Below are 115,343 nucleotides of genomic sequence, written 5' to 3' on the forward strand. Positions count from 1 at the left end.
AATTTGTGTATACGGGTAAGTGGATTTTCCTTTTAGATATGGAAGATAAAAGTGGAAATAAAGTTGTAAGGCAGTCTAGTGATCCATTTGCCTACGCTTTTAATTTGAATCTCAAGACGATGATCAATGTTGAAATACCGCTGCTGTCGGAGTTAATTCCATTTGAAAAAACAGATGTTCAGCTGCTGTTAAATCTGCTTCACTATCTGAACAAAACGGGAAATATTCCAACAAGTGAACAGGAAGATTTGAACTTTGTCATGAGTGAAATCATCAATGAGACAATTGCTGCTTTATTTGATGTAGAAATGAAAAACGTACATGGATCTGAATGGGAATTACGGAATCATGGAAAAAGCATCCTCATTGAATTATTTGAAAAAATGTGTGAGGAACGTTTTCCAGAATATAAAACGATAATGGTCGGTCGTTGGAAGCCGAAAATGGCCTATTTTAAAGCTGTGTTGGAAAGTGAAAAAATACCGCTTTCACAAAAAAGAGGCATTGAGCCGTTAGCTAAACAGTATCCCAGATTGACGGGGAAACAAAAGAAGGACATTGCTGCGATGTTTACATTGGGCAGTGTGGCACCATTTGAAACCTTAATGACCGATTTTCCTAGCTTACTCAGTATTCACGATGATAATCACTTATATTTAAATACTCACCCAGCCGAACGAAAAGTGGTCGAACTGATTGAGGAAAGTGCGGAAGAGATTACCATCACGAGAAAGAAAGCAAAAGCAGTTGATTTTACGGTAGTATCTGAACAATTATTAGAACTAGGCTATACAATACAAGAACGGGAGCAGCTGTTTGAATTTGCTGACATACGAAAGCTCTTTTTCAGAAGTCCAAACAAAGAAAAATTCTATATGAAGCCCCTCACGATTGAAGAATGGCGTGCCAATTTGGAAGGACAAGTTCAATACATCGAAAGCTTGAAAACAGAACTTGAATTGCAAGGGCAAAAGGTGTCGATAACGACAGAGCCGATTATTGCTCAAATTGAAAGGCTTCAGGATGAAGAAACCTATGAAAAGCTTTCAGGCGTGTTAAAAGATGTCCTACATACGCTTCAAAAAGATATGAGTCTTTTTGTGAATAGGTGGATTGATGTAATTGAAGATAAGCTTAAAAAGTCAGGAAGGGTGCTTTCTACATTAGATCATACTCTTTCAGCAGTCGAAGCCGTGGAAGAACCTGAAAAAGCTCACTGGTTCCAATACAAGGAAAAGCTTGACAATGAGTTAAAAGAGCTACAGGATCGATACGCTGCGATTACAACGGAAAAGGCAGAACTGCAAAAAACATCGATTCAAAACTTTAGTGAAGCAAATGATGGGGTCAACTTTTTCATTGATATCACGTCTAATATCGAGAGTGTAGATCGCCAATGGGACAAGCTTAAGCCGAAACGAAAAGAATTAGAAGCAGAAGTGGCTGAATGGTCGAAATGGGAAGCCTATTACAATGAAAGAAAATCTCTAAGTGATTTATTAGACCGCTTGAAGACGATGGGACTGACCCATCTCATTGAAAAAATACAACAAGTGGATACTGATATTGAAAAGGAGTGGGAAGGCGAAGGGTTGCCGTCTTACCAGCACTGGATCAATCGCTTAAAAGAAGTTCGCGAAGAAATCATGCAAGAGCTTCAAAAGTCGCGTAAGCAATTTGAAGAAGAAAAGAAAAAGTATCAGCAGCAGCTATTAATGGAACTTTCGATCCGCGGTCAGCTCCATACGCAATTCAAAGAAGACGAACAATCAAAGAGCTATCAGGAATTGCAAACAGAATTTGAATCCATGATTGTAAAGCAAGTCGATCATTGGCTTGAGCTAACGGATACTTTAGACCAACGACTTCGTTATTATACCGATGTACTGGAGATGGATGTAGAGGAAATTGAAACGGAAGTCTTCGATATATCTTCACAATTGTTTATGCTCAAAACAAAGCTTGAAGATCAAATCAAAGAAGAGGATGTAAAAGGCTTGAAGTCGATTCCAACTCGTATCTCAAAAGCTAGGAACCTCGTAGCCAATGCTGCAAAAAAAGGGGAATTGACGGAGAAGGAAGCAGAGGTCCTACTGGCGATAGAAGGTAAGTCCTGCACATTGGAAGATTTGATTTTAAAAATTGCGGACCAAACCGATAAATTTGAATTAGAAGAAGTCTTACGAGTAGCAACGAATTTGTTTAAGAAAAACCATATCAACATCCGAATCGAAAAAGGGGGAGAATAATCTATGGCCATTGTCCACCGCGTTGGACAGCCTGCATCAGAAGGAGAGCGCCTATTAATTAGAGAGCTTCAATCGACGCTCTCTAATGATTTTATTATTTATCATAATTTTGAAATCCCTTCAGGGAATGGACAGTTTTTTGAATATGACATTGTCGTTGTAGCTCCTCACGCGATTTATGTGATTGAAGACAAGTACTGGCATGGGGAAATCAAAGGGAACGATAGTAGAATCGTCTTAAGCAATAAAACCGAGAGCAATCCTTTACAACAGGTGTCCCGACAAGCGAAAGTATTAAAGAATTATCTGCAAAGTAAAAATCCGCTCTTAAGACAAGTCTGGATTGAAGATGTCATTAACTTCAGCGGCCGCGATGTTCAAATCTCCGTTAAAGGAAACAGTCGCAGCAAAATGACAACGTTAAAAACGATTTCCCATTTTATTCAAGAAAATCGAGTTCATACCGATCAATCGAGAATGAGAATTTCATTTGATCAATTAAAGCCTCTTGTACTGGAAGAAATGAAAACCTTTCAACCGATTCCAAAGAAAAATAGACGCTTTCATCATTATGAAGAAGTCTTTTTGGAAAAACAGACCGAACTTTATAATGAATACATAGTGGTAAATAAAGATACAGGCAGTGATAAGCAGTTTGTGTTAAAAGAATTCTTTATGGATCCATATCTTTCACGAGAAGAGCAAAAGCAGCAAATGCACCTCTTACGTAATGATTATAAAAAGCTCGAAGGTATGAGTGATGTTAGAGGGGTCGTTAAGCCAATTACTGCTTTTATTCCAGATGGAGATGAAAGCCGCTTTAGCGTCGTATACCAAAAGGTTGACGGCAAATCTTTGATGGAATATTACCTTGAAGAGAAGAAGCTATCTGAAGAAAAAATTAAGGATCTCTTTTTGAAGACCTTCAAAATATTGAAAGAGGTTCATCATGAGGGAATTATTCATCGTAATTTAACACCAAGTAATATTCTGATTGATCAGAGGGAACAGGTGATTCTGCAAAATTTTGAGTTTTCAAGATTGGTAGACGCATCAAGTCAGACGACGATCATGACAGAGGCTTTATCAGAAGGGCTTGATAAACGCTATACACCAGGGCGGGTGCTATCCTCTCATAACTTAGCATCACCTGCGAGCGACCTTTATTCAGTAGGAAGAATTTTTTACGACCTATTAGTGGGTAATGATCAAAATAATCTGGAGCGTGAAAATGGCAAATTACCAGCCATTCAAGGGGTAGCGGATGAAGAATTGATGAATGTCATCATCAAGATGTCGCACCATCATTATAAAGAATGGTACCAGTCTGCAGAAGAGATTTTGGAGATTTTTGAAGACGAATCAGAAGAACAGGCTGCGGAAGAGAATCCGGTAGAGGAAACGCCAGAAGTCTATGAAGAAGGTAATGAAATTGATTCACGCTATAAGATCTTGAAACGCCTTGGTCAAGGTGGAACAAGCAACGTCTATAAGGCTTTTTATGTGCCGACGGAAGAAACCTTTGCGATTAAGGTGATGAAGAACAGCCAGATTAGTAATATTAATGTCGTTCGTAAAGAATACCAGCGTCTTCGATCGATCAATCATCCACATATTGCAAAGGGATATGATGTAGATTCGGTTCATCAAGGGAAGCAATACTTTCTGAAAATGGAATTTATTGAAGGGAAATCGATGCAGCAATTGTTAGATGAACAGAATAGCTTTTCGATTCTCCAAGTCATCAAATGGGCAAGAGAACTGCTGGATGCTCTTATTTACTTGCAGAGCCTAGAAGTACCAATTATTCATGCGGATATTAAACCTGCGAACATTATGGTTCGGGATGGGAAAACGCTGCTAATTGATTTTAATATTAGCCGCGATGCCGATCAAAGTACGATTATCGGAGGAACGAAGCGTTACCTGGCACCCGATGTACATGAGATCGGGGCGAAGCCGAGTCTCGATACATTTTCCTTAGGTATCGTTTTATACGAATTGTTAAGTAACGGCAAATATCCATTTGAAGATTATATGCCGGAATTTGGAGAGGAACCAAAGCCTTTAGAGACTTATCGCCCAACGGTATCTTCCGAATTAGCGAGCTGGGTTGAAAAAGCGTGTCATCCATACCATAACGAGCGTTTCCGAACACCGCAAGACATGTTGGAAGCACTGGATGGCATTGCATCGTATTACAGTGAAATCAAAGTAAAGTTGCCTGAAAATGATTTTTCAGAAATAGAGCCTTACCCAGAAACGATCAACAGTCAATATGATAATTATTTAATCCCATATTTCCAAAGTCTATACAGTCAAAGTCCAATCAGTAATAAAGGTACTAGGGGCTTAGATCCATTTGCAAAGAGCAACTATGTCGAGACGAAACTCGAAAAAACGCTGCTGCAAAAGATCGCAGATGGAGCTTTTCAATTGGTGGTCATTACAGGAAATGCCGGTGACGGGAAAACGGCGTTTATTCAAAATCTCGAAAATAAGCTTCTTGGTGTGGATGGAAAATTAGTAAAGGACGGAAGCAACGGAAAGGTGATTGACTTTAGAGGCATCCGCTTGATTACTAATTATGATGGTTCACAGGATGAAGGTGACAAGTTGAACGAAGACGTTTTGGATGAGTTTTTTAATGTCTTTGCAGGCGATGATCCATTTTCTCACAAACCTGATGTACTTAAAGAAGTCCGCTTAATCGCGATAAATGAAGGGCGACTAATGGAATTTTTAAGCACTCATGATGAAAAATATGGCAAGCTATTCCAACACGTCGAGTCCTATTTGCGTTCACGTGAGAACCGGAAAACCCAATTTTCTCTTGTGAATTTAAACTGGAGAAGCGTTGTGGCACAAGATGAAAACACCCCTTCGATTCTTGAAAAGCTAATCAATAAATTTACGGATCCTCGAATCACAGAGCTTTGCGATAACTGCAAAGTGAAGGATGCTTGTCCGATTTATTATAATGTAACATCCATCCAGGATGAGGCTGTTGGACCACAAATTAAAGAAAATATCCGAAAAGTAGTCGAAACGGTTCATTTACGGAAAAAGCTCCATATTACGATGAGGGATATTCGTTCTGCGCTTTCCTATATTTTATATGGAACGAAGAACTGCCGCGAGATCGAAAGGCTGGCACGCTATTCTTCCTTAGCGAACAGCGAAGCCTTATTAACTGGTTTCTATTATAATTCGGTTTTCAACATGGGCCAAAGTGTGGACCGATTAATGAAGGAATTAGGAAAAGTCGATGTTTCCGAGGTGTCCGTGCCACATATTGAAAATACACTGGCCAGTCAGCCGAGTAGTGATCAGGAACTTTATGCGATCAAAGATTTATCTTATAAACCAAAAGAAACAAAGTTGTTGGATCTATTTTACGAACATCGTCCAATCCATTCGAATGAATTGATGGAAGTGGAGAAAGTGGAAGCTTTTAAAACATTTGTTTCCATTAGTAAACGCAAGTACTATTTTGAAAGCTTGGATAATGATCCTTATATTCTTCTTCCATATCCTTCGTTAAAGCAGTTTAGCAGTATCCTAAACGGGGATAAGGATTTAGAACAAGAGCTGACAGAGGTCCTTAAAGCGATTTCGTATTCCGAAGGGGTCCATCATCCATTTACAAAAGATAAATTGGCGTTAAAAGAAAGCAAGTGGAAGACAACGGAATTCGTTAGTCTCCGCATTTTCCCAAGGGAGAATTTCGAACTGCTTGTCCAGGATTTGGGTCAAGAAACGCAATTTATTGAGTATTCACCAGATGCGATCCAGATGCGATATCAGTCGGTTGAACAAGGGAAACGTATCATGCTTGATTTAACGCTTGATCTGTATGAATTGCTGCAAAAAGTGAAAAGTGGTTATGTGCCTTCGACCTATGAATTACGAGGCAGTTTTATGAATTTGACCATTTTTAAAACCCAGTTATTAAGTCAATCGTATAATCAACTGCTATTAATCGAAAAAAATAAGTATCTTTATATGGTAGAGAAAAAAGATGGGAAGTTAAGTCTATCTGCATTGGAAGGAGGAGAGCCAATTGATAAATTCTGAGAAAAATCATAAAGAATATACGGTACGAAAAGCTCTCCGTGTCCAGGCAAAGACGATTGCAAAAGACCGTGTTCTCATTAACTTTTTACCCCTTATGAAATTCAATGGCTATCGGCCTCCAAAGCCGCCTGTTGATCGTTTAAAGGGAATCTGGGACATCGTGTTCCAGCGTGAGAATGATTTTGAGGACTTTGCTGATCATCAATCCCTTGTAAAAAAGTGGATTCTGAACGATTATGTCGATATGCTTTATAAAAACAGTCCGAATAAGGTACCCAAGTTTGCTTCGCTTTTACCCTTATCATTGAATGCCTATAAAGCAAGTGAAAAAAATAATATCAAAGATTATCAAGCTAGCGAGCAGATCTGGCATTTGCTTGTTAAAGCTGATGAAGCACGGATAAATGATGGGAAACCAGCAGTCATTGATAAGTTAAGACGTTTTCTTGCCTACAATTATAATGAACAATTGGACACCGTTATTTATTCGGATGATTTGGAACTGTCCACCTGGTTGGTCGCTAGTATCACGAACCATATCCCAAATGACCGTGATGAAAAGGGAAGTCAAGTCGGTACGTCTGACCCGTTAGTGAGCATTGATCAGGCCTTGCTGTTAGCGGATGATGTAGAGCGGATTCTCGCTTATGAGCATTACATGTCTCGTTCCTCAATTCTTGAAGCGCTCAGTCAAATTTTTATGCTTCATTTAGGATTGTATGTGTTACGGGTAGCCAAACTGCTTCCTGAAATGATCAATCGAAAAAAGATGGAGCTCGATTATGAAGAGGATTCCAAACCCATTTTTCAAATTGATTTACAGCAAGGTTTTAGTGGACCTTTAGCAAAGCTATCAGGACGAAATGTCTTATTGCATGAGCAACAGCTTTCGATGCTGGTTGAATCCTTATATTATATAAGGAAGAAAATCGATTTCATGGTGGAAGAAGGCTTGTTAGATCGGAATAATTATACGTTGGAGCAGGTGATTACTTTTGATGAGAAAGATCCAAGCATCAAGCAAAAAGTGGATGATTATTTTACGGAAAAACTAAGTGAACTATCGGATTATGTTCCTGTAAATGAGGATGAGATCGAAGAACCGTTTGAAGAATATATTGAGCTGTTGAACAAATCATACAACCAATTCATTCTAGATTTCTATAAGCGTCTTCTATCTTCTGCTTTTTCAAAAAATACGGAGACCGGCATCCTACAACAAGCGGCTCGCTATAAAAAGTACAGTCTTGGATCCAAGCTGTTGGATACGATGATTCATTTAGCGATGCTAAAGCGAGGAAAGAACGGAAACTATGAAACCAAGGTTTTACGCCTCGATCAATTTATGGAATGGATGAGAGATCGGTATGGGTTTTATATCAATCAACTCATTCCAGGGTTTGATAATGATGAAGCGTACCAAGCCCTTCGCAGTAATGAACGATATTTCTCGAATAAACTGCAGGAAATTGGCTATTATCAGGCATTGAGTGATGCTTATAATACCCAGTGGTTAATTGCTAGATATGAAGTAAAGGGGGAGGAATGATCCTATGAAAATCATCGAACGGGATGATCTTGATCAAAAGGTGGGCTCCTATGTCGCCACGGTATTGATTGAGAAACTGATTAATAAAGAGCCCGGACATTGCGCACAAGTAACCGCTCTCTCTCCCCATGTCATGGAAAAAGCATGTAACGATATCTTGATGAATGGGGCGGGGAAATTTGAAGCTTATGTTCTGACTTCAAATGATAACAGCCACCGTAAGCCATTTGAAATTCACGCGACGAAATTAGTAGAAAGACGAAACCTTGAACAAAAGGTCATCGTGTTATTTATTCCTCCCAATTTACGCACAGCTGCGGAGGATTCATTTGATATTGCCACCTTTGAATGGATTTCGTTTGATCACGTGTATCAGGAAATGAAAAAGCGATTAAAGATTGAAGCCGAACAATTCATCTTGAATCTCAATCAAATTTTGTCCATTGAGAATATGACGAAATTGATTGAGAATAACTGGAAATTACCAGGTGCGATTGATTGGTGCCTTTTCTATCTTTCGATTATTGAAAATGCTGGTATTGCGAAGAGTATTGGGAACAGCCTTCCATACCTTTATCTTTTGCCGGATGAAGATGTCCTGACAGCTACGAATCAAAACACTCGGATCACAGAAAACATTAAAGCAATCGAAACGCTGCGTAATGTAACAAAGTCGATTCAAAACCGAGTCGATGAATTACATACAAAGGATAAAACAATCAAGAAGAAACTGTTACGTTTATTAAAAAGCTATTCTCACCGTGTTGATTTTGATCAATGGGTAAAAGAAACGTTAAAAGATGAGTCCTTACGGGATACACTCGTTTTTAAGCGATGGGGCGTTGAAAAGGTAATGGATAATCTCGAAGAATTAACCATTGATAAGATAAAAGGCTCTGCCCTTGTGCGCGGACAAAATGGATTGGTGTTGTTACTGGACGGGAAAAAGGATTTTAAAATCCATTACCGAAGTGTCCCGACACCCCCTTTATGTGAAGACTGGGAACGGGTCCATGTCCATCTTATTGATGCTGAAGCGGAAGAAAATTATACGATTGTCCAAACCATTTCGACTTCGAAAAAGAAGTCAGCCAATAAAGTAGCTCAAACGCAAAACGTTACGGCTACTCAATTATCTAGATTATCCGATATTGAATCCGGGCGTTATTCGATAGGGATCCAAGCAATTTCTTATGATGGCTTTATTTTGAAAGAATCAGTAGCTCCGGAAGCCTTTTACATTCAAGGAAAACCTGACAGTGAAGACGAGCCCGAGGAGAAGAAAGAAATCGTTGGGTCAAGTCAGGAGGTCTTTCGTGCCGCTCGTATAGCAACGATGAAAGAGGACGAGTATTTTCAATTTGATCCAAACGAGTTTGAATTGACCTGGGGAGTGCAGGAAGAACAGCCTGTTCCGATCCATCAACAGCTTTCTCTGTATAGCAAACAGCAAAATACGATTTTTCATCTTTCAACGAATTATTTGCTTCATGAATGTCATGGCATGTGGCTCAAACATCCTGAATTTCTCGGTACGTTGCCGTTGAAGAATGCAACGGATGCTTCACACGAAGAACTAAAGGACTGTCTTCAATTTGAACAGCAATATGATGAAATTGAATACGATTCTAACACATATAAGCAATTTCTTCGTCAAAGGAAACGCTTCTGTAAGGCGATTACGGACCTTGGTCCCTATCATTGGGAACAGATTTTAAGCTTTGAAGAAAGCTTTTTAGTAGAAAAAGCGGAGAAATATCTGACTATGTACGAAGCGTTGCTGACAGAGCTTATGGAACAAAATACAGAAGAAACGCAGCTACTGATGAATCGCCTTCGTATGACCGATTTGATTGAAGTTCATATAGCGGATTCTGTCTTTTATCTAATGACGCCTTCGCATCCATTAAAATTGGCTTGGTCTTTACAATATGAAGAGACCAGCGATAAGTGGATGAATGAGGTGGGCAGACTATCTGACAGAGATCGTCGTCTTCGCGGTATTTCAACGCTATTGTCAGAACAGACGAGTATTTATTATCCATTCATGGTGAAGGACCGCCATAATTCTTGGTATGTGAATGTTGATACAATTGGAAACAATTGGGGCATTTTTGTTCCCATCTCGAAGATGACCGACGATGCTTTCCTGGAAAGTATCAATGAGACTTTGCAGATCAATCGAAATTACAAGCGTAAAAGTAAATTTCCTTATCAACGAATGAAGGAAAAGTTTTTACAATATCTAGAAAAACGTCCGTATTTATCGATTCTCACGATTAATGTGTTTGAACCGGACGATGGATCCGAGATCCTTGCTCTCTTTAAGCAAATTTTTAAATCCTTCCAGGAGGAGAAATATCGGATTTTCCAAAACCTGCGGATCAACTTGAGACTGTTCACTGAGCATGAAGAAATGCTCGATGGTTTAGGAAACGCGATTGATGATTTGATGACCTCTGGAGAAGGTAAAATGGTTGATGATTTCCAAGCGAGAATTACGATGGAAACCGAAAATCCATTATTCCCGATGTTCTCTTATTCCAAGCATTTAACCAGTGACTTTAAAGAGGACCCGAATCAATTTGAGGCTAATCTTTCTATCCTAAGTCAACTGTTAAAAGCAGAGGTAGGATTTATCAATGAACAAAAAGCAAAACAATATCGCTCTTCCTATTTCAACGGCTTGAGCTATGAGTTAGTTTCTCATACAAGCGGGAAAAATGAGAATGATCAAATGTCTTATTGGAAAAAGTTTGTCTCAACAAAAGGAAAACCATCTGGCAACCAAAAGGCTGAAGGAATGCTGTCACTGCTTGCAAGCTATTCTTCCTTGATGATGTTTGATGAAACGGACGAGATCGGTAATCTGCCAGGATTAATGATTACCATGGATGCCGATTTAAAAAAACATCTAGAAGGGATTCATCAGGCCTCCGACTGGGTGATCATCATTGATGAATACTTAGGGGTTGATTTCCTTGATCGTCCAGCATCTGGCAGGGATCGTTATCACTTGATCGACTTTGCGCCTGATGACAGCTTAGAGCGAAATCAAGTCTATGTATCGACCAATAAGGTATCCGAGATTGAAAACATCGTGAAGCCAGTCGCTCAGTCGATTGGATTAAAGCTAGGTGAACATGCAGAAAGTGCCGTGATAGACAGTTTAAATGCTATCTCTGGTCAGCTTGTTATGAAGCTTACGTCCAGTACTTCGCAAGTTAAAGGTGCACTTGGTATGGCATTAGCGCGATTGTATTTTAGAGAATTCAATCAATCGAATGAAGAACTTCAGCTCATCGTGATTCCTTTAGATGCCCATAAAAATTGGTTTGTTAAAGAACGGAAATCGTTGGTGAGTCAAAAAATGACCGACATTTTAACCGTTGCCTGTAAACCATCGAAAAAGGAAATTGCGTTTAATCTTATTGAAGTGAAGTGGCGAAACACGCTTCCAGGTGGAAATATTGTAAGTGCGACTGATTTTCGTGAAGATATCGTCGAGCAGCTGGAAAACAGCGAGCAGCTTTTGAGAAAGAAATTTGTGAGTGAAGAACAAAGCGAGCCTGTTTTTCTGCAACAATCAAAGGAACTAGCCAATATTCTATTTTATTATCTTGATCGTTCGTATCGCTTTAAAAGTGTCACAAGCGATGCTTATTTGAAAACTAAATCGTTCCTTTTAAAAATGGATGATGTGACGGAACCTTATCATCTGTCGTTTAAGAAACATGCCTTCATTTTCGCGATGGATCAAAAAGGCATTGACAGCCGAACCTTAGATGGTGTCGGTTATCATGTAGTCGGAAAAGACAAGGTAGAACAGTATTTCCGATCGGCGGAAGCAGAGTTTGATCAAGAAACCGAGTATTTTGGTGAATTGTCACGAGAAGAGTTGCAACGTCGTGCCTCATTCTTCTTTACAGATCTTGAGTTGGAGCGAATCAGAGAAGAGAGAAGAAAGGAAAAAATGGATGAGCCTTCTTTGGATTTAGAGGAACAGGAAGAGATTCAGCAGCCTGAAGATGAAAGTCCATATAGTGAAGAAGTGCAATTCGAAGCGGAAGAGGTATTGCCTTCTGACTTGGATTTAGAAACAGATATTGCGGAAGAGGAAGATTCCGAGACTCCTAAAGATGATGATCCCAATGGATTGCTCGATCTAGAGTTAGAAGATGGAGACGAGGAGGAAGAGCCCAATTCCTCAGTTCCTGAAGAAGCGGAAAATTGTCCGCCCCCAACAATTTTCATTGGTGATCACCATGTGAGCAATCAGTTTGGAATTTTAGGAAAACTGGCGATAAATGGGGACACCATTGGCATTGATTTAGACGGGACATTAACGATTAGTTTATTTGGTGTTCAAGGCAGTGGAAAAAGCTATACCGTTGGGTCAATTCTAGAAATGGCAACAAAGCATTTTACCAATGCGAACAAGCTCCCAGCGCCACTTGGCAGTGTGGTCTTCCATTATAGCCGTTCCGATACCTATGAACCGGAATTCACCTCAATTCGAGAGCCAAACAGCAATGAACGAGAAGTGGAAAGACTCCGAGCCGAATACGGAATTGAACCAGAGGGCATTGAAGATGTCGTTATTATCACGCCTGTGGATCGTGTGGAAGAACGAAAGCGCGATTTTCCTTCGTTTGAAGTGTTGCCACTGCAATTTAGTACAGATGAATTGAATGTGGAGGATTGGCAATTCCTTATGAACTCGGAAGGCAATTCTGCAATGTATTTGAGACAGTTGAAATCCGTTCTTCGTCTTTACCGAAGGAATTTAACGCTTGAGAATATTCGCCGCGGAATTGAAGAAGAGGACTTTGATGATCGTTCTAGAAAGCTGCTGGAGAGAAGGCTTCGATTTGTAGAGGATTATATTAACGAAGGAATCCGAATCGGAGAAACGTTAAAACCAGGCAGAGTCGTTATTGTTGATATTCGTGACGAATTTATTGAAGAGAATGAAGCGCTTGGATTGTTCATGGTTTTGCTTCGAGTGTTCTCTGATGTGAAAAACCATGACCGTCCATTCAACAAGATGATTGTATTTGATGAAGCGCACAAATACATGGATGATCCAGCCCTTATGAAAAATGTGGTTGAAGTGATTCGAGAAATGCGCCATAAAGGCGTGTCGATGATCATCGCTTCGCAAAACCCTCCATCAGTACCAAATGAAATTATCGAATTATCGAATCTAGTGGTGCTGCACAAATTCAATGCACCATTATGGTTAAAGCATATTCAAAAGACGTTAACGGCCACAGCAGAATTGATGCCTACGAAACTAAATCAGTTAAAAGCAGGGGAAGCGTACATTTGGGCTAGTAAATCGACGCATTCAATATTTGAAAAAGAACCGCAAAAGGTATTGTTAAGGCCTCGAATTACATTGCATGGTGGGGCTACTAAGAGGGCGACAGATTGAGTAACAACCAATTATTTGGTGAAATAGACCTTGTAGTTTCTGAACTGCACCCCAATTGTTAGAAACCATCTAACAATTGGAGGTGCTATTTTTCATGACAAAATATTCATTTAAGTTGAAATTAAAAGCTGTCCTTGCTTATTTAGAAGGAGTTGACTCATTCAGAACTGTCGCCCAACGAACATAATTACGTAATTCTAATGTAATAAAGAGAGTCAAACTGGTATAAAGAAGGGAATTATTCATTCTTAAATAGGATGGCAAGTTTGTATTGGAATTATATGGATTATCTCATTTTTTTCGTCTCATAAGTTAAGATTACTCTTTGCAATGAGATACTAATAAAAAAAGCCTCTAAAATATACCTAGAGGTTTTTTCTGTCTACGGAGTCCTGGAAAAACCGTAGTTGGAGTTTCCCAAATTATACTTTACAATAAAAGAAATTGATTCAATAAAATGTAAATGTTATTTGGAATTTTTTAATCCGTCTCACTACAACAAGATTACTTGTTGTAGTGAGACGGATTATTTTGTGTACTATTAACTTCCTATAATTTATCATATGTAAACTCGATAAATCTCAAACTATGGTGTGAAGTCTATATATTCTTATGAAAATTCTTCAAAAGAGTAGATTTAAATATGTTGAATAAATTCAAATTTCACAACATTTTACGGTGGAGATAGCAAAGGCTACACAGATTAAACACTATTAAATCTAAGTAACATGAATTGAATTAATAGGGCGAATAGTGGGGAACCATTATTTTAGTCATTTAATATTATTTGGAATAAGCCTATTCGGGAACAACACTCGAGTAGGCTTATTTATTATTACAAGCAACACCTTTACTTATGGTTCACCTTAATGCATCTAAATGATATTTTTATTTTTAATTGATCAAACTATCAATTAAACAATTTTTGTTTGATACCCTTTTGTTTATTTTTCGGAGGGGTAAGGTCACTTGGAATTAGGGATGTATAAGTTTCCCCTTCGAGTCTTTCAGCTAATTCTTTTTTAGCATTTTCAAGTAATTCTGGGTTTTCAAGAGCCGAAATAGCCGTACATGCCATTGCTTTTCCAGCTAATAACATGGCATCATGGGCGTAGCTTTCTTTACCTTGTGCGACAGCCTGCCAGGTATGAAAGGGTGTTCCAAACGCCCAGGTGGAAGTAACACATTGTGCAGTTGGAACATTCCAGCTAACATCGGCAACATCTGTAGACCCCCCCATAAATGTTTCTTTTTCAGAAAAAGGAACGATAAATTCGGCAATAGGTCGTTCTGCTAATTGAGAAGCTCCTTGTCTCCCAACTTGTAAAGCTGCCGTACGCTTCTCCTCGTCAGTCAACGTTTCATAGATTGTTTTTGCATAGTTTATATCCTGTTGAGTAGCAAGAGGTGCGCCTATTTCCTGCATATATTGGTGCATCACTTTTTCAAGGGTCAGATTTGGAATTAAATTATGGCAGGAACCTTGAATTTCGAAATCAACCTTCGTTTGCGTCATAAGTGCCGCACCGCGGGAACAGTTAACTACCCTGTCATAAAGCTCTTTTACCTGATCTGGTTTCGGTGCACGGATTAAGTATGTCACTTCCGCCTCAGCCTGAACAACGTTTGGAGCCAATCCTCCTGTATTGGTTACAGCATAATGAATTCGAGCTTCATCAATCATGTGTTCCCTCAAATAATTGACTCCAACGTTCATAAGTTCGACTGCATCTAAGGCACTTCTTCCTAAATGTGGTGATGCAGCGGCATGGGCACTTCTCCCTTTAAATTTAAAGTGTGCATGGATGACAGCATTGGCAGTGGAGTTCATGACAGCATTCATTGTTGAAGGATGCCATGAGAAGGCAGCATCAACATCTTTAAAAAGACCGTCTCTTGCCATAAAGGTTTTCCCGTATCCACTTTCTTCTGCTGGACAGCCAAAATATTGTACGGTTCCACCAAGCTTATTTTCTATCAAATAATCCTTAACCGCAATAGCTGCTGCTAAGGAACCTACTCCCAGCAAATTATGTCCACAGCCATGGCCATTTCCATTTTTAATAATGGGCTCAGATTTACTGCTGCGTGCTTGTTGACTTAACCCTGCCAAGGCATCATATTCCCCGAGAATCGCAATGACCGGATGACCAGATCCATATGAGGCAATAAAACCTGTTTCAAGACTAGCTATTCCCTTTTTTACGGTAAACCCTTCCTTTTCCATTGCTTCGCTAAGCAAATCAGCTGAACGGAATTCCTCAAATCTGGTTTCTGCAAACTCCCATATTTGATCACTTAGCTGTGTAAACAAGGTGCGTTTATTATCTATTAAATTTGTAATTTTTTCTGATAGAGTAGTCAATTTTTCCATCTCCTAAATTGCGTTATTTTTGAAAGAAGGAACCTCTTTCTTAGTGCGAATTAAAAATAAAGATCCCGCACACAATAGAGCAAACATAATCAGCATAATAAAAGCAACTGTATAAGAACCATCAAAAGCATCGACTAAAAAACCTATTAACATCGGAGTAAGAACCCCAGCGAATTGCGCTCCGGTATTAATGAACCCATTTGCGGTACCTACAACCTCTTCAGACAGCATTTTTAATGGAGCTGAGATGATCAGAATAATATTAAACGACATGAATACAGTAACAACACTTTGATAGACAGCAAACATTGCTATATTTGGTGCATAAGCCATTAAATATAGAAAAACCCCCGTTAATACTGCAAATACAGCTGCAATTAGCTTATCTTTCCCTTCAGGTAATTTATCCAAAATATAGCCGCTTACAATCATTGCAATAATTCCTGCAAACGCTGGAATAGCTGAAATATACCCGACTGATGTTAAGTCGAGATGTCGTTCCGCTACTAAATAAGTCGGCATCCACGCCATTAATCCCCATTGCACTGCATAAATGGCAAAATAGGCTATGAACAAATTCCAGATAATCGGAGTTTTTAAAACTTCTCTTAAGGGTGCTTTATTTTTCGAAGGGTTTTCACTTTTTCCTACAGTTGAATCTTTCCGCTCTTTTATGAAAAATACATAGAGGAAGGCAAATATAATACCAATGGCACCCGCAATATAAAAGATTGTTCTCCAACCGATACTTTGCATGGACTGGGTACCTATAATTGGTGTTATTACACCCATAATTGTCCCAGAAGTGAGCATGAAGGACATGGCACGGCTACGTTCATTTTGTGGAAACCAACTCGCAATACCTTTTGACGCAGATGGAAAAAAGCTGCCTTCCCCAAGTCCAAAAAGAAATCGAATGAGGATTAAGGACATGAAGGACCATGCCATTCCTGACAAAATCGTGAAGACGGACCAAGCAAAAACAGCCATGATAATGATTTTTCGGAAACCAAACCGATCTGCGAGCCACCCCCCGGGAATTTGCATTAAGGCATAACCTGCAAAAAAGCTGCTTAAAACAATTCCAGTCTGGGAGGCACTTAAATGTAGATCCTCTGAAATACCTAAAATCGCATAATTCATAAAAAATCGATCAAAGTTTCCAATTGACCATCCTAAAAATAGCAAGATGATAATGACATACTTCCAGTTCTGCGACAATTTAGATACCATATAATTCCTCCTGGCGAAATTAGTTGAATTCTGTATAATTATAAAAAATTCTAACTATTCAAACAATGTTTGGTTCTATATAATAATTACATAAACTATGTGGAGGTCTACATATTCCTATGGAGGTTGTATAAAGTGGAAACATTGATGAAAATCAAACAATTTTTAGTGGGTGACTGTTGCTTTTCACATTTTCAGCTGTGGCAAAGCCTAAATGGATTAGATTTTTCACTTGTTTTATCTCATCATTTTGACAAAGAAACACCCATACCAGAAAGATTTTTCAATGAAAAAATTCGCACCCATGAGAATCACACCGATATTTACTATCATTATGTCAATCATACAACCATTGTCCTTAGGCTCAGCAAATCATCCGTATTAAAAATCGAAAGCAAGCAAAAACTTAAAACGATAATCGATTTACATTACTTGCAAGTAATGCTAGATAGAGAAAAATATATTAGGAACAAAATGATGGAGAGCATCCGTGATATATCCGTACACGAAGATTTAGATGATTTGTTAAAAAAAATATTAGAAAATGCCTTGTCTGTTATACCTGCAGCTAATATGGGAGTTTTATGGATATTCGAACCAAGCTTAGAGGTGCTTTTTCCTAAAGCATGGACAGGCGGTCCTAATGAAGAAATTGGAAAAATGAGAATGAGGGTTGGGGAGGGAATTATCGGAAAAACCTTTAAAGATAATAAATCTTTTATTCTTACAAATATAGAGGGAATTCTCTCAGAATCCTCTAATATTTCACCAGGTAATCTTTTTCATTTGTATAACTCTGTCCAATTTGACGATTTACAATCCATTATTTCAGTGCCAATAAAGGTTGAGGAGAGTACTTTATGTGTTTTGATCGTCTACCAAAATGGTATTTATCCTCTTTTAACGAAAGATGATCAACAACTGTTAGAAAGTTTTTCCGATCAGGTTTCTATTGTCTTAAGAAATTCGAAGCTATACCAAAATCTAAAAAAACAAAATGACCTTTTAATTCAACGAGATACCATACACAATTCTTTAATAAAACTGTCTCTTCAAAGTAAAGGTTTACAGAAAATCGCAAATGAAATAAAAAGGATGATAAATCATCCATTAATGATAGTAGACTTAACAGATGATCAATTATATTCAAGTCCAACCCCATGGAAAGCGGAGCTTCCTTCAGAGCTGATAAAGATAAATACAAAATTACCAACTCAATCTTTTTTTACTGAGTCTTATAATAGTCAGTCATTGTATATTCATCCTATTATTGCTATCGATGTACCCATTGGAATAATGGCCGTAGAAATGGAGGAAGATGACCTTTTTCCTTTAAACAAAATGATTATTGAACAGGCAAGCTCAGTAATTGCATTAGAGATTATCAGAAATCAAACATTAGTTGATTCTTTTTATCAAAAAACAAATGATCTATTTAATGATTTTATTCAGAGCCAAGAATATAACCTGATACGAAAGAAGGCCAGTGAGCTTAGAATTAATGATCATCCCTATTATATGGCAATCGTAATTCATCTACATCCTCATGCAGATTTCCATTTTGTTAATATGCAAATGCACAAACTTATTGCCCAAATTAAAAAGCAGATAGGAATATTTGTTTCAATAGTTTTTGGTTATGGAAATAAAGTGACGTTGGTATGTCAATTTAATAACTTTGCAGATCAAGATTATGTTAAAAGGAGATTAGCGCTTATTCATTCCAACTGGATTAATGTGCATGAAGAAACGCTAAAAATAGGGATGGGTACCTGCTATCCAAGTATGGATAATATAGCGAAAAGTTACTCCGAAGCGGATAAAGCCCTTTCCTTTCTAATCTCGAGACAGCTTAAAAGTATCATGAATTATCAGGATATTGGCATAAATTATCTTTTTATTCACCAACCCATTGATGACTTGAACTCTTTTGTAAATGAAATTTTTAATCCCCTCCAATCTGAAAAAGACGGTACTTTGGATTTAGAACAAACCCTGCTTGTCTATATGGAGAACGACCGTCAAGCTACACAAACAGCCAAAAATTTGCATATCCATGTTAATACTTTATATCAAAGGCTAAAAAGGATCGAAGAAAAGCTTCAAATTTCCTTTTCGAATCCAGAAGACATTTTAAAAGTTCAACTTGCATGTTATTTAAGAAATTCAATCGTCTCACTAACCTGACTCCGCAATATTGCTATTAACAGTTTGTTAAGCTGCAGATAAGAGAACTTTCGCTATTGTAACAAACGGGGTAAAGTGTTCACTTGGATTATGGCTGGCAACAGTTTGCAGTCCTGCAAACTTCAATCATTGTAAAAACACTAATCTTTATATATGCGACAAATTGGAGCTCTATAAGATAGAACCTATATTTTAAAATGTTAAAATGTAAGTATAATTGCATTATTCAGTTAAATTGTTTTTTACACTATCCCTGGTTGCTAGGGGACATTGGTTCTTGTCTACTAACGTAGCAAGGGACCAATTAAACATTTTTAAAAATTTTGTACAAGGGTAAAACCGTTTGTAAAAGGCTTTAATACCTTAAGGAGGAGAAGAAGTGAGTCGAACGAAAAACACCATTTCACTTAAAAATATTATCTGGAAGCGAAATGGAAAGCTGATATTGAATGGGGTTTCATGGGAGGTCCAAAAAGGGGAACATTGGGCACTTCTAGGTCTAAATGGATCAGGGAAAACATCTCTTTTAAAAATGATTACAGGTTATCAATGGCCGAATAGTGGTGAAGTGTCAGTTTTAGGAAATCTTTTTGGGAAAACGAATATTCCAGAACTGCGGAAATCCATCGGCTGGGTCAGTTCCTCATTAGATCAGGAATATCAGTCACGCCCAAATGATACAACACTTGAAGTAGTTTTAAGCGGAAAATTTGCTTCAATTGGATTATATGAGGAAATTACAGAGGATGATGTAAAGAAAGCAAAAGCATTACTTGACCAATTCAGAATCAAATTTTTGTCTAACCAATTTATCCACACACTCTCTCAAGGTGAAAAAAGAAAAGTAATGATTGCAAGGGCCCTCATGTCTTCACCGCAATTATTAATCTTAGATGAGCCTTGCAATGGACTGGATATTTACTCTAAAGAAGAGCTATTAGCATCTATTGAAGATATGACTGCTGCACCGAACGGCCCAACCATTTTATATGTTACACATCATATTGAAGAAATCGTACCATCTATAACCCATGCTATGTTAATCAATTCGGGGAACGTTATGGGTAAAGGAGAAAAAAGGGACGTATTAACCGAGTCATTATTGGAAAAGACCTTTTGTGTCCCAGTCAAAGTAGAATGGGAGAATGAGCGTCCCTGGGTCCGGATTAAATCCCTGTTATTTTCTAAGAAAAAATAAACCTAGTATGCTGAAGAGTAAAGTATAGCGTTCGTAATGGTAAAACTACAAGGTGAATATAGACTCATTTCCATGGAGGCATAATTAAATAACTTGATTTAGTGAGGGCATAATAATAGTCGTTAGGACATCTTAATGTAGCCCATTATGTAGAATGGTAGGTGTCTCTATAAGGGAGACGCAACCCTGTGTTACTCCATTAAATTGAGTTAAAGATGTTACATTAAAAGTCATAAAAAAACGCATAATAACGCGGGTTAGAAAGCATGTGTTATTATGCGTTAAACATGTTAAAAATTAGTGGAAATATGGGCGGCATGATGTAATAAGGGGTTAAAACCTTGTTATATCAACGTCTAAAATGATAAAATGCTATTCTTGTCCTCGTTTTTTTAAAAACACGGCAACCTGTGACAAAAAACTAACTATAGGAGAAGGTCTTTCATCAGTTTGCTAAACTGTTGGGAGGCCTTTTCTTCCATATTGGCTCATGTGAGCATAGATATTCATTGTAGTATTAATATCTGTATGTCCAAGTCGCTGTTGTATTTCTTTAATGCCAACTCCAGCTTCAATCAATAATGAAGTTTGCGTATTGTCTAAATGAGTGTGGAGTAATGTTCTTTTTTATTTCTGCCTTTTTTAGAAGCCTTTTTAGCCGGGTCTCAATAACTTTTCTTAATTGTGGATGCCCATTCTCTCAAGAAGGAGCCTGTTTTAAAAATTTGGCAACCATAGTATTTCTATATAATTACAGTTGGTAAGTGCGATAATTTGTACTAGGGTTATCGCCATAAATCCTATTAAGCTATGTGACAACGGATTTGGAATAGCAGAACTATTTGCTAGAGGTTTGTTGATTTTATGGCCACCTATTAAAGAGGCTGAAATATAAAAAGAAGGCCCAATATAATAGAAAGTCTATCAGTCCAAATGTACCAATGAAAAAGGAGTTGACCCCGTAAGGCCAACCCCTTGCAAACTGTTATTTTATTGTAAGCGTTACAGAATTATAGTTTTTCCCATTACTAAGTGGATTGTAGTTTTTCTCAATGTTTCCTGCGGCGTCCACAGTGAAATAATTGATGGTTGTAGTCTTTTCAATTTTTAATGTTTCTGCAAATTCACGGGTGCCGCTTAATTTAATTTTAGCTGATTGGAAGGTTGGGCGGCTGCCGTCAAGCGTATAATAAATCGTGGCTGGCTCACTTGTTTCAATCTTAACATCAACCGGACCTGTGTATTTACCGTTTCCAGGTGTAGCTTTTGAGGAAGGGGGCTGATGGTCTTTTGCACTGTTGTAGGCTACTTTAATTAAGCCAATCAACCCATTGGCAAATTCCATTGCTTCTTCATGACCTTCTGCAAAGGCTGGCTGGAATCCAACTGCCTGCCATCTTTTTGTATCCTTATTCCATAAATCTGCCCCTACTTCGAAGTTCCAGGCATAAATCCCCTTTTCATACCATAGGTAGTCCGCAGAGTTACCTGCAGCAGAGTATAGTACGTCAGGAATAGGACCTGTACGGCTAGGTAGAATGACCGTTCCGCGGTGGTCTTGAATATCATTTAAGATGTTATCAGAAGCTGCCCAGTAAAACGCTTCTTCACCAGCTGATGGGCGTGGCAGTGTTGTACGTTTTGAATCGTAAGCACCAGGGGACCACATGAAGTAGCCGCCATAACTATGAATATTCATTGCAAACTTAATATTTGGGTTTTTGTCAGCAAGCCAGACAAGGTTTCTTCCTTCAGGCTCAGAGTTTTTAGCTGGTCCAGCGTAAGTATCTCCCGTGCAACTTGTACCTCCGCCAATATAGCCATCAAAAACGGAACCAACAGAATGGTTGCGGTTAAGGTCAACTCCCCAATTATTACGGTACCCAGGATCAGAGGCAGTGGGACCACAGTGATTGGTCATATTCTTACGCTGCATATTGTAATCATTTAAGCTGTAATTAGCACCATCAGGGTTTACTGAAGGTACAAGGAATATATCAAGATTATCAACAAGCTTTCTTGTCTCACTATCTTGATTATAGTTTCGCAGTAGTCTTTCCGCCGTTTCGATTGTTACGAGTGGGGTCACCCATTCACGGGCATGCTCCTGAGCATATCCAAGAACACCTGGTTTAGAACCGTCACGATGCTTGCCGATTCGGATCGCTTTTACTGTGAAAGGATCACGGGAAACGTCTGCCCCAGCTTTCAAGCCGTCAGTTAATATCGCAGCATTTGTGGTTGGTGCGACAACGCCAGCACCAGTATTACCGCGGTATGTAGTCGCAGTGACAAGTTGGCTAGCATTCTCATTCAGTGCTTTAACCACTTGTGCGGCAGTACTTGTTGCCTTTCCTGACGAATCAGTAGCTAAATCTACTAAAATCTTGGTACCATCCACAGTCACTTTTAGTGGTGCATTATTGGTTCCCGGATTCTTGAATTCTACCGATACATCATTCCCGCCTTCATGTCCCCATGCTTTTGAGGAAACAACAACTGCGAGATTGGTCGTGCCGCCGATAGTTGCTTGGGCAAGACGTCTGTAACCATTTGTTTTATTTGGCATATCAATGATTTCTACCAAGTTCGGGAATTCTTTTGAAAGTTTTTCGGCACGTTCGTATAATTCATTTGGTGCCATATAGTGGTCAACAAAATCCGTAACATAATCTGTTTTTGGATGTTTCGGCTCTTTCCCTAACCATTCAGTAATGGTGCTCGTAGCTGTTCCTCCAAGATTACTTTCAATTTTAACAGATGAAGGAATGGCGCTAACTGGTAAAAGCAAATAGTGATATAAATATTCACCGTAATCTACCAATCTAGAAAGTGTAGCAGATTTTTCCTCACCGTTCTCGGTCCAAGTTGCTTTAAGTGCTGTGCTAGCAGTCGCACCGGCGCTTGATTTTACTTCGAGATATAGGAAGGTGCCTGATTGATTGGTAAAATGGTTTGCCCTAAGGACTTTAAGTGTATCCTCGGAAGCTGCCAGACTGGCTTGCAGCTGGACAGTAGATTGCCGCTCTGCCACGCGTGTGCTCCATTGATTTTCGGTGATCAGGGTCTCTTTTACATTGATGCCAAAGGTCTTTAACATGGCAATTTCTGTTGGTGTGACAACGGCATCCACTTCATAGACTCCGTCGTGTGCTTCGATTCTGTGGGTAAGGTCAATTCCAAGCTCAAGAAGCTTGTCCTTTGCCTTATCATTTGGTACGACAAGTTGAACAATTGAGACCGATTCTTTCTTAGGAATCGGCTGGTCAGGTTGTTCGACCGCTGCAACCGGAATACTTAGGCCTGTATAAAATGTAGAGAACCCTAGTCCGGTTATGGCAGTCATCACCACTAAATTCCTTTTCCATTTCTGCTTTTTCAGTTTTGTCAAAAACTGCACCCCCAAAATGCTAAAAATTTTAATACAAGCTTATTGTAAGTTGAATGTACTTAATATCTTGTCGTAAAATCAGGGGCAGTTAAAAATCCACTCTACAAAAATTTTATTGTGAAAATATAATACTTTATTTTAGAAGAATGAATTTTAGACTGTTTTTCCTATTTAAAAGTACTGCGCCACTCGAAATCCAGTAATTTTGAGAGTACAAAATTACTGGATTTTATTCCATTATAATTCCTATAAACTGTATATTGGTAATCAACTGTTTTTATTGTTTAAAATTGTTTAATATTGTTGCTGTTTGTTTAATTTTGTAAAAGGAAAGTTGTAATATATTTCATGTGAATTGCGGCTCTATTGTTAAAAACCATCAAATGCCTATCAACCTTTGTGCCAGTCCAACATTTAATAAAGAAACAAGAATTATTATGAATAGGAATGATGGGGAATGGCAAAAAGAAACCGAGGAAAATCAATCAGCCACTTGCCTTCAAATGGCAGAGGGACATGCCCACTGTGTGAAAGAACAGGAGTAAAGCTTCTCTACCCGCACAAAACTGAAACAAACCAAACCATCAAAGTCTGCAAAAACTGCCGCCATAAATAAAAATCTCATAGTAAAATATCACATTCAGCAATTGACCGTAAAAATTGAAACCATGGAAATGGTGGCTATTACTATGGTAAAAGTGCTACAAGCAAGTAACAACCGCACAGAAGCAGAATCTGCTATTAAAAAACCGAATATAGTCTATTACATGAGAATGCATGAAAATCTATTGAAATCTAGTATATTACCATATATTCTCTTTTTTAGTATTATCAAGCGATGGTGATCCAGAGAAAGATTGAAAGTTCACTGGAAGAGGAGGCGAATAAGGCAGGGTCCAACTTGCCTGAGGATCAACGCCTTAAGCGGGTGTTTTTTTTAGAGGCTCTTTTCGTAAAGAGTGTTGTTTTTAAAACGAAACTATTTAAGGTTGATTGGAGCGGAAGTGCGAGACTCCTGCGGGAGCAACGGGATAGGTGAGACCCCACAGGCGTTTACGCCGAGGAGGCTCACCGCCCGCACCAAGGAAAGCGAACATCTGGAGGGGAAATCAACCACAACTCACTATCTGGTAAATAGCAACAAAGTATGTGAAAACAGCCTTTTTAGAAAAGACATCGATTTGGAAAAAGGACCAGTTTGTCCGTACTTATATCAATGAGCGTTTTGTGGAACGGTTGAAAAAGAAATGGAACTTGGTAAGTAAGTCAAGGAAGGACATGCTTTACCTAACAACAAAGTTGTATCAAAAAACCATCTAGCTGAAAAATGCCACAAAAGTCCTTGCAAACAAGTATACAAGGACTTTTATAAATTACATAAAAGAAATAGCACCACTAATAATAGCTAATACTGTTAAGATTAACGTTGTCAAGATGGCCCATTTGTATGCGAATTTCTGATATTCTCCAAGATCTTTATCAACCATGCCAACTAATAGAATGGTTGATGCAACAAGTGGACTCATTAAATGAGCGGGTTGTCCCAATATAGAAGCACGAGCAATTTCCAATGGGCTAATACCATAGGCTGATGCTGCTTCTGCAAGAATAGGGAGAACTCCAAAATAATAGGCATCATTCGATAAAACAAAAGTGAATGGCATACTTGTAATGCCAACAATGACAGGAAAAAACGGTCCTAATGAAGCAGGTATTATCGCAACCAGTCCATTAGCGATAGCATCAACCATTTTTGTACCGGAAAAGATTCCTGCAAATACTCCTGCCGCAAAAACTAATAGAACAACAATTAAAGCGTTTCCAGAATGTGCTAAGATACGTCTTTTTTGCATTTCCAGATTGGGGTAGTTAACCATTAAAGCTATAGCGAAACCGACCAAAAATAAAATGGGTGAAGGAACCAATCCCATAATAAGCATGACCATAATGCCTACCACAATTAATAAGTTAACCCACAAAAAACGAGGACGTTTAATGTCAATATGAGGAAATGTTTCAGTGGCTTCATTTTCAACAGTAGCAGCTATTTCATTTTTGAACTCTTCTATGTGTATTACACCAAGTCGTTTACGTTCTCTTTTCCCTAAAATAAATGCGACGAAAATAACCCAAAGAGCACCACCGATCATGGTAGGAATAAGTGGAACAAAAAATTCGGATGCATCAAGTCCCAATACTGCTATTGCTCGGGTAGCAGGGCCGCCCCAGGGGGTCATACCACTCATAACACTTAAAGCCAGCATGGCTACAGTGGCTAAAACCAATGGATTCATACCGATTCGTTTATAAAGTGGATACATAGCTGAAACAGTAATGATATACGTTGTTGTACCGTCTCCATCTAGGGCCACAAGTAATGCAAGAATTGTGGAACCCATCGAAATTTTGACAGGATCTCCCTTGACAACTTCTAATAACTTTTTGATAAGTGGGTCAAATAAGCCCGTATCTATCATAATGCCAAAAAACAATATGGCGAATAATAATAGAGCTGCAGAAGGAGCGACTAGCTTAATGCCTTCCATCATCATAGTGCCGATTTTGCTTCCAAAACCACCAACTCCTGCAAAAACGATCGGAACTAAAGTTAAAGCAACAATGGGTGATAAACGTTTGGACATAATTAAATAGGTAAAAACGGTAACCATGGAGATGCCTAAAATTGTAAGAAACATTATTAAATCCCCTCCCAAATATTGAATGCGCTTTCAATTGATCTCTGGATGACTAAGAATTAATTTCGTGTCTTCATAAAAAATTAACTGGTAGATTAATAAGTTTTACATTATGCTTATGCGCTGTTCTTTATTAAAGGTAATACAGGGAGAACAATAAGTTAAATACATATTTTTTTTGTGTTGGTATCAAAATAATTTATTCTTAAAAAAGATTGGAGGGAGGAGAGCAAAGAAAGCCAAAGGATAAGTGATACAATAAAGAAATTTTTAAAAATTTAATGCTATTTTTTTTAGTATTTAAAAAGAAGGTCATCATCTAAATATTGTGAATGATGACCTTCTTTTCTTTATAAATCAGACTTTCAGTGTCCTTGAGCAAAGCTCTCTCCTTTTTTAATTAACATTTAGTTTTAACGTTATTGTTCTTGTCTTTTTTTCTTAAACTTAATTTTAATACCAATCTTAGTAATGGAGGTACTGCGGCATAAATAAAAGCCATCCGAAATAGTTGATAGCTGGTAACAGTAGATACATCAGCATTTACTTCTTGTGCAATGATTCCCATTTGATCCATTCCACCAGGGGCTAAACTTAAAAAACCCGTAATAGTCGATAAATCATAATACTGGGTCAGTAGAAAACTAAAAAACATTGTTGCGCAGATCAAAATCAGTCCGTTCATCAAAGCAAAAAACAAGGTTTTTCTTTTGTTGTCAAGTTGTTCCGGTTTTAATAGTAAACCGATATAACCGCCAACCATAAATTGAGATATATCAAGAAGTGAAGGAGGAAGTGGTGGTCCCTTCAAACCAAAAAGGCCTACTGCCGCAACAGCGATTACTGGTCCTAAAAAGTAAGGAGCTGGTAATTTGGATATTTTACCTATTCTTGCTGCGAGGAAACAAATAAGCGCGAACAGAAAGATAATAGGAAATAAATCACTCCACTCAGGAATAACGTTATCCATTATTTTAGAGGAATCATTGGTACTTTTCGCTGCAAAAATAGGACTGAAAATTAAAAAGGGAACTAAGAAAACAACCATTATCACTCTTGTAACATGGAAAAAGGTTACTGTCGTAATATCAATACCTTTCATTTCTTCTGCAAACACAACAATTTGTGACAAACCTCCAGGTATACTACTCGTTAAGGATGTAGGATAGTCAATGCCGGAATATTTTGACATAACAAAAGCTGAACATGCACACACAAGGACAATTAAGGCTGTAAGGATCAACATTGAGGGAAGGTGACTAATCATATCAGACAGTGAGCTCTTGGTAAAAGAGATGCCTATTGAATAACCTACAATAATTAATCCTGTATTTCTCATCGAAACGGGCCAAATTAATTTAACGTTTTTGAAACGTGATGTAATTAATAGGGCTGCCATTGGACCTAGAAGCCAGGGGATTGGCAATCTGATAAGAGAGAAAAGGCCGCCTCCAATAAAAGCAGTTAGAAGTGCAGCTAAAAATTGGATTGTCTTGCTTGCATCATTTAAATCCCACTTTTTCATGTTAATTCTCTTCCTTTTTACTAGTTTTATTTCGATTCGTCTGGTTTCATTGTTTAGAATCATTAAGAAAATCAATAAATGCTTTTACTTGTGCCAAATCCATAGTCACATCCCGATAAAAAACCCAAGTTTCTCTAAGCAAATAGCTATTATCGCTTAATACAATGGGGAAAGTATACAGTGGTTCATCATCTTTAATACAGATTTCTGGTAAAATGGCATATCCTAAACCATTAAGAACCAGTTCCTTACATGTTTCAATCCGATCTACCTCCATTGAAATCTTAGGTGGTACCGCAAATGTTTCCTGCCACCAGTTTTCAATAGTATTTCTTAACGATTGGTCTGTCTGATAATTAACTCTAGGAAGAAAAGGAAGTTCTTTTAATTCAATTTTTTTACTGGAGGCAATGCAAATCTTTTCTTCTTGAAATAACACTTTATTTTCCTGCCATTTGTAAGGACCTCTAACGATCCCGAGGTGTGCTTCTTCTTTTTGAAGCATCTGATGAATTTGAGAACTCCATCCAGTTTTCAAACTGATTTCAACATCTGGATATAGGGTTAGAAATTCTTTTAATAATACTGGTAGTTTATAACGGGCAAACAAGCCAGATACACCCAAGCGCAAAGTTCCTTTTACTTTTTTATCCAAATTTGAGATGTGTTCTTTTGCAGCTCCTAATTGCTTACGCATATTTTTCGAATATTGTACGAGGTATTCCCCTTCAACTGTAAACTCGACACCTCTTTTGCCTCTAGAGATTAAATTTGTTTTGAACTCTTTTTCCAGCTGTTTTATACGATAGGATAAAGCTGGCTGAGAAATAAATAGTCGTTGTGCAGCCTTTGTTATATTTCTTTCTTCGTAAAGAGTAATTAAAATAAGCCAGTCTTTTTCATCCATAAAATTTTTCTCCTTTAACCATAAAAAATATTTATGGGTAATTATAAATAATGATAATTCATTTGATTTCTAAAAGTATAATACAACTAATGAAAAAAGAAATCTATCTTTTTATGTAAACCAATAGAGTCACTATAGTTTTGCGTTTCCGGTATTCCTTCATAAAATTTTTCTATGGCAATGAATAAAAAAACAATATTATTTTTATTCATTATTTTCACTTATTATTTACATGAAGCGTTATCACTACTTATCAGGAGGGGTAAAGATGTCAAATATACGAAATTATGATGTAGTTGTAGTAGGGGCAGGAAACGCAGCATTGTGTGCCGCAATCTCAGCAAAAGAGGGAGGTGCTAGAGTTCTTGTATTAGAACGAGGACCATTGGAAAAGCGTGGAGGGAACTCTTTCTTCACGGATGGAGCCATTCGTGTAGCATACAATAATTTAGACGCAATCAGAAAAGTAATACCTGAATTAACAGATGAAGAATCCGAGTTAATAGTAATGCCTGAATACACGGAATCCGACTATTACAATGATTTAATGCGAGTAACAGGCGGACAAAGTAATCCCGAATTAGCAAAACAGCTGGTTACTAAATCGTATGAAACAATTGCGTGGATGCGTGATCAGGGAATAAAATTTGAATTGAATTATGAAAATCAATCTTTCATACAAGATGGCAAGCGCAATTTCTGGGGAGGACTGCCTCTCAAAACGGAGGATAAAGGCGTTGGCTTAATGAGACAGCTCTTTGCGCGGACAGAAGAAATTGGCATCGACGTTTGGTACGATTCACGTGCTGTGGAGCTTGTATCAGAGAATAACACAATATCCGGTGTCGTTGTTGAGAAGGATCAAACAGTGGTAACAGTTCAGACATCCGGTGTGATTTTGGCTTGTGGCGGCTTTGAAGCTAATAAGAAAATGAGATGTGAAAATATTGGTGAAGAGTGGGAAGCGGCAATTGTTCGTGGAACCGAGTTCAACACAGGAGACGGCATTTCCATGGCTATGGCAGTCGGGGCTCAAAAATTTGGGCAGTGGTCTGGTTGTCATTCGATTGGGACAGATTATAACGCGCCAAAAGTAGGAGATTTCACAAAGCCGGGAGATATTTTTAAAAAGCATTCTTATCCGTACAGCGTCATGCTTAATAATGAAGGGAAACGTTTTGTTGATGAAGGAGCAGATTTGCGAAATTACACTTATGCCAAATACGGCCGTGAGGTATTAAAACAGCCTGGACATGTGGCATATCAAATTTATGATGAACAGGTACGCCCGATGCTGCGAAAAGAATATGACCTTGAAGAAGCGACTTTTTATAAAGCAGATACACTTGGAGAGTTGGCTAGTTTACTGCCGGTCAATCAAACACAATTCCTTAAAACGATCGAAGAGTATAACAGTGCGGTACAAGATGGCGAGTATAGACCCGCAGAGAAAGATGGCAAAGGAACGAAAGGACTTACCCCTCCTAAATCCAACTGGGCACTTCGAATTGAGCAAGGTCCATTCTATGCTTTCCCTGTAACGTGCGGAATCACCTTCTCGTTCGGCGGTTTGCATGTAGATGTTACGGGACATGTGTTAAACAATGAAGAACAACCGATAAATGGTCTCTTTGCGGCTGGTGAAATGATTGGGGGGATTTTTTATGAAAACTATCCTGGTGGATCCGGGTTAATGTCTGGAGCAGTCTTTGGAAAATTAGCTGGTTCATCCGCAGCCCACTATATTCAAGAAAAGGTTGAAGCGGTCAATAATCATTGAGTCTTTTCCTTGAATGGTTAATTAGATAAGAATTTGTTCAAAAAATCTAGGGATACATTAAATAGAAGAATGAAAAACAGCCAAGGCTTAAAAAAGTTCTTGGCTGTTTGGTACTTTAAATATTAAAAGTCTTTATGCATTGACTAAAACTCATATCATATAGGGATATGAGTTTTTAGAGTATAGCTTTATGCGTCCTGATGGCCAGACAATATGATTTTTTTTCTATTATAGCTATTCAATTTTAGCACCAGATGAATGGATCAGCTGGGCACTATCGTGCATGAAATCAGCGCTGACTTATCAACAGTTACCAGATATTAACTATTTTGTATGATATATATTTATATAGCTGTTCTTCCTATGCTCCCCCCGGAAAATTTTCATCTATTCCCAATCCTATTTTATAATTGAATTTTACAGGCATCGGTTAGTTGGAGATACATTATAGTCTGGGCTCTATTGAAAACTCACTTATACAAAACAAGGATCATTGAAGTAAACTATTTCGGAAAGAATTTTAGTGCCTTTCATATTTTTGAATAGTTCTTTCGCTTCTTTTTCTGTGTCAAATTCAAAAATTTTAATATTTCCTTTTAAAAAGACAGTGATGACCCACATTGAAAAGCCTCCAAGTGATAGATAATTTTTTTTGCTGTAATTTGCAAATCAATTCAAATCAAGCTAATTGATAGGAAAGCTCGTAATTTTTTTTCGTGTACACGTATCCCTCTAAAATGATTCTCGCTGTGCGTACCACTTTAATAGCGCGTATGTGTCCTGCCAAAAAATCAACTTTTGTTTCCATGATCCCTGCCGGGTGGGCTAATCGAAAAATTTCCTGTTTAATGTTCACCATCTCAGATAAAATCGTTTCCTGTAAGTAAGCTCCTGCAGTTGCACAGATGGCTCCTGTAATAGCAAGCGCTTGATGGGGCTTTTGCATCGACATCATTCTGATCATCAAATCCATCTCTGACGCTTTTCTTTCCGATCCGTTTAGGTCTACGTAATCCATAGGAGGAGCAATTAGGGTCATTTTAGGAACAGCAGGAGATTTGACAGTCGCTGATTTCTTATCGGAAAATTGACACATTTCAGCTGCAATCGACCGGATTTCTTCTAGTTCATTTAATTTTTCCTGTGAATAATCAGTGGGCAATTCGCTTCCGTTTAGACCAATATCCTGTGCCCTTACAAAAACAAGTGGATTGGCAACATCAATGATTGAAACTTGAATAAGTCGATTCTTCGTTTTAATCATGTCAATTGGATTTCCTGTAGGGAATAGTTTTCCTGTAACTGCTCCTTCAGCACGAGTAAAAGAAAGATAGATAGGTGATCCTTTACCAGGCACGCCTGGAATTGAGCAGCTGCCTTCTTTTTTCACTTGTCCATTTTCAACCTCAACTTCTGCAATAATCAGTTTTTGTGTATTCGTGTTAAAAATTTTCACCGTTGTAACAGGTTCTTGTATAGGGACTAATCCTTGCTCAATTGCGTAAGGTCCTACAGCAGATGAAATATTCCCACAATTTCCTTTAAAATCAACCATTTGATTATCGATACTGATTTGCGCAAATGTATATTCCACATCGAATTCCGGTGATTCTGATTTTTTGATGATCGCTGCTTTACTTGTCAATGAATTCGCTCCTCCAAGACCATCAATCTGTCTCCGATCCGGACTGCCCATCACGTCAAGTAAGAAATCTTCCCAGAGTGAGCGATTCGAAGGCATATGTTCAAAGTTAAGGAACACACCTTTACTTGTTCCGCCGCGCATTACAACTACTGGTACTTTCATTGTATAACCACCTTTTCTCAAATCAATATTTATAGCACTACCGGTTCCTTTGAAAATATAGTATGATAAGTTCATTCATAAGTAAAATACATATTTTTTAAGTGAAAATGATAAAAAAACTTATAATCCAAAAATCGGGAGATGGTTAAGTGGACGAAAAAGATTGGATTGCGATAAGGGTACTATATGAAGAAAAAAACATTAGCCGTGCCGCAGAGCGTTTATATATATCGCAGCCGGCGCTTACGTACCGGCTTAAAAATTTAGAAAAAGAATTTAGCACAAACCTATTTTTCAAAATAAAAGGAGGCATTGAGTTCACTTCAGAAGGGATACATTTAGCGGGCTATGCGGAAGAAATGGTGAAAAAGTTGCAAAAAACGAAAGATTATATGCTGAATATGAAAAATGAAGTTAGAGGAACGTTAAGGCTTGGCGTTTCCAGCAACTTTGCCCAATATAAACTACCAGAAATATTGAAAAAGTTTTCAACACAATATCCTCATGTACAATTTAATGTGAATACAGGCTGGAGTACTGAAATCATGCATCTTCTGGATTCCTCTAGTGTTCAATTAGGCATACTGCGTGGAAATTATGAATGGTATGGAATCAAATCGTTACTGCATAAAGAAAGACTTTGTTTAATTTCTAAGAAAGAGGTAGACTTGGATAATTTGCCGGAACTTCCATTCATAAATTATAAGACCGACAGTTCTTTAAAAAACTTAATAAATGGCTGGTGGCATGATAGATTTCCAGAGCCACCATTTGTAACTATGGAAACGGATCGGCAGGAGACGTGCAAAGAGATGGTCAAAAATGATCTTGGTGTTTCCATTCTGCCGGAAATATGCCTGCAGCCTTCAGATAATTTGCATACATACGGGTTATCCTACAAAAATGGGAAGCCGGTATTAAGAAATACATGGTTAATGTATAACCAGGATTCATTAAAACTCTCTACTGTGAAAAACTTTATTGATTTCTTGAATAAAAATTCCAATCTTTAACGAAAAAGCACTATGAAATTATTGAAAATTTCATAGTGCTTTTTTGGATTTCTTAATTTAATATAAAATGGATTATAAGTTTTTTTTTAGAAAAAGTAAAAAAAATATGTATTTCACTTATTTGATGATATGAACTATTCTAAAAATAGAAAATAAAGCAACTGGGAACCAGAAGATATAATATAATATTTTTTAACTATTCAAACTTTTTCATTTGGTTTGTAAGCGGTTTCTTTAATAGGAGGGATTCATATTCTTACGTTACTTGGAATTTCAATGGTCGTTGTCTTCACTTATTTAATCATGTCTAAACGGTTATCACCTGTTAATTCTCTAGTGGTCATTCCAATTATCTTTGCATTAATTGGCGGATTTGGTCCAGAGCTCGGAGATATGATGCTCGATGGAATAAAGGTTGTCGCACCTTCAGCCGCTTTGCTATTGTTCGCTATTTTGTTTTTCGGAGTTCTGATTGACGCTGGATTATTTGATCCACTCATTAAAACCATGTTAAAAATCGTAAAAGGGGATCCGATTAAAATAGCGATAGGTACAGCAGTAATCGCAATGACCGTTGCCTTGGATGGTGATGGTACCACGACTCATATGATTACGATTTCCGCTATGCTGCCTCTTTACTTACGCCTTGGTATGAATCCACTTATTCTTGCCACTATTTCTATGCTGGCTGTAAGTATTATGAGTGGCATGACTCCTTGGGGAGGACCTGCAACAAGAGCAATAGCATCTTTAGGTCTCGATGCAAATGAATTCTTTGTTCCGATTATCCCAACACTATTCGCAGGTATTGCAGCCATTCTTTTTACCGCTTACGTACTTGGGAAAAAAGAGCGCAAAAGGCTTGGTGTTGTTCATATCAAAGCTGCACCTGAAATGAAAGGAGCTCTAGCTGAAGCAGCGGTAGCTTCCGCCATACAAGACGATTTAAAGCGCCCTAAATTAATATGGGTCAATCTTTTGTTGACGCTCACGGTTATGGTCATTCTTGTAATGGGCTTAGTGCCGGTACCTGTGTTGTTTCTAATCGGTTTTGTGCTTGCTTCAATCATTAATTACCCTAATCTAGAACAGCAAAAAGAGCGAATCGTGTCACATGCAGGAAATGCTATTACCGTCGTCACACTAGTATTTGCGGCTGGTATTTTCACAGGGATCTTTTCCGGAACGAAAATGGTAGATGCCATTGCAAATTCATTAGTGGCCATCATTCCGGATTCTTTAGGCTCTTTTTTACCGATGGTCGTTGCGTTCACCAGCATGCCATTTACGTTCGTTTTATCCAATGATGCTTACTACTTTGGTGTTTTGCCAATTCTTGCCGAAGCAGGAGGAGCTTATGGGGTGAGTCCTTTAGAAATTGCCAGAGCTTCCGTACTGGGGCAGCCTGTACATTTCTTAAGTCCACTCGTGGCCTCGACTCTTTTACTAGTAGGGATGGTAAAGACGGATATCGGGGAACTACAGCGGTATGCATTTAAATGGGCTCTAATTTGTTCATTAGTCCTTATCATTGTTGCTATCTTGACAGGGGCTATTATTTAAGTACAATGTTATCTAATAAATTCTTCGAACTTAAACAAAGTAGGGCTGTGCCAAAACCAATTATTATTAGTGGTTTTGGCACAGCCCATTCTTTTATTTAATTCCAGAAGTCTCGCCGCTAGCTTGAGTAATTATTTTTACGATTGTTTTCGCAAGGTTCATAACCGTGTATAGACGAGTATCATTTAAAAATTGCATCGTTGGCAGCGGATCTATATAATTGACCATTCCTGTAATATGATAATCTCCAACTTCCGGCAATACTTTTTTTAAAGCTTTCCCAGGGACAAGAGGTCCATCCTTCAAAAAAACATAACCGACCTGGTTTTGATTCCCTAAACAAGCATCCACACTAAAAATAAGAGGCTTTTTGAATTGTTTTTTAATTTTTTTCAATGTGTCTTTTAAATTAAATGCATGAACGGGATTTTCCAAAGTACCGTAAACACGATAAGGCACCGTATGTTCTTTAAGCATTGTCCCGACTAAAGGGCCTAATGAATCCCCAACTGATCGGTCTGAACCAATGCACAGAAAGATTACATCTTCATTTTGACAGCCAGAAGATTGAATAATCTCTTTGACTTTTAATGCTAAGCAGTTTATATCTTCGCCTTTTGTTTCCACAGAACAAATTGCTCCTCTTCTTGTAAATTAGACTCATCTTAATTCCCCTTTGTCCTATTATACGAACAAAAAGGACATCCTGCATGTAAATATGAGCATATGCTTGAAAATGATAGTTAACACTCTGAAAAATGGCTGTAATTCAAAACATCCCTTTAATTTATTTGGCGAGGAAGTGGGAGTTGGTTTACAACTAGAAAACGAAACGACTTAATTTTAAACTACAACCAAGTACACCAATATACAAAGTTAATTAACATAATCAGCGTTCTAGGAATCTATATTATTGATCTAGAGAGTAGGAGGGGAAGGCTCCTTTTTTATTACGTTTTTTTAGATTAACTTATATTATACGCCCTTTGTAAAGACCTATATCCAGGGGAAAGGAATATGGATGTACCAGTATGGTGCAGTATATTCCGAAGGAAGCACTGAAAACTAAGTTTTTATTAATGGATAACTTTGGTAAAATTAGATTATTAAACTAACCAATGCTCTTAGGGAGGTAAGAAATGAAGGTGAAAAAAATACATCATGTCAATAATTTGTTCCGATTATGAAAAATTAGGGTGTGATATCGTGAAGGAGACATATCGGTCAGATAGGCAGTCGTATAAATTGGATTTAATGGTCGGAGGGGAAATTTAGCTTGAATTCTTCTCATTTCCTGATAGCCCAAATCGTCCAGTTATCCTGAAGCAAGAGGGCTTAGACATCTTGCTTTTGAAATGGAAGATATTAATCGAGCGATTGAAGATTTAGAAAAAGAAAACATTCCAGTCGAACCTATCCGTGTTGATGAGTTAACAGGAAAAAGGTTTACCTTTTTTTGTGATCCGGATGATTTGCATCTTGAAATATATGGAAAGTAGTATTTGCAGTAGGGTTATGTATATTTTGATAAGAAAAGTCTTTCATCAAGGTGCCCTAAAACAAAATAGTACTCAAAACAAAAATGGAACTCATTTTGTGATTTCCATTTTTGTTTCTGTATTTTTTATGTCATAAATTCCGTATTATATATTAAGTTTTTTTCAACCTAGTACAATGGAATTTTTAATAACTGGATAAATGTAGGATTTAATATCTTCTCCAATAAATGCTTTCCAAATATTCAATTTTAATATACTTCCTTTTCATTGAGGTTATTAAAAATTCATTTTTGTTATTGATAGGTTTTGTATTACCTAATCTATATATTCTTAGGCAGCAAGGCTCATTGTCTTGTGAATTTTAAAGGAAGTTCTTTCACTCCAAAAACGAACGGACTTGGAATCGCCTCCAGCTCAGTCCCTTTTACACCTTCCAATTTTGCAAATGTACTTAAGAGTGTCACGAGAGCTACTTCTGCTTCTAGACGTGCAAGCGGGGCACCTAAACAAAAATGAATACCAAACCCGAAACTCAAATGAGAATTTAATTTCCTTTCTAACGTGAACCGATTAGGCTCTGCAAACTTTTGTTCATCCCGGTTTGCCGAAGCGACCCAGCAAATTACTTGTTCTCCCTTTTGGATTGTTTTGCCCCTAACTTTGACTTGTTCCTTTGTAACACGGCCAATTGCCTGTATTGGAGGATAAAAGCGTAGTGTTTCTTCTACCAATTTTGGTATTAAAGGCAGATTTGTCCTAGCTTGTTCTTGAATGTTTTTATCTTCTGTCATATAGCGTACGGCATTTGTAATCAAATTAGTTGTTGTTTCATTTCCCGCAACTAATAATAAAACACAAAAAGATAGTACCTCTTCTTCTGTTAATTTTTCCCCATCAATTTTTGCTGCTAATAATAGCGAAATTAAATCTTCTTCAGGATTTACTTTTCTCTCTAAAATTATTTTTTTGAAATATTCTTTAAGAAACTCACTTCCTTCCTTACGTTTCTGTGCCATTCTTTGAAAGGCTTCATTTGAATTATCTTTGGCGCCTGACACGAGAACATCAGAATAGGTTTTAAAAAGATCCCGATTCTTAGCAGGGACCCCCAATAATTCGGCAATTATTATGACAGGCAACGGACCAGCAAGGTTATGAACGAGATCCATAGTCCCCTTCTCATTAACTTGATCGAGAAGGTAAAGTGTCACCTCTTCGATTTTATTTTTTAAATCCTTCACTGCTTTAGGAGTGAATGCCTTGTTCACTAAGTTTCTCATTTTTGTGTGTCTAGGAGGGTCCATTGTCAAAATGCTTCCTTGAAGAGTTCCAGACCCTCGTTCCGAAGAAAATAGTTTTGGATTTTTTAGAATATAATGAACGTCCTCATATCGAAACACATCCCAGCAGCTTCGAGCCTCGTCGTACCTTACAGGAGTTTTTTGTCGTAAACTATTAAAGATTGGAAAAGGAAATAATTGATCTGCGTTCGAAGCAATTTCACTCATGGGGATGAGATTAGCATACTGCTCCACTGCGCTTGTTGAGTTACGTACTTGTGTCATGGTTTCATCTCTCCTTTTATTGTGACGAATATTCATACATAAACTAGTCATGAACCGGTTCATTAACTAAGATAACAAACTCATAATTTGGTTTCAATTGACATAAATTGAGATATTTTTCAATAAGAAGAAAGTAATGACTTTGAATATTTGACTCACCACCTATTGAAAAACTCTTTTGAGTTTCATAGCTTCTCGTTTAAAATCATACCGGTACCCCAAATGGTCGGAGGGGAATATCAGCTGGAACTGTTCTCTTTTTTCTTATAGCCCTAGTTGTCCAACTTATCCTGAAGCAAGAGGGTTTAGGCATCTTGCCATTGAAGTGGGTGATAGAATCAAGCGATTGAGAAAAAGATTATTGACCCTACAATAAAAGGTGGAAAGGGGACAATATTTAGATAGTCATTCACTTCTCCATGATTTTCTTTTGCATTTCCAATAATCCCCCAAGTTCCCAACAAGTCCACTTAATCAAAGTTGGGCTTTTTTTATTTTTCATGTACATAAAAAGGGCTGTTAGTAATCTATTAAGAACTATACAGATTTCCATGAAGCTTCATAGGATATAAAAAAGGAGGTACAAGCTATGAGAGAAAAAATAATTAACCCGGAAAATAACCGTTTCCGCTTAATAACAGGCACATTTCCGGATAAAGAAACTGCCGAAATAATGGCTGAAGAACTGAAAATTCGTTATGGCTGGATTGTGTATATAATTCCAGAACAAAGTGAAAAAGACTGGCAATAAAATTAGTTACCTTGGTGAAATAGGGAAATTAGTAGAGCGGATGACTGAATTGGAATTACAAGATATAAAAGGATCTTATGAAGTAATCATTAGCCATGGCAGTTGGTGTTGACCTTCCCTTAATTTAAGGCGGTCTTCATTTCCCCTTGATTGGGTTGAATTTAATTCGCTCCCGGATGTAAGCAGAATATTGAAGAACAGATTTGCCGTATTTATGGATCTTAAGAATATGAAGCAGGTAGATGGCATCGTTTTTTATCTTGATGATGGAGAAGTGGTTTTTTCAGATGAGTGCGGCAAGCAGCAAAAAGCGCATATTATTGGAAGATACCTATTATAATGTTATTTCAGTTCATGATTTCCCTATGATACCTAATCAAGATGGGACTCATCTTTACCCTGCTTGAAAAACTCAATTACCGAATAAATAAGTTTATTGAAATAATGTCAAATGGCAATTCCATCTTATTCGTTAGGTGGGGGCAATTTCCGTTCACGAAGCAGTGGAATTACCATCCGTCTTGTCTGAAATGATACAGGGGAAATTTAATATCCTCTTCCTTGATCCAATAGCAGGCTTGAAGGATGTTAATGAAATCGACTGGGGAATAAAGGGCATTTGTACAGTGCAAGTACCCAGCGATGTTCCTAATGATGATACAATGTGGGATTATGTTTATAATGGGCTGACCTTAACAAAAACATATTCTGGTACTGACTTCGATTCTTATATTGCAATCTTTTTTAAATTGCTGAAGCATTAAGTTTTTCCCTTTATTTCGCATAAAATTGTATCTCAAGAGTTAAAGGGCACTCATGATTTTAATGAGTGTTTTTTTGTGCAGTAATTTGCTTAATTATCTAAATATTCCAAAATTACAATTGACCCATAAGGGACAGCTGATTTAGAATTGATATGTATATGAAATTATGTTTTGTATATAAAACTAAAATAGAGGAGGAATATAGTTAGTTAATGAAATGTTAAAAATATTTGATTTAGGGAGGTAAGTAATATGTTTAAGAATAAATTGGCGTTCGTTCTGCTTTGTTTGGTGTTAATAGTATCTGCATGCGGTCCAAGTGACGAAACAACTACAGAAAACAAAGGGAATTCAGGAGGAAAAGCGGTTAAGCTTACTTTTACGGAACCTGCACGATTATTGTCGGTTGCCCCATTGTATGTAGCAATAGAGCAAGGTTTTTTTGAAAAGGAAGGAATTGAAGCTGAGATTGTTTCTGGTGGTGGAGGAGCACAAGTAATCGCTTCTGTATTATCAGGCGAAGCTCAGTTTGCGGTCTCGGGTCCTCGAAGTATGTTTACTCCTCTTGACAAAGGTGAAGATTTATTGGCAATTCAATCTTTAAATTCTGCGCTAACCTATCAAATTACACTCTCTAAACAATATCAAAAGAAAAAGAATGTTTCTAAAGACTCATCACTTGAAGATAGAGTGGCTTCATTGAAAGGCGCAACTATTGGTACAAACCTTGTTGGAGATTCTGGAGACGTATACACCCGTCATTTAATGCAAATGCATGGAGTTGATCCCAATACTCTTAAGACCGTCAAATTAGCAGGAGATGGATCGAAGATTGGCGGTATGCAGGAGGGGATTGTTGACGGGGGAATAGCATCACCCCCAATGGGTTTACAAGCGGAAAGTAAAGATATAGGAGACATTGTAATCAATACAAGTGAAGAGCCAATGTATGGGAATATGGTCTGGGAAGCTGTATTTGCTAAAAAAGAATATTTAGAAGAAAATCACGAAACATCTTTGAAAGTAGTTCGGGCAATAGGGAAAGGTATGGAATTCACACGTAATAACCCAAGAGAGGCAGCCGAATCAATCGAATCTTATTTTGATGGAATTGATGTTGATATCCTAGAGGAATCACTAATCGGGTTGAAAAACACTTTTAAAGGCTATGGAGAGATGAATCAAGAGGCTTGGGATAATGCCCAGGATCCATTAGTCGAATTTGGCAAGATATCAGGCGTTTCTACTAAACAGGATACAACTGAAGATGTTATTTGGACAAATAGTTATATAGAAGAGGCTTTTAAAAAATAATTAGAATGGAAAGTAGGTGATAGGTAAGATGGAAAATGCACAACTGGAAAACTTTAAATTGTCTACTCGTTTTTTAGACGTTACTTACGTAAATAACAAAACTGGTGCAGAAGTGATTGCCCTGCAGAATATAAATTTAAACATTAAAGATGGTGAATTTATATGTATTGTTGGGCCGAGCGGCTGTGGAAAAACCACTTTTTTAAATACTGTAGTTGGATTGCTAAAGCCAAGTAAGGGAGAAATACTATTAGATCAGCAAAAAATTGATGGTCCCGGCAAGGACAGGGCAATGGTTTTTCAAAATCCGAGTCTATTACCTTGGAGAACTGTTTTGGAAAATGTTCTTTATGGAGTTGAACTGTTAAAGCAAATAACTGCAGAGAAAAAGAAAGAGGCCAAAGGATTTATTGAAATGGTCGGTTTAAAAGGTTATGAAAATCATTATCCACATGAATTGTCAGGTGGGATGCAGCAACGGGTAAACTTGGCTCGGGCATTGACGGTAAACCCATCATTAATATTATTGGATGAACCATTTTCGGCATTGGACGCACAAACTAGGGAATTTATGCAAGGTGAGTTACTTAGAATATGGGATGAGACAAAAAAGACAAGTCTTTTCATTACACACCAAATTGATGAAGCGGTATTTTTAGCTGATAGAGTTTTTGTTTTTGGGGCAAGGCCAGGACGTGTAGTGGAGGTTGTTGATGTTGATATACCTAGACCAAGAGATCTCCATGTGAAGCGCAGCCCGGAATTTTTAGAGATTGTAGATCATATTTGGTCCATTATTGAACAGGAGTCTTCTAAACAAGGTTTCGACAATAAAGAGAAATAATTAATGTGAAAGGAGAACACTATGACGAAGGGTACGATAGAACTTACACAATCAAAGCAAAAGATAAAAAAGGCGAAGAAAATGAAAAAAGAAAAAAAGTCATTTTTTATCAGTGTTGCTTCTGTTTTACTATTCCTGTTGCTTTGGGAAACTGCCTCTCAAAATGAATGGATAAATCCATTGTTCATAAGCTCACCAGTTGAAATTGCACAAGCGGCAGTTTTAATGGTCCAAGAAGTTTCCTTTTGGGAAAATATGAAGGTAAGTGGTTACGAATTTGTTTCAGGCTTTGTTTTAGCCATACTTATTGGAATCCCAATAGGTGTGTTATCAGGTTGGAACTCTACCTTTAATGCAGTGGTTAACCCTTTCATTTCAGGATTATATGTAACTCCTAAAGTCGCCCTATTACCAGTGATCATCATTGCATTCGGAATCGGGCCAGCATCAAAAATTGTTATCGTATTTTTGATGGCCTTCTTTCCAATAGTGATGAGCGCTCAAAAAGCTATGTTAACATTAGATCAAAACTTAATAAAAGCAGCAAGGACATTTAGTGCAAGTGAATTTCAAATTTTTAAAACAATTGCATTGCCTTCGACGGTACCATTCCTTTTAAACGGTATTCGCCTAGGTATAGGTCAAGGATTAATTGCAGTGGTTGTAGGTGAATTATTCGCTTCGACAGCTGGTATCGGATACCAATTGACAAGCAATGGTCAAAATCTACAAACAGATCGCATGTTTGTTGGCGTGTTAGTCATTACGATTACGGGAATCATTCTTACTTCATTATTAGGCATTATTGAAAGACGCTTTTCATCTTGGAAACCTGAAAATAATTAATTAAATTAATTATGCAGACTGCAGCCAAACTCAATGAAAATCGAGTTTGGCTGAGGTTTGAACGTTGATTTCCATTCCAGGCACTCGCTTTCCGCGGGCGGTCCGGGAGCCTCCTCGGCGCTATTTGCGCCTGTGGGGTTTCCCTTGGCCTCGCTTTTCCCGCAGGAGTCTCGTCCTTCCATTCCTATCAACTAAACTGTAGCCAAACTCGAATCGAGTTTGGCTGCGTTTTTTTTATTAAAAAACGTTCCAGTTGATTTCAGAAATTCGCTCCCTTTCCGCCGACTGTCTGCCAAGCCTCCTCGACGCAAGCGTCTGCGGTGTCTCGGCCAGCCAGTTATTCGGCAGGAGTGTCGCAAATTTCTTCCATCCAATAAGGATTGCAGTAAAGGAATATGAAGGTTACTCTTGTCTTGTTTTAGATAAGTACGAAGAATCGCGTTCCCCTGCGGTTTTTTTCTTATTAAAATTTCCTTGATTTCAGAAATCCGCTCCCTTTCCGCCGACTGTCTGCCGAGTCTCCTCGACGAAAGCGTCTGTGGGGTCTCGTCAAGCCAGTTATTCGGCAGGAGTGTCGCAAATTTCTTCCATCCAATAAGGATTACAGTAAAAAAACATGAAGGTTACTCTTGTCTTGCTTTTAGACATATACGAAGAAAACGCGTTTGCCTGCAGTTTTTTTCTTATTAAAATTTCCCTTGATTTCAGAAATCCGCTCCCTTTCCGCCGACTGTCTGCTGAGCCTCCTCGACGCAGGCGTCTGTGGGGTCTCGGCTAGCCAGTTATTCGGCAGGAGTGTCGCAAATTTCTTCAATCCAATAACGTATTCATCAAACAATAAAAAAACATAAAAAGAGAGTTTGGCTACAGCTTTTTTATTTAAAAAACGTTCCAGTTGATTTCAGAAATCCGCTCCCTTTCCGCCGACTGCCTGCCAAGCCTCCTCGACGCAAGCGTCTGCGGTGTCTTGGCCTAGCCAGTAATTCGGCAGGAGTGTCGCAAATTTCTTCAATCCAATAAGGATTACAGTGAAAAAAATTTAGGTAGAACTCTCCAGGCACTCCCTTTCCGCAGGCAGTCCGCCCTCAGCGCAATTGCGCCTTCGGGGTCTCACTGGAAACGCTTTTCCCGCAGGAGTCTCGCACATCCGCTCCAATCAACTTGTTTTGACTATATAACTATTTGGTTTAGTATGCTTTTCAAACCTGATCCATCTTTTATCAAAGTTCTCAAATCCAATCCCGAATGGAATAGAATTTCTTTAACGATGGTTACAACTCAGAATGTTCTTAAATTCGTTATTTTACTGTTACACTTCACAGCGAGATAGAAATTTTATTGAAGTTCTCACGTATCCATGATACCTTCAATTTATAGGGATGGTTGGGAGGAATAGGTTTTGAACACAAAGGCATTTTTATTGGCATCTATAACAGTTATTATTTGGGGCTCTACATTCGCTGCTATTCGTGCAAGCTTACATGGCGGATATTCAGCCGGTCATTTGGTACTTGTTCGTTATCTTATAGCATCAGGAGTTTTTATCCTTTATGCTCTCTGGCCTGGGGTGAAATTTCGACTCCCGAAAAAAGTGGATTTGTTGAGGATTTCGATTCTTGCATTTATTGGCATTAGTATTTACCATATCGGGGTGACATTCGGGGAACAAACGGTTTCGGCGGGAACGGCTGGAATGCTGATCGGTTCAGCACCTGTCTTCATCGCGATCATTGCTGCGTTCGTTTTAAAAGAACGCCTCGGACTATACGGATGGATTGGTTTAGGAATTGGATTCACAGGGATCACCTTAATAACATTAGGTACCGCAGGACCTTCCCTGACTATTTCTGAAGGAGCTTTTTTAGTACTGATGTCAGCTATTGCTTCTGCGGTGTTTTTTGTTTTCCAAAAGCCACTGTTTAGCCGTTATAATCCGATTGAATTGACAGCTTACTTCACATGGATCGGTACAATACCCTTTTTTATATTTATTCCTGGGTTATTTCAAGAAATTCAACATGCAACGATGGAAGGTCATTTATCAGCGATTTTTGTTGGTATTTTCCCTGCGGCCATCGGTTATGTAACTTGGGCAGTCGCTTTATCATTAGGAAAAGCCAGTTCCGTTTCCAGTTTGTTGTACATTGAACCTGTGATTGCCATTTTCGTCGCTTGGGTTTGGCTGCAGGAAGTACCTAGTACCCTTTCAGTCATTGGCGGCAGTATTGCGATATTGGGGGTCCTTGTCGTTAATGGTTTCGGAAAGTATAAATCAGTGGTGAAAAAAGCAGCATGAAAACTAGAAAAAATAGCAGCATCCCAGATCATCATGAATGAACGTATATCCTTCTAGGACGACTCAACACATAGGAGGGTATCCTAATAAAAGGAATTCACCCAGGTTGATGAGGTTAATCAGACACACCTGGGGAATTGGATTTTTTCCGACCTGTTCATTACCTGAAATTAAATCTATGTTTAAAGTCCCATTTCAATTTAAATGAATTATTTTCACCTGTTAAAAATTTATAATCAATATAGGACTTTTCTTTCCTAGTCATTCCGTCAACATATGGGGAATAAGTACGGAATAATAATACATTTTTCTTTTCATCAAATTCTACAAGTCTTAGCCATCCATTTCCCCCTCGATAATTCGTTTGGTAATTGACGAGCATTTGAATGACATCATTTCCTGCTGAGTTTTGTTTTACCCGATGCGCTATCCCATAAAAATGTCCATTAACCGTCATGAACACTTGATTATGGTTCTTTACAAGTTCATCCCATATCAGCCGGCCATTGGACGAATCGGCGGCAATGGTTTTATCATCTTTAACTTTCGGAAAAATAATATCATGTGAGACGAGGATTGTCGGTTTATCTTTATGCAGTTCCAGAACTTTTTTTGACCATTCCAAGTCCTTATGGAGATTTTTCATATCCACGATTAAAACTAAGTATTCATAACTCCCGGCCTTAGCGATTGCATATGAGCTATACCCAGAGGGAGCCGATCCCTTATAGTATTTTTTATTCATAAAACGCTGTGGCCCATAATGTGTTAAAAAAGGATCTCCGGCAGCATAGTCATGATTCCCAGCCGCCATCATATATGGAATTTCCTTTTTATCCAAAAGGGAAATGGCTCTGAGCGAATTCTGCCATTGTTTTTCTGAATCACTATCGACAATGTCCCCAACAAATGTATTCATGATAATATTGTTCTTCTTGGTGTTATTGGATATCCAGTTCATTTGACTATTGAAAATCTCAGGATTTTGGCTTGAATATTTCTGGGTATCTGGAATAAAGAGGAAATTGTAATTCTTCTTATTCGTTAGAATGGGGAAGGACTTGTTTGATCCTTCAAAGGGTTCATCGTCACGAGCATCCTGTACTAGCCATTCTTTTTCAGTTAATGCCTTATTGGCAATTCGTATTTCCTGGATATTCCCTCCGAAAAGCGCATCCAACTTATTTCCCCACTCTGTGGCGCCGATATTCCAGCCTTTACCTTTTAATGCTGCAATACCTATTGCCTTTTCTGATTCTCCATAATCACTAACGCCATTTAAAGTTAGAGTCGTTGTGCTACCATCATTAACGACTGCCAAATGGTACCATTCACCAGCATTTAAAGAACGAGACCAATTGCTTACATTATAGTTTAGATTGGATGGATGGCTTGTCCAGTGTAATTTTTGATCACTGGATATAGATAAAGCAGAAAGGATTTTTTTCTCGCCTTCCATTTTATTAAGATCTGCCGCCTGTCCCTGTCTTGAAAAAAGCCCCATGCCACTTTTGGGTTTCCTTGGCATCTTAAATACAAATTCAATGGTAAAACCCCTATCGAAATTCTCTGAATTGATAGGTGCATCCCGTATGGTTTTAAAATACCTTCCTGCAGGGGCGTTTTCGTAATTGGCGAATTTCAAGCTATCAACTTTATCCTGAGCGTAATAATCTTCTTCAGACCATTTCAACATTTTTTTTAATTCGGGTGATGCAGGGTCACCTTTCGTCACTAACTCTAAATCATTTCCATGTTCGCTTGTATCTTCTATAATTAAATTGCCTTTATCGATTGAACCGCTTTTAACATGTTGTTTTGTGAATTTCCAATTTGCAACGATACTGCTCCGATCATTTTCAGCAACGGAATTTAAAGAATCGGCTGACTTGGCAATACCAGGAACAATCATACATAAGAGTGAGAGACCTATAAATGCTTTTTTCATTCTCATAATATATTCACCCCTTTAAATTAGATTAAGCAATTTAAAAATAATGGTTAAACATGTTAAACATGTATTCTTTAATTACTACCTGGGTAATTTTTGAGAATAAGCCTAGGTAGGGAAGATTCCGTATAAGCTGCAATAAGGTATAGTTTGCTTATCTTCTCGATAACTTATTAAGGATGAGTAAAAAAGACTTATTACTAAAAAAGACATTAGGAGATAAGGCCTAATGCCTACAATTTGAAATCAAGGATAACAACTAATTTGAAGTATTTTGTTCTTTAGGTGGGAGGGTAGGAAAACAAGCAATGTGTTAGTATTAGGACAGTGATCCATCAAGATAATGAGGTGAAAAAAATGGTGAGAAGGAGATAGGTAGCCTCCTGTAATAGATGTGGTATTAATCTTAGGAGGCTATCTTGAATTATAGGAGATGTATGAGTTATGAAACAAAACAAATATGATGATGCAAATTTCTTTTCTGCGTATGAGCAAATGCCACGATCAGTCAAAGGACTCGAAGCTGCCGGAGAATGGCATGTATTAAAAGAGCTAATGCCAAATCTGCGTAATAAAACGGTACTTGATTTGGGCTGCGGTTTCGGCTGGCATTGCCGATTTGCCCGAGAGCAACAGGCAAGTTCCGTCGTTGGTGTGGATATTTCCGACAATATGCTTCAAAGAGCACGTGAAAAAACGGATGACCCTTGTATTTCATATATTAAAATGCCGATTGAAGATATCGATTTTTCCAGCTCTGAATTTGATGTGGTTATCAGTTCATTGGCTTTTCATTACATTAAGTCATATGAGGCAATCTGCAAAAAGGTCCATGATTGTTTAAAGCCTGGAGGCACTTTTGTTTTCTCGGTTGAACATCCAATCTTTACTTCTCGCAACGAACAAGCTTGGTATGACGATGACCACGGCAATCATCTGCATTGGCCAGTTGACAACTATCAGTATGAAGGTGTAAGAGAAACAACCTTCTTAACCGATAACGTAGTAAAGTATCATCGAACGATTTCAACATATATGAATGACTTGATTGGTGCAGGTTTCAGCATAAAGGCAGTAAAGGAACCAATGCCTTCTGATGACATGTTAAAAAGTGTTCCTGAAATGAAAGATGAAAATCGAAGGCCCATGTTTTTAATGATCTCAGCAGTAAAGGAACCGAAAATAATGAAGTAAATGAAAAAAAGGCGTTTCTACAAAAGTAGGGACGCCTCAGACTGTAGACAAACTCGATGTAAATCGAGTTTGTCTATTTTTATGGCTTGTAGCAATTGGACATTGATTTCCACTCCAGGCACTCGCTTTCCGCGGGCGGTAGGGGAGCCTCCTCGGCTTTCGCCTGCGGGGTCTCCCCTAGACGCGCTTTTCCCGCAGGAGTCTCGTACCTTCCGTTCCAATCAACTTTGTCTTACCTTTTAGATAGAACACTTTTGCCTGGAGTAGGCTATGGTTTCCATGATAAAGTACCTCCTACTCCACGTTCGGGAAAAATTATGAGCGACGCTTTAAAGATACAGACCTGTTTGAACAGAATTTCTATCGCATGTTAATGACAGCTGCTAATAAAAAGTTAATAAGTGCTGAACACGTTTTCGTGGATTCCACACATGTGAAAGCCAGTGCGAATAAACGGAAATTTGAAAAGAAAATCGTTCGTAAAGAAACACGAGCGTATCAAGGACGTCTTCAAGAGGAAGTCAATCAAGATCGTGAAAACCATGGAAAAAAGCCTTTTCCACCAGATAAATTTGAAGAGACCAAAGAGATTAAAGAAAGTATAACGGATTCTGAGAGTGGCTACTATGTGAAAGATGAACGAACAAAACAGTTTGCCTTTTCATTCCACGCGGCCGCAGACCGCAACGATTTTGTATTGGGAACGATTGTAACACCTGGAAATACACATGACAGTCAGATCTTAGAGCCACTAGTTGAACAAGTGATTGAGAAAGTTGGAAAACCGGAAGCCGTTGCCGCAGATGGAGCTTATAAAACACCAGCGATTACAAGCTACCTTTTTAACAAAGAAATCATACCCGCATTACCTTATACACGTCCTCGCACCAAAGAAGGATTTTTCCGCAAACAGAACTATGTATACGATGAACATTTTGATTGTTACCTTTGCCCTTCGGGCGAAACTTTAAAGTACTCAACAACAAATAAAGAGGGCTATCGCGAGTACAAATCGCCAAAACAAATTTGTACAACTTGCTCATTTTTATCTCGTTGTACAGAAAGCAAGGACTGTCAAAAAGTTGCGAAGCGGCATATCTGGCAAACACATGTGGAAGAAGCAGATCATCTGCGTCGTCATTAAGATGCAAGACCTATATATGCAAAACGTAAAGAAACGATTGAGCGTGTATTCGCAGATGCAAAAGAAAAGCATGGTATGCGTTGGACTACTTTAAAGGGACTTAAAAAATTGTCGATGCAGGCGATGCTTACTTTCGCTGCCATTCATTTAAAGAAGATGGCCAATGGGACAGGGCGAGGTCCAAAAATGGCCTAACATAGTGGGCTCGTTGAGCCCCAATCTCTTAACTTTAGGCGAAAATTCAAAGGAATTTCAAAAAGGGGTCGGAATTTTTTAATTCCGAACCCCTTTTGTCTACAAACTGAGACAGCATAAGCTGTCTTTTTTTTCACCATCTACAAATCCAATTCCAACCAAATCCGGGAACCCATACTCTCCTACAGCGTGGAATCCATTGTCCGTGTTCCCAATGACCGCCGCCATGACCGCCGCCATGACCGCCGCCATGACCGCCACCGTGTCCGCCCCATTGACCGCCGCCATGATCGCCACCGTGTCCGCCCCATTGACCGCCGCCATGACCGCCACCGTGTCCGTCCCATTGACCGCCGCCATGACCACCACCGTGTCCGTCCCATTGACCGCCGCCATGACCACCACCGTGTCCGTCCCATTGACCGCCGCCATGACCGCCACCATGTCCGTCCCATTGACCGCCGCCCGGGCCAGGTATTCGTTCTCCATCTATATAATAATGCACATTATTAGGGTAGTAAGTGTAATTATACATTCAAGAAATCCTCCTTTTTTTGTTTACCCTTTCAGACTATGTACAAAGGGTGGGAAGGGTCCTATATGGACAATGATGGACAACAAAACAGGGCTGCCTATTTATTTTTGTTAAAATAAAAGACAACAATATTAATGGCTGTTTTTTTTTGCCTTATATTGAATTTTTGTTCAGCATTAAGGTAGTAAAGGAACCGATGCCTTCTGATGACATGTTAAAAATTGTTCCTGAAATGAAAGATGAAAATCGAAGGCCCATGTTTTTAATGATCTCTGCAGTAAAGGAACCGAAAATAATGAAGTAAACGAAAAAGGCGTTTCTACGAGAGTAGGGACGCCTTTTAGTTATTAACATTAATTTTTAAGCAATAATGCGTTGATTATCGACTTTAATTAGGTAATGATTAAATAGTTGAATATGGAAATGGGAGTTTGGAGGAGGGAAATTGAATGGAGAAGGTATTTCCGGTTATTGAAACCAAACGATTGATATTAAGGGAAGTGACACTGGAAGATGCGGGTGACATGTTCAAATATCTATCTGATACAGATGTGGTGAAGCCAATGGGGTTAGATCCATTCGAGACAGTAAATGATGTATGGGATGAAATTAAGTGGTATGAATCTATATTCGAAACAGGTTCGGGAATTAGATGGGGAATTACATTAAAAGATTCCGGTAAGGTTATAGGAAGTTGTGGTTTTCTGAATATGGTAACTAAACACCATCGTGCTGAAATTGGATATGAATTAAGTAAAGACCATTGGGGAAAAGGCATTGCGAGTGAAACATTGGAAGCCGTTGTTATGTATGGTTATCGCCACTTTCACCTGGAAAGGATTGAAGCTTTAATTGAACCTGACAATCACCCATCCCAAAAACTAGTGGAAAAACAAGGATTTAGAAGAGAAGGACTTCTTAGGCATTATGAATTTACCCGTGGCAAATTCGATGATTTATACATGTACTCACTCATAAAGGAAGATCTTAACGGCATTTCCTTTTAATTAATTCATTATGAAGATCGTTTAAGAAGCGGTCCCTGTTTGTCGACAAAAGTGGATTTCGGAATGCACTCATCCCGAAGCCCTTTTACGATTTTACTGAAAGGGATAATTACCAATTGGGATTTTAGCGATCTGAAGACAAACTCAATGGAAAACTAGTTTGATTTCAGTTAAAAAAAGTTCTAACCGCAAGCGGCTTTGGTATCTGAAAGTTACTCTCCAAGGGTATGGTGAAATTGTCGAATTTAATAAGTGTTTCACAAAACAGTAAAAATTCATATTGGGAATTAGTCTTGAACATGGTTTTGGATGAACATCCTAAAGTGAAAAAAAATCTAGTTGATTGAAATGGAAGGTACGAGACTCCTGCGGGAAAAGCGCGTCCAAGGGAGACCCCACAGGCGCGAAGAGCGCCGAGGAGGCTCCCGGACCGCCCGCGGAAAGCGAGTGCCTGGAATGGAAATCAACGTTCGAATTTACAAACCCAAAATAGTAGAGCGGTTTTTTTTATAACTATATATTCATAAATCTTAGTTTACTCATTTGCTTGTATAATCTCTTTCAACCTTACAAATTCGGGTAGTGTATGACGAGTACCAATCTTTCATACCTTTTTCTTGTGCCTTTTTGTGAGCGGCATTTTCCTTCCAAAGCTTTATGGCATCCAAGGACTTCCAATAGGATACGGTAATTCCTAACCCGTTTTGATCTCTTACGCTTTCGACTCCTAAATAGCCATCTTGTTGAGCGGCAAGTTCATCCATGAATTCTGCGGTTGAATTATAGCTTGCGGCATCCTTATCGCTTCTTAGCGAAGTAAAAATGCAAGCGTAATAGGGCGGTTCGGGAGTATTTGCAAATAACATGAAATGATGCCTCCTTTTAATTTAATATTCAAAATAATACCACATAGGCGAGAATGAGGATAGTTGCCCGGTAAAGAGGTACTCAGCAAAGAAAACAAGGAGGTAAAAAGCAGTATATATATCTGACACGGCAATTCTGCTAAAGGGATTTTATTCTGATTCACGAATATATATTACTTTGACGGCTTTACAAAAAAAGGAGATGGTCTTGTGTGCGGGATTCGTTAGCAACCATAACGAAAGAGATGCATTTTTACCGGAACAACGCGATATTCTTTTGGAAAATGCATTAAAAGATTTATTGGCAGATCCTGATGTTTGGGCTATTTACATTGCTGGTTCATTAGCAAAAGGAAACGATGATCAATACTCCGATATAGATTTGCACACCATTGTTAATCCAAAACGTAAAGCAGAAGTTTTTAAAGGGAAAAAGGGATAGAGCCAATAATTGGGGAGATGTTTCATTTCACGAAGACTGCAATCCTTATTCACCGTATGTCGTCACTCATTATAATACCTTTGTAAAAGTTGATAGCTGGTATCATGCACCTAAGGAAATTGTTCCCTCCATTTGGTTAAAAGAGGTAGAAGTCATCTATGATCCTTTTAATATTATGAGTCCTATTATAAAAGAATCGGCAGAGAAAGTGTATAAACCTACACCTGATGAAGTTGAGCATTGGAGAGGAAGCTTGCATTTGTCCATGAAACCTACAGGGCTGTTATGAGAAGGGAAATGCTATATGCACTATCCAATCTTGATAGGATACGGTGGCTGATTGTGTCTGGTTGGTATATGGAAATGGAAGAGCATTTAGATGTTCCCTATGGAGTATGGACAAAAATTGAGGGCAATAGAAGTAAGTTAGCTGGAAAGCAGTTATCCCTGTTGGAAAGTTGGGATTGTGGCCGCAATTCAAATGAAATTATTAAAACGTTGAGACGTATGATCCCAGAATTCCTCACTAAATGAATACCTATTTACTCAATTGGGTGTCGAAACAAATGAATACTATATCAAAAGAATAATCGATATGGCTATCTGATACCATATGAGGCTAACGAAATAAAGTACGTGTAGAATGTGTAATCTCTATTGGAGGGATGCTAAGTGGCACAATTGGTATATCATGTAGCCGTTTCACTGGATCATTTCATTGCAGACCAAGCAATGTTGGAAGGGGATATCAATCATTCTTTTTTCTTATTTGAAGGAGATCATGTCCCGGACTTTTTATCCGATATCCAGCAATATGAAGCGGTGTTGATGGGAAGTAAAACATATGAATTTGGATTTCAATTCGGAGCCAAACCGGGTGAACCAGGTTATAAGGGTTTGAAACATTATATATTTTCGAGCTCCCTTCAGTTTGAATCGAATGAGGAGGTAGAACTTATCGAAGGTGACGCTGTTGCGTTTATTGAAAACCTCAAACAGCAAAGTGACGGAAAGCTATGGCTTTGCGGGGGCGGAGAACTGGCTGGAACGTTATTGAAACATAAACTCATTGATCAATTGGTGCTTAAAGTGAATCCAGTCATAATTGGTGAAGGCATTCCTCTTTTCGGCAGTATTAAGCCAAGTCTAAAATTAGATTTAGTTGAAATGAAACAATTCCCAAACGGTGTGATTAAACCGACATATAATATTATTTATGAGTAGGAACTTCATTCCCTAAATAAGTTGTACTTCTACTTAGCAGTGAGGGTTGTGTTACCGCAACCCTTTTCTAATGCAACAAATCTTATTTCGGAGGGGAATTTGCAGCATAAGGGCTTTTCCTATAATAAAACTACCATAAATATTATTCTATTCAGATAGTTTGCCATATGCAACATAGTTATCTATCACTTACTTATATAAAGCGATACAAAAAGGTTGCTATAGACCCACCCATTTTTAAGTTGATATGATATTCAGGTACTTAATTGTGGGGGGAAGTTGAATGGAAGAACAAAAATATAATGACCTCAAATTAGGCGAACGTGGTGCAATCATCAGTATTATTGCTTATATTTGTCTATCAATCATAAAGCTGGCTATCGGATACATAAGCGACTCAGCGGCTTTAAAAGCGGATGGGTTGAACAACACGACTGATATTATCGCGTCCCTTGCCGTACTGATCGGTTTAAGGCTAGCTCAAAGGCCCGCCGATAAAGATCATGGTTATGGTCATTGGAAGAGTGAAACGATTGCATCAATGGTAGCTTCATTTATCATGTTTGCCGTTGGTGTACAAGTATTGATAGATGCTGTTGCTTCCATGCTTAAAGGTGGAGAGGAATCACCTGACATTATTGCCGGATATGTAGGTGTTTTATCAGCAATAGCCATGTATTTTGTATACCGATATAATAAAAAGCTTGCTATGAAAATTAACAGTAAAGCCGTTATGGCAGCTTCGAAAGATAATATTTCCGATGCTTGGGTAAGTATAGGAACAGCTATAGGGATTTTCGGATCCCAATTAAACATGCCTTGGCTTGATCCCCTTACGGCCATCATTGTCGGATTATTAATATGCAAAACAGCCTGGGATATATTCAGTCAAGCCTCACATGAACTTTCTGACGGTTTTGATGAAAATAAAATTCATCTATATAAGGATGTAATTACAAATGTAGATGGAGTCAAGGGGATAAAAGAAATTAAAGGAAGAAATTACGGGAACAATGAAGTGATTGATGTTGTGATCCTCGTCAATTCCACCTTGGATATTAAAGAAGCACATGATATAGCGACACATGTAGAAAAAGTGATGATGAAAAATCATGGAGTGTATGATGTTCATGTCCATGTAGAGCCCAATTAACTCTCTCTTTCATTATGAATTAAAAAAAGGTCTAAATCTGCTTTACAAACATATGAATGATATGCAATCATTAATTCATTACATTGGAAGGAAAAGGTACCTTATACATTGAAGCAGTAATCTTATCAAATAAACAGTAAATCTGAATCAATTTCAATGGGTGTAATCGGTTAGATATGTTCAATGAAAATAAGCCGTCACTTTGTTTGCATACCGGATTTATCGGTAAGTAAAGTGAATTCATTTTTTCATTTGAACAAAATCTTTTTAGATACCCATGTGAGGTTTTTAATGATTATGTTTAGAGATGGGATTCGTCTGTTCGTTTATAGGTACTAATTCATATACAATTACTTTTTCTGATATCCAATCAGATGAGGTATATTTGGTTTATGTATATTAATTTAGTAACAGGCGAACTCTCTCTAGAAAAATGGAGGGGGATTTTTTTATGTTATTTTTAAAAGCGAATGATTTAAAGAAAAGTTACGGAAGCCGTGAAGTTCTATCTGTTGATACACTTCATCCTTACTGTCATGACCGTGTTGGTTTGGTTGGCAGGAATGGAGAAGGTAAAACGACCCTGCTTTCCATACTAGCGGGAGTGAGGGAACCCGATTCCGGTCATATCGAGAGCTATGGAACAGTCAGCTATATCCCGCAGATGGAAGAAACTGAACAAGAAATAAGCGGGGCATTAACGAGTATATGGAAACTGCCCGATGAGAATCAAGAAATCATAAGCGGCGGTGAACGAACCCGAAGAAAAATCGCCGCAGCCCTTTCTTCCGGTGCGGATGTATTGATCGCGGATGAACCTACCAGCCATTTGGATATATTCGGAATTGAACAATTGGAAAAAGATTTAAAATCTTTTAATGGCGCTATTTTGCTTACTTCACATGATAAAGCATTCTTGAATCATCTATGTACAACAATATGGGAAGTTGAGCAAGGCAAGGTAACGGTATATGAAGGGAATTACGAAGCGTATATAGAACAAAAGCAGGTAAAAACAGAAAAGGAAAATAAGCAATATGAAGAGTATACCCGCGAAAAGAACCGGTTGAAACAGGCTGCACAAAACCTCCAAGCCAAATCCGATTCAATTAGGAAAGCCCCTAAACGAATGGGTAATTCAGAAGCAAGGCTGCATAAACGGAGCTCCGGGAAACAGAAGGCGAAATTGAACCGTTCTGCTGAAGCGATCGAAACTCGAATCGAAAAATTAGCAAAAAGAGAAAAACCGAGGGAAGATCCCCCCATCATCTTTGATATTTCAGAATTTCCATCTTTGCATAGCAAAAGGGTCATTCGATTTAATGGCTGTTCCCTGAAAGTCGGGTCACGGGTGCTGAAACAACATATTTTCGGAGATGTCCCCCTAGCTTGCAGACTCGCCATCAGTGGTCAAAATGGTTCAGGAAAAACGACATTATTGAAAAAGATAGTTGAAAGGCACCCAGATTTATATGTCGCGATGCCAGCAAAGATTGGATTTTTTGCCCAACAACAAGAAAATTTAAATGAAAGTAAAACGGTTCTCGAAAATATATTGGAGAACAGTCCCTACAAACAAGCCTTTATTCGTACACTTTTATCACGATTAGCTTTTAAAGGAAATGACGTTCACAAACAAGTATCACTTTTAAGCGGTGGGGAAAAAGTCAGGGCTTCCCTAGCAAAAGTTTTTTTGGGAAACTATAATGTACTGGTTTTGGATGAACCTACAAATTACCTGGATATTCATACTAAAGAGGCTTTAACAGAAGTGTTAAAAGCATATCCAGGAACGATCGTTTTTGTGACTCATGATCGTTCATTGATCGAATCTCTTGCAACACATTCACTTTCATTTGAAAAAGAACCTCCGAGAGTATGTGCTATAAATAAGGAATCAACAAAATCAGCCACTCGCAAGGATGGCCTTGAAGATAAACAGGCTGAGCTTCTTATGATTGAAGTGCAAATCATCGAGACACTTGGTAAACTGTCCAGTGTTATGAAGGAAGAAGAAAAAGCGGAATTGGATAGGGAATACCTCCAACTCTTGAACAAGAAAAAAGAGCTTGAAGAATAAGTGCAATCCATAAAAGGCCCTTCTCAATCGAGAGGGCCATTATGATTTAGGTTATTTTACATTTATTAAAAGACCAATATAAAGGATTAAAGTAAATTCATCCTGATTGGAGATCAAAAGAATATTTGATCATTAAATGGCTATGGGGAGCTAAGATTAAGGCAGCCATCGTTACTGTTGAAAACAAAAATGACTCCAGGCAAAAGTGTTCTATCTAAAAGGTAAGACAAAGTTGATTGGAGCGGGTGTTCGAGACTCCTGCTTAGAAAGCGCGTCTAGGGGAGACCCCGCAGGCGAAAGCCGAGGAGGCTCCCCGACCGCCCGCGGAAAGCGAGTGCCCTACGTTCCAATCAACGTCCAAATTGTACAAGGCATAAAAATAGACAAACTCGATTTTCATCGAGTTTGTCTACAGTCTGAAGCCCCTTACTCATATAAGTAGGGGCTTTTTTATGTTTCAAGTACATTCACTTAACAAGTGCATATGATAATTTTAAAAACTGTGAAGGGTTGAGAAAAATGTACTATGCTCCTTATATCCATCCACATCCCTATCAATATCAAAATTCTTATTATGTTAATGAACCAATGTATAACCATTTAAGAAATCCTGATTATTGGAGTGTAAATAATGTTAATCATTTGGGCTATTTACAATCATCAAATGGAAGAAATAATTTTGAGGTAAAAGATTATGGACGTAAGCCATTTGTATTGAATATCAATGAGGGTACGAAACAAAACACAACCTACCGTACCGCCTTATGGACAGGAAAACATTTGCAAGTTACATTGATGAGTCTTAAAGTTGGTGAAGATATTGGTTTAGAAATTCACCCAAACGTTGACCAATTTTTACGTATTGAACAAGGTCAAGGGGTTGTTCAAATGGGCAATAGAAAGGATAATTTAAACTTTGTAAGAAACGTCTATGATGATTATGCAATAATGATACCCGCTGGCACATGGCATAATGTAGTTAATACAGGTAATATTCCTCTAAAGCTTTACTCGATATATGCTCCTCCTAATCATCCATTTGGTACTGTTCATGTTACCAAAGCAGATGCAGTGACTGCAGAAGAAATGCAACGATTATGGCAATAGACCGTATATGCTCCAGAAAGTAAATGTATATATAGAGCAAAAGTATGCAGATAGGGTTTTGACAGATTGGCTGACCCTTTTTATTTTGTAAGGTGAACAATATCTCCAAGGTTCCTCCATCTTTCAAAGCCCACCCTTAGAGAGGGTCTTTTTTTTAAAATGATCAATACAAAAGAATAACGTGGATACCCTACACCTATTTTTACTGCGAAACATTGAAAAGTCCCTACTTGCTTTGAGTGGGGACATTTTTTAATTCCATAAAGATAATGTAGATCAACAGCTCAAGAACTTTTAAAATTTAGGGGCAAAGGCTGATATTTGAGCTACCCGCCATTTTTAATTTTTAGCAATTCAATATAGTCTCTTGGAAAATTAATATTGAATTCTTTTTGATTGTTTCCTAGTACTTTACTTATGAAGAAAATAATTATTTTTAATAAAATATATATTGTACGAATGCCGTCTCACTAACATCCTATGTTAATGAAAGTTCGACGGTCTCCAATATAAAGGGAGATTTGTGCTCCTACATAAACAACTGTTATTCAGCAGAGAACCTGTACTTGTTGTAGTGAAGGGTGATTGTATTACGATAAAAAAGGAATGCCAATTATTATAAGCATTCCTTTGCATTCAGATTTTGTTGCTGTTGCTCCCGTTTTCCGGTTTCTTTATGATTGCGTATGCTAGGTATCCTATTAAGCCCATAAATAATCCGGTGCCGCCTACAATATAAATCATTGTTAACACTTTTCCTAATGTTGTCTGCGGTTCAAAACTGGGATGCCCAACCGTGCTAAGAGTAACAACACAGAAGTAAAGGGATTCAATCACAGTCAGACCATCCTGCTTAACATAGAAAATCGTGCCGGAAAATAGCATAACGAGGACCAAGACGAAAAGAACCTGGAAGTTCTTCAATTTAAAAGCGGACCAGAGTGCTTTTAGAAAACGTTTCAAGGTGAGGATAAATGAAATCATTGGTAATCGCTTTTCCTTTCGGATCATTACATTTTAAGTAAAGTGAATGAGTAAATCCTGATATTCGAGCTTGATCAGTTAATCATTCTACTATACATGAATTCAGTTTATATTCACAAAAAAACCTGTTTATTTTGATCTGGCTTGAACTAGAAGCGTTGGTAAACAATAGAAGGAGAAACTAAGAAGAAGGGGGACAACCATGAAGTCACGTATTACTGTCATTACATTAGGTGTGGATGATTTGGAAAAATCGCTGGAATTCTATCGGGATGGCCTGGGATTTCAGACAGAAGGAATAGTGGGCAAAGAATTTGAGCATGGAGCCGTTGCCTTTTTCGACCTGCAAGGTTGCTTAAAGCTTGCCATATGGAATCGAAGGGATATAGCTCATGAAGCCAAGGTTCCTTTGTCTCCGGCAAGCCCTACTGAATTTACCCTTGGTCACAATGTAGGCAGTAAAGAGGAAGTGGATATTGTGTTGGAAAAAGCAAAAAGGGCTGGAGCGATCATAACCGATCCGGCACATGACACCTTCTGGGGAGGATACTCTGCACACTTTCAAGACCCTGATGGACACCTTTGGGAAGTCGTTTGGAATCCGCAGTGGGATGGTGAATAGAATCATGATTAGAGATCAATTCTAGTTTTATTCATTCCATGAAGATCAAAGTCTAGGGGAGACCGCGCAGGTTTAAAGGCGCCGAGGGTTGTCCGCCCGCGAAAAGCGAGTGCCTGGAGTGAAAATCCAACGTTCAAATTATAAAAACCATAAAAAACTGTAGGCAAAATCGATTTTCATCAAGTTTGCCTACAGTATGAAACAAGTACTTTACCTAAGGGTTATGTGCTTGTTTTTTATTTATGAACTCTCTGCTTTTTGCAATCAATTCATTATTCTTTTCAATCGCTTCGTTATTACTGTATTTCACCTGATTAACGGTATCATTATCTTCCATGTATTCAAGCAGCAAGTCTACCGCTTTATCCATCAGTCTTTCGATGGGGATACCTCTTTCTTCAGCCAAATTAGCGAGTCTATTATTCAAGTACGGATTGAGGGTAATGTTTATTGGTTTTCTCGTTTCAGAATTGATAGGCCGTTCCACCTTCAGTCTTTTAATCTATCATATACCTTTAATTGAGGGTTAACAAATATAGTGTAGGGAAATGTATGTAGGCTTTGGTTCATCTTTGCACTCAATTCTGGAAGTGAAAAGTGATTTCAAAAAAGAAAGCAGGAAATTGGCAGTGATCAATTTTCCAGTTTTCTTTTTTTGTGCACTTGGGGAGTCACGAGAAGGGTTTGCGCCACTTTTATCAACAGCGGATTTATAACTGCACTATGTATTCTTGGATTTCAAAGTTTATAACATAAACCATATTTTTAATAAAAATATTGACATAATGAATATAACGTTATAATGTTTATTTATTGTAATTGTGTGTTTTTTCAGACTTTTAATCAAAAGGGGGAAAAGTTATTGAATAATTTTATGGGGATACTCGAAATGAAAGTGCTTCCAGTCGCAAACAAAATTGGTTCACAAAGACATCTGCTGGCAATCAGGCACGGTGTTCTGGCAACACTTCCACTGACGATTATTGGATCATTCTTTGTTATTTTGTTAAATTTTCCAATCAATGGGTATGACGAATGGATTGCACCTTATCGTGCCGCTTTGGATGTTCCGTTTCGGTTTACGGTCGGAGCAATGGCTTTATATGCAGCTTTTGGGGTGGGGTCAGCGCTTGCAGGACATTATAAATTAGATCAGCTCAGTGCAGGCCTTCTATCAGTCTTAGCTTTTCTGATTACATGTGTTGTGCCTACACAAGTCATGGAATCCGTTCCAGGAGTAATAGAAGCCGGTCGCTGGTTACCTATCAGCTCTTTAAGCGCAGCATCTTTATTCGGGGCAATAGTAACATCCTTGATTTCCGTTGAGATTTTTCATTTTTTGATTAAACGCGATATAAAAATCAAATTACCGGAAAGCGTTCCGCCAATGGTTTCGAATTCCTTTGCAGCCCTGATTCCAACATTGGTCGTGGTCCTTCTTTTCTGGGGCATTCGATATGGTTTGGGCTTTGACATTAACTCGATCATCACTACTTTGGTGTCACCTCTCAAAAATTTATTGGTTGGCAATAGTTTAATAGGAGGTTTGCTTACAGTCTTTCTCATCGTTTTCTTTTGGTCTCTTGGTATTCATGGACCGGCAATATTGGGTCCGATCATACGGCCGATGTGGGATTCGGCGATTCTCGAGAATATGGATACATTTGCAAGAACGGGTAATGCGGCGAATTTGCCCAACCTATTTACCGAACAATTCATTCAATGGTTCGTCTGGATTGGCGGGGCGGGATCGACATTATCACTTGTTGTACTATTCCTATTTTCAAAATCGAAGTATTTGAAAGAGCTGGGTAAGCTGTCCTTTGTTCCAGGGATTTTTAATATTAACGAACCTATTATTTTTGGAGCGCCGATTGTCATGAACCCCATTTTAATGGTTCCATTCATCGTTGCCCCCTTGGTAAATGTCATCGTTTCTTATACATTCTTTCAATTAGGGTTAATACCGATGATAATGGCTAAACTGCCGTTCACGGTCTTTAGTCCAATTGCCGCTGTCATCAGTACAAATTGGACAATCATGGCCGGGGTTCTCGTTTTATTGAATTTTGTCATCTCATTAATGATCTATTTTCCATTTTTCAAGATGTTCGAGAAGCAGCATCTACGTGATGAAAATAAAATAGAAGCTGGACCGGAAGAAAAGAAAGCGGGCATTAAATATGCCTGAAATAATATTCGCAATTCTATCATTTGTCGGGGCGCAAATCATTTTTTCCCGTACCCGGCTAGGTGAAAGTTTAACACCATGGAAATCGGTTGGCCTGTCTATTTTAATCATTAGCTTTTCAATCTTTCTATTTACCGCAATGGGATCGACTTATTATTTGATTGTCATTGTACCAACGATTATTTGTTCTGTAATGGTATCCTCCCGCTACCGTGACTATTTAATGGGATTACAAACTAAGCGGGCTCAATGGAAAGAAAGTAGAAAAGGAGTGAATGATAGCTTATGAGAAGATTAGGTATTTCAATTTATCCGGAACACTCTACACCGGATAAAGACAAGCAATATATTAAACTTGCCCATAGTTATGGTTTTGAACGAATATTCACGTGTTTATTATCGGTTTCAAAACCATATGAAATTGTCATGGAAGAATATAAAAATATTATTTCTTATGCGAAAGCGCTACATATGGAAGTCATACTTGATGTTGCTCCAGCTGTTTTCGATAAGTTTGATATTAGCTATGACGATTTAAGTTTTTTCGCAGAAATGGGAGCTGACGGCGTTCGTCTGGATCTTGGATTCGATGGCTTGAAAGAAGCTAAAATGACCTATAATCCTTATGGATTGAAAATCGAATTGAATATGAGTAATGATGTTGATTATTTATCGAACATTCTGACGCATCAGGGCAATAAAAATCAAATCATTGGCTGTCATAATTTCTTTCCCCAAAAATTCACAGGTCTTCCTTACGACTTCTTCATCGCCTGCAGTAAACGGTTTAAAGAACATGGCATTCGTACAGCTGCATTCGTTACTTCACAGACCGGTGATATAGGTCCTTGGAGTATAAATGATGGATTATGCACATTAGAACAGCACCGTGAACTTTCAATTGATGTACAAGCCAAGCATCTATGGGCAACAGGTTTAATTGATGATGTCATCATTGGGAATGCTTACGCTAATGAAGAGGAACTAAGAATGCTGGGGGCCTTACAGCGTGACATGATCGAGTTGAAAGTGGAACTCCATTCGGATGCGTCACCAATTGAGCAAAAAGTTGTACTGGATGAATTACACCTTCGCCGTGGTGATATCAGCGAGTATATGGTCCGTTCAGTGGAGGTCCGAAAAAAATATGCGAATGAAGATTTTGCAGTCCGGGAAAGTATCCCACAGCGCAAAGGGGCCGTTTTCATCGGCAATGATTCTTTTGGTAAATACAAAGGCGAACTTCAAGTCATCTTAAGGGATATGCCATTGGATGAACGTAAAAATGCAGTCGCCCATGTTGTAAAAGAGGAACTTTTTTTACTGGATTATATTAAACCATGGGGCACATTTAGATTGATTAAATAACCTAACCTAATTTATAAGGAGGAATAATGATGAATATTTTATTATGCTGTTCTGCAGGTATGTCCACTAGTCTTTTGGTTAATAAGATGGAGAAAGCGGCGGTGGAAGAAGGATTGAGCGTGAAAATCCAGGCTGTTGCCACTATGGAAGTAAGAAACCATATAAATGAGGTGGATGTTATTCTTTTAGGCCCTCAAGTTCGGTATCAACTTAATGATATAAAGAAAATAGGGGATGAAAAAGGAATACCTGTAGATACGATAAATCCAATGCATTATGGAACTTGTAATGGCAAGGAAGTATTGCGTACGGCCCTCCAATTAATTTCAAAATAACATACTATCAAAAGGAGTGGTAAAATGACGAAAACAAAAGAGGATCTATCAGAATTATCATTTCAATTAATTCTCCATAGCGGGAATGCCCGCAGTTGTGCAATGGAGGCCATTGCCTTGCAAAAACAAGGTAAATCAAGTGATGCCCAGGATAAATTAAAGGAAGCGGAACATGAGTTTGTTGCTGCACATAAAATCCAAACCGCATTGATTCAACAAGAGGTGAATGGTGAGAAATTCGATATTCCAATGCTCTTGATCCATGCTCAAGATCACTTGATGACTTCCATGACAACAAAAGATTTAGCGATAGAAATCGTGGAATTACACAAGAAAACACAAAAGAACTAACAATATTCAGAGGTTGCTGCGGCAGCCTTTTTCTTATGTTCATAACGTGTGAACTTCAACGAGAAGGCGGAGATATCCTCCTTCATGAACCTAAGTTAAACGAATATGGCAGATAAGGGTCACTCAAGATTAGGATTCTCCGAAAATTTAAATTATACTAGGTTCATGACAGTAGCAATAGATGCTGTCACTGATTAACGAAGGGCAGTCATGAAAGAAAAACAAACGACTAATTAGCAAGCGCAATCATGTTATAAAAGGGGAGAAAAACATGCAAAGAGTCAATCTAAATGAAGATCTTAGTCTTTCACGCATTGTACACGGAATGTGGAGATTGGCAGATTGGAGATTTTCTGCCGAGGATATCCTATCTCTTATTGAACACGGAATGGATCGGGGCGTCACTACATATGATCACGCCGATATATATGGAAGCTATACGTGTGAGGAGATTTTTGGGAACGCACTTTCATTAAAGCCTTCATTACGCGATAAAATGGAGATTGTTACGAAATGTGGCATCGTTCTTCAATCAGAAAACCGTCCTTCCCATAAAAGTCACCATTACGATACTAGTAAAACCCATATCATAAAGTCTGTTGAACAATCCCTTATGAATCTTAAAACGGATTATATTGATTTATTACTTATCCATCGTCCGGATCCCCTGATGGACCCGGCGGAAACGGCTGAGGCGTTTAATCAATTAAAGGAATCAGGAAAGGTCCGGAACTTTGGAGTATCGAACTTCAAAAAACCGCAATGGGATATGCTCCAATCATATCTAGACTATCCGCTTGTGACGAATCAGCTGGAGCTTTCGGCATACAATCTTGAAAACTTCGAAGACGGAACCTTGAACTTATGTCTGGAAAAGGGCGTTGCGCCTATGGCATGGTCACCGCTTGCAGGAGGCAGCATCTTTGAGGAATCGAACGAAAAGGCTGTCCGTTTAAGAAAAATGTTAGAAACCGTGAAAGAAGAAATCGGTGCCAATGGAATAGATGAAGTGATGTATGCCTGGCTGTTGAGGCATCCCGCAAAAATCATGCCAATCGTTGGGTCCGGTAAGAAAGAACGGTTGGACAGCGCCATCGATTCACTAAACTTAAGCATGGAAAAAGAGCAATGGTTTAACATATTTACTAGCTCGATGGGACATGATATTCCGTAATGAATTGTATCTTTGAACAAGAAACCTTGCCTTCATTAATGGGGACCTCCGTAAAGAGGTCCCCATTCTTAAATTTCAAACAAATCACTTTTCAAACCATGATTTTTGGTGAATTTTTTTAAGTGCTAATAAGATTTTGCCGTATAATAAAAATACTATTTCATTTTCGAGGTGAAACAACATGAAAATCGGGGTTATAGGCTCAAAGTATTTTTTTGAATCCATATCAATCCACTTTCCCATGTTTCCCAAACCATTCATTTCCGTTCAATATGATATGTGGAAGAAAGCAGTCCATTAATAGAAAATGCGGGAAAACAAACCGATCTATTACTGTCTTCAGTTTCCATACCTTTTTTATGGATATGAAAAGGTTAAAAGGAGCTTAATAGAAACTATTTATGTCCCATCTTCTGGACTTTCAGATAATTCTTGCTCCATACCTTCTATTTGACTTTCACTAACTGTGGTCTTGGTGAATTATAATAATCGTATTTTGCATCAAAACTCGTGTGACAGCCGTTTTTCCATTTCTGTTATTGAAGGGCGCGCAGGCATTTTCAATGATGGAACCTCCTGATCATTCAAGCCAGTAGCAATGATAATTACTATAATTTCATCTTTTAAGTTTTCATTAATAACAGAACCGAAAATCATATTTAACTCTGAATCTGCCTCGGAAGTAACAATATTTGCTGCTTCTTGTACTTCATATAGACTTATATTGGCGCCTGTGAGTTTCATTAGCACACCCTGGGCTCCGTCGATGGAAGTGTTAAGTAACGGACTGGAAATGGCTTTCTTTGCAGCTTCCGCAGAGCGATGTTTACCTGTTGCTCTGCCAATGCCTATTAAGGCAGACCCTTTATTGGACATGATTGTTTTCACGTCTGCAAAATCAATGTTGATTAAACCTGGTACAGCAATTAAATCTGATATACCTTGGATACTTTGGCGAATAACATTATCCGCTTCAAGAAATGCTTCAAGCATTGGTGTATTTTTATGTAAAATCTCCAATAAGCGATCGTTTGGAATGACAATTAATGTGTCCACTGCTTTCTTCATTAAGGAGATCCCTCCTGCTGCTTGTGTTGCACGCTTATTGCCCTCAAACGCAAACGGAAGTGTTACAACGCCAATGGTTAGTATGTCAAGCTCACGGGCAATTTGAGCAATGACAGGGGCAGCACCCGTTCCTATACCGCCGCCCATTCCGGCTGTAATGAGTACCATGTCTGTACCTTTTAATGCTTCTTGGATCTGCTCTTTGCTTTCTTTAACTGCTTTTTTACCTACCTCTGGATTTGCCCCTGATCCTAAACCTTTTGTCAATGTTGCACCGATTTGTATCTTGATCTCTGCTTTTGATAAATTAAGAGCTTGTGCATCTGTATTAACAGCTATAAATTCTACACCTTTAACTCCATGTTCGATCATACGGTTAACGGCGTTATTTCCTCCGCCGCCAATACCAATTACTTTAATGTTGACTGATGAGTTTAGACTTGTAACAAACTCCATTTATTGGACCTCCTAGTCATTGAAATTACCTTATTTCAAATTATTCAAATAAATAGCGGAAACAACACTCATTCTTTTATTAGAAATGTTTTGTCTTTCCTATATTTAGATTTAGTTAAAGAAAAAGGCATTGTCGTTAGCAGTCCCGTAAAGGAGACTTCTACCGACAATGCCTTTCATTGAACCCTTCCATTCTTTGCTAAAGGTTGGTGGGTTCGATATCCTAAAAAGGTAATCTTTGTTTTAATTCTAAGGTAATTCCACTTTTAAATCAATATATATACATTATTATAAACAAATACGTATTCATGAAGATGGCGATGCCCATCTCATTAGAATTATTTACAGTGTAACATAATAAGGTTAAAGATAATGATATCTTTAGGAGTTATAAAAGGTGAAACTAACTGAGTTAAATTACCGTGATGTATACCTTTAATTCATGAACAAGTAAAATAGATAAGCAAAGATGTACCACTGCATCTCATCTTTATTTTGTATATTTCCTACCTCTGCACTCTACACATATAGTATGTGGGAACATAGTTTATACCTTCAATGTTGTGAAAATTCAGGGGTGAAATGATTCTGATTCTTATTTTGAATAAACTAAAACAGACAGGAAAATATTTATCCTGTCTGTTTTTTTTGCCTCTTAAATAACTACGGTTAATCGTACCATAAGTAATATAATGAGGCTTTTACGCATATAAAGAAAAAACACTATGTTCTCTTAATAGTCCATACAGCAAATCCTGCCTCCGCTTGTGCTTTTATTGTGAGATTTAAGAAAAATGATAGGTAGAAGGTGATGAAAATGGAAGCGATTGTCCTAGCTGCTGGATATTCCAGCCGAGCGAATGCATTTAAAATGACTTTGCCGATGGGGCAAATGAGCGTGTTGGAGCAAACGATCTCTAAATTTGAAGGCTTATGCAGCAGGGTCATCGTCGTAGCTGGATTTCAAGCGGAAATCATACAAGAGGAAATTGTCAAAATCATCAGTGAAAATGCCTATTCATTTCAGATCAAGTTTGTTTATAATCAAGACTTTGACCAGGGAATGTTTCATTCCATTCAAAAGGGCTGCAACGAAGTGAATGCCCCAACCTTCTTTATAACACCCGGCGATTGTCCGCTTGTAAAAAAAGAGACTGTTCAGCTACTAGCAAAACACAAAGGAAACGTGGTTATTCCGAGCTTTGACTATAAAGGCGGCCATCCCATTAAATTATCAAGCGTAGTGAAACAGAAAATTCTCGAAACCAATCCAGAAAGTAATTTGCGTGTGGTCCTGGACGGTTACGAAAAGCAATACATGAATGTAGATGATGAGGGAGTATTAATGGATGTTGATACACCGGAGGATTATCAAAAAGCCATTGATTATGATAATGCTTTGAATTTCTCGAAATGAAAATAAAAATAAAAACTACGAAAATCTTGAATAGAAATGAATCATAAAAGATCATTCTCATTGATAAAATCATTGGAAGAGGTTTCTATTCAGAATATGTCCCATTAAAAAAATGAGTTGAAGGGTGTTGTTGCAATGAATCTCAAAGACATAAGCACCTCAGTGCCCAAAAAGGACCATAAAGGTAAAGTATCGGGCCAGTTGCCCTATATTAGTGACGTAAAAGTGGAAAATATGGTTTATGGTGTTTTGTATCGATCGCCAATTGCTTATGGAAAAATCATATCCATTCAATTACCTAATCTTCCGGAAGGGTATGAAGCTGTTGGAGCAGAGCATATCCCCGGACCGAATTATGTCAAAATTATCAAAGAAGATCAGCCCATTTTTGCCTATGAGTGGGTCAATTATATTGGTGAGCCAATTCTCATGCTCACGGGCAAAGACCTGGATATCCTGTACAGTTTGTTAAATGAAGTGAAGGTTGAATTTGAAGAACATCAGGCTATCTATACATTGGACGAAGCGATCAAGCAAAAATCAGCATCCTTAGTTTTGGCAAGCTATGAATTTGGGGAAAGCTTAGAAAACATTTCAGCTATCGAGCAGGGAGCCCATCAAATCATCGAAGAAGAATATGATACGGGTTATCAGGAGCATGTCTATCTTGAGCCGCAAGGAATGCTCGCCGTTTATAAGGAAGATGAAATTATCGTCCAGGGATCGATGCAATGTCTTTATTATATAAAAAATGCATTGCTAAGCGCATTAGCCTGTGGTGACGATGAAGTCAGGGTTGTTCAAAGTCCTACCGGCGGAGGTTTTGGCGGAAAAGAGGATTATCCTTCTATGATGGCTTGTCACGTAGCCGTTGCCGCAAGAGCAGTAAAAAAATCGGTAATGCTCGTGTTCGACCGTTCTGAGGATATGCTGGTAACGACGAAAAGGCATCCAGCCAAACTCAAATATCGGACAGCCCTTGATAAGGAAGGAAATATTTTAAGCATGTGTGTTGACCTCTTTCTCGATGGAGGGGCAAATGTTGGATTGAGCTCTGTCGTGCTGCAGCGCGCATTATTAAACAGTGCTGGTGTTTATAAAATTCCGCATTTTCATGCAAAAGGCTATGTCTTAAAAACCAATACCGTTCCGAACGGCGCCTTCAGAGGCTTTGGTGCTCCTCAAAGCTTTGCCGGAATCGAAAGTCATATTGGACATCTTAGTAAACTGGCAAAAATCGACCCGCTTGATTATAAACGAAAATACCTCGTCAAACAAGGAGATCCCACCATCACCAAAGGTAAATTCCGCGACCCGATATTAGTGGAAGATATGATTGAGGACGTACTCACCGTGTCAGAATACAATAAGAAAAAAGAAGACTTTCAGCGCTTAAATCAACAAAATCAGCGCTATAAAAAAGGGATAGGAACTTCGCTGTTCCTCCACGGCTGTGGATTTACTGGCAGTGGCGAAAGAGATCATATTAAAGCAAAGGTGAAACTGGTTAAATCAAAGGACGACCAGGTATCACTAAAAATCTCAAACTCTGATATGGGACAAGGTATTTTGACGACGTTGTGTAAAATTGTCGCCAAAGAACTTAACCTTCCGTTCGAAGATATTTTGTACCCTTACCCCGACACAAAAGAGGTTCCCGACTCGGGTCCGACCGTAGCTTCCAGGACGACGATGATTGTCGGAAAATTGCTTGAACGGGCCGCAAAAAAACTTAAGGATCAGTGGCAAACAGGGGTGGAACAGGAAGTGGTTGAGCATTATGTTCACCGTGAAATGATTCCTTGGGATGAAAAAACCTTCACTGGAGATGCGTACCCGGCTTATTCATGGGGCGTTAATATAGTTGAAGTAGAAGTTGATACGTTAACAGGTAATTTAAAGTTAGAAAAAGTATACGGCAATTATGAAGTTGGGAAGGTCATCGATGAACGGATTATGAAAGGCCAAATTGACGGTGGTTTGGCTCAAGGGCTAGCATACGGTTATCTGGAAAAGATGACGTCAAAACAAGGTAGAATCCAACAAAAAAGCATATCGGATTATGGACCGCCGACTTCCTTGGATATTGTTTCAATTGAAAGCAAGGTCTTTGATAACCCCTATGCTGATGGTCCATACGGGGCGAAGGGCGCAGGTGAATTGACTTTAATCGGAGGCGCTCCAGCAGTCCAAGCTGCGATTGAGGATGCCCTGCACACTTCTTTTCAGCAAATTCCGATTACACCGGAAGTCATTATTGAAAGTCTTTGGATGAAAGAAGGTGAAGAGGGTTGATTACATTCACACTAAATGGAAGAACGGTAGAAACTGACGCCCCTGCTACAGCAAGATTACTAGATTTATTAAGAGATGAGTTTGAGTTAATCGGAACAAAGGAAGGCTGTGGTGAAGGGGAGTGCGGAGCCTGCAGTGTTTTTGTGAATAACCTCCTGCAAAACAGCTGCCTTATTCCAATTGGCTCGATTGCTGGTGCCGATATTCAAACGATCGAAGGCATCATTGAAACGGAACAATTTAAAATTTTAGATGAAAGCTATTCCATAGCCGGGGGAGTGCAATGCGGCTATTGCATACCGGGAATGATTATGGCAAGTGCAGCTTTGTTATCTGAAAATCCTCATCCTTCAGAGGCTGAAATTCGTGAGGGCATCTCCGGAAATCTGTGCCGCTGTACGGGCTACAATATGATTGTTGATGCGATTAACCTAGCAGCTAAAAAAGGTGATGGCTTATGATAGAGAAAATAACAGCGTATCGCTTCGAGTGTTTAGACGAAACTTTGAGCCAATTGAATAGAGAAGATTGTGCAATCATAGCCGGAGGCACCGATGTTATGGTCCTTCACAAAAGTAGAAGGGGAGTACCTCCAAAAATCCCTAAACCGATTGTTTTCATTAATCATCTTTCCGAATTAAAGCAGGTGTATCAACATCACAAGGATCTCCACATCGGGGCCTGCTGTACCTATAGTGAATTACTTGAAAATCCGTTGATTCCTTTTGCTTTAAAGAATGCAATTAAAACAATTGCTGCCCCGGCAATTAGAAACCGGGGAACATTAGGCGGTAATATATGCAACGCCTCTCCAGCCGGTGACATGCTTCCTTTGTTATATGTATACAATGCAAAGCTTCTGTTGCGCTCCGTAAATGGTGATCGCATGGTCGCGATTAGCGATTTCATTCAAGGTCCACGACAGGTTCAACGCTTTCACAATGAAATGGTAACGGAGATTATTCTGCCGTTTGTATTAGGAGATTCACATGTCGTTTTCGAGAAAGTAGGCAACCGCAACGCAGATGCCATTGCCAAAGTATCGTTTGCGGGTTTTGTCCGGATAAGCAAAGATCGAATCGATGACATTCGATTTGCCTTCGGGGCGGTCGGACCTACGATGGTTCGTTCCATTGATATTGAGAGAAAGCTGGTTGGAAAAACGATACCATTAGCCGATGCAGACATCGCTGAAATTGTGGCAGCCTTCGATAAGATCATTAGACCAATCGACGATCAACGCTCCACTGCGGCATACAGAAAAACCGTCGCGTTACATCTTTTACGTTATTTTCTTAGCATGAAGCAATATCAACCGAATTAATGTTTAAAGATAGGGGGGAGCTTTTCATGCAGCTGATGGAAAAAGTGGCCATGCTGACGCGTCAAAACGAAACCTTTGCTTTAGCCATGATTATTGAATCAAAGGGCTCGACTCCCAGGCATGTTGGAAAAATGATTGTCTACCGGGATGGTACCATTGAAGGGACTGTCGGAGGGGGCTTGGCTGAACACTATGTGATTGAAGATAGTGTAAAGGCGATCCAAAATGGACAATCGAAAATCGTTGAATATAAATTGAATAAACATGCAAAAGACGGAATTCAGATGAATTGTGGCGGCACGTTACGGGTCTTTATTGAAGTCTATACAAGCAGGCCTGAACTCATTCTGGCTGGGGCCGGTCATTTAGGCCATGCGTTGGCAAAGCTTGCTGATTTCCTTGAATATCCTTATTGCATTGTCGATGATCGCGTTGGTTATTGTACAAAGGAACGCTTTCCGAATGCGGCAAACCTTTTTGTGAACGAGGATATTGGAAAGGCTTTGCTCGCAGCCAACCTAAGTGAAAAATCATATGTGGTAATTGTTACAAAAGATTGTGATGATATTGTATTAAAAACGGCACTGCAATTTCCGATTGCATATGTTGGGATGGTAGCCAGTAAACGCAAGGTCATAAGCATATTTGAAAAGTTAAAAAGTGAAGGGGTCACGCAAGAACAGTTGGAGCAGGTCCATTCTCCAATCGGTTTGGAAATTGACTCGGAAACATCAGAAGAAATTGCCATCAGTATTATCGGTCAAATCATCAAATTAAGCAAGGAAAGAAAGCCTGTAAAGGTGAAACAATTAAATAGATAAGAAAGGTCAGATAAAGCAAAAATCAAAATGTCCAATAGATAATGGGGTCAGTCCCCACTGTGTTAAAGTATTAACTCAGTGGGACTGACCCTTTTTCTTTGATAAAAGCTAGAAGCAGGCCCTTGCTCTTAGAGTGGGCTTTTTGTCGTTTTGATTCATTCATTAATATGCTAGAAATATTTTACTTTATATGTTACTACTATCATACTATACACAAAGGAAAAATCCTGGAGGGATTTTGTATGGGGATATTAGATGGACTTATGGGAAACGGGTTCTGGTGCAAAGATTACATCTATTGGAAAGAGGTTTATAGATTTCTATAGAATCAGCTATTATGCAGTCATTCCTAATAGTGATGAATGAACTTCACTTGATTTTGGACAGACTTGTTCTGTAAAGTAAACTTCCTTTTTTAATGATCGTATCGTGCATAACATAGTTTGAAATGATAGCTGATAGGCAGTGCAAGTATCCAAAAGCAAATTTAACCTGAAGAAAAGAAGTGAATGAAATGGCTGAGCCTTTAAAGGATTTATATAATGAAATGTTCATTCGTGAATTCGGTGAAAAAGTAAAGGGTGTCCATCCGTCCTTCTCTACTGAATCGTTTAAAGGGGAAGTAATTGATGAGCATTGGGACGAGAGGAAGTTAAAAGAACGAATAAGGCACATTTCCATTACTCTTGGAAAGCATCTTCCAAGAGATTATCAAGAGGCTTTGGATATTTTGTATCGGCTTGATAAGGATTGTGAGGGTTTTAGATATTTATTTTTCCCTGATTTTGTAGAGGTACATGGAATGAATAAGAAAGATTGGCCGTTATCGCTAGATGCGTTGGAGCGTTTTACAGCAAGGTCATCCTCCGAGTTTGCAATCCGTGCTTTTATCTTACTTGATCCCGTTTTAATGATCGAAAAGATGAAGGGATGGACCAATCATGATGATGAGCATGTCCGCAGGCTGGCTAGTGAGGGATGCAGGCCCAGGTTACCTTGGGGCCAATCTTTACCGATGTTCAAATCCGATCCGGCACCCGTCTTGGAATTACTTGAGAACCTGAAAAACGATCCGTCCCTATATGTTCGCAAAAGTGTGGCCAATAACTTGAATGATATTGCCAAAGATCATCCGAAAACTGTAATAGAAACAGCTAAGCGCTGGTATGAAAGCGGAGAACCCAACACGATTTGGATTATTCGACGGGGATGCAGGACCTTAGTTCGTCAAGCAGATCCAGAAGTCCTTTCTTTATTTGGATACACGGATATATTGAATAATCCGAATATCATTACAAACGCATTTATTAGAAATGAACCAGATTCGATTTTTATTGGGGAAACGAGTGAACTTCATTTCGGTTTTCAAGTTCAAGGAAAGAACACTGTGAAACTTCGCATCGAGTATGCCATCGATTTTGTGAAAGCAAATCAGAAAACTTCTCGTAAAATTTTCCTATTGGCAGATAGGGATTTCTCAGATGGTGAAGGAGTTGAAAGAGTGAGGATTCACAATTGGAAAAACCTGACGACACGTCGACATTACATGGGGATCCATCGAATATCACTCCTTGTGAACGGAGTGGAAGTTGCTGAAACGCAAGTCAAACTAAATGATGGATGATAAAGGTTATTGAAAAGCGAGGGAGAACTTAATTAACAGGAATACAGCAATTAAGGTTGACAAAAACGAGGAGTCTGAGCGTTCCTCGTTTATTATTTCATGATAGTGAAACATTGAAAAATTATGCTTCATCCACATTAAAAAGCAATCAAATCCAAAAGGTTGGATAGCTCCGATTGCTGCGCAAATTATTAATTAACAATGCCAGTAAAACGATTATCACGGCACCAGTTAAAACAGGAGTAAATAAATAACTCCAGCCATACTGGCCAAGCATGATTACAAGCGGGTCTGCTCCAGCTGGCGGGTGCGTCGTTTTTGTCAGCATCATCACCGCAATTGCTAATCCGACAGCCAAGCCGATTGCCCAAGGTTCATCGCCAAAAAAATGATAGGAAGCTAAACCTACGAATGTTGAAATAAAATGACCGCCTATAATATTACGCGGTTGTGACAATGGTGCATTCCACAGACCGAACGCCAGCACACAGCTGGCACCAAATGGAGCCATTAACCACACTGCTGATGTTATTTTTGTTAAAAGAATTAAGGCGAATATAGTTAAAAATCCCCCAATCAACCCCGTTATTGCGTCCTTTACATCTATTTGTAAAGGGCTTCTTCCTTTTCCCTTCATCTTCGATAAATAATGAATATGAAATAAGCGTTTTTCATTATGCCTCGCGGCTGAAATACGGTCCAAAGTGAACCCTCCTTTTTTATATAATTAGACTTTACATGAAATGGACTAACCCGTCAAAATAATTTTTAGTGGTTAGTTTAAAAATCCAAAAATAGCAAAAAAAGCCAACTCGGTGTGTTGACAAGAGGAGGTTCAGAATAGTTTCAACCCGAATCATTTTACTGTTTTATGAAATCCAAATGGATGTGAAGAAATTAACTGGAATCGTTTTATAATGAATAAACTGCAGGCAACAAGCTTACTTCAAAATTTGTTTACATTCTGACAAACTTAATAAGGTGTGTATCTTCATTCATCATCAGATTTCCGGTGTTGAAATCTGGCTACCTTTTTCCTATTCCCGCATATTTTCATTGAACACCATTTGCGTCTTCCGCTTTCATCGATAAATAACAGGACGCAATCATCATTCGAGCATCGCTTTAATGATGACAGCTTATTTTTTTCAATTAAAGTTAATGAGTCGAAGGCAATATAAGATTGCAGGATATTTTCCGCTTCTCCAACAGGTATGGGAACCAGTTTTTGATCACTTAATTTATATGTGAAAGGCGATTTTTCGATTTTTTTTTCCAAATAGGCGATTAACCCATCAGGAATCGAATTCCCATTTGCTATTAATTCAAATTGTTTTCTTAAAATAGTACGCATTTCTAGAATGCTTGCAAATACTCGTTGAATTCTCTCTTTAATTATTGGGGATAACTGATTATCCAAATATGAGTTATTCCCTTTTATTACAGTAAGCCAGTCCAGCATATCCCGTTCTGATAGTAATAAGTCTTGCCGTTGGCCACGACTGACCATTTCCGTATTCACTAAATCCAGTGAAAGATTACCTGATATAAGTGGAAATTTATTAGTTTCAGACATAAGTTCATCCCCATTTCCCTGCTAAATTCTAACCATTAAAATATAAATTGAGAGGTTATATCTTCATTATACCTTATTTCTGAATTTTTCAGCTACTCGTCTAAAATCACGGGATAATATGAATGCTATCAAAATCCATATGTGCAAGAACAGAATCGTAAATGAAAGTCCATGATAATCAATTCTTTTAAAGTGGGGGAAAAAGTTCTTGACATATCCTGTACGTACAGGATAATATGAAAGCGTATACAGAACCTATACGTACAGGTTATAAAAACAACAATATTTTGCTTTCTAGGGAAAGGAAGTAGTGAGATGGGTAAATACACAGAACCAGCAACGGATTTGCTCCAACATGTCGGAGGGAAAGAAAATATTGCGACGGTTACGCATTGTGCAACAAGAATGCGTTTTGCGCTGAAAGATCCCGCCAAGGCGGATGTAACGAATATCGAATCGATTAAGCTTGTGAAAGGAACATTTACACAAGCTGGCCAGTTCCAGGTCATAATCGGGAACGAAGTATCATCGTTTTATAATGAATTCGTTTCCATAGCTGGACTTCAGGAAGCGTCAAAAGAAGATGTGAAAAATGCAGCAAAACAGAATATGAGCTGGCTGCAGCGTATGATTGCACATCTTGCGGATATTTTCACCCCGCTGATTCCTGCCATAGTCGTTGGCGGCCTCATTCTTGGATTCCGCAATATCATCGGGGATATTAAAATGTTCGATGACAGTACAAAGACCCTTGTGGATATTTCACAATTTTGGGCAGGGGTGCACGCCTTCCTTTGGCTGATAGGTGAAGCTATTTTTCATTTTCTTCCTGTTGGGATTACATGGTCGATTTCGAAGAAAATGGGCACGACTCAGATTCTCGGCATCGTCCTTGGTTTGACCCTTGTTTCCCCACAGCTTCTTAATGCATATGCAGTGGCAAACACAAAGGCAAGTGATATACCTTTTTGGGATTTCGGCTTTGCCCATGTCGATATGATTGGCTACCAGGCACAAGTCATCCCAGCGATACTTGCAGGGTTCGTCTTGGCGTATTTAGAACGGTTCTTGAGAGATAAAGTGCACAATTCCATTTCCATGATCGTCGTTCCATTTTTTGCATTACTTCCAACTGTAATCATTGCCCATACCATTCTGGGGCCTATAGGCTGGAAAATCGGTTCTGTCATTTCTACGGTTGTATATTCCGGATTGACTTCATCAGTTGGCTGGCTATTTGCTGCCGTTTTCGGCTTTGCCTATGCACCGCTTGTCATCACAGGCCTGCATCACATGACAAACGCAATCGATCTTCAGCTTATGAGTGAACTTGGCGGTACGAACCTATGGCCGATGATCGCGTTATCCAATATTGCACAAGGTACGGCAGTGCTAGCAATGATTTACATCAACAGAAAGGACCAGGAGGAGAGACAGGTTTCCATACCTGCCACGATTTCTTGTTATCTCGGTGTAACCGAGCCAGCCATGTTCGGCATTAACTTGAAATACGGCTTTCCGTTCTTAGCCGGTATGATCGGTTCACTTTTTGCAGGCATCGTTTCAGTCGGGTCTGGAGTGATGGCAAACTCAATCGGTGTTGGAGGGATCCCAGGTATCCTATCCATCCAGCCGCAGCATATGGGAATGTTTGCACTTGCTATGCTGGTCGCATTCGTTGTGCCATTCATTTTGACTATAGCATTCTCCAAACGTCCTAATATGAACTTGAAAACTAGAACGAAAACAACGAAATTAAATGCTTGATAACGCGGAGGGAGAAGCATTCTCCCTCTTTTTTACGATACTTACGAAAGATACATCGGGGATTGAAGAGGAGGAATTACAATGAAGGATTTTAAAAAAAGTACCATCTATCAAATTTATCCGAAATCATTTAAGGATTCGAACGGTGACGGCATCGGGGACATAAATGGTGTTATTGAAAAACTTGATTATCTGAATAAACTGGGAGTGGATTATATTTGGCTCACCCCTTTTTATCGTTCACCGCAAAATGATAATGGATATGATGTAGCCGATTATACATCCATTGATCCTGTTTTTGGGACGATGGATGATTTCGAAAGATTGGTGAAAGAGGCGAATTCGCGGGATATCCAAATCATGTTGGATATGGTATTCAACCATACATCAACAGAGCATGAATGGTTCCAAAAAGCATTGGCTGGAGATAAAGAATATAAGGACTATTATATTTTCAAGAAATCGAAAGATGGAGAGCCCCCTACCAATTGGATTTCGAAATTCGGAGGTCCTGCATGGGAATATGTAGCGGAACATGATGAATACTACCTCCATTTGTTCGATCGAACACAAGCTGACCTTAATTGGGAAAATCCCAGAGTGAGGCAGGAGATCTTCAATGTTGTAAACTTCTGGCTGGATAAAGGTGTCAAAGGATTCCGTTTGGATGTCATCAATCTTATTTCGAAACCTGACATCTATGAAAATGACAAAGATGGAGATGGACGATGCTTTTATACAGACGGTCCCAAGATTCATCAATTTCTCAAAGAAATGAATGAAGAAACTTTCGGGAAGGATGAAGAGGTGCTGACAGTAGGGGAAATGTCATCGACGACCATTGACCATTGCATCAAATATTCAGCTCCTGTTGAAAAGGAGCTGTCCATGGTATTCAGTTTCCATCATTTAAAGGTGGATTATAAGAACGGGGAAAAGTGGTCACTTGCAGATTTTGACTTCAGGCAGTTAAAGGAAATCTTAAGCAGCTGGCAATATGGGATGCAAGAAGGAAATGGGTGGAATGCCCTGTTCTGGTGCAACCATGACCAGCCGAGGATTGTATCCAGGTTCGGGAATGATCAAGAGTATCATAACGAATCTGCCAAGATGCTGGCAACAGCCATTCATATGCTTAGGGGAACCCCTTATATTTATCAAGGGGAGGAAATAGGGATGACCAACCCGAAATTCAATGATATTGGACAATACCGGGACGTGGAATCGATTAATTATTACAATATTTTAAAAGAGGCAGGCAAGGATGAAAAGGAAATAATCGAAATCCTTCAAGCTAAATCCCGTGATAACTCGAGAACTCCCATGCAATGGGAAGATACGGAGCATGCAGGCTTTACAAAAGGGACTCCATGGATTGCGGTGCCTGATCATGCTAAAAACATCAACGCTGAACACGCACTGATGGATCAGGATTCCATTTTTCATCATTACCAAAAACTTATATTCTTACGCAAGAAACATGATATCATTGCATATGGGGACTATCAGGAAATTCTTGGCGACCATGACGCTTTGTTCGCTTATATACGCAGTTATGAAAACGAGAAACTTTTGGTCATCAATAACTTTTATGCAAAAGAAGCGTCCTTCGAAATACCAAATGATATCGACCTATCCGGGTACAACTCAGAGCTCCTGCTCTCAAACTATATCGATTCGAAAGAACTTGCAGGTGATTTTATCCTCCGTCCCTATGAATCGGTTGTCTATTTGTTGAAAAAGGACGAGTAGCAGACTAAGAAAAATATATTGTGGTGATGAAATGAACAGCAAATATCTATCGCTATATGGTGATATCGTTTCAAAAATTGAAGAAGGAACCTTTCCGACAAATTCAAAGCTTCCTTCCGAAAGCAGCTTCATGGAAGAGTATGACATATCCAGGGATACTGTGAGAAAGTCCCTACAGTTGCTTGAACAAAATGGATATATCCATAAAATCAAAGGCAAGGGTTCATTTGTCTTGGATTTCAGCAAATTCAATTTTCCTGTAGCAGGGTTGATTTCCTTTAAAGAAATGGTGGAAAAGTTGAATTTGAATTCCAAAACGATCATTCATAAGTTGGAGCTTGAGACCCCCGACTCAAATATGGCCAAGCTTCTAGACTTAACTGATGATGGTAAAGTATGGAAGGTTTTCCGGATTCGGCAAATCAATGGGAAGAAAATCATCCTGGACAAAGACTATTTCAAAAGCGAGTTCGTAAGCAACCTGTCAAAGGAAATTTGTGAGGATTCGATTTATGGATATATCGAAAAGGAACTTGGGCTCCAGATTGGTTTTTCAAATAAGGAAATTACCGTGGAGCCATGCAGTGAAGAAGATAAACAATTATTGGACATTGAAGACTTCGATATGGTGGCAGTTGTGAAAAGTACGGTCCATTTAATCGATGGAAGCTTGTTTCAGTATAGCGAATCCAGGCATAGACCCGATAAATTCAAGTTCACGGACTTTGCACGGCGAACTTGGTGAAGTCTACTGATATTTTTGAATGAGCGGGGAGAGGAGGAGAGTCAAACTTAGTTTGATTCTCCTTCCGCTTGTTTGGAGGTATGGGAAGCATTTAGTAAAACCACTCCGCCAATTATTAATACTAAGCCGCCTAATGTAGTGATACTAAATGGCTCATTCCATATAAGCACGCCTATCAATGCTGTTAAAGCTGTGCCTATTCCTGACCAAATGGCGTAAGCTAAGCTTAACGGAATTGTTTTAAGACATACAGATAAACTATAGAATGCTATACCAAATCCTATCATAACCCCAAATGTAGCGGATAAATGAGTGAAGCCTTCAGATAGCTTAAGCATGGTCGTACCAAATACTTCGCTTATGATTGAAATTCCTAAAGCTATGTATCCTTTCATGTTGTTACCTCCGATTATTAAATTGTTAAGAAGTGCCTTCACTAGAGAGTTTCAATACAACCACTCCGCCAATGATCAGGACTAAACCTAAAAATTTTTTCAGGTTAAAGCTTTCTTTATAAACGATAACTCCCACTAAAGCAGTTAAAGCTGTGCCTATTCCCGACCAAATGGCATAAGCCGTTCCAAGCGGGATGGTTATTAAAGATAACGATAGGCAATAAAAAGCCAAACCCATCCCAATAACCACACCAATGGAAGGGAATAACCTTTTAAACCCGTTTGATACTTTTAACATCGAACTGCCAAACACCTCACTTAGGATGGCAATTGCCAAAAATGCATAAGGATTCAAGATGAACTCCTCCTATGTATATATTACTTACTATTTTTCAATCTCTTCCCCCAAGAATCTTAACATCTAAAGGACTCATATTAAACCCATACCACCTATATTCAGTTACATATTTTCTGTCATGGCAGAAAATTTCCAGTTACGCTCAATATTAGACTGAAAGTGATAATAAGCCGCTTCCTCCGACCGAAATCCTTGATAATAGTAAGTTAAGGATATCTTCTAATTCATCGGAATTAGGGAAAATAGAAGAAACGCAAAGCATCAAGTCAATCAGAGGTGAGGCGGGGGGAAGTGTATCACTTGATGGAAGTTTTTTATTGGATGCCTTAAAAGCGATAAAAGAAAACGAGGTAAAGCTAAGTTTTGGCGGTCCAATGAGACCTGTCTTAATCGAGCCAAGCGATAATTCCTCCTATCGTCATCTTATATCACCAGTGAGAACATACTGAGGAACAAAGCCTAAGAAACGAATAACGGGGGGAACGGCAACAGCCTATTACTTCAGGTGGAAGATATGGTAACGGTCAATCACCAAGAAAAAGAGATCCTGTAAAATCTGGACCCATTATATTCATAGTGATAGGAAAAAGGGTCTTCATTCTTGGTGTAAGGCCGGCAACTTGATTTCGAAGGTAAAGGTAGAACCTTTCATCTAGCCAAATACATCCGTCCATCCATTGAATGGAAAAACCTGTCGACAGTCTGAAGAACCTCTGTAAAGACATAGTTTATTTTAAGATATACCTCGATAGAATATATAATATTCATGTGATCCACCAATAGCAAAATACTCACTATTGGTTTGTTAGTAGGATGTATTTCTTTTATGTCCATTTAGGAACGCTCCAAGAAGGTAACCTTGACCGCCAATTGTTTTTCCTAAGAACGGGGAGGTTTCACTTATTGGCGCAAGAAGTGGAATTGTACATCCAACTGCTAAAATTTCATATACTATGGCAAAATACTCCTTTAAGAGGAAGCTCAACTACTAAACGCAAAGGGATCAAGCTGAAGTTTTTCCCGGAAGCAGTTGCGCTTTATGTGTTTTTTTTAGTGTCCCCGCACTTTTAACCTACAAAAGCAATCCCCTAAGGCAAATAACATCGAAATCTAATGATTATCCTCTATTAAAATCAACTATTAAACTATTACACTTTTATATATCTTTCATATACTATCATATCTTTTTATAGTAAGGGGGAAGAAAGAATGCAATCACCTTGTATCTTAGAAGCTAATGGTCAATTCTTTTTAGTCACTGAAATTGATGACGTAGCTACACTTAGAATCCGTATTTCATCTATATTAGCCACAACTTTAATAGGTTTAGGATTCCTAGTCTGCGGCGAATAGATCATTTTCCCACTATTCTAGGTATCCCACTATAGTGCATAGTCTTTAGTTAATATAATCAGATGTTATCGGCAAGTGAAAAGGGGTCTTTTTTATGAAGACCCCTTTTTACTACTTATTCAACTAAAGACCCTTAAATCAAAGCTTAACAAAAGTCTTTGGTTAATCCGGCATGATTATATGGCTCCGTTTTAAGGTATACCCAACTGTGAAAAAATCAACGGAATATCATCCATATTGGCGTTTAAACAATGTTCCCTAGTGCGAAATAGGTAACCACTTTTAGAGTGTACTAGCACCCTTCATATCACGTATTTCGAATGTACAAAATCAAACCGTGCAGGAAGGAAAGGGTCACGACTTTAAGTTGTAAAGCTCATGATCCTTATCCGCTTTCAAGAAGGAAGGATCGTGTTTTATCGTGCTTGAACTCACATATTCAACTATTACATATGCAAGGACATTTAGAAGACTTTCTCCGTAATATTTTATTCGCTCATAACCGTTTCCGATACCTCTTTTTCACTTGGCTGACGTTATCCTATGAAAATAGGATTCCTTATAGTAAGTACAATTCATAGATTGCCTTAAGAAAGCCAGCGGCAGACAAGTTTGGCTTTCGGATAAGCCGTAAGCGTTTTATCAGAAGCTCCATCTGATTTTATAAGATTAATGTTCCTTCATTTAGGCAAGTTCTCTAAGATCCATAGCCAGCAGCTTGTGGTGGCGAAGCGTTTGAAATATGGACCTGATTTTTTTGGCTTCCCGAATTAACTTTTCAAATAGTGGCTAGGATTGTTTTTGGAGTGTGGACGTTGCTTGATTGTAATATAGTATAGGCAGGGGGGATAATTATGTATGTAAGTCAATCCAGGGATCATGAAGTAATTGCAAAATTAAATCGAAATGTTCACAATCTGCATGCAAAACTATATCCTAAGTATTTTAAGGAATATAATTATAATGCAATGAAAGAAACTTTTAAAAATTTGGTTGAAAATGATAATTTTGTTTTTCTAGTTTTAAAAGATCATGAAGTGCCAATTGGTTACGCATGGATTGAAATTAAAAACTATCCTGAAAGTGCTTTTAAAAATGAGTATAAATCAGTATATGTGCATCAGCTTAGTATCATTGAAGGTCAAACCCATAAAGGTTACGGTAAAAAACTAATGAATGAGGTCTATGATATTGCTAAAAAGAATGATATAGATTTAATAGAACTGGATTATTGGTTTGAAAACATGGCAGCAAAAGAGTTTTATAAGAAACAAAATTTTAAAAAGTATAGGGAGTTTGCATTCAGACAGTTGTAAATCCTTTGTAACTCAATTCAAAAGGTTGAAGGAATTAATAAAAACCCCAATTCGGGGTTTTTTTAATTAATATCTTAACATTCTCCTCGAATAACTGGGGCGTTGAGGTACTCCACAAACAAAACTTTGTGAATAACACTCCTTTACGATACTTCGGGTATGAGGTATATAGGTGTTGAAGTGTTTATTCACGGTTGTTGTATGTGTCGGGTGAAAAACGGGAATAACAGTGTTAATGACATTGGTTTTAACATATTGCTTGGTCGGGGAGGTTTGAGATGGATTATATTGAGTGGGCATTCTATGAGTTGGGCAATATTGTGGTGGACATTGACCGCCTTTCGGATGCCCCCAGGGCTTATTATACATGTAAACACCTCCTGGGTTTTTTTTTGAAAGTCATTATTAGTTTATGAAAATAAATGATAAAGGGACTGGTATAAATGCCTTTATCAAAAATTACGGGCATATAAGATCCTTCAATCATTTTCAAAAAAAATGAATAAACATTAATTTACCGCATTCGGTTAATCGCTTCACAAACAAATGACTTGTGTCTTTTCCGCCAGATATTTTCCTTGCTTTTTTCCAAGCCCCATTCGGGAAATGTAGATAACCGCAATGCGGCAAATAATTGCCAGAAGGGTAGGTTTGTAAAATTCACCTCTGGCATCATGGATTTATATCGATTGGTGAAGTCATTCATCGCTTGCATTCCAAAATGATATAAAATTTCGAGTTGACTATTGGCAAGATCAGTCAAAGGGTCCCCTAAACCAGAGTCTTCCCAATCAATTATGGAAACTAGTGTATCCTCTTTCCATAATATATTTCCTGGCCAATAATCACCATGAAGAATCACTTCCTTATTCATGGAGGGTAGCGGCATGGAGGATTTCAGCAAATCTCTAATCAAGCTCAAATTTAATGTTTCGTCCAGGATTACCCTATCTTTATTATTTAACATCTCGACATATGTATTTTCCAGTTTAGGCATGAATGATAAAGATAGATCTGCACAATTAACACGATGGATTTTTGCTAGATTGATTGCCAATTGCAAGATATGATCATTAAGATTTGAGGGGGTGAATTCTGACTTACCCTCAATAAACTCGATAAGTATGCATGGCTTGGAAAATATCTCGCAGGATTGCTCAAAGTAATAGGGCATTGGTACAGGCAAACAGGCAGCTTTCAATATCCCTAAGAGCTTGTGTTCAAATGAAGCAATATTTGGATTCCGTTTCAAGTCATTATCACCATGCTGACGAACGATCATTTTTACGATCCGCCCTGACGATTGTAATATTTCCAGTCCTGTCACATTTGCAGAAATCCCGCCCATTAATTCCCATGCGCGAATTAGCTTGTTTCCTTGATCCAACTTTTTAACTAATTGTTCAAACTTATCATATTCATTTATCATACAATCTCTCCTTTTAGAATCCCTACAATGTTTAGGAATGAAAGTTCACATGATCATTTTCTATAGCTTTCGTAAAAAATTCAAAGATTCCATTTAGCAATTTTTATAAATGAGACCAATATCTTGTTACACACGTTAATAGTGAGGTGTGCAGACATTGAAATTAGAAAAATATAAAGTGGAAACTACGAAAGGGACGCTACAATATAATAATAGTGGAAACGGCAAACCAAAAACCGATAAATTTGTGTTAATGTTGACTTTTTTAAATATTCCTCAATCTCCTTGTTCCTTAGATTATAGATGGCTTATTCTCCAAAAATTCCTGATGCGAAGTAAAAAAATAGAGAAAGTCTTTTTCAAAGAATTCCCCACCATTGGGCGAATGACATCATATAATGCCACTTCGCCTTTAGGGGGTGTTTTTTTTTTGAGAACGGCAGAATTTCTTTAATCCGATAGTTATGTGTACAAGCATTTGTTAATACGTAACATAAGATTAATAGAGGTGATAGAAATGGTGAAAGTATTTATTGATCCCGGCCATGGCGGTACGGATTCAGGATCGGTCGGAAATGGATTGAGAGAAAAGGATTTAACTTTAAACATTGCAACCCGAATTAAAGACATCTTATTGATAGAATATAATAACGTTTCTGTGAAAATGAGCAGGACCCAAGATACCTTCCCCACTTTAAACGATCGTACGAATGCAGCGAACGCGTGGGGAGCTGACTTTTTTCTCTCCATCCACATTAATGCAGGCGGCGGAACCGGGTACGAGGATTACATTTATACGTCTACTAACCAGATAACGAAAACGTATCAAGATCATATTCATTCAGAGGTCATGAAGCTTATCAACATCCAGGACAGAGGACAAAAAACAGGAGATTTACATGTACTCCGTGAAACGGACATGCCTGCACTCCTGACTGAAAATGGATTTATCGATAATGTTAATGACGCAGCAAAGTTGAAAACGTCATCCTTTATCGAATCACTGGCTCGCGGACATGTAAACGGTTTAGTTAAATGCTTCAATCTAACTAAGAAAAGTACAGCTGTATACCACACTGTCGTTAGTGGGGATACAGTATATTCCTTAAGCAATTCTTATGGCAGTACGGTTCAGCAAATTAAAGATTGGAACGGTCTTGACAGTCAGTACACCATTACGGTTAACCAGAAACTGCGGGTGAAATGAATAATTAATAATTATTTATCCTTTTAGAAGCACCACACAGTAAGCCCTTCTCAAAAAGAGAGGGGCCTTTTTGAGAAGGAATATACATGTAATGAAAAACTCTACATTCTGCCGTCCTGATTCGGTCCTTCCGTATGTAAGGTATGCCTTTTTTTTTATGGGCTGACACAAATTTAAATGGATTTTATGTAAAGACAAATAAAAAGACAATACTAAAAAGCACAAACCATGATGGCTTGTACCTAAAATGCAGCAGCAATTAAGTTGATAAACTGAAAGAATTGAATCTATGTATGGCTGCTAATTATTCATTTATTTTACTTTCTTACCGTAAGAAACCCTCGAGTTGGATATTAATCGTATATTTTAATGGCTTGAACCACTTTTCCTAAAATACGGACTCTATCATTTTTTATGTTATAGGTTTTTTCTTCATAAAAAGGATCCGTGCTGCAGGGAGTGAGTATGATGTTTTCTTCATTGATTCTCACTTTTTTGACCGTGGCATCGTGTCCATTTACCAAGACCACTCCAATTTTCCCGTTATCAAGGTAGGTTGTTTTTTCAACGAGAATCAATGATCCGTCTCTGAATTCTTTATTCATGCTATTGCCATTCACTCTAAGGAAAAAATATTCTTTATCCGATTTAAGCATCGAATTTAATGTCGGCATATACGCTTCTATATATTCGTTGGTGAAATTAGGCTCTCCAGCGGGGATATTTCCGTAGACACCAATTAATCTTACATTTTTTTCATTTAGGAATTCCATTCCAGGATTATTTCTAACGATAGGCGCTCCTTCAATGAGGTGGGATAGCGGTATTTCAAAACAAGTGGACATCATGCTCAATTTATCCATTAAAGGTTTATTCCGTCCGGATTCCCAAGCTGATACTGCCGTAGGAGCTACTTTTAATACTTTTGCCAAATCTTCTTGTGTCATTTTTCTTTCTTTTCTTAACATTTTAATCCGTTCACCAATGTGCATATTTCTTCACCTCTTACTTGAATATACACTATGAGTGAAAGTGAGTAAACGAAAAGTGCGTGAATTTTGCGAAAAAATGTTGGTAACTATACTTCAAGTGTGATATTATTTTTTTAGATAGGGGGTGACAAGATATGACAAGCGTTAAGTTCACACTTAAACAAGCCAGGAAGTATAAAGGATTAACTCAAGATGAAATGGCTAAAGTGCTGAAGATGGCCAAGAGGACTTACATTGACTATGAGCAATATAAGATTCCTTTGCGAATCGATAAGGCTTATTTATTTGCTGAATGTGTAGGATTCTCGATTGACGATATCATTTTTTTTGACCCTGACCTACACTTTAAATGTAGTTAAAAATTCAATTGAACCAGCATTTCCTCAACAGAGTGGCCATTTGAATCCATACAATCCTGACTCCCATAGGACAAGATTCAAGTAACGATGGAAAGGGGGAACAAAGAGGAAAGGGAAAATAATTCTTTTGAAGTTGCATAGGAGCTTCTGACATTAGAACATTTGTAAAATACGTGCATGGAGTAAAAGGTGTACAAATCCAATCTTCTTGTGCAAATATACGATTGTTACTGAGATTCCAATAATGACAGCCAATTGCCGTTAAAGAAAATTATTTACTTAATGTTTAGGGCGGACTTCTGAACACCATGAATAGGAGCAAATGGACAATGGCAAATTCGAAGGAAAAGTTAATCTGGATGAACAAGCCCTTATCCTATGCAGGATAAGGGCTTGTTCTCTATTTTCGTGAATTGGCAGCATTCCGTTTTCTCCAAAGCACGTCTTCATAAAATGAAAAAGACACATACATAAATGAATGGAAGTCAAATCTTCATACTTTTTCTCTATTATAAATGAAACTTCTTCTAGTTTTTTTCTCCCATCTTTATGAAGATAGCAGGTAATGGTATGCAAACGTACAATTATATACTAATGAAGGCTATGGAAGCTGGGCATTGGTAATTGGATGAGTTCAAAAAAATTCCAGATGATATTGGAGGAGATAACCCTTGAAAGGGAATGTAATCAATTATGTCGTTTTTCTTGTGCTCATTCTAACCATATTATTTATGGCAAAACCAGACATTTCCTCAGCAGGAAAATTGAACCCGCCCTCCGAAACTTTCAGTCCAGGGGATTGGTTTCTTGGAAGTATTCCTCCCAATCTTGATACAAACAAACCACCGATCGTGTTTGTTCAAGGGAAAAACGGCAGTTCAACCAGCTGGTATGGCGAAACGGATTATCATGGTGTCAATGATATGTATACCAAAGCGTATGAAGCTGGCTACCAAACGGTTTTTGTTCAGCTTCATGATTCAGCTGGAAATGGGTCAGTGAGCCAATATGCCAATGGAAGGCTTTTAGCTCAAATGCTTTCAGAAATCAGTAACCATTTCGGGGGCAAAAAAGTAAATATTATAGCTCACAGCAAAGGGGGCCCAGACACCCAAGCGGCTCTAGTCCACTATGGAGCACACCAATATGTTGGAAGGGTGATCACTTTAGCTTCCCCACATCATGGTTCTCACTTAGCTGATTTGGCTTATAGCTGGTATGCGGGCTGGCTTGGTTCCTTATTAGGTCAAAAAGATGAGGGAACTTATTCTTTACAAGTTGGTAAAATGGCTGAATTTCGTTCTGTCACGGATAACCATATCAACTCTCGTAAAAACTTGTATTTCACTGTGGCAGGTATGAACAGAGGCCCGGTACTATCAGCCTTATCAATGGGGGGACAATATTTATCATCATATGGGGAAAATGATGGGCTGGTGAATGTATGGAGTACAAAAATACCCTATGCAACACATTTATTTACGGATCCCAACTTTGATCACGACAATATTCGAGTTGGCTCAGCTGTATTTTCAAGAATTGAACCCTATTTAAAAAGCACATCCACCGCTGGGATTCCTGCATATCATGTCAATTATAAAGAACGAGTTGAAGATGATGTCATTACAACAGCACTCGCTCAAACCGTTCTGGGTGATGTCCTGAAACAAAATGTCTGGGTCGAACAAAGCTTCCATGTAAATGAAACTGCCCCAGGTAATATAAGCATATATACAGCCTCAAATGATGTCGAGGTTGAATTGATTTCTCCATCCAATAAAAAGTATTCACCTTCCTTAAAGGTTCATTCAGCCAAAAATGAAGCTTCCTTTTTTAATGGTGCAACCATCCAATCATTCTACAGAAATAACCTTGAAATTGGTGACTGGAAAGTACGAATGAAGACTAAATCGCCAAAAGACGCCTTCCTGTTCACAGCACAATTTAACGAAAAGAATCCCATTACATTAAGTATGGCCGGTAAAGTTAAGCAAAAAGATGCAAAATTTTTAATAAAGAATCCAATGAATGATAAAAAAAGACCAATCAGTACAACATTTTTGGTTCATCTGATAGATGAAACCGGTAATAAAATTAGTGAAAAAAACTCAATTAAGGCAATGGATACTGAAAATTTTACTGGCACCCTTCCAGAAGTACCTAAGTCAGGTGTTTATAATGTAACAATAGATGTTAAGGAAAAAAATGTGGATGGTACTGAAAGAACCCGGACGCTGATTCGTTCGGTCTATATTGAGAAATAACGAAATGCCTTCTCTTAGTTGAGGAGGCATTTTTTTGATGGTACGGGTAACTAGGGAGATGGTAATTCAGCCAATGGAAACAGCCAGGTCGTAATTACTTATTGAAGTATTAATTCAACGGGTCTCTGAAGGATATGGTTGGAGGTTTGTTATCAGGGGAAAATAAATATATGTATTTTTTTCCCTGCACCTGCAAATGGTTGTCAACAAGTGCAGATTCAACAGTGGAATGACTTGGTCGATCTAAACCTTATTAAAGTGATTTCAATGAGCTTTTTTCCAAAGTACATATTACGAGAAAGGCGATAGTAACTTTCATCCCTTATAAAGGATGTTTAAATTCGCATGAAACTAGATTCTATTAAAAAATATTTCAATATCTACTCTTCCATATGCATATTGAGAGAATTCTGGACATAAATTAAACAAACAAAAAAAGCGCGGGAAGCGCTTTTAGTGTATTTGTCTATATAAGCCTATTACTTTTCCAAGTATCGAAACATCTCGTAAAATAATTGGTTCCATATTTGAGTTCTCAGGCTGAAGCCTTATGTAATCCGGTTCCTTAAAGAATCGTTTTACAGTGGCTTCATCATCTTCCGTCATCGCCACGACGATATCTCCATTATTGGCACTGCTTTGTTGTTTCACGATGACATAATCTCCATCATGAATTCCTGCTTCTATCATACTTTCACCCATGATTTCCAGCATGAATACATGGTCATCATGTGGAACCATGCTTTCGGGAAGCGGAAAGTATTCTTCAATGTTCTCAATGGCCGTTATCGGCATGCCCGCTGTTACTTTTCCAAGTAACGGCACGTTCACGACATTGACTTTGGGAATATTGTTCGCTTCTTCCAAATTCATTATTTCAATGGCCCTTGGCTTGGTTGGGTCACGTCTAATAAGGCCTTTACTTTCCAGGCGGGATAAATGTCCGTGTACTGTTGAACTTGATGCAAGTCCCACTGCTTCGCCAATCTCCCGTACGGAAGGCGGATACCCTTTTTGGCGGACCTCTTCTTTAATGAAATCAAGAATATCTTGCTGCCGTTTTGATAGTTTTGTCATTTGTGCACCTCTTCCCCAATGTTCTTTGCTACATTATAGCATGGCCCCCATCTCTATACAAACATAAGTTCGAATTTGTTGTTGACTGAAACAAACGTTCGTATTATAATTTGATCATAACATACGAACGAACATTCGCTTTGGAGGGATTATCATGAAAAAATTATACAAAAATTATATTTATACGATTCTATTAGCGGGATCAGTATTCATCTTTTCAATTTTATTCTCTTGTACATTGAACAATGATCAAAAAAAGGATTTCCTTTCTATAGAAGTAGGCGAGGGTGACACCCTATGGGGAATTGCCGAAGAATATGAAGAATCAAATTTGACAAAAAAAGAATTCATTGGTTGGATAGAAGAGAATAATGGAGTCAGTGCAGATTCGATAAAGCCTGGACAAGTCATTGTCATACCGGTTAAAGGGGAAGAACTTGTCCAGAATTTGGCCAGTGAGCAGTAAGTAGTAAAGGTAGGGTATTATGAAGGCGGTAATCTATTGTAGGGTCAGCACCGAAAAAGAGTCACAGGAAACATCATTGGCAAGGCAGGAAGATGAATTAGTCAAATTGGCTGAAAAGATGGATGTGGAAGTTGTCTCCATTATAAAAGAACAGGCAAGTGGTTATGAGTTGAATCGGGATGGCATTTTTGACATGCTCGAACTATTTAAAACCAAAGAAGCTGAAGTGCTATTAATCCAGGATGAAACAAGACTGGGAAGAGGGAATGCCAAAATAGCCCTTTTCCATGTCATCCTTAAAGAAGATGTGAAAATTTATACGCTCTCACACGATGGGGAGCTGGAGTTATCGGATTCGGATGCCATGGTCATTCAGATAGTGGGCATTGTAGAAGAATATCAAAGGAAACTACATAATCTTAAAATAAAGCGCGGAATGATGAGAGCCGTTGAAAAAGGGTACCGTCCTCAAAAAAATCTTCAGAATCAAAGGAATTCCACTGGAAGGGACCGTATGGAGATTCCTATTGAAGAAATTATTAAACTGCGTGCCAATGGGTTAACATTCTCGGAAATCGCAGCCACATTAAGGGGCTTTGGATACAATGTATCTAAGGCTACTGTGAACAGGCGTTTTCTCGAACATCAAATGAATACAAAGGAAAGTAAATCATAGAACTTGTAATTTCGCTTTTTTTTTAATACCATGACAATATCCGCAGATTATGAAGGAGCGAAATTATGTTATCAAAAGAAAAAATAGCCCGTATAAATGAACTTTCTAAAAAGGCAAAGGGTGAAGGCTTGACGGAAGTTGAAGCGAAAGAGCAAACACAATTGAGAAGTGAGTATTTGGAAACATTCAGAAAATCCATGTCCGACACGTTGGAGCATGTGAAAGTCGTGGATCCAGAGGGTAATGACGTCACTCCTCAAAAGATAAAAAATATAAAAGAAAAACGAAATTTACATTAATGCTTGGATTCTTCTGATGGAATATTCCATTTGAGGATTCTTTGGCATTTTGGAGTAAAAAGAGAGTGCATTCATGTATGTATTCTCCTATTTAGTTTAATCTAAATAGGTGACTTCTTATTCCTAGAAAATTGTAATATTGGGGCATTAAATAGTGATTTTAGTTGTGATATTATGCTTGTCACTATAATATAAAGAGGTACATTACAGGAAGGGATGTTTTTACAATATGTTAGATAAATTAGATGCACTTTCTATCAATACGATTCGTACATTATCAATTGATGCAATTGAAAAGGCTAATTCCGGCCATCCGGGTATGCCAATGGGTGCAGCGCCAATGGCGTATAAACTATGGACCGAATATATGAACCATAACCCGAAAAATCCAGATTGGTTTAATAGAGATCGCTTTGTTCTTTCAGCTGGACATGGTTCCATGCTGTTATACAGCCTTCTTCATTTATCAGGCTATGGCTTATCTATCGATGATTTGAAAAGCTTCCGTCAATGGGGCAGTAAAACTCCAGGACATCCTGAATTCGGACATACGGCTGGTGTGGATGCAACTACCGGGCCGCTTGGACAAGGTATCGCAATGGCAGTCGGAATGGCAATGGCAGAACGTCACTTGGCAGAAAGCTATAACCGCGATTCTTATAATGTGGTCGATCATTATACATATAGCATTTGTGGGGATGGAGATTTAATGGAAGGTGTTTCTGCAGAAGCCGCTTCATTAGCTGGACATCTACAACTGGGAAGACTTGTTGTTTTATATGATTCTAATGATATTTCCCTTGACGGCGACTTAAGTCAATCATTTAGTGAAAGCGTAGCAGACCGGTTCAAATCTTATGGATGGCAATATATCCGCGTTGAGGATGGCAATGATCTTCAGGAAATTGCTAAAGCGATTGAAGAAGCGAAAACCGACGAAGCACGTCCAACATTAATCGAAGTGAAAACGGTTATCGGTTACGGTTCACCAAATCGTTCAGGTAAATCTGCAGTTCACGGCGCTCCGCTTGGTGCAGATGAGCTTAAATTGACAAAAGAAGCATACAAATGGACATTCGAAAAGGACTTCCATGTACCTGAAGAAGTGTATTCACACTTCAATGAAGCTGTTGTTGATGCAGGAGCTCAAAAAGAAGAAGCTTGGAATGAATTATTTAAAAATTACAAAGAAGCACATCCTGAGTTAGCACAGCAATTAGAGCTTGCAATTAAAGGTGAACTGCCTGCTGAATGGGATCAGGAAATTCCAGTCTATGAAGAAGGTAAGACATTAGCTTCCCGTGCTTCAAGTGGTGAAGTACTGAATGCGATCGCCAAAAAGGTCCCTAGCTTCATTGGGGGTTCTGCGGATTTAGCCGGGTCTAATAATACTGCCATCAAAGGTGAGACAGATCTATTACCTGGTAATTACAGTGGCCGTAATATATGGTTCGGTGTACGTGAATTCGCTATGGGTGCTGCTTTAAATGGAATGGCACTTCATGGTGGCTTAAAAGTATATGGAGGAACATTCTTCGTATTCTCTGATTATCTACGTCCTGCCATAAGAATGGCAGCACTGATGGGACTGCCTGTTAATTATGTGTTCACCCATGACAGCATTGCTGTAGGGGAAGACGGACCGACTCATGAGCCAATCGAACAATTAGCATCATTGCGCGCAATGCCTAACCTAGGGGTAATCCGTCCAGCTGATGGCAATGAAACGGCAGCAGCCTGGAAAGTGGCTATGGAGTCTACAAATAAACCAACTGCTCTTGTACTGACTCGTCAAGGATTGCCAACAATAAAAGGCACTTCCGAAACTGCGTATGAAGGTGTTTCAAAAGGTGCTTACATCATCTCTGCTTCTAAGAAAGAAGTAGCCGATGCATTACTTCTTGCGACTGGTTCCGAAGTGAACTTGGCTGTTAAAGCACAGGAAGCTTTAGCGAACGAAGGAATTGATGTTGCGGTAATCAGCATGCCATCATGGGACCGATTTGAAACTCAATCAAAAGAATATAAACAAAGCGTAATCAATCCGGCAGTGAAAAAACGTTTAGCTATCGAAGTGGCTTCACCGTTTGGCTGGGATCGTTATGCAGGTGATGAGGGTGAAATATTGGCCATCAATCATTTTGGAGCTTCTGCACCAGGCGGTAAAATCATGGAGGAATTCGGTTTCACTGTAGAAAATGTAGTTGCTCTTGTTAAAGAAATGCTTAAATAACAATAATGCGGAACTGACACCAACTAGATTGGTGTCAGTTTTTTTATCAAAAGAGTCCTATTTCATATTGAATGTGCTTCTATACTAAAGGAAATCTTCCATTCGACAAAAAAAGAAGAAAATTTCTCCAGCAAACAACATATACTTTTTGTTTGTCAATATATAATGAGAATAAATAAATTTCGTTTAAATGTGTCAGTTAAAGGGGAAAGTCATCAATAGTGGAAAATAGTGGACAGGGTGCTGGTGGTTAGATGTTTCGTACCAAAATAGGAAAGCTAGGAGGCATTGGCTGATGAGAACCTATCAAATTTATTTAATCGAAGATGAATTTGCCCATCATTATTATGGAAGAGAAAAGCTATTTTTCAATTTGTTTTTGGAATATATTCAAGCAAGGGGCAGACTAAAGAGTATTTTGCAAAAACAAATCGAATATGTCACCAAAAAAGTCCCGATTATCCAGTTGCAGTTAGCTATTGAACAACGTTTGCAAAAAAAGATGAATTATTGGACTCAAAATGGAAAATACTATTTAGAAAAAACAAACGGATCAAGTAAAGCCGTTTTAATCATTCAGAATGATTCCATTACTCTTGAAGCTGAAGGAGACTATGAAGCGGAAACGGCTTTCTTTGAAAGTATTCGAAAATATGAAGCGAGTTTTCTGGCCATTGATTTTGAACATGAAAAATACGGTTGGTTAAAACCGATAAAAGAAAGAAAATTTGTCTAAATGGGGGACTTTTCGGTAGCGGGTATTGTATAATAACCTTTGGTCTAGTACACTGATGTTAGACAACATGAAGGAGGAAATAGTATGTGGGTTTACATTCTAGTTGGCGTACTGGCATTGATTGCTGGAGTAGTGCTGGGATTTTTCATCGCTCGTAAATACATGATGGATTACTTAAAGAAAAATCCGCCAATTAACGAACAAATGTTGAAAATGATGATGATGCAAATGGGTATGAAACCATCCCAAAAGAAAATTAATCAAATGATGAGCGCCATGAATAAACAACAAACAAAATAAGATAGCATGAAACCTTGATATATCAATGTTCTTGGAAGATTGGATGCAAAATTTTATATAATATCGAAATGGATTTAGTCTGAATCCTTCTACCGATTTTATATAAAATTTTGGTTTATCTTTCATTTTTGTTTCTTAAGCCACTTTTTCTGAATGAATGATTCAGAAAAGGTGGTTTTTGTTTTGGAATGGTAAGGTAAGTCCTCCATCTATGTGAGGCTTTTTTATTTGGAAAGTAAATTCTCTAAAAAATTATACTTGTCCACACTTTCTATCAAAAGATGCATATATAGTATTAAGGAGGGTGGTTATAATGATAAATGATTTTGTAAAAAAATGTAAGATGTGTTTTCCTATGTGTGAGCTTAAATTTGAACACAAAAGTAAATTTAAAGACAAAAAATGGGAATCGAAATTCAAATTGAAATCTAAATGTAAAAAATAATAAATCTTTTCTATTAATCTTTTTATTTAAGCGCTAAACCATTAATGACTTAGTGATTATAAAAATTGATTAAAGTAATCATCCGAGTAATCGGGTGTTTTTTATTTGAATATTTGTAAATAGAAAAACCATTCATGAAGAAAGAATGGATTCGTTGTCAATTTAGTGTATCTATAATTAAGGGATAAATATTATCACCAAGTTTCTTACTATAAGGCTCATTAACTTGGGCAATATTAAAGCGTAAAGTGGGGATTTCACTGCAATACTAAATTGATCAAATATAATGGAGGAAGCTGTTGAGGTTTTTGAGTTGACTTTATCAACTGTAAATATTAATATTACAGTAATCCCCTTGAGGAGGATACGTAAAGTGAATAGTGATTTTACAATAGCTGTGCATAGTTTGGTCTATTTAGCTTATCTACCAGATCATATGGCAAGCAGTGAGTCCATCGCAGAAAACGTTTGTACAAACTCGGCTAGGATTCGGAAAATGATGAGCAGCTTAAGAAAAAAGGGATTTGTTAAGACTAAAGAAGGTGTGGGCGGAGGCTATATTCTAGACTGTACCCCTGAAGAGGTAAGTTTGGCGGATATTTATATAGCGGTCTCACATGGAACCCTGAAACCAAAGTGGTGTACAGGTGATCCGGAGAAAAAATGTGTCATATCTTCAAATACCCAGGTAGTCATGGATCAAATATTTGATGAAGCTGAATTATATTTTGAAAAATATTTAGAAGATATAACTCTCAGCACATTTTTGGAAAAAATTAAACAATGTCTGTGATATTGATTTAGTTTTTTCTTTGCACAAAATGTATATTTTATTAATACAGTTAATAACTATAGTTTTAATATTAAATGAACATAAAAGGGGTGCTAAGGAAATGGTTGAAAACAATCTGTTCAAAAATGGGGATTGGGTACAGGGAAAATCAAGAGATGGGGAACTTATCCATGGTTTCGTTGAAAACGTAAGCGATAATCGAGAAATCGTTAAAGTGAATGTAGTTGAAAGTGACAATGAAAACGCGGTTGGGAAATCGATTTGGATTCCGAGTAAATGGACTGAAAAACTGCCGGATCTAGAAGTCAGTAACGAAGCTCATCTTTTGGCCTTAATTGATTTGGCTTTACTTTCTAAAGATGAAACATGGTTTATGGAGTTATCCGGTAAATTGGAATCCATCAAAATCCACCCGAAAATAACTGCCCGGAAATCAGAGGTTCAAATCCCGGGAAATAGAATCGCAAAACTCGATTTTAAATAGTGTGAGTAAAGATCATTAATATTTCGGATAATACAAGGAGGAAATGATCATGACAATAGAACATGTTACAGATGATAATTTTGCTAGCGAAATCAAGGAAGGCTTAGTATTGGTTGACTTTTGGGCCCCATGGTGCGGTCCGTGTAAAATGATTGCCCCAGTTCTTAATGAAATCGATGAGGAAATGGGTAATCAGGTTAAGATCGTTAAACTTAATGTGGATGAAAATTCAGATACGACGAGCGAATATGGAGTGATGGGAATTCCAGCTCTTATTCTATTCAAAGATGGAGAAAAGGTAGATCAAGCTATTGGCTTCCAGCCAAAAGAAGCCATTTCGGCATTAATCGCAAAGTATGCATGATTATAATCATAACGCGGATGATATTTAATTAAGGACTTATACCAACCAACAGGGTGGATAACTAATGGAGGATTACTAAATGAATTCTAAATATACACCATTATTTGAATCGTTCAATTTAGGAAAGAAATTAGAAGTGAAAAATCGATTGGTGATGGCACCTATGACAAATTTCTCTTCTAATCCTGACGGGACTGTAACCGATGCGGAAGTTAACTATTATGAACGTCGGTCAAGCGGGGTCGGCATGGTTATAACGGCATGTACTTACGTGACGGCTAATGGCAAAGGTTTTCACGGGGAATTTGGCGGAGATCAGGATGAATTGATACCTAGTCTAAGTCGTTTGGCATCAGGGATTAAAGCGAAAGGGGCAAAGGCAATTCTCCAGATCTTTCATGGCGGCCGAGAGGTTCCACCCGAATTGGTAAATGGTGATGTTGTCAGTGCAAGCAACATCCCATCGGAAGGTGAAGGGAAAGCAGTTCCACGTCCACTATCTGAAAAGGAAATAGAATCGATCATTCTCGACTTTGGTGAAACCACCAGACGTGCCATTGAAGCGGGATTTGACGGTGTCGAGATTCACGGTGCAAATGGTTACTTGCTACAGCAATTCTTTTCGCCGCATTCGAACCGTCGTGAAGACAAGTGGGGCGGTTCTCTGGAAAAGCGCCTGAGTTTTCCATTAGCGGTTGTGGATGAAGTAAAAAAGGCTGTTGCCAACCATGCCAAGGATCCGTTCATCGTAGGTTACCGTTTTTCACCGGAAGAACCGGAAACACCAGGAATCACAATGGATGATACACTTGCATTAATTGATGGGCTTGTAACAAAGGATCTGGATTATCTTCATGTTTCATTAATGGATTTCTGGTCGAAAGCAAGACGGGGAACCGACGTTGACCGACCTCGGATAGAGATCATTAAAGAACGTATCGGAAATCAAGTTCCATTAATTGGTGTTGGTTCCATCTATACAGCAGATGATGCGATCAAAGCACTGCAATCGGGGGTTCCGTTAATTGCATTAGGGCGTGAAATCATAATTGATCCTGAATGGGTACAAAAAGTGGAACAAGGCAGGGAAGCTGAAATCGTGACCAAAATAAACAAAGAAAATCAGCAGCAGCTTGATATTCCAGACCCATTATGGCAAGCGATCATCCACACTCCAGGGTGGTTTCCGGGGATTGAATAAAAGTTCGTAAAAGTACTGATTTGGTTATTTAACCCGGTTAAGAAACACATATAAAAGTGTTCTTATCCGGGTTTTTATGTATGGAAAAGTCATTTATATGAATGAGAATCTAAATAGTGATTTTAAATTGAGTCCGAATGAATAACTGAGCATTCTATTCTAAGCTGATTGGAAATAAAACAGGGGAAAGTTTAGAATTTTTATTGGCTAACACTTAAGCCTCAGCGGCAGATGCATTCGGAAATTTTGGGCTTTCTTTACGGAACGCGTGGAAAAGGTAGGAAGGACGCTAGTCAACACCAGAAGAGCAACCATTAATTAATGGTTGCTCTTCTGGTGTTACCTTCTTTTTAACAGAATAGCTAATATTAAAGATATTTGCAGAGAAATGATAAGTAAAAGAGACAACATATAATCACTATCTAAAGATGCATCATAGCTAAAGATAAAAAATAAAATCACTGATATGACTAGAATGAAAATGAAATTAATAATAATTTGCCTCATGGTGCCCCCAATCTAACAACAGATCAATAAGACAGCGTCAATGCATATGACCTTGTATCTGTAGTATTATTTGGTGTAATTGATAAACCGGCCGGATAAACTGAAACAGAAGGTATACCAGAAATTCTTTTATGACCATACGTTATTTTTATGTTTATTTTACCATTTTTTGATGTAGGAACATATACATATTGTCCGATATACCCTTTATGCTTGGTTTTACTAGTAGAAGCCCTTATATCATATGAACCAGCCACACCAGCACTTGGTTCCCAATTACTTGGAGAATACTTGATTGCATAATCAATCCAACGTCCATTTCCTTGTTGATCTTGAGAATATCTGTGCTGGTGTTGTTTTACTTTCCTTCCACTTGTTGGTAAATATAGTCCTGAACCTGAAGGGAAACCAATTGACATTTTATCCACTAAAGTAAATGAAGGTGTTTTTAGCCATTGAAAGTTACCATATATATAAAATTTATCTTCTTTTGAACGATCACTTTTTACTTTATATACAGTTCCCCCATTTTTAAAGTTGTTGCAGCAATTAATGCAAAAGTGCTGATTTGCCCTGGTTTAGTAACTTCTGGATCATATATGAACATAAATTCCGATCCAGAATTTATAGCTTTAGCCTCCTCTTCAATTAATCGTCTTGAAACTTCAACAGGTAAATCCTCGGATTCTTCTTGAGTATTGCCGACTTCATTTACAAGATAATTCAACTCTTCTGGTGTCAGCCTTTCTTTGCTAACGCTTGTACCATTTTCCTCGGCAAATCCTGTTGCAGCAAGACTAAAAGAAAATAAAAATACTGTCACAAAAGATAAAAGCCTCATTTATTCCTCCCCCTTTTTCTATTTATTACTGGATTTTCCTATTTTCAAGTGTTAAAAATATAAATCAAAAAAACATGAGGTTATGATCATTCTCGTTATTACTGTACTCTATTATTTTTGAAAATGAGTTTTAGTTTTTAGACATGATATTTCAAATTAGGAACTATTGTTTTCAATCCAAGATTTTCTTTTGTAGGAACATAAGGAATGGGATTCGATGGTACTCTATAATTTAATGGCATTATTCCAACTCCTTTGTGAAAATTACTGTACAAGAGTGATGCTTAGGTAGTTTGCATTTTAATATTGAAACCATCTAATTTAAATATGGGACAACCTATGTAAACTTACTCGAAGTAACTATCACTCAGTTATAAGCTTTAATAACTACTAGAAAAATCTCTGAATAATGGGGAAAAAGTAAAAACACGGAGTGGCTATAGCCAACTCCGTGTTTTTCATAATATAGGGATTATAAAACCCAAGCTTCCTTAAAATAGAAAGGAATCAAGAGAGTATGGGCCAGCTCCGGTTAGCGCAACGCCAATCGCCACTGCAAGAATGGCAAGATTATATTCATAACCGTTTTGAGTTGCCCAGTAGCCATTTGCTCCATGGACTTTAACGATTGCAACGAGCATTGTAAGTGCAATTAATATACCTGCAAAGGGTGTAAGGAGACCTAAAGCAAATAACGCTCCGCCTATAAGTTCAGATAGACCGGCAAATAGGGCCATGGTAATTCCTGGCTTCATCCCAATTGAATCAAACCAGCCTCCTGTACCTTTCAAGCCGTGACCGCCAAACCACCCAAATAATTTTTGAGCTCCATGTCCAACAAACGATAACCCTATTACTAAGCGTATAACTAATAAACCAATACCAATCATTTATGATTCCTCCTAGAGTTTATTTTGAATTTAGATATCTCTAATTCGAGATTTATGTTTAAAAAAATACAGTGATATTATCTCGAGTTAATTTATCTTTAATTAAAGATAATATTTTTTGGCCGATTTGTCAAACACAATTTTTATCATTTAAATTGCTTTAGAAAAAGGAACGAGGATAGGTGAGGTTTCCAGATTGAATTTGAAAATAAATATATTTAGGTAGAAAAAACCATTCCTTTATTTGTAAGGGATATCTCTTAAACGAATGCCTCCTGCTACACATGAATTTCACACTGTTACTCGTGAATTTTAGCTGTTTCCCTCATTAATTTTGCGTTTATCGAGGATTTAGCTGTTTTTACTCGTAAATTTAGCTGTTGCCCTCGTAAATATTGCGTTTACTCGTGAGTTTAGCTGATTTACTCGTGAATTCCGCGCATTTACTCGTGATCAATATATATGGAAATCAATTGAGGCCGCCGACTTGGAAATACAGTTAAGAAATTGATTAAGAACCGGCGGCCATTACTTAAGGTGTTTAGATAATCGAAAATACTCACATGTGTTGTGTAGGGTGCTGCAACGAGGATTAAATAAGTATCACACTGGGGTAGGAAGTGGTCCGGACGGTTCTTCCGTCTTTGATGGATCTTCTGCTGTTCTGTTGTGACAAACTATGCTTCGACATTCCGATGCAAAATGATTCTTATGCATTATCTTAAATGGAAAAACAGGCAATGCCCATGGCGGTTGCCTGTTTTCTTATATTGCAAAGGTCATGCCTAAGTATCCTAATTGAGAAAGAAGGTAAAAAGGGGAGATTGACAGCAAAATAAATCATATAATAACTTATGTGGTTATCAATGGGAGATGTACTGGATTAAAAATTTGTACCGGTTTTATAAAAAAGTTCATTATATTTATTTAGTAACTGATCAAGTTGCTGGCTATATTCAACGGCAACATGAGAGTTTAAACCATCTTTAGCGACAATTTTGATAAGTTCATTTCTCTTTATTTCAATCTGTTCGAGAAATTCATTCTTTTTAGCCATTATATTTCCTTTCTGGCCCCAACATTTATTTCAAGGTACCCTTAATTTATGTGTTCGTTGTAAAATCTGTATGAATATAACAATTATATCGGCTTGGACTAATGAATTCAAATAAGTTAATTTAGCCTGTCGCCCATCCAGTTATAAGCTATTGGTTGTCATGAAATATTCACAGTTCCATAAATGTATTTTTTTATCTTATTTGTTACAATGTTTATAGGTTGACATACATAGGAGTGAGCTTATTTGAATGATATTAATATGTTTTTAGCTTTTGGGGCGGGATTCTTGAGTTTTATTTCGCCTTGCTGCTTACCGCTATATCCGGCCTTTTTATCTTATATCACTGGTATGAGTGTAGGTGAAATCAAATCCGAGAACGCCATGCTCCAAAGAAGAAGCATGCTGCATACTTTATTCTTCCTTCTTGGGTTTTCCCTGGTTTTTATTGCAATTGGTTTTAGCACTTCATACTTAGGTTCTTTTTTCTCGGATTACAAAGAATTAATTCGTCAGATTGGTGCTATCCTGATTATCATTTTTGGTTTATTCATTGTAGGAATCTTTCAGCCGAAATCTTTGATGAAAGACAGTCGTTTTGAATTCAAGAATCGACCTAGCGGATATATAGGTTCCATTCTTATCGGACTGGCCTTCGCCGCTGGATGGACTCCTTGTGCAGGTCCGCTGTTAGGTGCTGTCATTTCATTGGGTGCAACGAATCCAAGTGCTGCCATGAGCTATATGACTGCCTATATTTTAGGATTTGCCATCCCGTTCTTCATATTATCCTTCTTTGTCGGAAAGTTGAAATGGATCAAAAAGTACAGCCAATACATCATGAAGATTGGCGGATATTTAATGATTATAATGGGTGTGGTTTTATTTTTTGATTGGATGACCAAAATAATTGCAGTCCTGTCTAGACTATTCGGTGGCTTTACAGGTTTTTAGTCCATAATAAGTTAATTTTTCAATATTATTCTAATTGAGGCCAGCTATTAGGTCTTATGGTGCCATTTCGTTGATTTTGGGTATAAGGTCAGTCACTAAGTGGTTGATGAAGGCGGGATTGGGCGGTAAGCATTGAATATTATATAGAAATTAAATCCAGATCTAAGAAATTAAGAAGGAACTTCAGGCAGCGATGTTCATAATGCAAAAATGGTTGACGAAGTCTATAGAAGCCGGGACCAAGGTTTTATCGACAAGCCTTTTGTCGAGGCGTCATCAATAGCGGGCTTAATTAATAAACACCTCCTTGTTTATCTTAAATAGGTACTATATACTTTGTTTATAAATTGAAGTCATATATAATTTTTAATGGTACTTACCTATTATTAGTTAAAAGGGATGGTTAAGAGATGATATATATATCAACAGGTATAGCGATTGTGATGGCTATAGGTGTTTTCATATTACGGATGAAGGAAACGAAAAAACCAGTGAATGAAAAGAAAATCATTTTACCGCCGCTGTTTATGAGTACCGGTGCCTTGATGTTTATTTTCCCGATGTTCAGGGTCACTCGATACGAATTGTTGGAGGCTCTTGTTGCAGGAATGCTATTTTCCATCTTATTGATCAAAACATCTAAATTTGAAGTTAGAGATGAAAAAATTTATATTCTGCGCTCTAAAGCGTTCATATTCATATTGATTGGTCTCATGGTGATTCGACTGGTGGCAAAGCTGATGCTGGGAAGCACGATTGAAATCGGTGTATTGAGCGGAATGTTTTTCTTACTTGCTTTTGCGATGATCGTTCCGTGGAGAATTGCCATGCTTTACCAATATAAGAAAGTTAAAGCAGCCAGTTTCGGCGGAGGCAGTATGGTTTGATAATCAAAGGAATAATCTACAAAACCTGAGTCGTTATTCATGATGACTCGGGTTTTTCATTTGCATGGGAACTTCATTAGAAAAAAATCAATCCAAAAACCTAGTAATTTCATCCGAATTATATTATATTAGTATTATTATTATTTTACTTAAGGAGGAAACGGTACATGTTACAAATGATTGTGTTAGGGATTATTTGTGGTTTACTGCTGGGATTTGTGCTTCAAAGAGGCCGTTTCTGTGTTGTTGGTGCATATCGTGATTTGATTTTAGCTAAAGATGGACGGATGTTTTTGGCTACATTTGTTGTTATAGCGATACAAAGTATTGGTGTTTATGCATTGAATGATACAGGGGTCATTCAGTTTGGAAATGATGGTTTTCCATGGCTGGGAACCATTGTGGGTGGCTTTATTTTTGGTATTGGTATGGTTCTGGCAGGAGGCTGCGCCACTGGAACATGGTATCGTGCCGGAGAGGGCATGATCGGAAGTTGGGTTGCCCTTTTTGGATATATGCTAGGGGCAGCAATGACGAAATATGGTGTATGGAAAGTGGCAGGGGATAACTTGTTATCTTATCGTACAAATGATACGTATATTCATGAAACGTTAAATGTTTCGCCTTGGGTTCTTGTTATTATTGTGACACTCTTGGTTGGCATATTGGTGATTCGTGAATTGAGAAAACCGAAACTTCCAATCTTTAAAATGAAACCGAAAAAAACCGGATTGGCCCACATCTTATTCGAGAAACGCTGGCATCCTTTTGTGACAGCATTATTGGTCGGCCTTATTGCAATCATGGCTTGGCCGCTGAGTGCAATGACAGGGAGGATGTTCGGACTTGGAATTACAGCGCCTTCCGCGAACATTTTAACTTTCCTTATCACCGGAGATGATGCGTTAATCGATTGGGGGACGTTTTTAGTAGTAGGCATTTTCCTAGGTTCTTTCATCGCTGCCAAAGGGAGCGGGGAATTCCGTTGGCGTTTGCCTGATATGAAAACGTTACGTAATAATGCAATTGGCGGTGTAACCATGGGATTCGGTGCAAGTGTTGCCGGGGGATGCACAATCGGAAATGGCCTGGTGAATTCGGCGTTATTTGCTTGGCAAGGTTGGATTGCGATTGTCTTTTTCCTGCTGGGTACATGGGTAGCGACTTATTTCACGATCATCCGTAAGCAAAAGCAGGCAGCCGCCGCATCCAAAGCGGCTTAAGATATGAGTCAAAAACTTTTTAATCAAGGAGTGGAATATAAATGGCAAAAGTATTGGAAACGACTGGAATGGTATGTCCATTCCCTTTAGTGGAAGCAAAAGAAGCGATTGCGGACATGGCAAAAGGTGAGGAATTGATCATTAATTTCGATTGCACACAAGCAACGGAGAGCATTCCGCGTTGGGCTGCTACAGAAGGTCATGAAATCACCGAGTTCGAGCAAATCGATGACGCTAAATGGCGTATAATCGTTAAAAAGGGAAAGTAAATTGATTTGAAGTAAACGTGCTCAGGTTTCCTGTGCACGTTTTTTCATTTTTTCAAGGTTGAATAATTGGCGCTGAGAGTTTCTAGTGATAACATGTCTTTAACCACTTTATTAAGGAGATGTTGATAATGGTTGACGAGGTCATTTTAAACGATGTTCCGCTGCAAGTTACGGATTTTCTTTTTGAAACTGTAAAGGATTCTGAAGGTAAGGAAATCAGAAAAGTAAGTTTCAATTTCAAGGTCACACATAGTGAATATCATGATATTACTACACTTCTTTATCAGATGGTTTTTGATTTAAAGATTCCACAGTCAAACGAGGAGTTTCGTGCAGAGATTTTTAACTATGCAACTTCGGTCACGAATCTTTATGAAGAAAACGCGGTAGGGGATTTTTCGCTCGTCTTGCTGGAAGTGAACGGTCAAGAATGATTGCATTGCCAGTCTTGTAAAGATATGGGTTACTGTCTATAATAAATAGTGATGATCATTCTATACATATGAGGTGGTACTTTGCTTAGCGGATGGTTTTTATGGTTCATTCTATTTTGGGTAGCCCTTTTAATTATATTGATGAGCATAGGTGGCTTTTTCATGTTTCGAAAGTTTCTGAAAAGATTTCCAAAAGAAGATGGGAAATCCGATATGGATTGGGAAGAATACTATTTGGAACAAACAAAGCACTTATGGTCAAAGCAGCAAAAGGAATTACTGGAAGATTTAGTGAGCCCTGTGCCAGAACTTTTTCGTGATGTTGCACGACATAAAATCGCGGGAAAAATCGGGGAGTTGGCGTTAAAGGAAAAAGCGGGCGATATTACGGAAGATTTAGTGATACGCGGCTATATCATTGCCACACCAAAACGTGATCATAAATTTTTACAAAAAAAATTAGCTGAAAGAAAGGTGAATATGGTTCCATATGAACATTTATTCAGCTAATGATGAAAAAAGCAGACTCATTTGGAGTCTGCTTCAGTTTGTAGACAATAGGCGTTCAGAATAAAAATTTCGAACCCCTTTTAAAATTCCCTTTGAAATTTTGACCAAAGGTTAAGAGATTTGGACTCTTAGAGCCACTAGGTTATGCTATTTTAGGACCTTGCCATGTCCACATGGCCATCTTCTTTAAATTAATGGCAGTGAAAGTAAGCAGCGCTTGCATCGACAATTTTTTAAGTCCCCTTAAAGTAGTCCAACGCATACCTTGCTTTTCTTTTGCATCCGCGAATACACACTTAATCGTCGTATGGAACGAATAGCGAAGGTATATTGAATGAATGTCAGTTTAACTAAAATAACTGGATCATTACTTCGGCGTCATACCTCTGAATACATATCTTTCACCAAGTCATAAATGAAAATGAAGTCAATGGAAGCCTCCATTTTACGAACCAAATGGTTCGGCGGCACCAGTTGATCAAAAGTAATCATTTCAAGTTGTTCTCGTTGAATAGAATGATGTTTCGAAAGCATCCTCATCACCTCAAGTTTTAATAGATTTATTTTAAAACAAAAAAGACTGTAGGCAAAAGGAGTTCTATCCAAATTTTTAAACATAGTTGATTGGAGCGGGTGTGCGAGACTCCTGCGGGAATAGCGAGTCTAAGCGAGTGCCTACGTTCCAATCAACGTCAAAATTTGTACAAGCAAAAAAAATGTAGACAAACTCGATTTTCATTGAGTTTGTCTACATTCAGAAGCAGACTCATTTGGAGTCTGCTTTTTTCATTTTGAATCATGCAAAAGAATGGAGCTGTGTGGTAAAAATTAGAACGTTTGTACCCAAACCATGCTATTCGTTAAATTTTTGATATAATAATAGTAAGTAAAATTTAGGACGGAGTGAAACTATGAAATTTATCCATACGGCTGATTGGCATTTAGGTAAAATCGTTCACGGGGTACATATGACAGATGACCAAAGGCATGCGCTCTTGCAATTCATAGAAATTGTCGAAGAGGAAAAACCGGATGCCGTAGTGATTGCCGGTGATTTATATGATCGTTCCGTTCCGCCGACTGAAGCGGTGGAGCTTCTTGATGAAATCCTTTATACGATTAATGTGAAAATGAATACTCCGATCGTTGCGATATCGGGAAATCATGATTCTGCGGAAAGACTCGCATTCGGTTCATCATGGTATCGTCAAAGCCAGTTATACATTCATGGGAAATTGACAAAAACATGTGAGCCGGTTCGCATCAAGGGCGTGAACTTTTATTGTGTTCCTTATGCAGAGCCTGGGACAGTCCGCCATCTTTTTGAAGATGATAGTATCCATTCCCATCAAGAAGCGATGAAGCGGATAACCGGAACGATAGCCGAGAATTTCAATAGTGATGAGCCGAATGTCTTTGTAGGACATGCTTTTGTATTAGGCGGAAAAACGAGCGATTCGGAAAGGGTCTTGTCGGTAGGTGGTTCTGGCTGTGTCTCATCCGACTTATTCGATGCGTTCGATTATACGGCACTTGGGCATTTACATAGCCCAGACGCGATACGTCATCCTAAGGTGTTTTACTCTGGATCACTATTAAAATATTCTTTTTCCGAGTCCAAGCAGAATAAATCGCTTTCCATCGTCGATATGCAAGAAGATGGAAGCTTTGATATTCGCTATCGTTCTTTGGCACCCAAGTTCGATATGAGAGAAATATCCGGGGTTATGGAAGAGTTGCTTGATCCTGCTTTCTATCAATCGCAAAAAAGGGATGACTATTTGAAAATAACACTAAATGATGAGGGGGCACTCATCGATCCTATTAACCGCTTGCGTCAGATTTATCCGAACGTACTTCATCTGGAGCGAAAATGGGATTTGACCGACCTTAGGAGGAAAAATTCCTTCACTTCTGTAAAAGATGAACGGAAATCAGAATTGGACCTGTTTGAAACGTTTTATCAAGAAATGACAGATAGGGACTTTGATTCACAAAAGCAGGATTTGATGGTTTCGGTAATTGAAGCTGTTAAGAAAGAGGAGGCTTTGAAATGAGACCGGATATTTTAACGATGCAGGCATTCGGACCATATGCAGGAAGGGAAACCATTGACTTTAATTCCCTTGGGGAACGGACCATGTTTGTCATCTCTGGAAAGACAGGCGCAGGGAAAACAACGATATTTGATGGGATTAGTTTTGCGATTTATGGAAAAGCCAGCGGTGAAGATCGCAGCGGGCAAGATTTGCGAAGTCAGTTTGCAGAAGATGATCTGTTGACGGAAGTCTCGTTACAATTTACCTTGCGTGGAAAAACGTATTTGGTGACCAGGTCGCCACAGCAGGAACGGAAGAAAAAAGCAGGTGAAGGGACAACTACGGTTGGAGCAAAGGCTGAATTATATGAGGTATTGCCTGAAGGGAAAAAATTGCTGGGTGCAAATGTACGGGAAGTTGAAGAAAAAATAAAAGTACTAATTGGACTTGATGCAAACCAATTCCGGCAAATCCTGATGATTCCACAAAATGAATTCCGAAAACTGTTAACTTCCGACAGCAAGGATAAGGAACAGATTCTTCAGAAATTATTTCATACTGAACTTTATAAACGAATAGAAGAAAAATTAAAAGAAGAGGCTTCAATCCTAAGAAAGCAAAGCGAAAAAAGTGCTCAGCGGCGAATTGAATTGATGAAAGGCATCCATCCTGGAAATCATGAAGAGCTGCAGGCGCAATTGCAAGGGGAAGAGCCTAATGAACAGCAGGTTTTACCGTTGTTACAGGAAGTCATTTTGCAAGCAACAGAAAAAAATGAATATATAAATAACCAAATACAGGAAAAGCAAAAAGCTCGTGATCAAGTAAATCAAGAGCTTTCAAAAGCTGTCGATTTATTAAATCGATTTTCGGAAAAAGAAAAACTGCGAAAAGAAAAGGAAAACCTTGAAGCAAAGCTGCCGGAAATGGAACTAGTGAAAGTCCAAATAAAAATGGCACACAAAGCTGCATCTCTTGAAAAGCAGGAACAATACTATTTGCGAATTGGCAAACAAGTACAAGATGCGAATGCCGAACTTCAAAAGTTAAGTGAGCAATCTGAGAAGTTACGAACTGAGCGCATTGAGAAGCAGGATTGCTATGATAAGGAAATGTTGAAGGAAAATGAAAGAGAGCAGGCAGTCCGTACTGTTCATCAGCTTGAGCAGGTAAAAGAGGCTGTCATGACTTTTGCAAGCTTAAAAGCTCAGGTTACTTTAGACGAAAAAGAGTGGCAAACGAGTAAACGACTTCGTGAAAAAACTGTTTCGGAACATCTGGCGATTGAAGCGGAAGCAGAGAAAGTCGCTCAAGAAAAAACAGAAGCGGAAAAAGCGGCTGTTCTTTATCGTGATCTGGAAATTGAAGCGGAAAGAAATCATTCAGCTTTATCGAAAATTAAAAAGCTTCAAGAAGTTCTTTATGAAATCCAGAATACGAAACGAGTGCTGGATGAAAAGAATAATCGGTTCCAGGAGTTACAAAGAATACAAATTCAGGAGAAGGATAAACTGGAAACCCTGAACCGAAACTGGCGATCAGGCCAAGCGGGTATGCTTGCTTCCATGCTGCACTCTGGAGAAAATTGTCCTGTGTGCGGTTCACAAAGTCATCCAAAACCTGCGCAAATGCATGAGCATATGCCGACGGATTCGGAACTGAAAGAGCAAGAAAACAAGCTGAAAACGGCAGAAAAACAAAAAAGCCAAGCAGAAAGTGAATATTATCAAGCGAAATCCAAATATGACGCACTGTTAGAGTCTTCACAAGAAAAGCTTAGTGACTTACAAAATGACATGCCGGAGTTTAAGAATGAAGATATTAATGAGCATTTGATGCAGTTTGTACAAAAAGGAAAAGTGCTGCAAGAACAGCTAAAAGAATTGATGCGGAAAAAGTCTGTATTCAATGATCTGGAAAAAAGGTTGCTGGATTTAAAAGAGAAAGCATCCGAGCTAAAGGAAAATCTGATCTCTTTAGAGAGAAAAGAGGACGAAGGGAAAACCAGGTATATTGAAAACTCTACAAAACTAACAGGATTAACCGATTCCCTCCCTGACGGAATACGGACAGAGGAAGAATATAATGCAGCTTATCTAATGGCTGTAAAAGCACAGAAACGCTTACAATCGGCCTTGGAAGATGCACAAAAAAACCTTCAACTTGTAAAGGAAAGAGAATCGGCCATCAGTGCAAAAACAGAATCCCTAAGTGGAAATATCGAGGTTTTAAATACAGAATTGAAAGAGGAGCGGGAAAAGTTAATTGCGGATATGACCAATCAAGGTTTTTCCAATTATAAAGAATATACGGCAGCCAAAATATCGGAAGCAGCTCTTGGAAATTTGGAGGACCAAGTTCAGCAGTATAATCAAAATTGGCAAAGTGTTTTAAGTCTGTTTCATGATTTGGAAATGAAATTAAAGGGTGTGACCAAACCGGATCTTGAAGGATTGAAAAAGACATTCGATTTCATAGATGAAGAATTGGAGTCGTTACGCCAAAAACAGAATGAGTTGCAGGCTGAAAAACGGACTAACGAAGAAATCCAAAGGAAATTGGCGCAAATTAGGGAAGAACAGAAAAGTTTGGATGAAAGGTACAGTATCGTCGGTCATCTGTCTGAGATTTCCAAAGGTCAAAACTCCTTTAAAATAACTTTTGAACGTTATGTACTGGCAGCCTTTTTAGATGATATCTTAAAAGAAGCCAATTCAAGGCTGCTGAAAATGACAAGCGGAAGATATCAGTTATTGCGAAAGCTTGATCCTACACGAAGGAATATCCAGAGCGGTCTGGAGTTATCTGTGTATGATCAATATACAGGACAAGAGAGGCATGTCAAAACCCTTTCGGGAGGAGAGAGCTTTAAGGCTTCCCTTGCACTTGCCTTGGGTCTTGCGGATGTTGTCCAGCAGAATGCTGGCGGAATTTCACTTGAAACGATGTTCATCGATGAAGGTTTCGGTACGCTCGACCCTGAATCTCTTGATCATGCAATTGAAGCATTAATGGATATACAAAGCACCGGGAGATTGGTCGGGATAATATCCCATGTCCCGGAATTGAAAGAAAGAATCGATGCCCAGCTTCAAGTCATTTCGACACAAAAAGGAAGTCGGACGTCCTTTTATTTTGCTGGTTAATCAAGAAAAAAGAATGGCTAAGGGGGAAGTGGTCCCTAGGCCATTCTTTTTATTTTTATGAACGAACTACTCAATGTTAATATCTTCAGCTGTTTTTCCGGGGGAAAACTTATGGATGCGAATCACCAATATCGGATTCGAGAATTCAGCGGTAATTCTTCGTGAGCAAATCGAAAAAGGGAAAGGGATCTTTCTCTGTGTGGGTAGCTTATCTTCTTTTTTTTCAAGACATGGCTTATGAGTATCGTCAACGATGATCGATAGCTCATTATCACTTAGGCATACTTTAATATCTTTTACATCATGATCTTCCAAAACCGCTTCCACCATATACTCATCGTCACTTTCGTATATATCAATTGAAAAAAGTTGATGATCCAACGCACAAGTTTCCGGATCCAGAAAAAAACTTTTTACCCATTCATCAAACTTTTCAACCTCAGTCATTTGCGATCCATGTTGATTGTCTTGCATGTTGATACCCCCGGTTTTCCTTTGAGGTATTATATGATGGAGCATGAAGAATGGTGATTGGAAAAGTGAAATTGAAGATAATAAAAGATTCCGGGAAATTGGTTCGAAAAATGTAAAAAGCAACCAATACAAAGGGACGATGTGCATGCGGGTATTAAAAAGCAGAACAATATCTTAATTTGTATACAGGCTTTTATTATTTATAGATAGTTCGGTGATAAATTAAGACAAGGGAATATGATTCCTTTTTTACATTGCAGATAATTGATAAACCTTCACCACCGACCGCTTTAAATATTCAGAATTTTATAATTTTTATATTGATACTTAGAAATTTGCATGCTATAATTTAAAACATAAATGGTATATACCATTTATGTTTTTTCTACTTAATGGTATATACCATTCGGAAGTTTACTTAATCCATTACAAATTATAAGGGAGAGTGCTAAATGCTAAAGTTTAATCACCAGAACTATTTAAAAGTAACAAATGGAGCAGTTTTATTAAGAGAAGGAATAGAGAAGAAGATGGATGAAGTTTCAAAAAAAGAATTTAAGAATCTTTTCCTTATTGGATCCGGTGGTTCAATTGCTATTATGTATCCATTTGAATATATATGGAATTCCACATCAACTATTCCTGCCTATGCCGAAATTGCTTCTGAGTTTATGTTACAAAGCCATAAACAATTTAATGAAAACTCAGTTGTTATTCTCTCTTCTCTATCAGGCACGACAGAGGAAACTGTTGAAGCAGCAAAATATTGTAAGGAAAGAGGAGCCACTACGATTGGTTTAGTAGGAGAAATGGGAACGCCATTGGCCAACATCGTAGACTATCCAATCGCTAACTATGCGGAAAATGATTATGCTGCAGATTCAATAAACCTTCAAATGTATATGGTTATCTTTAGGCTTATGCATAATAATGGGGAATTCGCGAAGTACGAACAATTTGTATCAGAGTTAGAAAAAATGCCTGAAAATTTAATTTCAGTAAAAGAACAGGCGGAAGAAAAGGCTAAAGAATTCGCAACTAAATATAAAGATGAAGATTACCATATGTTAATTGGATCGGGAACAGCTTGGGGACGAACCTATGCATATAGTATGTGCGTATTGGAAGAGATGCAATGGATTCGTACAAAATCCGTCCACGCAGCAGAATTCTTCCACGGAACGATTGAGTTGGTTGAAAGAGACACTAGTATCATTTTGTTAAAAGGGGAAGATGCAACTAGACCTTTAGCAGATAGAGTCGAGCGATTTGCTGAGAAATATACTGATAAGCTTACGATTTTTGATACAAAAGATTATGTGCTTGAAGGAATTAGTCCAGAATTCCGCCAATATTTCCCTCCGCTAGTTTTAGGAAGTTTACTACAACGAGTAAGCGTTCACCTTGAAGATAAACGGAATCATTCATTAGATAAGAGAAGGTATTATCGTACTGTAGCATATTAAGAAATAGTTAAACTTGAGGAGGATACAGGTAGTAATCATTCTCCTCAAGTAAGGCTTCTAAGCCATGTTGTAGTGATTAACAAGCAAGTTAATTACTACATACGTCAATACTTTTCTGGGAATTTGAGATTTTAAGCGTATGAATAGATGTGTCTGATGAAAGAAAGTTTTTGGAAAAGTATTGATGGTAAAATAATTTTCCTTTTAACATCCATTCATTAGACCTGGATCATAATTAAGTTAGAGATAATGGGAAGTCAACAGAAGGTTCTCCGTGAGAGAGTTGAAAGGATGTTTTAATGTGGCTCGTAAGTATCAAATTACTTATGAACTATCAGGTATTACATTAGGTTGTTTCCTTTTTGCATTCGGAACCAATTGCCTGCTAACTCCTTCCAGTTTATTAGCAGGAGGACTAGGCGGAGTTTGTGCAATTTTTTATCATCTATTTGAATGGCCAATGGGAATACAATATTTTGTTTATAATATCCCATTACTGTTTTTAGGCTATATTCATGTTGGTAAAAAATTTATAATTTATACTGTATTTTCGGTCATAGTATCCTCTCTTTTTTTAGACTGGATTCCAGTCCGCTTAATATGGACTAAAGATATATTATTGTGTTGTATTTACGGAGCGATTATTTCGGGGAGTGGAGTTAGCCATTATTCTTCGTCTGGGAGGGTCAGTGGGAGGGCTAGATATACTTTCCCGTGTTATAGCGAAATACACGAATTTTTCTATAGGGAAATCTGGATTAATTTTTAGCGCTTCCATTGTAACGATCTCCGCTCTGATTTTCGATATTCAGTTAGCTATGTATACAATCCTATCATTTTTCGTGGGGACTAAAACATATGATGCCATTCTAAATATCGCAGAGAAAAATGTGATAATTATTATTACAAACGAGGGGGAAGAACTAGCTTCATTGTTGACAGCAAAGTTAAACAGAGAAGTGAATTCATGGAAGGACATAAGTGTATACAGTGAAAAGAAAAAAACGGTATTGCTATGTTTGATTATTGAATTGGAGTGGATGGAAGTAACACATGCAGTAAAGAGTATTGATCCAGGAGCTGTTATTTTATCATTACCAACCAAGAAAACGTTTGGGAAGTTTAAGCTGAAGTGGTAGGCTAGATAAAATTTCATTTGGTATATACCATTTTGTTTTTTCTGTGGTATGATAGGCCTATCTTTATTATTTCTTGAATTTTCAATATTATCTAACAATATTGATTTCAGGTCATATGAAGTCAAAATGTAGGAAAATCTTTAATATAGGGGGAGCTTTTAATGAAAAGAATTTTTATAGCTTGTGTGACTCTCATTTTACTTATTGGGGTAGTGGGATGTGGCAAAAACACATCAACAAGTGGAGAAGCTTCAACAAAGAATAAGGAAATTAAAGTAATAACTACAGCTGGAGGATATCCATTTAATGCTACAAATCCAAAAACTAATGAAATTGAAGGTTTTATTATTGAAATCGTTAATGAACTAGCTAAGAGATCAGATGTGAAAGTACAGATATCAACCGGAGAATGGAATTCGCTTATTCCTTCATTGAAATCAGGTAAGGCAGATGTTATTGCTGATGCTATGTATATTACTGACGTAAGAAAAAAACAAATTAGCTTTACAGATCCTGTTTTTGGTTTTGGTGAAGGCCTTATTGTACCGGAAGGTGACACAAAAACTAAATCTCTTAAAGACTTAAAGGGTAAAGTAATCGGTGTTCAAATGGGCACCTCATTCAAAGACATGCTAGAAAAAGAAAATAAATCATTAAATATAGAAGTAAAGACTTACCAAACGCTATCCGATCTGCTAAAAGATATTCAAACAAATCGTATAGATGCAGCGTTGGCAGATGCCCCTACCTTTAGTTATTTTAAAGCTAAGAATCCTGATATGAAGTATCGAATTGTTGAGGGATATGTTCCTTCTCTCACTGGGGAAGTTGGAATAGGTGTATCAAAAGATCACCCTGAACTATTAAAAAAATTCAATAAAGCCATTCAAGAAATGAAAGAAGATGGCACCCTTAAAGATATTTATAAAAAATGGGGTGTGGAGTGGGACTATAATTAATGAAGAGGGAGGGGACTTTAGATGAACGATTTTTTCTCAAATGCTAAAGAATTTGCACCCAGATTTCTAGAAGGTACCATTATTACTATTGAATTAACCGTAATATCCTTGATTCTCTCTCTTATTATTGGTCTAGCAGTTGCTCTTGGTAAAATAACACCTAATAAA

100 protein-coding genes and 4 pseudogenes (2 of these 104 running past the window's edge) are annotated in these 115,343 nt (G+C 38.2%); 72 read left to right on the forward strand and 32 right to left on the reverse strand.

What is annotated here, in order from left to right; genetic code table 11:
- The 4 genes in view from OTG27_RS17070 to OTG27_RS17085 are tightly spaced (at most 4 nt apart) and all read left to right on the forward strand, a layout consistent with a single transcriptional unit that may run on beyond the window.
- Positions 1 to 2,249 carry the 3' portion of a hypothetical protein gene (locus OTG27_RS17070; RefSeq protein ID WP_268937522.1) on the forward strand. 1,687 nt of this gene lie to the left of the window's left edge, so only the last 2,249 of its 3,936 coding nucleotides appear in the window; its start codon lies off the left edge, out of view; the stop codon is at positions 2,247 to 2,249.
- Between the two features lie 3 nt (positions 2,250 to 2,252).
- The gene (locus OTG27_RS17075; protein ID WP_268937523.1) at positions 2,253 to 6,326 is read left to right on the forward strand and encodes a protein kinase domain-containing protein; all 4,074 of its coding nucleotides are present in this window, start codon (positions 2,253 to 2,255) and stop codon (positions 6,324 to 6,326) included.
- Positions 6,313 to 7,875, forward strand: coding sequence for a methylation-associated defense system protein MAD7 family protein (locus OTG27_RS17080; protein ID WP_268937524.1), 1,563 nt, complete (start codon positions 6,313 to 6,315; stop codon positions 7,873 to 7,875). Before OTG27_RS17075 ends, OTG27_RS17080 begins: the two co-directional genes overlap by 14 nt.
- A gap of 4 nt (positions 7,876 to 7,879) precedes the next feature.
- On the forward strand, positions 7,880 to 13,312 hold the full coding sequence (locus OTG27_RS17085; RefSeq protein WP_268937525.1) for an ATP-binding protein: 5,433 nt from the start codon (positions 7,880 to 7,882) through the stop codon (positions 13,310 to 13,312).
- Positions 13,313 to 14,222: 910 nt separating this feature from the next.
- On the opposite strand, the gene OTG27_RS17090 is transcribed toward OTG27_RS17085, so the two are convergent.
- Together OTG27_RS17090 and OTG27_RS17095 are read right to left on the reverse strand one after the other, a co-directional pair.
- The gene (locus OTG27_RS17090; protein ID WP_268937526.1) at positions 14,223 to 15,677 is read right to left on the reverse strand and encodes a M20 family metallopeptidase; all 1,455 of its coding nucleotides are present in this window, start codon (positions 15,675 to 15,677) and stop codon (positions 14,223 to 14,225) included.
- Between the two features lie 12 nt (positions 15,678 to 15,689).
- Positions 15,690 to 16,919, reverse strand: coding sequence for an MFS transporter (locus tag OTG27_RS17095; RefSeq protein ID WP_268937527.1), 1,230 nt, complete (start codon positions 16,917 to 16,919; stop codon positions 15,690 to 15,692).
- Positions 16,920 to 17,054: 135 nt separating this feature from the next.
- On the opposite strand from OTG27_RS17095, the gene OTG27_RS17100 reads away from it, so the two are divergent.
- Both OTG27_RS17100 and OTG27_RS17105 read left to right on the forward strand, forming a co-directional pair.
- Positions 17,055 to 19,106, forward strand: a complete 2,052-nt coding sequence (locus tag OTG27_RS17100; RefSeq protein ID WP_268937528.1) for a helix-turn-helix domain-containing protein — start codon at positions 17,055 to 17,057, stop codon at positions 19,104 to 19,106.
- Positions 19,107 to 19,485: 379 nt separating this feature from the next.
- Positions 19,486 to 20,304, forward strand: coding sequence for an ABC transporter ATP-binding protein (locus tag OTG27_RS17105; protein WP_268937529.1), 819 nt, complete (start codon positions 19,486 to 19,488; stop codon positions 20,302 to 20,304).
- 425 nt (positions 20,305 to 20,729) lie between these two features.
- Here the strand turns inward: OTG27_RS17105 and OTG27_RS17110 are convergent.
- From OTG27_RS17110 to OTG27_RS17130, 5 genes and pseudogenes are all read right to left on the reverse strand, one after another.
- Positions 20,730 to 21,001 (reverse strand): annotated as a pseudogene (locus OTG27_RS17110) (tyrosine-type recombinase/integrase); the annotation flags it as partial.
- Positions 21,002 to 21,289: 288 nt separating this feature from the next.
- A complete protein-coding gene (locus OTG27_RS17115; RefSeq protein ID WP_268937530.1) occupies positions 21,290 to 23,695 on the reverse strand; it encodes a M14 family metallopeptidase in 2,406 nt (801 codons plus the stop codon).
- A 1,373-nt stretch (positions 23,696 to 25,068) separates the two neighbouring features.
- Positions 25,069 to 26,391: a CitMHS family transporter gene (locus tag OTG27_RS17120; RefSeq protein WP_268937531.1), complete on the reverse strand. Its 1,323-nt coding sequence runs from the start codon at positions 26,389 to 26,391 to the stop codon at positions 25,069 to 25,071.
- 400 nt (positions 26,392 to 26,791) lie between these two features.
- On the reverse strand, positions 26,792 to 27,916 hold the full coding sequence (locus OTG27_RS17125; protein ID WP_268937532.1) for an AbrB family transcriptional regulator: 1,125 nt from the start codon (positions 27,914 to 27,916) through the stop codon (positions 26,792 to 26,794).
- 46 nt (positions 27,917 to 27,962) lie between these two features.
- Entirely contained in the window at positions 27,963 to 28,823 is an 861-nt protein-coding gene (locus OTG27_RS17130; protein WP_249598263.1) for a LysR family transcriptional regulator, read from the reverse strand.
- A gap of 268 nt (positions 28,824 to 29,091) precedes the next feature.
- Here OTG27_RS17130 and tcuA point away from each other — a divergent pair, with 268 nt between their 5' ends.
- On the forward strand, positions 29,092 to 30,603 hold the full coding sequence (gene tcuA / locus OTG27_RS17135) for an FAD-dependent tricarballylate dehydrogenase TcuA (RefSeq protein ID WP_268937533.1): 1,512 nt from the start codon (positions 29,092 to 29,094) through the stop codon (positions 30,601 to 30,603).
- 474 nt (positions 30,604 to 31,077) lie between these two features.
- Here the strand turns inward: tcuA and OTG27_RS17140 are convergent, their stop codons facing one another.
- Together OTG27_RS17140 and OTG27_RS17145 are read right to left on the reverse strand one after the other, a co-directional pair.
- A complete protein-coding gene (locus OTG27_RS17140; protein ID WP_164468794.1) occupies positions 31,078 to 31,224 on the reverse strand; it encodes a hypothetical protein in 147 nt (48 codons plus the stop codon).
- 58 nt (positions 31,225 to 31,282) lie between these two features.
- On the reverse strand, positions 31,283 to 32,410 hold the full coding sequence (locus tag OTG27_RS17145) for a 2-methylaconitate cis-trans isomerase PrpF family protein (RefSeq protein WP_268937534.1): 1,128 nt from the start codon (positions 32,408 to 32,410) through the stop codon (positions 31,283 to 31,285).
- Between the two features lie 149 nt (positions 32,411 to 32,559).
- On the opposite strand from OTG27_RS17145, the gene OTG27_RS17150 reads away from it, so the two are divergent.
- Both OTG27_RS17150 and OTG27_RS17155 read left to right on the forward strand, forming a co-directional pair.
- The gene (locus OTG27_RS17150) at positions 32,560 to 33,423 is read left to right on the forward strand and encodes a LysR family transcriptional regulator (protein ID WP_034313052.1); all 864 of its coding nucleotides are present in this window, start codon (positions 32,560 to 32,562) and stop codon (positions 33,421 to 33,423) included.
- 252 nt (positions 33,424 to 33,675) lie between these two features.
- Positions 33,676 to 34,986, forward strand: coding sequence for a CitMHS family transporter (locus OTG27_RS17155; RefSeq protein WP_268937593.1), 1,311 nt, complete (start codon positions 33,676 to 33,678; stop codon positions 34,984 to 34,986).
- A 93-nt stretch (positions 34,987 to 35,079) separates the two neighbouring features.
- Here the strand turns inward: OTG27_RS17155 and yyaC are convergent, their stop codons facing one another.
- Positions 35,080 to 35,613 carry a spore protease YyaC gene (yyaC, locus tag OTG27_RS17160; protein WP_098864185.1) on the reverse strand — a complete coding sequence of 178 codons (534 nt, stop codon included), beginning with the start codon at positions 35,611 to 35,613 and terminating at the stop codon, positions 35,080 to 35,082.
- Positions 35,614 to 36,125: 512 nt separating this feature from the next.
- On the opposite strand from yyaC, the pseudogene gloA2 reads away from it, so the two are divergent.
- A pseudogene (gene gloA2, locus OTG27_RS17165) lies at positions 36,126 to 36,485 on the forward strand (SMU1112c/YaeR family gloxylase I-like metalloprotein).
- Between the two features lie 344 nt (positions 36,486 to 36,829).
- Here gloA2 and OTG27_RS17170 read toward each other — a convergent pair.
- Entirely contained in the window at positions 36,830 to 38,050 is a 1,221-nt protein-coding gene (locus tag OTG27_RS17170) for a cytochrome P450 (protein ID WP_268937535.1), read from the reverse strand.
- Between the two features lie 589 nt (positions 38,051 to 38,639).
- On the opposite strand from OTG27_RS17170, the gene OTG27_RS17175 reads away from it, so the two are divergent.
- From OTG27_RS17175 to OTG27_RS17205, 7 genes are all read left to right on the forward strand, one after another.
- A complete protein-coding gene (locus OTG27_RS17175) occupies positions 38,640 to 38,801 on the forward strand; it encodes a hypothetical protein (protein WP_170956404.1) in 162 nt (53 codons plus the stop codon).
- 190 nt (positions 38,802 to 38,991) lie between these two features.
- Complete coding sequence (locus tag OTG27_RS17180) at positions 38,992 to 39,141, forward strand: hypothetical protein (RefSeq protein WP_268937536.1); 150 nt, start codon at positions 38,992 to 38,994, stop codon at positions 39,139 to 39,141.
- Positions 39,142 to 39,322: 181 nt separating this feature from the next.
- Positions 39,323 to 39,565, forward strand: a complete 243-nt coding sequence (locus OTG27_RS17185; RefSeq protein WP_268937537.1) for a hypothetical protein — start codon at positions 39,323 to 39,325, stop codon at positions 39,563 to 39,565.
- Between the two features lie 252 nt (positions 39,566 to 39,817).
- Positions 39,818 to 40,879: an ABC transporter substrate-binding protein gene (locus OTG27_RS17190; RefSeq protein ID WP_057276164.1), complete on the forward strand. Its 1,062-nt coding sequence runs from the start codon at positions 39,818 to 39,820 to the stop codon at positions 40,877 to 40,879.
- Positions 40,880 to 40,907: 28 nt separating this feature from the next.
- Positions 40,908 to 41,723 (forward strand): ABC transporter ATP-binding protein, encoded by an 816-nt coding sequence (locus OTG27_RS17195; protein ID WP_268937538.1) that lies wholly within the window; start codon positions 40,908 to 40,910, stop codon positions 41,721 to 41,723.
- An 81-nt stretch (positions 41,724 to 41,804) separates the two neighbouring features.
- Complete coding sequence (locus OTG27_RS17200) at positions 41,805 to 42,569, forward strand: ABC transporter permease (protein WP_191930318.1); 765 nt, start codon at positions 41,805 to 41,807, stop codon at positions 42,567 to 42,569.
- 1,399 nt (positions 42,570 to 43,968) lie between these two features.
- On the forward strand, positions 43,969 to 44,865 hold the full coding sequence (locus OTG27_RS17205; RefSeq protein WP_268937539.1) for a DMT family transporter: 897 nt from the start codon (positions 43,969 to 43,971) through the stop codon (positions 44,863 to 44,865).
- Positions 44,866 to 45,025: 160 nt separating this feature from the next.
- On the opposite strand, the gene OTG27_RS17210 is transcribed toward OTG27_RS17205, so the two are convergent.
- The gene (locus OTG27_RS17210; RefSeq protein WP_268937540.1) at positions 45,026 to 46,819 is read right to left on the reverse strand and encodes a laminin G domain-containing metallophosphoesterase family protein; all 1,794 of its coding nucleotides are present in this window, start codon (positions 46,817 to 46,819) and stop codon (positions 45,026 to 45,028) included.
- Positions 46,820 to 47,260: 441 nt separating this feature from the next.
- Here OTG27_RS17210 and OTG27_RS17215 point away from each other — a divergent pair, with 441 nt between their 5' ends.
- Complete coding sequence (locus tag OTG27_RS17215) at positions 47,261 to 48,010, forward strand: class I SAM-dependent methyltransferase (protein ID WP_268937541.1); 750 nt, start codon at positions 47,261 to 47,263, stop codon at positions 48,008 to 48,010.
- A gap of 263 nt (positions 48,011 to 48,273) precedes the next feature.
- Positions 48,274 to 49,349 (forward strand): annotated as a pseudogene (locus OTG27_RS17220) (IS1182 family transposase); the annotation flags it as partial.
- Positions 49,350 to 49,482: 133 nt separating this feature from the next.
- Here OTG27_RS17220 and OTG27_RS17225 read toward each other — a convergent pair.
- Entirely contained in the window at positions 49,483 to 49,884 is a 402-nt protein-coding gene (locus tag OTG27_RS17225; protein ID WP_268937542.1) for a hypothetical protein, read from the reverse strand.
- A gap of 449 nt (positions 49,885 to 50,333) precedes the next feature.
- Between OTG27_RS17225 and OTG27_RS17230 the strand changes: the two genes are divergently transcribed.
- On the forward strand, positions 50,334 to 50,891 hold the full coding sequence (locus OTG27_RS17230; RefSeq protein WP_268937543.1) for a GNAT family N-acetyltransferase: 558 nt from the start codon (positions 50,334 to 50,336) through the stop codon (positions 50,889 to 50,891).
- 539 nt (positions 50,892 to 51,430) lie between these two features.
- Here OTG27_RS17230 and OTG27_RS17235 read toward each other — a convergent pair.
- Entirely contained in the window at positions 51,431 to 51,757 is a 327-nt protein-coding gene (locus OTG27_RS17235; RefSeq protein ID WP_057276156.1) for an antibiotic biosynthesis monooxygenase family protein, read from the reverse strand.
- 178 nt (positions 51,758 to 51,935) lie between these two features.
- Between OTG27_RS17235 and OTG27_RS17240 the strand changes: the two genes are divergently transcribed.
- The 6 genes from OTG27_RS17240 (at position 51,936) to OTG27_RS17265 (ending at position 57,763) form a co-directional block, all read left to right on the forward strand.
- Positions 51,936 to 52,199 (forward strand): nucleotidyltransferase domain-containing protein, encoded by a 264-nt coding sequence (locus OTG27_RS17240; protein WP_268937544.1) that lies wholly within the window; start codon positions 51,936 to 51,938, stop codon positions 52,197 to 52,199.
- 240 nt (positions 52,200 to 52,439) lie between these two features.
- Positions 52,440 to 52,733 (forward strand): hypothetical protein, encoded by a 294-nt coding sequence (locus OTG27_RS17245; protein ID WP_268937545.1) that lies wholly within the window; start codon positions 52,440 to 52,442, stop codon positions 52,731 to 52,733.
- Positions 52,734 to 52,871: 138 nt separating this feature from the next.
- Positions 52,872 to 53,423: a dihydrofolate reductase family protein gene (locus OTG27_RS17250; protein ID WP_268937546.1), complete on the forward strand. Its 552-nt coding sequence runs from the start codon at positions 52,872 to 52,874 to the stop codon at positions 53,421 to 53,423.
- A 283-nt stretch (positions 53,424 to 53,706) separates the two neighbouring features.
- Complete coding sequence (locus tag OTG27_RS17255) at positions 53,707 to 54,576, forward strand: cation diffusion facilitator family transporter (protein WP_268937547.1); 870 nt, start codon at positions 53,707 to 53,709, stop codon at positions 54,574 to 54,576.
- Between the two features lie 451 nt (positions 54,577 to 55,027).
- Entirely contained in the window at positions 55,028 to 56,656 is a 1,629-nt protein-coding gene (gene abc-f / locus OTG27_RS17260) for a ribosomal protection-like ABC-F family protein (RefSeq protein WP_268937548.1), read from the forward strand.
- A 519-nt stretch (positions 56,657 to 57,175) separates the two neighbouring features.
- Entirely contained in the window at positions 57,176 to 57,763 is a 588-nt protein-coding gene (locus OTG27_RS17265) for a cupin domain-containing protein (protein ID WP_268937549.1), read from the forward strand.
- A 636-nt stretch (positions 57,764 to 58,399) separates the two neighbouring features.
- On the opposite strand, the gene OTG27_RS17270 is transcribed toward OTG27_RS17265, so the two are convergent.
- Complete coding sequence (locus OTG27_RS17270; RefSeq protein ID WP_268937550.1) at positions 58,400 to 58,747, reverse strand: potassium channel family protein; 348 nt, start codon at positions 58,745 to 58,747, stop codon at positions 58,400 to 58,402.
- A gap of 202 nt (positions 58,748 to 58,949) precedes the next feature.
- Here OTG27_RS17270 and OTG27_RS17275 point away from each other — a divergent pair, with 202 nt between their 5' ends.
- The gene (locus tag OTG27_RS17275; protein WP_098866559.1) at positions 58,950 to 59,369 is read left to right on the forward strand and encodes a VOC family protein; all 420 of its coding nucleotides are present in this window, start codon (positions 58,950 to 58,952) and stop codon (positions 59,367 to 59,369) included.
- A gap of 214 nt (positions 59,370 to 59,583) precedes the next feature.
- On the opposite strand, the gene OTG27_RS17280 is transcribed toward OTG27_RS17275, so the two are convergent.
- Positions 59,584 to 59,856: a ribbon-helix-helix domain-containing protein gene (locus tag OTG27_RS17280; RefSeq protein WP_198426235.1), complete on the reverse strand. Its 273-nt coding sequence runs from the start codon at positions 59,854 to 59,856 to the stop codon at positions 59,584 to 59,586.
- 375 nt (positions 59,857 to 60,231) lie between these two features.
- On the opposite strand from OTG27_RS17280, the gene OTG27_RS17285 reads away from it, so the two are divergent.
- From OTG27_RS17285 to OTG27_RS17310, 6 genes are all read left to right on the forward strand, one after another.
- Entirely contained in the window at positions 60,232 to 61,560 is a 1,329-nt protein-coding gene (locus OTG27_RS17285; RefSeq protein ID WP_268937551.1) for a PTS sugar transporter subunit IIC, read from the forward strand.
- Positions 61,553 to 61,849 carry a hypothetical protein gene (locus OTG27_RS17290; RefSeq protein ID WP_057276149.1) on the forward strand — a complete coding sequence of 99 codons (297 nt, stop codon included), beginning with the start codon at positions 61,553 to 61,555 and terminating at the stop codon, positions 61,847 to 61,849. Before OTG27_RS17285 ends, OTG27_RS17290 begins: the two co-directional genes overlap by 8 nt.
- Positions 61,846 to 62,928, forward strand: a complete 1,083-nt coding sequence (locus tag OTG27_RS17295; RefSeq protein WP_268937552.1) for a DUF871 domain-containing protein — start codon at positions 61,846 to 61,848, stop codon at positions 62,926 to 62,928. Before OTG27_RS17290 ends, OTG27_RS17295 begins: the two co-directional genes overlap by 4 nt.
- A 29-nt stretch (positions 62,929 to 62,957) precedes the next feature.
- Positions 62,958 to 63,263: a PTS sugar transporter subunit IIB gene (locus tag OTG27_RS17300; protein WP_048685915.1), complete on the forward strand. Its 306-nt coding sequence runs from the start codon at positions 62,958 to 62,960 to the stop codon at positions 63,261 to 63,263.
- A gap of 24 nt (positions 63,264 to 63,287) precedes the next feature.
- Positions 63,288 to 63,614, forward strand: coding sequence for a PTS sugar transporter subunit IIA (locus tag OTG27_RS17305; protein ID WP_063576673.1), 327 nt, complete (start codon positions 63,288 to 63,290; stop codon positions 63,612 to 63,614).
- A gap of 271 nt (positions 63,615 to 63,885) precedes the next feature.
- Positions 63,886 to 64,788 (forward strand): aldo/keto reductase, encoded by a 903-nt coding sequence (locus OTG27_RS17310; RefSeq protein WP_268937553.1) that lies wholly within the window; start codon positions 63,886 to 63,888, stop codon positions 64,786 to 64,788.
- 501 nt (positions 64,789 to 65,289) lie between these two features.
- Here OTG27_RS17310 and ftsZ read toward each other — a convergent pair.
- A complete protein-coding gene (gene ftsZ, locus OTG27_RS17315) occupies positions 65,290 to 66,312 on the reverse strand; it encodes a cell division protein FtsZ (RefSeq protein ID WP_268937554.1) in 1,023 nt (340 codons plus the stop codon).
- A gap of 817 nt (positions 66,313 to 67,129) precedes the next feature.
- Between ftsZ and OTG27_RS17320 the strand changes: the two genes are divergently transcribed.
- The 6 genes from OTG27_RS17320 to OTG27_RS17345 all read left to right on the forward strand — a co-directional run bounded on the left by OTG27_RS17320 (position 67,130) and on the right by OTG27_RS17345 (position 73,793).
- Positions 67,130 to 67,729, forward strand: coding sequence for a nucleotidyltransferase family protein (locus OTG27_RS17320; protein ID WP_268937555.1), 600 nt, complete (start codon positions 67,130 to 67,132; stop codon positions 67,727 to 67,729).
- Positions 67,730 to 67,864: 135 nt separating this feature from the next.
- Positions 67,865 to 70,024: a xanthine dehydrogenase family protein molybdopterin-binding subunit gene (locus tag OTG27_RS17325; RefSeq protein WP_268937556.1), complete on the forward strand. Its 2,160-nt coding sequence runs from the start codon at positions 67,865 to 67,867 to the stop codon at positions 70,022 to 70,024.
- Positions 70,021 to 70,485 carry a (2Fe-2S)-binding protein gene (locus tag OTG27_RS17330; RefSeq protein WP_063576666.1) on the forward strand — a complete coding sequence of 155 codons (465 nt, stop codon included), beginning with the start codon at positions 70,021 to 70,023 and terminating at the stop codon, positions 70,483 to 70,485. Before OTG27_RS17325 ends, OTG27_RS17330 begins: the two co-directional genes overlap by 4 nt.
- Entirely contained in the window at positions 70,482 to 71,348 is an 867-nt protein-coding gene (locus OTG27_RS17335) for an FAD binding domain-containing protein (RefSeq protein WP_268937557.1), read from the forward strand. Before OTG27_RS17330 ends, OTG27_RS17335 begins: the two co-directional genes overlap by 4 nt.
- Positions 71,349 to 71,374: 26 nt before the next feature.
- A complete protein-coding gene (locus OTG27_RS17340) occupies positions 71,375 to 72,169 on the forward strand; it encodes an XdhC family protein (protein ID WP_268937558.1) in 795 nt (264 codons plus the stop codon).
- Between the two features lie 514 nt (positions 72,170 to 72,683).
- A complete protein-coding gene (locus tag OTG27_RS17345) occupies positions 72,684 to 73,793 on the forward strand; it encodes a DNA alkylation repair protein (protein ID WP_268937559.1) in 1,110 nt (369 codons plus the stop codon).
- A 148-nt stretch (positions 73,794 to 73,941) separates the two neighbouring features.
- Here OTG27_RS17345 and OTG27_RS17350 read toward each other — a convergent pair whose 3' ends face one another.
- Positions 73,942 to 74,496 (reverse strand): HPP family protein, encoded by a 555-nt coding sequence (locus OTG27_RS17350; protein WP_268937560.1) that lies wholly within the window; start codon positions 74,494 to 74,496, stop codon positions 73,942 to 73,944.
- A gap of 288 nt (positions 74,497 to 74,784) precedes the next feature.
- A complete protein-coding gene (locus OTG27_RS17355; RefSeq protein ID WP_268937561.1) occupies positions 74,785 to 75,369 on the reverse strand; it encodes a CGNR zinc finger domain-containing protein in 585 nt (194 codons plus the stop codon).
- Positions 75,370 to 75,684: 315 nt separating this feature from the next.
- Here OTG27_RS17355 and treP point away from each other — a divergent pair, with 315 nt between their 5' ends.
- From treP to treR, 3 genes are all read left to right on the forward strand, one after another.
- The gene (gene treP / locus OTG27_RS17360; RefSeq protein WP_268937562.1) at positions 75,685 to 77,136 is read left to right on the forward strand and encodes a PTS system trehalose-specific EIIBC component; all 1,452 of its coding nucleotides are present in this window, start codon (positions 75,685 to 75,687) and stop codon (positions 77,134 to 77,136) included.
- Positions 77,137 to 77,217: 81 nt separating this feature from the next.
- Entirely contained in the window at positions 77,218 to 78,888 is a 1,671-nt protein-coding gene (gene treC, locus OTG27_RS17365) for an alpha,alpha-phosphotrehalase (RefSeq protein ID WP_307730109.1), read from the forward strand.
- A gap of 31 nt (positions 78,889 to 78,919) precedes the next feature.
- Positions 78,920 to 79,633: a trehalose operon repressor gene (treR, locus tag OTG27_RS17370; protein ID WP_268937563.1), complete on the forward strand. Its 714-nt coding sequence runs from the start codon at positions 78,920 to 78,922 to the stop codon at positions 79,631 to 79,633.
- A gap of 47 nt (positions 79,634 to 79,680) precedes the next feature.
- Here the strand turns inward: treR and OTG27_RS17375 are convergent, their stop codons facing one another.
- Both OTG27_RS17375 and OTG27_RS17380 read right to left on the reverse strand, forming a co-directional pair.
- On the reverse strand, positions 79,681 to 80,028 hold the full coding sequence (locus OTG27_RS17375) for a DMT family transporter (protein WP_268937564.1): 348 nt from the start codon (positions 80,026 to 80,028) through the stop codon (positions 79,681 to 79,683).
- A 25-nt stretch (positions 80,029 to 80,053) separates the two neighbouring features.
- Positions 80,054 to 80,383, reverse strand: coding sequence for a DMT family transporter (locus tag OTG27_RS17380; protein ID WP_054396540.1), 330 nt, complete (start codon positions 80,381 to 80,383; stop codon positions 80,054 to 80,056).
- 191 nt (positions 80,384 to 80,574) lie between these two features.
- Here OTG27_RS17380 and OTG27_RS17385 point away from each other — a divergent pair, with 191 nt between their 5' ends.
- The 3 genes from OTG27_RS17385 (at position 80,575) to OTG27_RS17395 (ending at position 83,055) form a co-directional block, all read left to right on the forward strand.
- Positions 80,575 to 80,835 carry a hypothetical protein gene (locus tag OTG27_RS17385; protein ID WP_268937595.1) on the forward strand — a complete coding sequence of 87 codons (261 nt, stop codon included), beginning with the start codon at positions 80,575 to 80,577 and terminating at the stop codon, positions 80,833 to 80,835.
- Positions 80,836 to 81,595: 760 nt separating this feature from the next.
- Positions 81,596 to 81,739, forward strand: a complete 144-nt coding sequence (locus OTG27_RS17390; protein WP_268937565.1) for a DUF3956 family protein — start codon at positions 81,596 to 81,598, stop codon at positions 81,737 to 81,739.
- An 854-nt stretch (positions 81,740 to 82,593) separates the two neighbouring features.
- Positions 82,594 to 83,055 (forward strand): GNAT family N-acetyltransferase, encoded by a 462-nt coding sequence (locus OTG27_RS17395; protein ID WP_268937566.1) that lies wholly within the window; start codon positions 82,594 to 82,596, stop codon positions 83,053 to 83,055.
- 66 nt (positions 83,056 to 83,121) lie between these two features.
- On the opposite strand, the gene OTG27_RS17400 is transcribed toward OTG27_RS17395, so the two are convergent.
- Positions 83,122 to 83,424 (reverse strand): CotD family spore coat protein, encoded by a 303-nt coding sequence (locus OTG27_RS17400; RefSeq protein WP_307730110.1) that lies wholly within the window; start codon positions 83,422 to 83,424, stop codon positions 83,122 to 83,124.
- Positions 83,425 to 83,569: 145 nt separating this feature from the next.
- Positions 83,570 to 84,484, reverse strand: a complete 915-nt coding sequence (locus OTG27_RS17405; protein WP_268937567.1) for an aminoglycoside phosphotransferase family protein — start codon at positions 84,482 to 84,484, stop codon at positions 83,570 to 83,572.
- A 157-nt stretch (positions 84,485 to 84,641) separates the two neighbouring features.
- On the opposite strand from OTG27_RS17405, the gene OTG27_RS17410 reads away from it, so the two are divergent.
- On the forward strand, positions 84,642 to 84,938 hold the full coding sequence (locus OTG27_RS17410; RefSeq protein ID WP_268937568.1) for a hypothetical protein: 297 nt from the start codon (positions 84,642 to 84,644) through the stop codon (positions 84,936 to 84,938).
- 63 nt (positions 84,939 to 85,001) lie between these two features.
- Positions 85,002 to 85,691 carry an N-acetylmuramoyl-L-alanine amidase family protein gene (locus tag OTG27_RS17415; RefSeq protein WP_268564486.1) on the forward strand — a complete coding sequence of 230 codons (690 nt, stop codon included), beginning with the start codon at positions 85,002 to 85,004 and terminating at the stop codon, positions 85,689 to 85,691.
- A 353-nt stretch (positions 85,692 to 86,044) separates the two neighbouring features.
- Here the strand turns inward: OTG27_RS17415 and OTG27_RS17420 are convergent, their stop codons facing one another.
- Entirely contained in the window at positions 86,045 to 86,683 is a 639-nt protein-coding gene (locus tag OTG27_RS17420; protein ID WP_052137445.1) for a LexA family protein, read from the reverse strand.
- Positions 86,684 to 86,817: 134 nt separating this feature from the next.
- Between OTG27_RS17420 and OTG27_RS17425 the strand changes: the two genes are divergently transcribed.
- Complete coding sequence (locus OTG27_RS17425) at positions 86,818 to 87,042, forward strand: helix-turn-helix transcriptional regulator (protein WP_034312951.1); 225 nt, start codon at positions 86,818 to 86,820, stop codon at positions 87,040 to 87,042.
- 731 nt (positions 87,043 to 87,773) lie between these two features.
- Positions 87,774 to 89,306 carry an esterase/lipase family protein gene (locus OTG27_RS17430; RefSeq protein WP_268937597.1) on the forward strand — a complete coding sequence of 511 codons (1,533 nt, stop codon included), beginning with the start codon at positions 87,774 to 87,776 and terminating at the stop codon, positions 89,304 to 89,306.
- Positions 89,307 to 89,759: 453 nt separating this feature from the next.
- Here the strand turns inward: OTG27_RS17430 and lexA are convergent, their stop codons facing one another.
- Positions 89,760 to 90,383, reverse strand: coding sequence for a transcriptional repressor LexA (gene lexA, locus OTG27_RS17435; RefSeq protein ID WP_034312948.1), 624 nt, complete (start codon positions 90,381 to 90,383; stop codon positions 89,760 to 89,762).
- A 154-nt stretch (positions 90,384 to 90,537) separates the two neighbouring features.
- On the opposite strand from lexA, the gene yneA reads away from it, so the two are divergent.
- From yneA to OTG27_RS17485, 10 genes are all read left to right on the forward strand, one after another.
- Positions 90,538 to 90,849, forward strand: a complete 312-nt coding sequence (gene yneA / locus OTG27_RS17440) for a cell division suppressor protein YneA (protein WP_082854661.1) — start codon at positions 90,538 to 90,540, stop codon at positions 90,847 to 90,849.
- A 19-nt stretch (positions 90,850 to 90,868) separates the two neighbouring features.
- Positions 90,869 to 91,525, forward strand: coding sequence for a YneB family resolvase-like protein (locus OTG27_RS17445; RefSeq protein ID WP_034312943.1), 657 nt, complete (start codon positions 90,869 to 90,871; stop codon positions 91,523 to 91,525).
- Positions 91,526 to 91,590: 65 nt separating this feature from the next.
- On the forward strand, positions 91,591 to 91,824 hold the full coding sequence (locus OTG27_RS17450) for a DUF896 domain-containing protein (protein WP_034312941.1): 234 nt from the start codon (positions 91,591 to 91,593) through the stop codon (positions 91,822 to 91,824).
- Between the two features lie 229 nt (positions 91,825 to 92,053).
- Positions 92,054 to 94,057, forward strand: coding sequence for a transketolase (gene tkt / locus OTG27_RS17455; protein ID WP_057276125.1), 2,004 nt, complete (start codon positions 92,054 to 92,056; stop codon positions 94,055 to 94,057).
- Between the two features lie 295 nt (positions 94,058 to 94,352).
- Positions 94,353 to 94,793, forward strand: a complete 441-nt coding sequence (gene sirA / locus OTG27_RS17460) for a sporulation inhibitor of replication protein SirA (RefSeq protein ID WP_034312935.1) — start codon at positions 94,353 to 94,355, stop codon at positions 94,791 to 94,793.
- An 84-nt stretch (positions 94,794 to 94,877) separates the two neighbouring features.
- Positions 94,878 to 95,093 carry a YneF family protein gene (locus tag OTG27_RS17465; RefSeq protein WP_034312934.1) on the forward strand — a complete coding sequence of 72 codons (216 nt, stop codon included), beginning with the start codon at positions 94,878 to 94,880 and terminating at the stop codon, positions 95,091 to 95,093.
- An 818-nt stretch (positions 95,094 to 95,911) separates the two neighbouring features.
- A complete protein-coding gene (locus tag OTG27_RS17470) occupies positions 95,912 to 96,331 on the forward strand; it encodes an RrF2 family transcriptional regulator (protein ID WP_268937569.1) in 420 nt (139 codons plus the stop codon).
- Positions 96,332 to 96,431: 100 nt separating this feature from the next.
- The gene (locus tag OTG27_RS17475; protein WP_268937570.1) at positions 96,432 to 96,815 is read left to right on the forward strand and encodes an IDEAL domain-containing protein; all 384 of its coding nucleotides are present in this window, start codon (positions 96,432 to 96,434) and stop codon (positions 96,813 to 96,815) included.
- Positions 96,816 to 96,864: 49 nt separating this feature from the next.
- Complete coding sequence (gene trxA, locus OTG27_RS17480) at positions 96,865 to 97,179, forward strand: thioredoxin (RefSeq protein WP_034312928.1); 315 nt, start codon at positions 96,865 to 96,867, stop codon at positions 97,177 to 97,179.
- A 79-nt stretch (positions 97,180 to 97,258) separates the two neighbouring features.
- Complete coding sequence (locus OTG27_RS17485; protein WP_268937571.1) at positions 97,259 to 98,380, forward strand: NADH-dependent flavin oxidoreductase; 1,122 nt, start codon at positions 97,259 to 97,261, stop codon at positions 98,378 to 98,380.
- Positions 98,381 to 98,910: 530 nt separating this feature from the next.
- Here OTG27_RS17485 and OTG27_RS17490 read toward each other — a convergent pair.
- The 4 genes from OTG27_RS17490 to OTG27_RS17505 all read right to left on the reverse strand — a co-directional run bounded on the left by OTG27_RS17490 (position 98,911) and on the right by OTG27_RS17505 (position 101,675).
- A complete protein-coding gene (locus tag OTG27_RS17490) occupies positions 98,911 to 99,306 on the reverse strand; it encodes a hypothetical protein (protein WP_268937572.1) in 396 nt (131 codons plus the stop codon).
- Positions 99,307 to 99,392: 86 nt separating this feature from the next.
- Positions 99,393 to 99,728: a hypothetical protein gene (locus OTG27_RS17495; RefSeq protein WP_268937573.1), complete on the reverse strand. Its 336-nt coding sequence runs from the start codon at positions 99,726 to 99,728 to the stop codon at positions 99,393 to 99,395.
- Between the two features lie 491 nt (positions 99,729 to 100,219).
- The gene (locus OTG27_RS17500) at positions 100,220 to 100,618 is read right to left on the reverse strand and encodes a DoxX family protein (protein ID WP_095679715.1); all 399 of its coding nucleotides are present in this window, start codon (positions 100,616 to 100,618) and stop codon (positions 100,220 to 100,222) included.
- Positions 100,619 to 101,501: 883 nt separating this feature from the next.
- On the reverse strand, positions 101,502 to 101,675 hold the full coding sequence (locus tag OTG27_RS17505) for an aspartyl-phosphate phosphatase Spo0E family protein (RefSeq protein WP_072272814.1): 174 nt from the start codon (positions 101,673 to 101,675) through the stop codon (positions 101,502 to 101,504).
- A 246-nt stretch (positions 101,676 to 101,921) separates the two neighbouring features.
- Between OTG27_RS17505 and OTG27_RS17510 the strand changes: the two genes are divergently transcribed.
- The 6 genes from OTG27_RS17510 to OTG27_RS17535 all read left to right on the forward strand — a co-directional run bounded on the left by OTG27_RS17510 (position 101,922) and on the right by OTG27_RS17535 (position 105,952).
- Positions 101,922 to 102,629: a cytochrome c biogenesis protein CcdA gene (locus OTG27_RS17510; protein WP_034312916.1), complete on the forward strand. Its 708-nt coding sequence runs from the start codon at positions 101,922 to 101,924 to the stop codon at positions 102,627 to 102,629.
- 410 nt (positions 102,630 to 103,039) lie between these two features.
- Positions 103,040 to 103,516, forward strand: a complete 477-nt coding sequence (locus OTG27_RS17515; RefSeq protein ID WP_034312912.1) for a CcdC family protein — start codon at positions 103,040 to 103,042, stop codon at positions 103,514 to 103,516.
- 167 nt (positions 103,517 to 103,683) lie between these two features.
- The gene (locus OTG27_RS17520; RefSeq protein ID WP_170946975.1) at positions 103,684 to 104,739 is read left to right on the forward strand and encodes a YeeE/YedE family protein; all 1,056 of its coding nucleotides are present in this window, start codon (positions 103,684 to 103,686) and stop codon (positions 104,737 to 104,739) included.
- A gap of 41 nt (positions 104,740 to 104,780) precedes the next feature.
- On the forward strand, positions 104,781 to 105,008 hold the full coding sequence (locus OTG27_RS17525) for a sulfurtransferase TusA family protein (protein WP_034312908.1): 228 nt from the start codon (positions 104,781 to 104,783) through the stop codon (positions 105,006 to 105,008).
- A 128-nt stretch (positions 105,009 to 105,136) separates the two neighbouring features.
- On the forward strand, positions 105,137 to 105,442 hold the full coding sequence (locus tag OTG27_RS17530) for a DUF3219 family protein (protein ID WP_095394913.1): 306 nt from the start codon (positions 105,137 to 105,139) through the stop codon (positions 105,440 to 105,442).
- 81 nt (positions 105,443 to 105,523) lie between these two features.
- Positions 105,524 to 105,952, forward strand: coding sequence for a DUF2621 domain-containing protein (locus tag OTG27_RS17535; RefSeq protein ID WP_048685984.1), 429 nt, complete (start codon positions 105,524 to 105,526; stop codon positions 105,950 to 105,952).
- A 142-nt stretch (positions 105,953 to 106,094) separates the two neighbouring features.
- Here OTG27_RS17535 and OTG27_RS26725 read toward each other — a convergent pair.
- Together OTG27_RS26725 and OTG27_RS17540 are read right to left on the reverse strand one after the other, a co-directional pair.
- Positions 106,095 to 106,256 (reverse strand): annotated as a pseudogene (locus tag OTG27_RS26725) (transposase); the annotation flags it as partial.
- 74 nt (positions 106,257 to 106,330) lie between these two features.
- On the reverse strand, positions 106,331 to 106,486 hold the full coding sequence (locus tag OTG27_RS17540; RefSeq protein WP_374941266.1) for a hypothetical protein: 156 nt from the start codon (positions 106,484 to 106,486) through the stop codon (positions 106,331 to 106,333).
- Between the two features lie 377 nt (positions 106,487 to 106,863).
- Here OTG27_RS17540 and OTG27_RS17545 point away from each other — a divergent pair, with 377 nt between their 5' ends.
- Both OTG27_RS17545 and OTG27_RS17550 read left to right on the forward strand, forming a co-directional pair.
- The gene (locus tag OTG27_RS17545; RefSeq protein WP_268937574.1) at positions 106,864 to 108,009 is read left to right on the forward strand and encodes an exonuclease SbcCD subunit D; all 1,146 of its coding nucleotides are present in this window, start codon (positions 106,864 to 106,866) and stop codon (positions 108,007 to 108,009) included.
- Positions 108,006 to 111,137 carry an SbcC/MukB-like Walker B domain-containing protein gene (locus OTG27_RS17550; protein ID WP_268937575.1) on the forward strand — a complete coding sequence of 1,044 codons (3,132 nt, stop codon included), beginning with the start codon at positions 108,006 to 108,008 and terminating at the stop codon, positions 111,135 to 111,137. The genes OTG27_RS17545 and OTG27_RS17550 overlap by 4 nt, the downstream gene beginning before the upstream one ends.
- A gap of 66 nt (positions 111,138 to 111,203) precedes the next feature.
- On the opposite strand, the gene OTG27_RS17555 is transcribed toward OTG27_RS17550, so the two are convergent.
- A complete protein-coding gene (locus tag OTG27_RS17555; RefSeq protein WP_268937576.1) occupies positions 111,204 to 111,611 on the reverse strand; it encodes an Hsp20/alpha crystallin family protein in 408 nt (135 codons plus the stop codon).
- Between the two features lie 452 nt (positions 111,612 to 112,063).
- Between OTG27_RS17555 and OTG27_RS17560 the strand changes: the two genes are divergently transcribed.
- From OTG27_RS17560 to OTG27_RS17575, 5 genes are all read left to right on the forward strand, one after another.
- Positions 112,064 to 113,077 carry an SIS domain-containing protein gene (locus OTG27_RS17560; RefSeq protein WP_268937577.1) on the forward strand — a complete coding sequence of 338 codons (1,014 nt, stop codon included), beginning with the start codon at positions 112,064 to 112,066 and terminating at the stop codon, positions 113,075 to 113,077.
- Between the two features lie 301 nt (positions 113,078 to 113,378).
- Complete coding sequence (locus OTG27_RS26730) at positions 113,379 to 113,846, forward strand: YitT family protein (protein ID WP_374941267.1); 468 nt, start codon at positions 113,379 to 113,381, stop codon at positions 113,844 to 113,846.
- Positions 113,731 to 114,216, forward strand: a complete 486-nt coding sequence (locus OTG27_RS26590) for a YitT family protein (protein ID WP_268937578.1) — start codon at positions 113,731 to 113,733, stop codon at positions 114,214 to 114,216. The genes OTG27_RS26730 and OTG27_RS26590 overlap by 116 nt, the downstream gene beginning before the upstream one ends.
- A 161-nt stretch (positions 114,217 to 114,377) precedes the next feature.
- Positions 114,378 to 115,175, forward strand: a complete 798-nt coding sequence (locus OTG27_RS17570; RefSeq protein ID WP_268937579.1) for a substrate-binding periplasmic protein — start codon at positions 114,378 to 114,380, stop codon at positions 115,173 to 115,175.
- A gap of 21 nt (positions 115,176 to 115,196) precedes the next feature.
- Positions 115,197 to 115,343, forward strand: partial view of an amino acid ABC transporter permease gene (locus tag OTG27_RS17575; protein WP_268937580.1) — the beginning only. Its footprint extends 528 nt past the window's final position; the window shows 147 of its 675 coding nt (coding positions 1-147); it begins with the start codon at positions 115,197 to 115,199; its stop codon lies off the right edge, out of view.

It is taken from the genome of Peribacillus sp. AS_2 (genome assembly GCF_026891895.1).
GTDB classification, from domain to species: domain Bacteria; phylum Bacillota; class Bacilli; order Bacillales; family DSM-1321; genus Peribacillus; species Peribacillus frigoritolerans.

Coding starts and splice junctions, on each gene's coding strand:
- OTG27_RS17475 (WP_268937570.1), top strand. CDS start 96,432: ATGGTTGAAAACAATCTGTTCAAAAATGGGGATTGGGTACAGGGAAAA.
- OTG27_RS17520 (WP_170946975.1), top strand. CDS start 103,684: ATGTTACAAATGATTGTGTTAGGGATTATTTGTGGTTTACTGCTGGGA.
- OTG27_RS17125 (WP_268937532.1), bottom strand. CDS start 27,916: ATGAAAAAGTGGGATTTAAATGATGCAAGCAAGACAATCCAATTTTTA.
- treC (WP_307730109.1), top strand. CDS start 77,218: ATGAAGGATTTTAAAAAAAGTACCATCTATCAAATTTATCCGAAATCA.
- OTG27_RS17375 (WP_268937564.1), bottom strand. CDS start 80,028: ATGAAAGGATACATAGCTTTAGGAATTTCAATCATAAGCGAAGTATTT.
- OTG27_RS17300 (WP_048685915.1), top strand. CDS start 62,958: ATGAATATTTTATTATGCTGTTCTGCAGGTATGTCCACTAGTCTTTTG.
- OTG27_RS17310 (WP_268937553.1), top strand. CDS start 63,886: ATGCAAAGAGTCAATCTAAATGAAGATCTTAGTCTTTCACGCATTGTA.
- OTG27_RS17200 (WP_191930318.1), top strand. CDS start 41,805: ATGAAAAAAGAAAAAAAGTCATTTTTTATCAGTGTTGCTTCTGTTTTA.
- OTG27_RS17305 (WP_063576673.1), top strand. CDS start 63,288: ATGACGAAAACAAAAGAGGATCTATCAGAATTATCATTTCAATTAATT.
- OTG27_RS17390 (WP_268937565.1), top strand. CDS start 81,596: ATGCAATCACCTTGTATCTTAGAAGCTAATGGTCAATTCTTTTTAGTC.
- OTG27_RS17340 (WP_268937558.1), top strand. CDS start 71,375: ATGCAGCTGATGGAAAAAGTGGCCATGCTGACGCGTCAAAACGAAACC.
- OTG27_RS17290 (WP_057276149.1), top strand. CDS start 61,553: ATGCCTGAAATAATATTCGCAATTCTATCATTTGTCGGGGCGCAAATC.
- treR (WP_268937563.1), top strand. CDS start 78,920: ATGAACAGCAAATATCTATCGCTATATGGTGATATCGTTTCAAAAATT.
- OTG27_RS17270 (WP_268937550.1), bottom strand. CDS start 58,747: ATGATTTCATTTATCCTCACCTTGAAACGTTTTCTAAAAGCACTCTGG.
- tkt (WP_057276125.1), top strand. CDS start 92,054: ATGTTAGATAAATTAGATGCACTTTCTATCAATACGATTCGTACATTA.
- OTG27_RS17265 (WP_268937549.1), top strand. CDS start 57,176: ATGTACTATGCTCCTTATATCCATCCACATCCCTATCAATATCAAAAT.
- OTG27_RS17295 (WP_268937552.1), top strand. CDS start 61,846: ATGAGAAGATTAGGTATTTCAATTTATCCGGAACACTCTACACCGGAT.
- OTG27_RS17430 (WP_268937597.1), top strand. CDS start 87,774: ATGGCAAAACCAGACATTTCCTCAGCAGGAAAATTGAACCCGCCCTCC.
- OTG27_RS17405 (WP_268937567.1), bottom strand. CDS start 84,484: ATGATAAATGAATATGATAAGTTTGAACAATTAGTTAAAAAGTTGGAT.
- OTG27_RS17570 (WP_268937579.1), top strand. CDS start 114,378: ATGAAAAGAATTTTTATAGCTTGTGTGACTCTCATTTTACTTATTGGG.
- OTG27_RS17320 (WP_268937555.1), top strand. CDS start 67,130: ATGGAAGCGATTGTCCTAGCTGCTGGATATTCCAGCCGAGCGAATGCA.
- OTG27_RS17445 (WP_034312943.1), top strand. CDS start 90,869: ATGAAGGCGGTAATCTATTGTAGGGTCAGCACCGAAAAAGAGTCACAG.
- OTG27_RS17210 (WP_268937540.1), bottom strand. CDS start 46,819: ATGAGAATGAAAAAAGCATTTATAGGTCTCTCACTCTTATGTATGATT.
- OTG27_RS17095 (WP_268937527.1), bottom strand. CDS start 16,919: ATGGTATCTAAATTGTCGCAGAACTGGAAGTATGTCATTATCATCTTG.
- OTG27_RS17230 (WP_268937543.1), top strand. CDS start 50,334: ATGGAGAAGGTATTTCCGGTTATTGAAACCAAACGATTGATATTAAGG.
- ftsZ (WP_268937554.1), bottom strand. CDS start 66,312: ATGGAGTTTGTTACAAGTCTAAACTCATCAGTCAACATTAAAGTAATT.
- OTG27_RS17425 (WP_034312951.1), top strand. CDS start 86,818: ATGACAAGCGTTAAGTTCACACTTAAACAAGCCAGGAAGTATAAAGGA.
- OTG27_RS17515 (WP_034312912.1), top strand. CDS start 103,040: ATGATATATATATCAACAGGTATAGCGATTGTGATGGCTATAGGTGTT.
- lexA (WP_034312948.1), bottom strand. CDS start 90,383: ATGACAAAACTATCAAAACGGCAGCAAGATATTCTTGATTTCATTAAA.
- OTG27_RS17225 (WP_268937542.1), bottom strand. CDS start 49,884: ATGTATAATTACACTTACTACCCTAATAATGTGCATTATTATATAGAT.
- OTG27_RS17555 (WP_268937576.1), bottom strand. CDS start 111,611: ATGCAAGACAATCAACATGGATCGCAAATGACTGAGGTTGAAAAGTTT.
- OTG27_RS17415 (WP_268564486.1), top strand. CDS start 85,002: ATGGTGAAAGTATTTATTGATCCCGGCCATGGCGGTACGGATTCAGGA.
- OTG27_RS17355 (WP_268937561.1), bottom strand. CDS start 75,369: ATGTCTGAAACTAATAAATTTCCACTTATATCAGGTAATCTTTCACTG.
- OTG27_RS17195 (WP_268937538.1), top strand. CDS start 40,908: ATGGAAAATGCACAACTGGAAAACTTTAAATTGTCTACTCGTTTTTTA.
- OTG27_RS17075 (WP_268937523.1), top strand. CDS start 2,253: ATGGCCATTGTCCACCGCGTTGGACAGCCTGCATCAGAAGGAGAGCGC.
- OTG27_RS17335 (WP_268937557.1), top strand. CDS start 70,482: ATGATAGAGAAAATAACAGCGTATCGCTTCGAGTGTTTAGACGAAACT.
- OTG27_RS17505 (WP_072272814.1), bottom strand. CDS start 101,675: ATGGCTAAAAAGAATGAATTTCTCGAACAGATTGAAATAAAGAGAAAT.
- OTG27_RS17465 (WP_034312934.1), top strand. CDS start 94,878: ATGTGGGTTTACATTCTAGTTGGCGTACTGGCATTGATTGCTGGAGTA.
- OTG27_RS17540 (WP_374941266.1), bottom strand. CDS start 106,486: ATGCTTTCGAAACATCATTCTATTCAACGAGAACAACTTGAAATGATT.
- treP (WP_268937562.1), top strand. CDS start 75,685: ATGGGTAAATACACAGAACCAGCAACGGATTTGCTCCAACATGTCGGA.
- OTG27_RS17085 (WP_268937525.1), top strand. CDS start 7,880: ATGAAAATCATCGAACGGGATGATCTTGATCAAAAGGTGGGCTCCTAT.
- OTG27_RS17175 (WP_170956404.1), top strand. CDS start 38,640: ATGAGAGAAAAAATAATTAACCCGGAAAATAACCGTTTCCGCTTAATA.
- OTG27_RS17420 (WP_052137445.1), bottom strand. CDS start 86,683: ATGCACATTGGTGAACGGATTAAAATGTTAAGAAAAGAAAGAAAAATG.
- OTG27_RS17275 (WP_098866559.1), top strand. CDS start 58,950: ATGAAGTCACGTATTACTGTCATTACATTAGGTGTGGATGATTTGGAA.
- OTG27_RS17255 (WP_268937547.1), top strand. CDS start 53,707: ATGGAAGAACAAAAATATAATGACCTCAAATTAGGCGAACGTGGTGCA.
- OTG27_RS17490 (WP_268937572.1), bottom strand. CDS start 99,306: ATGTCAATTGGTTTCCCTTCAGGTTCAGGACTATATTTACCAACAAGT.
- OTG27_RS17235 (WP_057276156.1), bottom strand. CDS start 51,757: ATGTTATTTGCAAATACTCCCGAACCGCCCTATTACGCTTGCATTTTT.
- OTG27_RS17395 (WP_268937566.1), top strand. CDS start 82,594: ATGTATGTAAGTCAATCCAGGGATCATGAAGTAATTGCAAAATTAAAT.
- OTG27_RS17525 (WP_034312908.1), top strand. CDS start 104,781: ATGGCAAAAGTATTGGAAACGACTGGAATGGTATGTCCATTCCCTTTA.
- OTG27_RS17120 (WP_268937531.1), bottom strand. CDS start 26,391: ATGTTTCTTACAATTTTAGGCATCTCCATGGTTACCGTTTTTACCTAT.
- OTG27_RS17500 (WP_095679715.1), bottom strand. CDS start 100,618: ATGATTGGTATTGGTTTATTAGTTATACGCTTAGTAATAGGGTTATCG.
- OTG27_RS17560 (WP_268937577.1), top strand. CDS start 112,064: ATGCTAAAGTTTAATCACCAGAACTATTTAAAAGTAACAAATGGAGCA.
- OTG27_RS17345 (WP_268937559.1), top strand. CDS start 72,684: ATGGCTGAGCCTTTAAAGGATTTATATAATGAAATGTTCATTCGTGAA.
- OTG27_RS17545 (WP_268937574.1), top strand. CDS start 106,864: ATGAAATTTATCCATACGGCTGATTGGCATTTAGGTAAAATCGTTCAC.
- OTG27_RS17495 (WP_268937573.1), bottom strand. CDS start 99,728: ATGAGGCTTTTATCTTTTGTGACAGTATTTTTATTTTCTTTTAGTCTT.
- sirA (WP_034312935.1), top strand. CDS start 94,353: ATGAGAACCTATCAAATTTATTTAATCGAAGATGAATTTGCCCATCAT.
- OTG27_RS17450 (WP_034312941.1), top strand. CDS start 91,591: ATGTTATCAAAAGAAAAAATAGCCCGTATAAATGAACTTTCTAAAAAG.
- OTG27_RS17215 (WP_268937541.1), top strand. CDS start 47,261: ATGAAACAAAACAAATATGATGATGCAAATTTCTTTTCTGCGTATGAG.
- OTG27_RS17485 (WP_268937571.1), top strand. CDS start 97,259: ATGAATTCTAAATATACACCATTATTTGAATCGTTCAATTTAGGAAAG.
- OTG27_RS17550 (WP_268937575.1), top strand. CDS start 108,006: ATGAGACCGGATATTTTAACGATGCAGGCATTCGGACCATATGCAGGA.
- OTG27_RS17325 (WP_268937556.1), top strand. CDS start 67,865: ATGAATCTCAAAGACATAAGCACCTCAGTGCCCAAAAAGGACCATAAA.
- tcuA (WP_268937533.1), top strand. CDS start 29,092: ATGTCAAATATACGAAATTATGATGTAGTTGTAGTAGGGGCAGGAAAC.
- abc-f (WP_268937548.1), top strand. CDS start 55,028: ATGTTATTTTTAAAAGCGAATGATTTAAAGAAAAGTTACGGAAGCCGT.
- OTG27_RS17140 (WP_164468794.1), bottom strand. CDS start 31,224: ATGTGGGTCATCACTGTCTTTTTAAAAGGAAATATTAAAATTTTTGAA.
- trxA (WP_034312928.1), top strand. CDS start 96,865: ATGACAATAGAACATGTTACAGATGATAATTTTGCTAGCGAAATCAAG.
- OTG27_RS17400 (WP_307730110.1), bottom strand. CDS start 83,424: ATGTATAATAAGCCCTGGGGGCATCCGAAAGGCGGTCAATGTCCACCA.
- OTG27_RS17170 (WP_268937535.1), bottom strand. CDS start 38,050: ATGACACAAGTACGTAACTCAACAAGCGCAGTGGAGCAGTATGCTAAT.
- OTG27_RS17130 (WP_249598263.1), bottom strand. CDS start 28,823: ATGGATGAAAAAGACTGGCTTATTTTAATTACTCTTTACGAAGAAAGA.
- OTG27_RS17190 (WP_057276164.1), top strand. CDS start 39,818: ATGTTTAAGAATAAATTGGCGTTCGTTCTGCTTTGTTTGGTGTTAATA.
- OTG27_RS17530 (WP_095394913.1), top strand. CDS start 105,137: ATGGTTGACGAGGTCATTTTAAACGATGTTCCGCTGCAAGTTACGGAT.
- OTG27_RS17145 (WP_268937534.1), bottom strand. CDS start 32,410: ATGAAAGTACCAGTAGTTGTAATGCGCGGCGGAACAAGTAAAGGTGTG.
- yneA (WP_082854661.1), top strand. CDS start 90,538: ATGAAAAAATTATACAAAAATTATATTTATACGATTCTATTAGCGGGA.